Origin of the sequence: Streptomyces sp. CMB-StM0423 (assembly GCF_002847285.1) — a bacterium.
Lineage (GTDB): Bacteria > Actinomycetota > Actinomycetes > Streptomycetales > Streptomycetaceae > Streptomyces.
This window is the reverse complement of sequence record NZ_CP025407.1, coordinates 573,985-689,327: the sequence shown is the minus strand read 5'-3', so window position 1 is coordinate 689,327 and position 115,343 is coordinate 573,985. Positions and strand designations below refer to the sequence as shown.

The following is a 115,343-nucleotide window of genomic DNA, read 5'->3' as shown; positions in this document are numbered from 1 at the left end:
GTCAAGGTCTCCACCGGCATCGGCGCCGGCGTCGTCGTCGACGGCCGCATCTACCGGGGCATCGACGGCGGCGCGGGCGACATCGGGCACGTACGGCTGCACGACGGGATGGACGCCCTCTGCGCCTGCGGCTCGTACGGTTGCCTCGCCGCCGTCGCCAGCGGCCGGGCGCTGGCCGGCCGGCTCACCGAGCTGGGCGTGCCCGCCACCTCCGGCTCCGACGTGCGCGACCTGCTGGCCGCCGGGCAGCCGGACGCGGTGCGGCTCGCGCGCGAGGCCGGGATGCGGGTGGGCGAGGTGCTGGCCACGGTCGTCACGCTGCTCAACCCCGGCGTGCTCATGATCGTCGGCGACCTCGCCGGCACCCCCTTCCTCACCGGCGTACGGGAGTTGCTGTACCAGCGCGCGATGCCGCGCACCACCGCGCACCTCCAGGTCGTCACGCCGGGACTGGGCGATGCCGCGGGGCTCGCGGGCGCGGGGGCGCTGGTGGTGGAGCACCTGTACGCGCCGGGACGCGCGGACGAACGGCTGGCGGCCCGCGGCGGAAGCGGGGCGCGATGACGGCCGGCGCGCAGGCTCCGGTGCCGCCGGTACGGGTCGGGCTCGCCGGCGCCGGACCCTGGGCCCGCGCCATGCACGCCCGGATACTCGCCGCCGGGCCCGAGACCGAGCTGACCGCCGTCTGGGCCCGCCGCCCCGGGGCCGCCGCCGAGGTGGCCGCGCCGTACGGCGCCGCGGTCGCCGGCTCCTTCGCCGAACTGCTCGACGGCTGCGAGGCCGTCGCCTTCGCCGTACCGCCCGCCGTCCAGGCCGAGCTGGCCGTACGCGCCGCCGCCGCGGGCAAGGCGCTGCTGCTGGAGAAGCCGCTCGGCCCCGGCCTCGGCGCCGCCCGCGCCGTCGCCGCCGCGGTCGCCGAACACGGCGTCGTCTCCCAGCTCGTCCTCACCAAGCGGTACCACCCCGCCACCCGCGACTTCCTGCGCCGCGCCGCCGCCACGGACGTCACCGGCGCCCGCTCCTGCTACCTCCACGGCGCCTTCCTCGGCGGCGAGTTCGCCACCGCCTGGCGGCTGGAGCACGGCGCCCTGCTCGACCTCGGCCCGCACCTGCTCGACCTCCTCGACGCCGCCGTCGGCCCCGTGGCCGCCGTCCGCGGCACCGGCGACCCGCGCCGCTGGATCGAGCTGACCTGCGAGCACGAGAACGGCGCCGTCAGCCAGGCGTCGCTGTCCGGCAGCGTCCGGCTGCCCGCGGCCCGCACCCGCGTCGAGCTGTTCGGCCCCGGCGGTGAACTCGTCTACGACACCGCGGGGCTCGACCACGAGGAGTGCTGGCCCGTGCTGCGCCGGGAGTTCGCCGCCGCCGTCCGCGCCGGCTGCCCCGGCGGCCTCGACGCCCGCCGCGGCCTGCGCCTCCAGGAACTGCTGCACCAGGCCCTGCCGGGCTGAACCGCCGGCGGTTCCGGGCCGGTCGTATCGCTTTGGGGACCGGTCCCCGGGCCGGGCGGGACACTGGTGGGGCACGTACCGTCACGAGCTCCGGAGGCCGGCGATGACCCTGCGAGAGAGCCTGGCACGGGGCGCCGCGCCGTCGCCTCCCGGCACCCTGCACGCCCGGAGCGTCGCCGGCGGGATCCGGGTGCCGCCCGGCGCCGAGCGCGTCGTGCGCTTCGGGCGCGACAAGGACGAGGTCGACCTGTGCGTCGGCGAGGACGACCTGCGCGTCAGCCGCCGGCACGGCGAGCTGTCGTACCAGCGCAGCACCTGGTGGCTGCGGAACACCGGGCAGCAGCTCGTCCGGCTGCCCCGCGGCCGGCTCATGCACCTGAGCACCGAGCCTATCCCCCTCGCCCCCGGCTACACCCCGCTGTTCGTCAAGGGCTCGGGGCACCGCGAGCACCTCGTCGAGCTGTACGTCACCGACGCCGGCGAGGCCGGCCGGGTGCCGCGGCACCGGGCCGAGACGCTGCCGCCCAAGCGCTGGCCGCTCTCCGGGGAGGAGCGGCTGGTGCTCGTCGTCCTCGGCCAGCAGTACCTGCAGTACGAGTCGGATCCGCGCCCGCTGTCGTACCGGCAGGCGGCCGAGCTGCTGGCCTTCCTGCCCGGCGGGGAGGGGATCACCAAGCGCGTCATCGAGCACCGGGTGGAGGACGTGCGCCGGCGGCTGGCGCGCGGCGGCTTCCCGTACCAGGTGACCCGGGGCGACGACGGCGGCGGCCCGAGCGACAGCGTCCTGAAGCACAACCTGCTGCGCGGACTGGTGGAATCCACGACCCTGGTGCCGCCCGATCTCGAACTCCTGGACGACTTTTTCTCAAGCTGAGTGCCCTTTTCGCCGCTGCCGCGCGGCTGACGCGGGGAAGTCGTGAAGACGTCGTGCCGGCGCCGCGCGCAGCCGCTAAATTTCGCCCTGCAGACGGGCGAAAGGAGTCGCGGTGCGCGTGGGGCAGCTTGTCGGCGACCGCTACCGGCTCGATGAGCTGATCGGTGACGAGGGGCGCGGCGAGGTGTGGTTCGCCGCGGACGAGCAACTGGGCCGCACGGTCGTGCTCAAACGCGGCGGCGCCATCGGTGAGCGCCCCCGGCTGCTCGGCGTGGCCCGGGCCCAGGCGAAGGCCACCCACCCGCACGTGGTCACGCTCTACGGTGTGGAGTTCATCGAGTCGGGCCCGGACGCCGGCTGCTGGCTGGTGATGGAGCACGTCACCGGCGGCAGCCTGGAGAAGCAGCCCAGGATGGCACCCGAGAAGGCGGCGCGGATGGGGGTGCAGATCGCGTCGGCGCTCGCGGCGCTGCACGCCAACGGCGTCGTGCACTGCGACGTCAAGCCCGCCAACGTCGTCATCACCGACGACGGCACCCCCAAGCTCACGGACTTCGACTCCGCCCAGCGCACCGGCAGCAACGAGACCATCTCGCCGGACCGCCCGCTCAGTTACACCCCCGACTACGCCGCCCCCGAAGTCGTCAACGGCTCGCCCGTGCCCCGCTCGGACGTGTACTCCCTCGCGGCGATGCTCTACAAGGCCGTCACCGGCGTCCCCCACGACGAGGACGACGGCGAGGAGGACGAGTCCACCCTGCGGGAGTGGAAGGTCAGCCAGGGCGTGCTGCGCCGCGAGCGCGACACCGGGCCGCTCGCCGGGGCGCTCGAAGCGATGCTCCGCCGCCGGGCCGACCGGCGGCCCGATGCGGCCGGGGCGCGCCTCCTACTGGAGGAGGCGGCCGGGCAGCGCAGTTGGGCGCGCAGGTTCGGCTTCCTCGGCGCGCCGCGCCGGCACCCGCGGGCGACCGCCGCGGCCGGTACGGCGCTGGTGACGGCGGCGGCGGTGGCCGGCGCCTGGTTCTGGTGGCTGGCCCCCGACCGCGACGACGACGAGCCGGGCGGCATGCCGGGCGACGAGAAGCCCCGTGCCGGCTCGGTCATCGGCGACCAGCGCACCATGGACCCGTGCGCGCTGACCGACCCCGGCGAGTTCGCCCGGTTCGGCACGTACGTGGAGCGGGACCGCGACTACGGCAACTTCGACCGCTGCGACGTGCTGGTCTACCCGCAGGGCGAGGACGGCGAACACATCGACGTCCAGGTCGAGTTCGACTCCGGACCCGCGCCCGAGTCGCCCGCCCCGGTGCGTACCTTCGGCGGCATCGGCATCATCGAGGAGCCGCAGGAGGGCGACGAGTGCGCGCGGGCCCTCGTCCTGCCGGACGAGGCGGACCGCGATGTCAGCATCTGGATCTACGTCGACGGCGAGGCCGCCCGGGACTACGGCGGCATCGGCACCCTGTGCGACATGGCCGACATCGCCGCCAGGACCGCCAGCGAGACGCTGGGCAAGGCCCGCGCAGAGAAGCGCACCGTGCCGCGCCGCGACCCGCCGGCGCCGGACGTGTCGCTGCTGTGGCTCGACGCCTGCCGGCTCCTCGACGCCCGCGCGCTGGAGATCGTCCCCGGCGTCGACGCGGGCGACCCCGACGTGGGCTTCGGCAACTGGGACTGCGACTGGTACAGCACCACGCGCGACATAGAGATCCAGTTGCGCTACGACCGCGACCAGCCGCTCAGCGGCGAGGACGGCAGGGTGACCGTGCTGGCGGGCCGCGACACGGTCGTCTCCCCGGAGTACGACGGCGAGGACACCTGCACCGTACGGGTCGAGTACCGCGAGTACCCCGACGAGAACGGCCAGAAGGCCGTCGAACTGCTCTACCTCACCCTCGACGGCGACGACGAGTCGCCGGACGAGCTGTGCGCGATGGCCACGCGGCTCGCCGAGACGGCCGCGGGAGAGCTGCCGAGGATCTGAGCCGCCCCGCCCCGCGCGCCACGCGCAGGCCCGTGACCGGCGGCGGGGAGGGGTCCCCGGAGGCAGGGAGCACCGTGGGGCGTCGGCAGCAGCCGGCCGCGGCCGAGGGGACCTGCGATGGACCGTATCCGAGGACGCCGGGGATGAGCGGGCGCGACAGCCTGGCCCGTGGCGTGACGCCCGCCCGGCCGGGGACGCTGCACGCGCGCTCGGCCACCGACGGCATAGAGGTGGCGCCGCTGCCCGGGCTGACCGTCCGGTTCGGGCGCGGTCCGGGGGACGAGGGCGCCGGCGGGGACGTCGAGTTGTACGTGGGCCGGCGCGACCAGGGCGTGAGCCGGCGGCACGGCGAGCTGACGTACATGGAGGGCGGCTGGACGCTGCGCAACACCGGGCAGCAGGCGCTGCGGCTGCCGCGCGGCCGGCTGCTGCCGCCGGGTTCGGACCGGTTGCCGCTGACCGCGGGGTACACGCCGGTGTTCGTCAAGGGCTCCGGCTTCCGCGAACACCTCCTGGAGCTGTACGTGGTCCGCCCGGAACCGGCGCGTCCGGGGGGTCTCGCGGGCGCACCGCCGTCCGCGGCGTGGGCGCTGTCGGACGACGAGCGGCTGGTGCTGGTCGTGCTGGGGCAGCGGTATCTGCGCCACGAGCCGGACCCGCGCCCGCTGCCGTACCGGCAGACGGCGGAGGTGATGGCGTTCCTGCGGCCGGGGGAGCGGTGGGACGCGGCGGAGGTCGCCCGCCGGGTGGAGGACGTACGCCGCCGGATGCCGCGCGCGGCGGTCCGGTTGCCGGCGGTTCGGGAGGAGGAGCCGCCGGAGCCGCAGGGCTGCACGCCGGACCACCGGCTGCTGACGGACCTGGTGGCGGCGACCGCGCTGGTGCCGCCGGACCTGGGGCTGCTGGACGCCGCGGGGGGCTGAGGCGATCCGCGGTCGCGGGCCTCCCGCCGGCGTGTCCGGCCGGTGCGGCGGCGTACTCCGGGCTGCCCTCGAAGCCGCCGCCGTACGGCCCTTCGGGGATCACCGCCGGGTCGCGCGGCGTTCATCTCGCGGCCCGACCCTCGGCAGCAGCCGCCGCGTCAGGACGCGGCACCCGGCTCGACTGGGAGGGCGTCATGGGCCACGGACACCGTCACCGCGACCACCACCGGCTGGGCGCACAGCCCGCCGCCCGTACCGCGACCCGCCGGCGCGCATGAGCGGCGCCTACGTCCTCGGCGCCGACCCCGGACTGACCGAGCTGCGCGAGGCGGACCACCTGCTGCACGCGCTCGCCGGCGAACTGCGGCTGCCGCGCACCGCGTACGGCTGCACCCACCTCGTCGCGGGCGACCAGCCCCGTATCGCCGTCTCCCTGGCGCTCGCCGGCGCCACCGACGCGGCCGCCGCCTGGCGGTGGCTCACCGCGCGCGGCCACGCCGTCGCGGGGCTGCCCGGCGGCACCCGTCACGGCCCCGGCGAGGCCGCCGCGGCGGCGGCCCGCGCCGCGGCAGAGCACGCCTCGCGCAACGTCGGCCGCGCGGTGCTGTACCCGGGGGCGGACGCGCTGACCGGGACCATGACGGTCGGGGAGCTGCTGGGCGCCTCGGCGATCGAGCAGGTCGTGCTGCTCGGTGCGCCGCACGGGCCGCCGTGGGAGGCCCGGATGGTCACCCGCGGGCACGTGCGCCCGCAGTGGCTCGACGGCCGGCTGGTGCTCGCGGTGATCCCGGCGGCGGCGGAGACGCTGATCCCGTTCGAGGCCCCGGCCCCGACGCCGTGCTGCACGAGCCGCTGACGCAGCGGGTCCGTACGGACCGCAGCCCGGCGCCCCGCGCCACCCGCCCGGTCCGCCGGTCCGCCGTCCCGCCGGCCCGTGGCAGCGGGCGGCGGGAGCCCTGCCCCCGCCGCCCGGCCCGTCACTCTCCGGCGAAGATCTTGACCACGATCTCGCCGTCCGCGGTGGCGTAACCCCGGTACATGCCCGAGGTGTTGAACGTGAACGCGAGGTTCTTGCGGGAGTCCAGCGCGATCACCCCGCCGGTGTCGTCGCCGCCCAGCGCCTCGGTCCTGTCGATCGCCGCCCCGGCCGCATTGGACACCGACCGGCCCAGGTACTCGACCTGTGCGGAGATGGTGTGCGTGACGGACTCGCGGATGAACAGCTCGCCGGTGCCGGTCGCGGACGCCGCGATGTTGCCGCTCTTCGCGTACGTGCCCGCGCCGACGATCGGCGAATCCCCGACGCGGCCCACGGGCTTGTTCGTCAGCCCGCCCGTCGACGTGCCGGCGGCCAGGTCGCCGTTGCCGTCGATGCCGACGGCGCCGACCGTGCCGGTCTCGCCGAAGTCGAAGTCCGACTCGCCCTTCTTGGCGGCCATCAGGGACTCCCAGCGCCGCTCGGTGAAGAAGTAGTCCTGGGTCACCAGGTCCATGCCGCGGTGCTGCGCGAAGCGCTCCGCGCCGTCGCCGCTCATCAGCACGTGCCGGGAGTTCTCCATCATCTCCCGCGCCAGCGAGATCGGGTTCTTGATGTGGGTCACGCCGGTGACCGCGCCGGTGTCGAGGGTGGCGCCGTCCATGATGGCGGCGTCCAGCTCGTTCTCCGCGTCGGTGGTGAACACCGCGCCCTTGCCGGCGTTGAACAGCGGCGAGTCCTCCAGCACGTTGATCGCCGCCTCGACGGCCGCGACGCTGGACTTCCCGTCCGCCAGCGCCCCCTGCCCGGTACGGACGGCCTCGGTGAGCTTGGCGCGGTACTCCCGCTCCAGCTCCGGGGTCATGTCCTCCCGCCTGAGGGTGCCGGCGCCGCCGTGGATGGCGAAGACGACGTCGCGCGCCTTCTCGCTCGTGTTGGGGTCGCCCGGCTCCTTCGGATCCTGGGTGGTGCGGGTACCGGCCGCGGCGGCCGGCGCCCGGTCGGCCGCCGCGCCCTGCTGCGGCGCGGCGGCCGCCCCGAGGGCGGTGACCGGGGTGATCACGACCGCCGCGGCAAGCAGCGCGGTGCGCGCGAGCGTCGATGTCCTGCGAAACATGAGCCGCTCCTCTCGCTGGTGCACATCACTCCTGGCGGCCGGGTACGTGCCCGGCCGCCGGGGCGATCATGGCGCCGTACGGCCCGGCTGCCAAGGCGTCGTACACCGCCGATCGGGCGGGGCGCACCTGTCAGCGGCGGGTGACGACGACGGCGTTCGCGGTGACGATCACGGCGATCGCCGCCCATTCGTACGGGCCAAGCCGCTGGTCGAGCACGGCCATGCCGACGAGCGCCGCCAGCACCGGGTTGACGCTCATGAACGTGCCGAACAGCCGGGCCGGGACGCGCCGCAGCGTGAGCAGGTCGGAGAGGAAGGGGACGGCGGAGGAGAGCACGCCGGCGGTGACGGCGTAGCCGAGGGCCGCGGCGGTCGGCGGGCGGTGGGCCAGGACGACCGCGCCGACGGGGACGTACGCGAGGCCGGAGACGGCCGCTGCCGCCGCCGGGCCCTGGACGCCTGGCAGCCGGCGGCCGACCGTGCGGCCCAGCAGGATGTAGCAGGCCCAGCAGACGGCGGCGAGCAGGGCGAGCGCGATGCCCGCGTAGTCGGTGGCGGGGCGCGGGCGGGTGAGGACGGCCACGGCCGTGCCTGCGGCCAGCGCGCACGCCAGGTCGGTGCGGCGGCGGGTGGCGGCGAGCGCCACTGCCAGCGGGCCGAGGAACTCCAGCGTCACCGCGAGGCCGAGGCCGATCCGGCCGATCGCGGTGTACAGGGACAGGTTCATGACCGCGAACACCGCGGCGAGACCCAGCACCGGCCACCACTGCGCGCGCGTGAACGTACGCATCCGGGGCCGGCCCACGGCCAGCAGCACGGCGCCGGCCACCCACTGCCGTACGGCGACCACCCCGGCCGGGCCGACGGCGGGGAACGCCAGCGCGGCGACGGCGGCGCCGGTCTGGTTCGACAGCCCGCTGCCGAGCATCATCGCGACGCCCGCCGCACGTCCCGCGGTCCTGGCGCCCTCCCGCGGGCCGGCACGCGGGCGGACGGCTGCGGGCTGCGGTTCCACGGTCATGGCACGGAGCATGCGCGCCCGGTTCGTATGCGCAAAATGCATGCGCCGCGCGTTCTATACGCTGAAGTTATGGATCTGGAGCTACGCCACCTGCGCTGCCTGGTCGCCATCGTGGACGCCGGCAGCTTCACCGACGCCGCCATCGATCTCGGCGTCTCCCAGGCCGCGGTCTCCCGCACCCTGCTGGCGCTGGAGCGGATCCTCGGCGTCCGGCTGCTCCACCGCACGAGCAGGAGCGTCGCCCCGACCACCGCGGGCGTCCAGGTGCTCGCCCGCGCGCGGCACCTGCTCGCCGAGGCGGACGACCTCGTCGGCGAGGCCACCACCGGCCACACCCGGCTGCGCATCGGACACGCCTGGTCGGCGGCGGGACGGCACACCGCGGAGTTCCAGCGCCGGTGGGCCGGCCGGCACCCGGACGTGGAGCTGCATCTGATCCGTACCAACTCGGCCACCGGCGGCCTCGCGGAAGGGCTCTGCGACCTGGCCATCGTCCGCACCGGTGTCGACGAGCGGCGCTACGCCCACGCCGTCGTCGGCCACGAGCGCCGCTACTGCGCGATGGCCGCCGACGACCCCTTCGCCCGCCGCAGCCTGCTGCTCGCCGACATCCGCGACCGCACCGTCCTGGTGGACCGCCGCACCGGCACCACCACCGCCGAGATGTGGCCGGAGGAGGACCGGCCGGCGGTGGAGCACACCCGGGACGTCGACGACTGGCTCGCGGACATCGCCACCGGCCGTCGCGTCGGGCTCACCCCGGAGAGCACCGTGGCGCAGTACCGCCGGGACGGCATCGTCTACCGGCCCGTACGGGACGCGCCGCCGGTCGCCGTGCGGTTCGTCTGGCGCCGCCACGACCCGCACCCGGCCACGCACGCCGCGGTGGCGCTCCTCCAGGATCTCTACCGCGAGCACGAGGCCCGCCGGGGCGGTAAGGGCCGCCGGGCGCGGGGGCGTTGACACCGGTGAGGTGAGCGCGGAGACTCGGCGGGTAGCCGAAGTGAACACTCGTGCGCCAGGCGCACGCCGGACCCGGTGCCGGGAACCACGCCGGAGCCGCCTGCCGACGGCATCGCCGACGCCGCCCTCGTCGAGCTGCCCCGCACCGGCCACCTCGCGCCCGTCGAGCGCCCGGAGGCCGTACTGGCCGCCCTGCTCGCCCACTTCGCGCCCGCCGCGCACGGCCCGGGCAACTGGTACAGCCCCGGCTGAACCCGGCACCCGGCCACCCGCCCGCGGCCCGGCGCCCGTTGTCGTACAGGCGACATGTCGCAAGCCCGGCACCGCAGAGATCGTGACAGCCGGCCCGTCAGGACCGAAAGCTGTCCCCCGTGCATCTACGACGAGTAAAGCTGCCGGCGCTCGCCACCGCGGGCGCGCTCCTGGTCACGCTGGCGCCATCCGCGACCCACGCAGCCGCCTCACCCGGCGGAGCGACGGTCACGGACCGGGCGGCCGGCTCCTCGCTCAGCTCCGTCACGCTCGTCACCGGCGACCGTGTACGGCTTGAGCGCTTCCCCGACGGCCGGCAGGCCGCCACCGTGACGCCACGCGACGGCGCCGAAGGAGGCGGCGGCTTCGAGCAGCTCGAAATCGACGGCGACCTGCACGTCATCCCCACCGACGCGGTGCCGTACGTCGGCTCCGGGGCCGTGGACCGCGACCTGTTCAACATCACGGAACTGGTCGAGCAGGGCTACGGCGACGGGCGCAGCAAGCGGATCCCGCTGATCGTGTCGTACGCGAAGGGCGCCCGCAGCGCCGACGCCGCGGAGCTTCCGGGGGCGAAGCCCGGCGCCGCGCTGCCGAGTCTGAACGCCCGCGCCGTCGAGGCCGGCAAGGACAAGGCCGATCGCCTCTGGGAGGCCGTCGACGACGACCGCAAGAACGCCAGGACGGCGGCCGGGCCGAAGCTCGCCGGCGGCATCGAGCGCATCTGGCTGGACCGCAAGGTCAGCGCCTCGCTCGACCGCAGCGTGGCGCAGATCGGCGCGCCCGAGGTCTGGCAGGGCGGCCACGACGGCAAGGGCGTCAAGGTCGCGGTGCTGGACACCGGCGTCGACGCCGAACACCCGGACCTGGCCGGCAAGGTCGACGAGGCCCGCAACTTCTCCGACAGCCCCACCACCGGCGACGCCTTCGGCCACGGTACGCACGTCGCGGCCACCGTCGCCGGCACCGGCGCCGGCTCCGGCGGCTCCCGCAAGGGCGTCGCGCCCGGCGCCCGGCTGATGATCGGCAAGGTGCTCGGCGATGACGGCTTCGGCTCCGAGTCGCAGGTGCTCGCCGGCATGGAGTGGGCCGCGGGTGCCGGGGCCGACGTGGTCAACATGAGCCTCGGCACCGACGGGGCCACCGACGGCACCGACGCGCTGAGCCTCGGCCTGAACCGGCTGACCGCCGAGACCGGCACCCTCTTCGTCGCCTCGGCCGGCAACAACGGCCCCAGCTCGGCCACCGTCGGCTCGCCCGGCGCCGCCGACGCCGCGCTCACCGTGGGCGCCGTCGACCGCGACGAGTCGCTGGCCGGCTTCTCCAGCCGCGGCCCGCGCGTCGGCGACCTCGCCGTCAAGCCCGACATCACCGCGCCCGGCGTGGACATCGTCGCCGCCCGCGCGGCCGGCACCGCCATGGGCACGCCCGTGGACGACCTCTACACGGCCGCCTCCGGCACCTCCATGGCCGCGCCGCACGTCGCCGGCGCCGCCGCGCTGATCGCGCAGCGGCACCCCGGCTGGACCGCGCAGCAGCTCAAGGACGCGCTCGTCAGTACCGCCGAGCGGCACGACGACCTGACGGTCTACGAGCAGGGCGGCGGGCGCGTGGACGCCGCCCGCGCCGACGCGCAGCAGGTGTACGCCACCGGCACCCTCGGCTTCGGCGGCGTCGACGAGGGCGGCGAGCCGGTGCGGCGCGAGGTCACGTACACCAACGCCTCCGACGCGCCCGTGACGCTCAAGCTCGCCGCCTCGCTGCGGGCCGCGAACGGCGAGCCGGTCCCGGCCGACGCCGTGGGACTGCCGGACGGAGACACCGTCGAGATCGCCGCGGGCGGCACCGCGACCGTCCCGGTCACCCTCGACCCGGCGGGGCTGCGCCCCGGCCGTTACGGCGGGTACGTCACCGCCACCGCGGGCGACACCGTCGCGCACACCACCATCGGCGCCGTCCGCGAGGCACCCACCCGTACGGTCACGCTGCGCGGCATCGACCGCTCCGGGCAGCCCGCGTTCGTCAACCCCGTCACGCTCTTCGGCGAGGACGACCGCTACGACGTCGTCACGTACATCCCGAACGGCAGGACGCTGACCGTCGAGGTGCCGGAGGGCGAGTACTTCCTGCACGCGGTGGTCTCCGACAAGATCCCGGGCGGCAGCGTCGACAGCCTCATCGTCGACCCGCAGCTCAAGGTCGACGGCGACCTGGACGTCGTGCTCGACGCCCGCAAGGCCAACGAGGTGAAGATCGAGACGCCGAAGCCGGCGGTGCAGGAAGCCGTCATGAGCTTCTACAGCCACCGCGAGTTCGGCAACCGCAGCATCTCCCACGGGCACATGGAGTTCAGCGTCGACGGCCGCAAGCTGTACGTGACGCCGACCGCCAGGGCCCGCGAGGGCGTCTTCGAGGTCTCCTCCCGCTGGCAGTTGGAGGCCCCGATGCTCACCGGCACCGTCCGCGGGCCCGGGACGCAGGACCGCGCCGACATCGAGGCCGTACGCCTGATGGGCCGCTCCCCGGCCCTCGACGGCACCCGGCAACTGCCGCTGGTCGACGCCGGTGCGGGCACGGAGGCGGACTTCGCCGCCCTCGCCGACGGCGGCGCCGACCTCGCCCGCTCGGCCGTCCTGGTCGACGGCGAGACCCCGCAGGACGAGAACGCGGTCCGCCGTGCCGCGGCCGCCGGGGCGAAGTACGTCATCGTCGTCTGCCCGGAGGGCTCGCCCGGCTGGAGCGTGTGGCGGCCCGGCGGCGCCCGGCTGCCCGCGGTGGGCGCGATGGTCCGCTACGACGTCGGCGAGCGGCTGCGCGCGGCGCTGGCCGGGGGCCTGGCGACCGTCGAACTGCGCGGCACGCCCGCCAGCCCGTACATGTACGACGTGATGCAGGTGGCGAAGCAGCAGGTGCCCGAGCGCGTGGTGCACCGGGTGAACGGCTCGAACACCGCCACCGTGCAGACCAGTTACGGCGACTCCGGCGGCAACCCCTGGACCAAGGAGCAGCGCTTCGGCTGGCGGCCGTGGATGGGGACGGCCATCAACCAGTACCAGCGGCACGTGCCCACCCCGCACGAGCGCACCGAGTACGTGAGCGCCGGCGACACCCTCTGGCGCCACAACGTCCACCACCGCTACACCTTCGACACCTTCAACCCGCTGGCCGGCGGCATGATCCAGGAGGCCCGCAGCTACCGGGCGGGCGAGCGGGTCGAGGAGAGCTGGTTCGCACCGGTGGTGCGGCCCGCGATCCCGCGCGGCGTGGAGGGGCTGACCTCGTACCGCGAGGGCGACCAGCTCACCATCCGCATCCCGGAGTTCGCCGACTCCCAGGAGGGCCACTACAGCCGCCTGGACGGCGGCGACTGGGACGGCACCCCGGCGGACAAGTCGTCGGCGGCGCTGTACCGCGACGGCGAGAAGCTGGCCGAGGGCCGCACGGCCTGGGGCGCGTTCCCCGCGGGCGGCACCGGCGGGAAGGGCACGTACCGCCTGGACCTCGCGGTCGACAGGACCACCCCCGAGTGGCGCACGGGCGTGAGCACGCGCACCAGTTGGTCGTTCGCGGCCGACCGCCCCGCGGCGGGCGAGCAGGACCTGCTGCCGCTGGTGCAGTTGGACTACGACGTGCCGGCCGACGCGCGGGGCGCGGCGCCCGGCGGGCGGCTGGTGCCGCTCGGCATCACGGCGCGGCACCAGGACGGTCTCGACGGGCGGCGCATCAAGGGGATGGAGGTCTCCACCTCCTTCGACGACGGCGCCACCTGGCAGGACGCCGTGGTGGTGCCCTGGTGGGACGGCGGGTACCAGGTCTGGCTGCGGCACCCCTCGGTGGGTGACGACGGCGGCTTCGTCTCGCTGCGCGTGAAGGCGTGGGACGACGCCGGCAACAGCGTCGAGCAGACGGTGAAGCGGGCCTACGCGCTGAAGTGACACCCTCCGTCACCGGTGCGGCCGGAGCGATCCGGCCGCACCGGTGCGGGTGCGCGCCCTGCCGGGACCTCCCCCGGCGGGGCGTCCGCGATGTCCGGGCACGCCTGCCCCACGGGCGCACCTCATCGTGCGTCCGTCGTACGGATACGGGTCCCGGGCCCGTGCTCAGCCGGGCACGGCCCTCCTCGCCGCCGCCGTCACGGCAGCCAGTCGCGGCGGGCCGCCTGCCACACCAACTGCGCCCGGGTGTCGGCGCCCACGCGGCCCATCATGTCCCGCAGCCGGCGCTGCACGGTGCGCTGGCTGATGCCGAGCTGGGTCGCGATCGCCTTGTCCGCCAGCCCCGCGACCACCAGCGACAGCAGATAGCGCTCGTCCTCCGCCAGCGCGGGCCCGGCCGCACCGGGGCCCTCGCCGAGCCCGGCCAGCTCGCCCGCCCCGGTGACGTGCAGCGGCGACGCCGCCGCCCACTGGCTCTCGAAGAGCGCGATCAGCGCGTCCAGCAGCGCGCTGCTGCGCACCACCGCCACCGTCGGCTCGCCGAACCTGCTGTCCGCGCTCGGCACCAGCGGGCACAGCGCCAGCGCCCCGTCCGCGATCATCAGCCGCACCGGCAGCGCGCTCGCCGCCCGTGCCGCCTCGCCCGCGCGGACGCCCAGGGCGACGTTGCCCAGCATTCCGGGCTCCTCCAGCAGGGCGCGCTCGTAGATGACGCGGTAGCGCACCCCCTTGGCGAGCATCTCGAACTCCTCGTCGTTGTCCTCCGACGGCATCGCCACGTGCCCCGCCTTGCACAGCGCGAGCACCTCCGTGCGCGAGCCGTACGCGAGGTCCCGTATCTGCTGCCGGATCGCCGCCACGCCCGTGACGACCTCGACGAGCTGCCGCGCGTCACGGCGCCGGCCGCCCGCCCGGAACTCCTCGGCCAGCTCGGCCACCCCGCGTCTGGCCCGCTCCAACGCCTCCTGCCCGCGCAGCAGCCGCGGCCCGAGCGCCACGTCCGGCGCCACGGGCACGAAGTGCCCCCCGCCGCCCGGGCGTTGCTCCGGGCCGCTGACCAGACCCTTCTCCTGCAGCGAGGTCAGCAGCGACTCCGCGCGCCGCCGGTCGAGGCCCAGCTCCGCGGCCACGGTCTCCGCGTCCGCGCCGTGCAGCCCGACCAGCAGCCGGTACACCCGTTCCTCCGTCGGTTCGACGCCTGCCGGCTCCAGCATCGTCTCTCACGCTCCTTCCGCACGGGTCCCCGTCGCCGTACGCCCTGTCTGGCCAATGGCCGACATGGCGACAAGTCGCCAACGGAAACCGCTTCCTTGGCGCCGGACGAGCGGGTTACAACCCGAGTCATGCATCGTTCGCCCCGGCGTTACCTGCCCGTCCGCGCCGCCGTGCTCGGCTGCCTCGCCTCGTTGCTGGCCTCCGTGCCTTCTCTAGCCACAGCGCTGCCGGAATCGTCAGTGTCACACCCGGCGGCATTCGCCACCGCAACCACCGCCGCCCCGGGCGCCTCCGCCGCCACGCCGTCCGGCCCGGACGCGCGCGCCGCGGCGGCGGAACCGGGTACCGAGATCACCCTCGTGACGGGCGACACCGTCACCCTCGGCGCCGTCGCCGACGGCCGGCCGACCGTCTCCGTGACCCCCGCGGAAGGCACCGGGGGGAGCACGTCGTTCACGACCCTGCACGAGGGACGCGACGTGTACGTCATCCCCGACGCCGTGGCCCGGCTGGTGCCCGGCGTCCTGGACATCGAGCTGTTCAACGTCACCGCCCTGGCCGCGATGGACTACGACGACGCCGCCACCGGCACCCTCCCGCTGATCGTCCGCGGCCCGCGCCCGCTGGCCGCGCTCGACGCGGCGGCCGGCAGCCGCCGGCTGCCCAGCATCGGCGCCACCGCCGTCGACGTGCCCAAGGACGCCGCCGCCGGCTTCGCCGAACGGCTCACCGCGCCCGAAGGCCCCCGGGCCGCGGCCGGGGTGACGAAGGTGTGGCTCGACCGCGAGGTCCGGGCCGCGGAACTCGACTGGAACCTCGGCATGATCGGCGCCCCCGAGGCGTGGGGGAGCGGCCTGAGCGGCGCCGGCGTGGACGTCGCGGTGCTCGACACCGGCATCGACGCCGACCACCCCGACCTGCGCGGACAGGTCGCCGCCGCCGAGGACTTCACCGGCAGCGGCACCACCGGCGACCCCGACGGCCACGGCACGCACGTGGCCTCGATCGTCGCCGGCACCGGCGCGGCGGCGGACGGCGCCCGGCGCGGCGTCGCCCACGGCGCCCGGCTGCTCAACGCCCGGGTACTGGACGACGAGGGCCGGGGGCAGTCGTCCTGGGTCATCGCGGGCATGGAGTGGGCCACCGGGCAGGGCGCCGAGGTGGCGAACCTCAGCCTCGGCGCGCAGCCGGGGGACGGCGACGACCCGGTCGCCCTCGCACTGGACGCCCTCACCGCCGACACCGGCACCCTCTTCGTCGCGGCGGCGGGCAACATGGGCCCGTTCGGCGGCACCATCCAGTCGCCGGGCATCGCGCGCAGCGCGCTGACGGTCGGCGCCGCGGTGGAGAGCGGCAAGACGGCGTTCTACTCCAGCGTCGGGCCGACGCGCGCCACGTTCCGCGCCAAGCCCGACCTGATCGCGCCCGGCACCGGCATCACCGGCGCCCGCTCCGGCGGCGGCACGGCTGATCCGTACACGATGATGAACGGCACCTCGCAGGCCGCGCCGCATGTCGCGGGCGCCGCCGCGCTGCTGCTGGAGAAGCACCCCGGCTGGAGCTGGGAGCGGGTGAAGACCGCGCTCATGACCACCGCGGACGGGGAGGCGGACAAGACGCAGTCGCAGTACGCGGGGGCCGGCATGCTCGACGTGCCGGGCGCCGTCTCCGACACCCTCGAATTCGACCGCGGCAACGTCGACTTCGGCTACCTCCGCTACCCCGGCGGCAGCGAGCCGCGCACCGTCGAGTTCTCCGTCACCAACAACGGCACCGAGCCCGAGCGCCTGGACCTCTCCGACAACGCCCGCGACGTCTACGGCGACGACGCCCCCGACGACCTCCTGACCGTCAGCCCGGCACAGGTCACCGTGGCGCCGGGGGAGAAGCAGACGATCACGGCCAGGCTCGACCCCGGCGCGGCGCCGCCGCGCGTCTACGCCGGCGGGGTCGTGGTGGAGCGCGACGGCCGCGACACCGTCACCCTGCCGTTCAACGCCTACCTCGAAGCGCCCAGGCACGACATCCGGCTGACCGTGCTCGACCGCGACGGCGAGCCCTGGGCGGGCGGCACCGTGTACCTCGCCAACATGGACGACTACCGCCCCGTCAGCGGCGGCGGCTCCCAGACCGTGCACCTGGACGAGAACGGCCGGGGCACCGCCCGGATGCTGCCCGGCTCGCTCAGCGTGATGGCGAAGGTCGAGACCCCGGCGCGCGACGGCTCCCCGGCCACGGTCGCGTTCGCCGGCTCACCCGAGGTCATGCTCGACCGGGACATGGAGTACACCATCGACGCGCGCAGGGCCAAGCAACTGCGGCCGGCGCGGGTCGAGGGCGCGCAGACCGAGGTCGAGCACGTCTCCGTCCACTACCAGCGCGGTGACGCCAAGCGGGGCACGGGTATCGGCGACGGCATCTACGCCGACGGCGAAGAGGTCACCGAGGGCCGGGTGTTCCTGCAGCCGACCGGCGGGGTCAGGAGCGGCACCGTGGCGTTCGAGACCCGCTGGCGGCTGGACGCGACGGGTCCGGCGCACGGCCGGCAGGCGGACGCCTACGAGCTGGTGCTCGGCGGCGAGAAGGTCGCCGACCCGCCGGTCTACGACGTCTCCCGCGCCGAGGCCCGCGACCTCGCCCGGATGACGTCCGACTACCGCTCGCTGCACGGGAGTTCCGACACGTACGCCGAGACGCGCTTCGCCTACACCGACCGGATCCATGCCGCCTACGCGATGAGCGAGCCGCTGGACGTGCCGCGGCGCAGGACGGAACTGGTCACCGCGGGACCGGAGGTGCGCTGGCACCACTGTGTGCGCGCGCCGTCCGCGGGCGGCTTCTCGATGTGCGGGCCGACGGGAGCGTACGAACGCGGGGAGCGGGGCGAGCCCGTGTGGTTCCGCGGGCCGGCACCGGCCGTGGTCGCCGGCAACCACTACGACGGCAGCCTCAGCGTGCCCGTGGACCTCAGCGACGGCGAGCACAGCGGGCAGGAGCCGACCGGCGTGTTCGGCGAGCAGAGGCTGCGGCTGTACCGCGACGGCACCGAGGTGCAGCCGCGTCAGCCGGGCAGCTCGTACTTCGACGTGCCGTCCGGGCCCGCGACGTACCGCCTGGAGCACACGGCGCGCCCGGACACCGCGCGGCTGCCGCTCGGCAGCCGTACGGAGACCAGTTGGACCTTCCCGTCCCGCGGCCCCGCGCCCGGCGGGCCGGCCGTCAAGCCGCGGCTGCTCACCGTCGACCACCGGCCGCCGACCCGCGACGACGGCACGCTGCGCGCCGGTATCCCGCTGATGCTCGGGGCCCGGCTGGTGTCCTCCGAGACCCCGAGCGACATGCGGGAGGAGAAGGGCGCGCTGCGGATGTGGGTGTCCACCGACTCCGGCGGCCGCTGGCACCGCATGCTGGTCGTGCCCATATCTGACGGGTCCGTGCTGGCCACGGCGCCCGGGGTGCGGCCGCGCGCGGGTGACTCCGTCTCCGTACGCGTCGAGGGCTCGGCCGCCGAGGGCCGGACCGTCGACCAGACCATCGTCGACGCCTACCCGGTGCGCTGAGGCGCACCGGGGGCGGCGACGGTGACGGGGGCCGCTGCGTGACCGGCGGGCGCAGCGGCCCCCGATCCCGCCGAGGTGATCCGCAGCGCCTCCACCAGGTCGCGGTAGAGCACGTCGGCGTCGAGCAGTTCGCCGTGTGTGCCGCGGGCGCGGATCCGGCCGGACTCCATCACCACGATGGTGTCCGCGTCGATCACGGTCGACAGCCGGTGGGCGATCGTGACGACGGCGCCGGTCCGCGCCCGGGTGCGTATGCACTCGTGGACCGCGGCCTCGGTGAGCGCGTCGAGCTGGGCCGTGGCCTCGTCCAGCAGCAGCACGTCGGGCTCGCGCAGCAGCGCGCGGGCCAGCGCGATGCGCTGTCGCTCGCCGCCGGAGACGGCGGTGGCGGACAGCTCGGTGTCCAGCCCGTCGTCGAGGCCGTCGACCTTCTCGGCCAGCCGCACGTCGCGCAGCACGCGGCGCAGGTCCTCCTCCCCGGCGTCGGGGCGGGAGAACAGCAGGTTGTCCCGGATGGTGCCAGGGACGACCGGGGTGTCCTGCTCCACGTACGCCAGCCGGGAGCGGATCGCGGCGTGGCTCAGCTCGCGGTACGGCCGCCCGTCCAGCGCGAGTTCGCCCTCCTGGGGCTCCAGGAAGCGCAGGATCAGTGACAGGAGCGTCGTCTTGCCGGCGCCGGAGGGGCCGACGATGGCGAGGTGCCCGCGGCGCGGCACGGCGAGGTCGATGCCGCGCACCGCGGGTTCGACGCCCGGCCCGTACGCGGCGGTGACGCCCCGCAGTTCGAGCACGGCACCGCCGCCGGACCCGCCGTACGCGGGGCCGCCCGGCCGCGCGCCTCGCTGTTCGTCCTGCGCGCCCGCCCGTTCGTCCGCCGCGCCGCGGGGCGCGGCGGCCTGCTTCGCCGGCGCATCCGCCGCCGTACCCGCCGACTCCTCCTCGGTGGCCAGCTCGTCCACCGCGCGGATGCGTTTGGCCGCGGCGATCCCCGACTGCAGCTCCGAGGTGTGCTCGCTCAGCTCCGTCACGGGACCCATCAGCCCGAAGGCGTAGAGGAGGAAGGCGATGAGCCCGGAGACCTCCAGGGACCCGGCGTCCACGCGCCAGGCGCCGATGCCGAGGATCAGGATGATCGCCAGCTCGATGCCCGTCCAGGCGATCACCCAGACCGCCGCCTCCAGCCGGATCGCCTTGAGCCCGTGGTCGGCCGCGGACCTGGCCTCCTGTGCTATCCGGTCGGCCTGGCGCTCCTCGGCGCCGCTGGCCTTGACCGTGCGCACCGCGCGCAGCGCGCCTTCGAGCCGCCCGCCGAGCCTGCCGACGTGCTCCTGCGCCTGCTCCTCCGCCCGCGCGATGCCGGGCATCAGGGTGGCGAAGAGGACCACGACGACGATCACCGACGCGACCGTGGTCGCGAGCAGCACGAGGTCCAGCAGGGCCATCATCGCCAGCGTGCCGACCAGCATGACCACGCCGTTGACCAGGCCGACGATCGCGCCCGAGGCCGACGAGTGCAGCAGCGTCGTGTCCGAGACGGCGCGGGAGACCAGCTCGCCGGGCGGCCGGGCGGTCACGCCCGGCACCGTGGCCCGGAAGAAGCGGCGCACCATCGACTCGCGCGCCTCCAGCACCACGCGCTCGCCGACGGCGCCGAGCAGCACCCACTGCCGGTGCCCGAGCACCGCGCCGACGACCATCAGCACCAGCAGCGTGACGACCGGGCCGGCGAGCGAGGCGTCGTCGGCGAGGGAGTCCAGCACCCACTTCGTCACCATCGGGGACGCGAGGCCGAGAGCGGAGCCGGCCAGGGCCAGCAGCAGTCCGAGCGCCAGCACCCGCCGGTGGGGCCTGGCGAACGACCAGAGGATGCGCACGCTTTCCGGAACACTCATGCACGGCAGTAGAACATCGATGTTCCATTCTCGTCAAACGAGTTCCATTCTGGGGGTGGCGGTACGGTATGGGCATGGACACCGCAGTGAGCAGCACCGGCGCGCGGGCCAGGACACGGCGCGCCATCCTCGACGCCGGCACCGCCGTGCTCGCCCAGAACCCGACGGCCTCGCTGGCCGACGTGGCGGCGGCGGCGGGCGTCGGGCGCACCACGGTGCACCGCTACTTCGCCGAGCGCTCCGACCTGGTCGCCGCCATCGGCACGGACGTCCTCGACAAGATCGCCGCCGCGACCGACCGCGCCCGCCCCGACGACGGCCCCGCGCTCACCGCGCTGGAGCGGATCTGCCAGGAGTACTTCGAGCTGGGCGAGAGCCTGGCGATCGCCTTCGACGACTCGCTGGCCGGGACGTGGAACTGGGACGACTGGGACGAGGAGACGGAGGCGGACCAGGCGCTGGCCAGGCTCGTCGACCGCGGCCGCGAGGAAGGCACGCTGGACGGCCGGCTGGACACCGACTGGATCGTCCAGATCCTCTGGTCGCTGCTGTACGTCGCGTGGCAGCGCAAGCGCGGCGGTGACACCAAGCACAACGCGCTCAGCCTGTGCCTCTACACCCTGCGGAAGTCCGTGGGCGCGCCGTCTTAGCCGCCGCCAGAGATCCGATCAATTTGTGCCGGGTGGGCGGATCTTCGCTCCGCGGGGTGTCGCAGACGTCTACTGATCTGGTAAATATGCAGATCGTGCCACGTGTTCGTGTGCGCCGCGCCTGACGGGCTCGCGTCCGCCGGGACAATCGTCGGATGACAGGAGGCCATTCCAGGATGAAGGACTTCGACGGGCTCAAGGCCGTGGTGACCGGCGGGGCTTCGGGGATCGGGCTGGCCACCGCGCTGCTGCTCGCCGAGCGCGGCGCCCAGGTCGCCGTCCTCGACCTCCACCCCGGCGACGTACCCCCACCCCTGCGCGGCTACCGCGCGGACGTCTCCGACGACGCCTCCGTCACCGCCGCGGTCAGCGACGCGGCCGGCGCGCTGCGCGGCATCGACGTCCTGGTGAACAACGCCGGCATCGGCGCCGCCGGCACCGTCGAGGACAACGACGACGCCGAGTGGCACCGCGTGCTGGACGTCAACCTGCTGGGCGTCGTCCGCACCACCCGCGCCGCCCTGCGCCACCTGCGCCGCTCCGCGCACCCCGCGATCGTCAACACCTGCTCCGTGGCCGCCACCGCCGGCCTCCCGCAGCGCGCGCTGTACTCCGCCACCAAGGGCGCCGTGCAGTCCCTGACGCTGGCGATGGCCGCCGACCACGTACGCGAGGGCATCCGGGTCAACTGCGTGAACCCCGGCACGGCGGACACCCCGTGGATCGGCCGGCTCCTGGACCAGGCCCCCGACCCGGCCGCGGAGCGCACCGCGCTCCACGCCCGCCAGCCGATGGGCCGCCTGGTCACCGCCGACGAAGTCGCCGCCGCCATCGCCTACCTGGCGAGCCCCGCCGCGGGCTCCGTCACCGGCACCGCCCTGGCCGTCGACGGGGGCATGCAGGGCCTGCGCCTGCGCGCCCCGGAGCCCGGCAAATGAGGATCGCGCTGCGCACGCAGGTCCGCGCCGACCGCATCGAGGAGTACGAGGCCGCCCACCGCGAGGTCCCCGGGGAGCTGACGGCGGCCATCCGCGGCTCCGGCGCCACCTCCTGGACCATCTGGCGCAGCGGCACCGACCTCTTCCACGTCATCGAGTGCGAGGACTACGCCCGCCTCCTCGCCGAGCTGGAACACCTTCCGGTGAACGTCGCCTGGCAGGCCCGCATGGCCGAACTCCTGGACGTGGTCCACGACTACACCGACGAGGGCAGCAGCGCGGGCCTCCCCGTCGTCTGGGAACTCTGAGCCCTCCCGCACCGAGGCGAAAGCGGACTCGGCCGCACGGTGGACTCAGCCGCGCCGCCAGGCGCGGCCGAGTCCGACCGGCGCTCCTCCCCGGGTTCGCACTCAGGCGGTCGCCTCCTCGATGGCCTCCGGCGTCGTCGTCCACTCCACGCCGCCCCCCACCGGGACCAGCCAGGCCATCCGGGGGCCGGCGACCTGGCGCAGGACGGGCGTGGACCACACCGTGTGGGTCTCGGGCTCGGGGCAGATGGCGCGGAGCACGCCGGTGCGGCCGGAGGTACGGTCCAGCACCAGCTTGCCCAGTAACGGATGGCGTTCGTGCCCCAGGCCGAGGCCCAGTCTGCTGCTCACGATGCGCTCCTCGGAGGTTCGTACGCGGTCGAGGATGTGCCCCCTCCCGGCGGTGGTCGGCCGCCGGGTTCGTGGAGTCGCCAACTGCCGTGCGACCGGACCGCGGTGGGGGCGTGAGCGCGGTCGGCGCAGTCGGCAGGTCCCTTCACTATGGCCGTCGGCAACAGCAGTCCGCAAGCATCGCCCTGATAATTTCAGAATGTGTGCGGACCCCCTGTCAGCGTCATGCCGTCCGTGACACACTCCCGGGGTAGCAGCGCCGGGAGGTCAGGACGTGAGCGAAACACGCTCGGGTGGCGGCAGCGCCCCGACCGTGCTGCGTATGGTCCTGGGCAAACGGCTCCGGCACCTGCGGGAGCAGGCCGAGGTCAGCTTCGACCGGGCCGCGGAGGCCATCGACGTCACGCCGTTGACCGTGCGGCGGATGGAGAAGGCGGAAGTCGGCCTGCGCATCCCGTACGTGCGCGAGCTGCTGCGCCTCTACGGCGTCGGCGGCGCCGAGACCGACGACTTCCTCCGGATGGCCAAGGAGGCCAACCAGCCGGGGTGGTGGTACAAGTACCGCAACGTCCTTCCCGAGTGGTTCCGGGCGTACGTGAGCCTGGAGACCGACGCCACCGTCATCCGCATCTACGAGCCGCACTACGTCCCCGGGCTGCTGCAGACCGCGGACTACGCCAGGACCCTCTTCCGCGTCGGTTTCCCCCACGACGCGGACGAGGACGTCGAGCGGCGGGTGACGCTGCGGACGACCCGCGCCGGCCTGCTGACCGCCGCCAGGGCGCCCGCGATGTGGGCCGTGCTGGAGGAGTCGGTGCTGCGCCGGCCCGTCGGCGGTCCCGAGGTGATGCGGGCCCAGATAGACCGGCTGATCGAAGCCGTCGAGCTGCCGAACGTGAAGATGCAGATCATGCCGTTCTCGGCCGGACCGCACCCGGGCGCGTTCGGCCCGTTCCACTACTTCCGGTTCGGCTTCACCGAACTGCCCGACATCGTCTACACGGAGAACCTGACCGGCGCGGTCTACGTCGACCAGCCCGAGGACGTCGTCGGGTATCTGGAAACACTCGACCGGATGGCCGTCCAGGCCGATCCGGTGGACCGGACCAGGTCACGCCTGGTGGAGATGCGTAAGGAGTACTGACCATGCGAGCCGACCCCCCAACCTTCCGCAGCGGCATCCCGGCTGCCGAACTCGGCACCGAGGGCTGGCAGAAGCCCTGGAGCGGCACCAACGGCGGAAGCTGCGTCGAGGCCAAGCGCCTGCCCGACGGCAGCGTCGCCCTCCGCCAGTCCACCGATCCGACGGGACCTGCCCTCGTCTACACCAGGGAAGAGATGGTCGCCTTCCTCCAGGGCGCCAAGGACGGCCAGGCCGACTACCTCGTCGACTGACGGACCGGCCGCCACCCGCCGGCCGCGCACGCGGATCGCGGGCGGACGCCGGGAGGGCACCGTCCCTCCGCCGTGATCCGCCCCGGTCCGCCCCGCGGAAACAGGCAGAACACCCCCCGCACGACCGCGAAGTGACAGTACGTCAGCCGGCGGCGAAGCGCGCGCCGCAGGGCAGGAGATACCCCGATGGCAGAAGGCCGGTCCACCCCCACCGCGGGGGCGCTCTCCAGGATCGACACCACCGTGCCGCACTCGGCCCGGATCTGGAACTACTGGATGGGCGGCAAGGACAACTACGCGGTCGACCGCCAGGCGGGCGACGAGTACCGCCAGATCGCCCCCGACATCGGGACGATGGCCCGGGCGTCGCGCGACTACCTGATCCGTACCGTGACCCACGTGGCGGGCGAGGCCGGCATCCGCCAGTTCCTCGACATCGGCACCGGCCTGCCGACCTACGACAACACCCACCAGGTCGCCCAGCGGCCGGCGCCCGAATCGCGCATCGTCTACGTCGACAACGACCCGTTGGTGCTGCGGCACGCCCAGGCCCTGCTCACCAGCACCCGCGAGGGTGTGACCACGTATGTCGACGCCGACCTGCACAAGCCCGAGGCGATCTTCGGGGCGGGCCGCGGAGGCGGATGTCACAGCCCGCGGTTAGCGTGGGGGGCATGACGACGCACGACGAGAAGCCGACGCTGCGGCCCGCCCGCCCCGGGGACGCGGCGGCGGTGGCGCGCCTGTGGGAGAGCGCCTGGCGGGACGCTCACCTGGGGCATGTCTCGGACGCACTGGTGGCGATGCGCACGCCGGAGTCGTTCGCGGCCCGGGCGGCGGCGCGGGTGCCGGAGACGGCGGTCGCGGAAGTCGGCGGCGAGATCGCGGGGTTCGTGACCGCCGGAGGGGACGAGGTGGAGCAGCTCTTCGTCGCGGCGGAGCACCGCGGCACGGGCGTCGCCGCGCTGCTGCTCGCGGAGGGGGAGCGCCGGGTGGCCGCAGCGGGCCACGAGCGGGTGTGGCTGGCGGTCGTGACGGGCAACGCGCGTGCGCGCCGGTTCTACGCCCGGCAGGGCTGGATGGACGAGGGGCCGTTGGACTACCAGGCGGAGGGTGAGGACGGCCCGGTGACGGTGCCCTGCCACCGGTACGCGAAGCCGGTGACGGGCGGGGGGATACGCGGGGCGTAACGGCCGGGGAGCGTACGGGCCTTGGGCTTCCCCGCGGCCCCCGCGGGCGGCCGCCTGCCGGGATCCGCGGCCCCCGGAGCGGGGCCGGTCACGATTCGCGGCGGGGGACCACCAGGATCGCGCCGGTGCGCGGGTGTTCGAGGATCTCGACCGGGTGCCGGTAGACCTCGCTGAGCAGCGCGCCGTCGAAGACCTCCGCCGGCGGGCCCGAGGCCGCCACCCGGCGACGAGAACGCCGAACTCCCCGGCGGTGACGACCCCGCCACCGGCGGCACCCAGTCCACCGGCGGCACCACGGGCACCACCGGCACCCCGGCGCCGGTAGGCGGCGGCGCCCCCGACTCCCTGGCCGCCACCGGCAACGACACCCCGACCACCCACCCCCCTGCTCATAGCCGCCGCAGCCCTCACCACAGCCGGCGCCGCCACCCTCTGCACCACCCACCGCCGCCGCCGTACCACCACCTGATCCCGGACGAACGGAGCGCCGCCCCACGACGGACGGGCGGCGCTCCGACCCGCCATGGGCGAGGGGCCGGACGGTGGTTGGTGGTCCAGACCTTGCGTTGCTAGTCGGCAACATTCGTCGGTTGATGACACAGACGGCCCTCCTGTCGCTACGATCCCCCTCGACCCCATCAAGAACATCCGCTGGAAAGCCGCGCACCAGTACCACGCACCTCTCGCGTGCGCGTGCCCGAGGTTTCGATGAACATCGCATGGCAGTCGCCGCGGTGCGCCCGCTTAGCCGGTCCGCCCCGCCCCCTGGCGCCCGGTCCCGGCCGTAGCGTGCCCCACCGCGTGCAGCGCGGGGGGTGGTGATGGCCCGCGGTTCCGGGCGCGGCGGGGAGTTCCGGCCCGTCTACCATCTCGCCGGGCTCGACGACGACTTGCGCGCCGTCGTCGACGACCTGCGCGTCGGCCGGTGGATGTCCATGCGCGCGCTGCTGGGCAGGACCGGTGCCGACTGGGCTGCGCGGACCGCGCGGTCGCAGGTGCTCGGGGTGGTGGCAGCCAGGTCGGCGGTGGTGCAGATCTGGCTGGACGAGGAGCCGGAGAGCGCCGACGCGCGGATGATGCTGGCCCGGGTCGCCGTCGGGCGGGCCGTGCAGGCGCACCGGCAGCGGCACCCCAGCGCCGGGCAGTTGGAGGAGGACGCGCGGCAGGTGTGCCGGGAGGCGGCGCTGCTGCATCCCGGGGATCCCGTGCCGTGGGTGTGCCTGCTGGCGCTGGCCACGGCCGATGCGCGGCAGCAGCGGCCCGAGCACCGGGTGGCGCCGCCGGAGAACCTGCTGCCGCACGGGCCGTGGGGGCTGCTCGACGAGGTCGTCAAGCGGGATCGGTACAACCGCGAGGCGTACCACCGCGTGCTGCAGATCTGTGCGGCCGCCGGCGGCTCCCAGGCGCACGCGATGGACTTCGCCCGCTGGGTCGGCTCCTGGGCCCCGCTCGCCTCCCCCCTCCTCGTGCTGCCGCTCTTCGCGCACGCCGAGCACTACCACTTCGAGCGCCGCCGCGGCCGCGGTGACGCGCTCGTGCACCGGCAGTGGTCCCGCGAGGACATCCTGCGCGACACGCTGCGCGCCCTCGACGGCTGGTTCGACGTCACCAACGCCGACGTGCGCTCCGTGCTGGACCTCAACCACCTGGCCCACGCGCTCAGCGCCGCCCGCGAGTTCACCGCGGCCGCCCGGGTCTTCACCGGCCTCGGCCCGTACGCCACCCTCCTGCCCTGGGCCTACGTGACCGAGGACCCCGACCGGCAGGACCTGGCCGAGGCCGAGTTCTTACGCGCCCGCTCGGCGGCCCTCGGCAGCGGATGACCCGGCACGTCCGTCCCGCTTGTCTGTCATGCCCCTGCCAGTCCCCCCATCGGAGGTCACTCCATGTCACAAGCGCCGGTCAGCACCGCCGGCACGTCCCGGCGCAAGGACGACGACGCCCATCTCCGCGACCTCGGCTACGAGCCGGAACTCGCGCGGCGGATGGGCCCGTTCGGCAACTTCGCCATCTCCTTCTCGGTCATCTCGATCCTCTCCGGCTGCATGACGCTGTACGGCTTCGGGCTCAGCACCGGCGGCCCGGCCGTCATGATGTGGGGCTGGGTCGCCGTCGGCCTCTTCGTGCTCTGCGTGGGCATGGGCCTGGCCGAGGTGACCAGCGCCTACCCCACCTCCGGCGCGCTCTACTACATGGCCCACCAGCTCGGCGGCCCCCGCTGGGGCTGGTACACCGGCTGGCTCAACCTGCTCGGCCTGCTCGGCGCCATTGCCGGCATCGACTACGGCTGCGCCCTGTTCATCGGCGCGTTCTTCAACCTCCAGTGGGGCTTCGAGCCCACCGCGGAGAAGACACTGCTGATCTTCGCGGTCATCCTCGTGCTGCACATGACGCTGAACCTGCTGCGGGTGCGCGTCGTCAGCATCCTCAACTCCATCAGCGTCTGGTGGCACCTGGCCGGCGTCGCCATCATCGTCGGGGTCCTGATCGTCGTCCCCGACCACCACCAGTCGGCCGGCTTCGTCTTCGGCGAGTTCACCAACGACACCGGCTGGAACAACCCGTTCTACGTCACCGCCATCGGCCTGCTGCTCGCCCAGTACACCTTCTCCGGCTACGACGCCTCCGCGCACCTCTCCGAGGAGACCACCCAGGCCCAGGTCAGCTCCGCCAAGGGCATCGTCCGGGCGATCTGGGTCTCCTGGGTCGCCGGCTTCGTGCTGCTGGCCGGACTGACCTTCGCCATCCAGGACTACGCCGGCGCCCAGGACTCCGAAACGGGCGTGCCACCCGCGCAGATCTTCATCGACGCCATCGGCGAGGGCGGCGCCAAAGCCCTGCTGCTCATCGTCATCTGCGCCCAGCTCTTCTGCGGCAACGCCGAGACCGCCGCCACCGCGCGGATGGTCTTCGCCTTCTCCCGCGACGGTGCGCTGCCCGGCTCGAAGATGTGGCGCCGCGTCTCGCCGCGCACCGGCGTGCCCACCCGGGCGGTCGTGCTGTCGGTCGCCGTCGCGTTCTGTCTGGCGCTGCCTTCGCTGTACTCGGAGACCGCGTACGGCGCGGTCGTGGCCATCAACGTCATCGGCATCACCCCCGCCTACGCCATCCCCATCTATCTGCGGCTGCGCGCGAAGGACCGCTTCGTGCCGGGACCGTGGAACCTGGGCAAGTGGAGCTCGCTGATCGGCTGGGTCGCGGTGTGCTGGGTGGCCGTGATCACGGTGGTGTTCTGTCTGCCGCAGGAATCGCCCGTCGACGTGAACAGCTTCAACTATGCCTCGGTGGCCCTGGCCGCCGTCCTGCTGCTGGCCACCGTCTCGTGGTGGGCGGCCGGCCGGCGCTCGTACAGGACACCCGTCTACACCGCCGACCCCGAGATGGCAGAGCTCGGCAAGGACCTGGTGTGACGCCGCGCCGGGCCGCCGCGCGAGCGACCGGCGGCGGCCCGGCGCATCCCGACAGCAAACGACCAGCGCTCCGTGAGGTCCGATGTCCGCAACCACCCATCCCGCCCACGCCGGGCGCCCCATGCGCCTGCGTACGCTCCTTCGCATCCTGGCCGCGGTCGTCACGGCGGCGCTCGCGGCCCTCGCCGCGGTCGGCGCCGTCCGGGAGCTGAACCGGGCCGGGGCCGTGCAGGACTACGCCGACACCCTCGACCGGCTCCAGCAGCCGTCGTTCGCGCTCGTCACCGAGCTGCAGGCCGAGCGCCGCATGACCGCGCTGCACTGGGCCCGCGGCCCGGTCAACGCCGCCCAGCTCGGCAACCAGCAGGCCCTGACCGACGAGGCCGCCTTCGCCCTCCGCGAGCTGGCGGACGAGGCCCCCGACACCGCCGTCCGCCCGCCGCTCGAAGCCGCCCTGCGGGGCGTCGCCGGCCTCGCCGGGGTACGCGAACGCGCCGCCGAGCGTTCCGGGGACCGGGACGAGGCCCTGGAGGCGTACACCCGCGCCATCGAGCAGACCATCGCCGTGCACATCCGGGTACGCGCCCACAACGGCAGCCTCGCCCAGGGTTCCCGCCCGCTGACCGCCCTGCTCCAGGCCGGCGAGTCACTGGCGCTCCAGGACACCCTGCTGGCGGGCGCGAAGGACGGCCGGCTGTCCGCGGCGGACCACGCCCGCTTCGCCCAGGCCGTCGGCGTGCAGCGGTTCGCGTACGGCACGCTGGCGGGCCCGCTGCTGCCCGGCGGGGAGAAGGCCCGCTACGACGCCGTCACCGACTCGAAGGAGTGGGCGGAGAAGACCCGGATCGAGGACGAGGTGCTCGGCGTGAGCCGGGAATCCGGCAGCCCCGTGAGGCTGCCCGCCGCGACCGCCGGGTGGCAGGAGACGTACGAGCACCTCGGCCCGGGCCTCGCGGGGCTGGCCACCGCCCGGATCCAGGCGCTGGCCGGCGACGCGGACGACCGGGCAGGCGAGCTGCGTATGACGGCGTACGCCATCGCCGCCGGCGGCGTCGTACTGGTCGCGATCGTGCTCGGCACCGTGCTGTGGATCAGCCGCACCATCGTGCGCCGGGCCGAGGAGGTGCGCTCCAGCGCGCTGGGCGTCGCCCGGCGGCAGTTGCCGCAGATGATCGTCAGGCTCCAGCGCGGCGAGGAGGTCGACCTGTCGGCGCTGCCCACGCAGGTCGCCGCGGCCGACGAGTTCGGCGAGATCTCCAACGTCGTCGCCCGGCTGGCGGAGGAGGTGGTCGAGGCGGCGCGGCTGGTGCACGAGGAGCGGTTCGGCTTCGAGAAGTTCGCCGAGGGCGTCACCATGCGGTCCGTCACCCTCATCTTCGCCGTGCTGCGCACGCTGGACGAACTGCAGCACCGCTACGCCGACACCGACCCCGCGCTGCTGTCCGAGCTGTACGGGCTGGACCACCTCACCGTGCGGGTGCGCCGCCAGTTGGAGAACCTGCTGGTGCTCTCCGGCGGCGCGGTCACCAACCCGCACACCGAACCCGTGCACATCGCCAACCTGATCGTCGACGCCGCCGGCGAGTCCCGCGGCTTCGCCCAGGTCACCAAGGAGTTCCAGGCCGAGGCGTGGGTGGTGCCGGAGGTGGCGGGGGAGCTGACCCACCTGATCGCCGAGCTGATCGAGAACGCCACCACCTACTCGCCCAGCGGCTACGAGGTCTTCGTCCGCGCCACCCACACCGCCACCGGCGTCGCCATCGAGGTCGAGGACAAGGGGCGGGCGCCGGAGAGCTGGTACTTCGAGGCGCTCAACGGGCGGCTGCTGGACGTGCCGCCCTACGCGGTGCTCGCCAAGTCCTCCGACCAGCTCGGCCTCTTCGTGGTCGGGCAGTTGGCGCAGCGCCACGGGGTACGGGTCACGCTCCAGCAGGGCCGCTTCGGCGGCGTGCTGGCGGTGGTGCTGGTGCCGTCCGCGCTGCTGACCGGCGCGCCGGAGCAGTTGGCGGACCGCACCCCGGTACGCAAGCCGCCGCCGGGGCGCTCCGGGCCGCGGCCCGCGAAGCGGCGCGAGCCGACGGCGGCCGGTCTGGTACGCCGCGAGCCGGCGCGCGCCGGCGGGCCGACCGGTCCGGTACGCCCCATCGACCCGGCGCCCGGCCTGGCACCGGCCCGCCCGGCGGACGACGGCGCACAGGGCCCGGAGCGTGACCGCCCGGCGGCACCCGTCGAGCCCGAGCCCGAGCCCGAGCCCGAGCCCGAGCCCGAGCCCGAGCCCGAGCCCGGGACCGCCCCCGCCGCGCCCGCCGCCCCCGAGCACGTACGCGCCGAGGAACCCCTGCCCGTACGCGCCAGGAAGCCCCACCCGGAACCGGCCGCCGGGCCGGCGCCGCGACCCGTACACGAACGGACCGAGGAGCCGCCTGTCCCCGCCACCCCCCAGACCGCGACCGAGCCGCCCCCCGGGGCCGGGCCGGCGCCCGCGCGTCCCGCCGCCCGCGCCGGCGGGCTGCCCCAGCGCGTACCCGGCACCAGCATGGCCGGCCAACTGCGCGACGGCAGGCGCCGGCCCGCCACCGCCATGGACCGACGCCCGCTCGACAGCATCGAGTCGGCGTTCACCCAGCTTCAGGAAGCCCTGACCGACCCGGAGGAAGACAGCGACCGATGAGCAGCCTCAGGCACGTGAAGAACGTCATCCCCGCGAGCCCGGAGGACGCGGCCGTCTTCGACAACCTCCGCGACAACCTGCAACTCGTGCCGGACCTCACCGGCTTCGTGCTGCTCGCCGACGACGGCCTCGCCCTCTGCGGCTACGGCCTGGACTGGACCCGCGAGGACGTCCAGACCATCGCCGCCGCCTGCTCCGGCCTCGCCAGCCTCGCCGACGGGCTGTCGATGCCGGTCGACGGCGGGTCCGTCCTGCATCTGAACATCACCATGGAGCACAGCCACCTCATCCTCACCGCCTGCGGCAACGGCAGCACCCTGGTCGTCTACACCTCGGGCCCCGAGTCCATCGGCCTCGCCATGCGCGAGACCGTCCGCGTCGCCCGCGCCTTCAAGCACCAGCTCGGCGTCGGGGACCGCAAGGCTCGAATCCGGTAATGAGCGCGCCACGGGGAACGCGCAGGACACGGACGTTCGCGCTCACCGGATCGCGCACCGACCGGGCGCCCGGTGAGCAGTTCACCATGCACTCCACGGTCCGCGCCGCCGTGCCGCCCGACGACGCGCGCAGCATCCCGGAGGAGTGGCAGACGATCCTGCGGCTGTGCGCGGGGCCCGGCATCGCCGTGGCCGAGCTGGCGGCCCGGATCGGGATGCGGCTGACGCCCGCCGCCGTCCTCCTGGCCCAGCTCCTGGAACAGGGGCTCATCGAGCACAGACCGCCGATGAGCGATCCGGACGCCATGAACATCGACTTCCTCCGACGAATCAGGAGCGGCCTTGAGCGAGCCTGACACCGAGGCCCCGGACGCCGTCTGGGACGCCTACCTCCCGCCCGTGAAGATCCTCGTGGCCGGCGGGTTCGGGGTGGGCAAGACCACGGCGGTCGGCGCCGTCAGCGAGATCAAGCCGCTGCGCACGGAGGAGCGGCTGAGCGCGGCCGGGGTGGGCGTGGACGACCTGTCCGGCATCGAGCAGAAGTCGGCCACCACCGTGGCCATGGACTTCGGCCGGATCACCCTGGACGTGGCGGTGCTGATGCTGTTCGGCACCCCGGGCCAGGAGCGGTTCTGGTTCATGTGGGACGACCTGCTGCGCGGCGCGCTCGGCGCGGTGGTGCTCGTCGACACCCGGCGGCTGGACCGCTCGTTCGCCGCCGTCGACTTCTTCGAGAGCCGCGACCTGCCGTTCGTCGTGGCCGCCAACTGCTTCCACGGCGAGCAGGACTACGATCCGGAGGAGATCCGCGACGCGCTCACCCTGAAGGAGCCCACCACCCCGATCGTCCTGTTCGACGCCCGCGAGCGCGAGTCGGTACGCGGCGTGCTGCTCGCCCTGATGGACCATCTGATCGCGGCCGCGGAACCCGCCCACGCCCGGTGACCACAAGGAGGCCCGCCCCGCCATGACCACCGTGCTCGCCATCGACCAGGGCACCTCCGGCACCAAGGCACTCGTCGTCGACCCGGAGGCGCAGGACGGCGGCAGCGGCGTGGTCGCCGTCGCCGAGGTGCCGGTGACGCCCGACTACCTGCCGGGCGGCGGGGTGGAGCAGGACCCGGCGCAGTTGCTGGCCTCGGTGCTGGCCGCCGGGCGGCAGGCCGTGGCCGCCGCGGGCCGGCCGGTGCACGCGGTGGCGCTCGCCAACCAGGGCGAGACCGTACTGGCCTGGGACCGCACCACCGGCAAGCCGTTGTCGCGGGCGGTGAGCTGGCAGGACTCCAGGTCGCAGCGGCAGTGCGACGCGCGCGCGGACGCCGCCGGGTGGGTCGCCCGGCGCACCGGGCTGGTCCTCAACCCCTACTTCTCCGCACCGAAGATGGCCTGGCTGCGGGAGAACGGCGTCCGCGAGGGCGTCGTCACCACCACCGACACCTGGCTGCTGCACCACCTCACCGGCGCGTACGTCACCGACGCGGCCACCGCCAGCCGCTCGCTGCTGCTCGACCTCGACGCCGTCGACTGGGACCCCGGACTGGTCGCCCTCTTCGGTCTCGATCCCGCCGAGCTGCCGCGGATCACGGCCTGCGACGAGGTGGCCGGGACCACCGCCGCCTTCGGCGCCGAGGTGCCGGTCGCCGGGCTCGTGGTGGACCAGCAGGCGGCGCTGTTCGGCGAGGGCTGCCTGACCGCGGGCACCGCCAAGTGCACGTACGGGACCGGGGCGTTCCTCCTCGCCAACACCGGCGAGGCCGCGGTGCGCTCCGGCTCCGGGCTGACCACGTCGGTCGCCTGGCGGGCCCGCGGCGCCACGCCGTACTGCGTGGACGGGCAGGTGTACACGGCGGCCTCGGCGGTGCGCTGGCTGACCGAGCTGGGCCTGGTCGGCTCGGCGGCGGAGCTGGACGAGGTGGCGGCCGCGGACGCCGCAGGGGTGGTGTGCGTGCCGTCGTTCGCGGGGCTCGCCGCGCCCTGGTGGCGCTCGGAGGCCACCGCGTCGTTCGCCGGGCTGACGCTGGCCAGCCGCCGCGAGCACCTGGTGCTCGCCGTGCTGCAGGGCGTCGCCGCCCAGGTCGCGGAGGTCACCGGGCTGGTCGCCGCCGACCTCGGCGGCCCGCTCACCCGGCTGCGGGTGGACGGCGGGCTGACCCGCAGCCGCACGCTGATGCAGGCGCAGGCCGACCTCGCGCAGGTGCCCGTCGACGTCTACCCCTCGCCGCACGCCACCGCGCTCGGCGCGGCCGCGCTGGCCCGGATGGCGCTGGAGCCGGAGCTGCCGGCGGCGGACGCGGTGCCGCGGTGGACGCCGGGCAGGACGTACGAGCCCCGCTGGCCGCGGGCGCGCGCGGAGGAGTTCCTCGACCGCTGGCGTACGGCCGCGGGCGCGGCGCTGCCGCGGCAGGACGCGCCGGACCCCGCAGGTACGGACGGCCCGCCGCCGGAGAACACCGGGCCGGCGGACAGCGGGTCCGCGGACGGCGGGCAGGCGGCGGACGGCCGCGGCTGAGCCGCCGCCGGCGCTGGCTACCGCCCGCCGCCGAGCCGCAGTTCGGCGACCACCCCCGCGTGGTCCGACGGCCAGAACCCCGTCGGCGCCGAGCGGTCCGCCTCCCGGTCGCCGACCACCTCCGCCGCGACCGCCCGCACGCCGTCCGGCTCGTACAGCACGTGGTCGATGCGGTGGGAGAGTTCGTCCCCGGCCAGCAGCGACCCGCTCTGCCCCGCCGTCCAGCCGCCCTCCGGGTCGCCGCCCGCCGCGGTCCAGACGTCCGCGTAGCCGGCTTCGGCGAGGATCCCGTAGGCGCCGGAGGTGTCGGTGGGGCGGGAGTTGAAGTCGCCGGTCAGGACGACGGGGTGCGGCGAGCCGGCGAGCGCGGCGGCCAGCTCGCGGGCCTGGGCGGCGCGCACGTCGGGGGTGCCGAACGCCTCCAGGTGGGTGGTGGCGAAGCGGAACGTCCCGCCGCGCACCGTGACGTCCACGGACGACCAGCCGCGCGGCACCTCGAAGGAGAGGCCGGGGATCCGGGAGGGCAGGGTGACCTTCGCGTCGTACGCCGCGGAGGCGGCGCGCGACGTACGCGGCCGGGAGGCGGGCGGCCCGTCGCGTACGACGATCACGTCCCGGTCGGTGAACCGCGCCTCCTCGGCGGCCGAGACGGGCATCCGGCCGGTGAAGTTGTCGTTCGCGGCGACGGCCCGGTAGGGGGTGCCGCGGGCCGCCAGCTCGTCGAGCAGCAGCCGCAGGAAGTCGTAGCGGACCGTCAGTTCGCCGCCCGCGGGACCCCGCTCCCAGCGGGCCACCTCCTGGAGCCCCACGACGTCGGGCGCGCGCGCCGCCAGCAGCTCTGCGAGGGCCGCCGCGCGCTCGCGGAAGTCCGTCGCCTCCATCGCCGCGTACACCTCGTCCGCGCGCGCGACCAGCTCCGCCTGGCTGCCCGCGTCGAACAGGGGCTTCAAGTCGGCGCCCAGGTAGACGTTGTACGTCGCCACGCCCACGGCGCGCGCCCGGCGCCCGTCGCCGTCGTCGCGCGCCTGCCCGTCCTCCCGCGCCCGCTCCGTGCCCGGCGCCTGGTGCTCCCGCGGCCCGCCGTCCGGCTCCGGCCCCTGCCTGCCCGGCGCACCGCACCCGGCCCCCAGCGCCGTGACCAGCGCCGCCAGCACCACCAGACCGGCCAGCTTCCCGCCGCGCCGTACGCTCCGCATCGCTCCGCCCCTCCCGCGCACCGCCGGCCACCGGGACCGTACGCGCACACCGCATCCCAGCACCCGGGACGCTTCCGGGCAAGCATGGTCATGTCCCGACCACGGCCCCTTTACGTGATCGTCCGTCTTGTTTAACGTCACGTCTTCAGCCTCGGCAGCACCACCAACACCACGAGAGCGAAGGTCAATTGTGAAGCTCGTGAGATCCCTGCTGCGGGCGGCGCCCGTCCTCGCGGCCCTGACGGCCGCCGGCATCCTCGCCGGCGCATCCGCCGCCCAGGCAGCGCCCGCCGGGCCCGACGTCATCGCCCACCGCGGCTCCTCCGGCGTGGCGCCCGAGAACACCGCGGCGGCGACCCGGCTGGCGGTCCGCCAGGACGCCGACTTCGTCGAGATCGACGTGCAGCGCACCAAGGACGGCAAGCTCGTCAACTTCCACGACTGCACCATGGAGCGGACCACCGACATCGAGGAGGTCTACCCGGGTCGGCCGAGCTACCGCGTCTCCGACTTCACCTGGGCCGAGCTGAGCCGCCTGGACGCCGGCTCCTGGTTCTCCGCCAGGTACGCCGGCGAGCCGGTCATCACCGTCGACCGCGTCATCGACCTCGTCGACCGGAAGTCCGGCCTGCTCGCCGAGATCAGCCCGTGCGGGCACTACGACGCCGGCCTGCCCGCCGACCTGGCCGAGCTGCTGCAGGCCAAGCCGCGCTACGTGCAGCGCGCGCTGGCGAACGGCCAACTGGCCGTCCAGTCCTTCGAGCTGGACGACGCGCAGGGCTTCAAGAACCTGATGCCCGAGGTGCCCATCGGCTTCCTCGACGCCGACCGCCCCACCGAGGCCGAGCTGATCGCCCTGAGCGAGTGGGCGGACCAGGTGAACCCGCAGTACACCGTCACCGACCAGGCCCTGGTCGACCGCGTCCACGAGCTGGGCATGGACATCAACGTCTGGACCGTCGACGAGCCCGGCGCGATGCGCAGGATGGCCGGTCTCGGCGTCGACGGCATCATCACCGACTACCCGCAGTCCCTCACGTAGGGGTACGCGGGAGGCAAGGCGGCGGCGCGGCAATGGCACACCCCGCCAAAGACCCGCGCCGCCGCTTTGATGGATCTCCACTGCCCAACCCGGGGCACACCCGGCAGACTCGAAGGGCAGCGGACGACCAGTCACCCCAGCGGAGGCGGCCCATGACCGGATCGCGGATCCTCGCCCTCGGCCACTACCAGCCCGGCAAGGTGCTGACGAACGACGACCTGGCGACGTTCGTCGACACGAACGACGAGTGGATCCGCAGCCGGGTCGGTATCCGCGCCCGGCACGTCGCGGCCGACGACGAGACCGTGGACATGATGGCCGCGCACGCCGCCGCCAAGGCACTCGCCGGCGCCGGCACCAAGACCGAGGACGTCGACCTGGTCATGGTCGCCACCTGCACCGCCGAGCACCGGGTGCCGAGCATGGCCGCGCGGGTCGCGGAGCGGCTCGGCATCCCCTCGCCCGCCGCCATCGACGTCAACGTCTCCTGCTCCGGCTTCACCCACGCCCTCGCCCAGGCCGACCACACCCTCCGGGCCGGCGCCGCGAGCCGCGCCCTGGTCATCGCCGCGGAGAAACTGACGGGCGTCACCGACTGGAACGACCGCTCCACCGCCGTCCTCACCGGCGACGGCGCCGGTGCCGCCGTGGTCGCCCCCGCGGCGGGGCCCGAAGACGCGGGCGCCATCGGCCCCGTCGTGTGGGGCTCCGCGCCCGGGATGGGATCGGCGGTACGTATCGAGGGCTCACCGCCCGTCTTCGCCCAGGAGGGCCAGGCCGTCTACCGCTGGGCCGTCAAGGAGCTGCCGCCGATCGTCCGCCGGGTCTGCGAGCGCGGCGGCGTGGCGCCGGCCGACCTCGCCGCGATCGTGCTGCACCAGGCGAACCTGCGGATCATCGAGCCGCTCGCGCGCAGCCTCGGCGCCCCGCAGGCCGTCGTCGCCACCGACGTCACCGAGTCGGGCAACACCTCGGGGGCGAGTGTGCCGCTGGCCTTCTCCAAGCTGGTGGCGCGCGGCGAGGTGGAGTCCGGCGCGCCGGTGCTGCTCTTCGCCTTCGGCGGCAATCTGTCGTACGCGGGCCAGGTCGTGCGCTGCCCGTAGCGCCTCGCCCCGCGCCCGGTCAGCCGCCGAGCGCCGACAGCCGGGTGAACTGCTCGTCCGACAGCGCCAGATCCCGCGCCGCCGCGTTCTCCGCCAGGTGGTCGAGCGACGTGGTGCCCGGGATGGGCAGCACGTTCGGCGCCCGCCGCAGCAGCCAGGCCAGCGCCGTCTGCGCCGGCGTGGCGCCCAGCTCGGCCGCCACCTCCGCGACCGGGCCGCCGGGCGCGGCCAGCGTGCCGACGGCCATCGGGAAGTACGGCACGAAGGCGATGCCCTCGGCGGCGGTGTAGTCGACGACGGCCTCGTGCTGGCGCATCGCGAGGTTGTAGAGGTTCTGCACGGAGGCGATCGTGGCGATCTCGCGCGCCGCGCGCAGTTGGACGACGTCGACCTCGGACAGCCCGATGTGCCGCACCTTGCCCTCGTCCTGGAGCTCCTTCAGCGTCCCGACCTGGTCGGCGAGCGGCACGTCCGCGTCGACGCGGTGCAGTTGGAACAGGTCGATGCGGTCGGTACGCAGCCGGCGCAGGCTCAGCTCCGCCTGCTGCCGCAGATACGCGGGGCGCCCCAGCGGCACCCACTGCCCGGGGCCGGGCCGGGCGAGCCCGGCCTTCGTGGCGACCACGACCCCCTCCGGATACGGGTGCAGCGCCTCGGCGACGACCTCCTCGACGGCGCCGAGGCCGTACGAGTCGGCGGTGTCGACGAGCCCCACGCCCAGCTCGACCGCGCGGCGCAGCACGGCGACGGCGCCGGCCCGGTCCCGCGGCGGCTCCCAGATGACCGCTTCCGACGGGAGGATGCCGGGGTGGTCGGTGAGCCGCATGGTGCCGTAGCCGATGCGGCCGACCGGCATGTCGCCGCCGATGTCGAACGTGGGGCCCGCGGCGCCCGGTACCGGTGCGGTCGGTGAGTGCGTCATGCGGCGACGCTACAACCTGAGGCGGCGCCCCGGCCCTCACCGACGCGGGGGGAGCGCCGGGGTGTCAGCCGGCGGCGTTCGGGAAGAGCGTGGTGAACGGCTCCAGCATGCCCGCCGAGTCGCGGACGTAGGGCTGGTCGAACTCCCAGACCAGGAAGAGCAGGAACGCCAGCAGCCCGCTGTGCAGCCCGGCGAGGATCAACTCGCGCGCCGAGCGCTGGATCTGCAGCGCGAAGACCATGCCCATCGCCACCAGGCCGCCGGCGATCAGCCCGAACCACACCAGCGACGGCATCGTCGGCCCCGAGTTCAACGCCCGTTCGTTGCGCGCCTCCTCGGCCGCGGCGATCTGGTCGCCGACCGCGTAGGCGGCGCGGTTCTCGGCGTCGGTCTCCGGCGCGTACGCGAAGAGCCCGCGGCGCACCTCGTCCAGCAGTTCGTCACCGCGCTCGCTCAGTCCTTCGCCGTCCTGCATCGCCGGCCACTCCTCGTGCACCGCGTAGCCGACGTACGCCGCGATGTCCGCCCGGATCTCCTCGCGCACCGGGGCCGGGTACTCGGCGAGCCGCTCGCTCGTCTCGTGCAGCGCGAACGCCTCCCGCTGCACCGAGTCCTCCGCGCTGCCCTTCGCCTCCCAGACGCCGGCGATGGCCAGACCCAGCACGATCGCGTACACCACCCCGATCATCATCGTCATGTACTCGATGACGTCGGGGGTCTCGGTGGGGTCGAACTCCTCGTCCGGGCGGCGGTGCCGGAGGACGGTGATGAGCACGACGACCGCGATGGCCGCGGCCATCGCGAGGGTGAGCATGAGCCATTCGGACACGGGCCGGCCTCCGGCGGTCGGGCTGCGGGGCGGTCAGGAGCGGTTGCGGGCCGCCGCGCCGGAGCCGCTGAGCGCGGCGGCGGCGAGAATCGCGGGGGCGACGAAGAGCAGCGTTCTGGTGACGGGCGAGGTGCCCTCGTCGACTTCCCGGGGCGGCGGCTCGTGGTAGAGGGGCCGCAGCGAGGGCGAAGGGGTGGGGGAGGGATCAGGGCTCGGCGTGCGGCTGGGCGAGGCTGAGGGTGCGGGGGTGGGCGCGGGGGTGGGTGTCGGCGTGGGGGCCGGGGGCACGGGCACGGTGGGCGGCGGCGCGGCGGGCTCGGGTGCGGCGGGCTCCGGCGGGTCGGGCGCGGGTGCACGTGGCGACGGCGCAGGCGACGGCGGGGACGGCGTGGCCGTCGGGGTGGGGCTCGGCGTGGGGGTCGGGGTCGGCGTGGGCTCGGGCGGCGCGGGGGTGGGCGTCGGCGAGGGCTTCTTGCCGCACCCCTGCCGTACCGCCTCCCCGACGCCCTGCTCCCGCGCGATCCGGCCCAGCTCGTCCAGCGGCAGGTCCACGCCGATGCGCACGCACCCGTCGGCGGGCCGCGCCCACCCCGGTACGGCGGCGGTCCGCGGGGCGTCGGCGGCGGCGGGGCCGGCGGCAAGGGCAGCGCCGGCGGCCGCGGCGGGGCCGGTGGCGAGCGCCGCCAGCAGCACGGCGGCGCGTACGGCGGGCCGCGCCGCGCGCGGTGTCTTCTCCCGGGTCACGGCCCGAAGTTGCTCCGCGCCACGCCCGACTACGCCCCCCGCGCCCGCAATCCACCCGCAGGCGCGGTCCGTCGCACCCGTACCTCGCACGAACGCTCGTCACTCGCGCCCCGGTTCGCCCCCGCGCGGGCCCGGCCGGCGGCCCGTACGCCCTCCGGGTGATTTCACGAGTTCTTCACAAACGGGCCATGGCGTTCTGTGGACGGTCGCCCGGATGATCGACGTCATGCCGAAAACGCAGCCGTCCGACGAGACCTCGTACGACCGCCGCCGCCTGCGCCAGTGGCTCGACGGCGACGCCCGCACCCCGGGCGTCGCCCGGCGCGACATGCTCCGGCTCTTCGCCGCCGCCGGCGGGGCCGGCGCGCTGGGCGCCCTCGGCGCGGCACCGGCGGGGGCGGCGCCGGCCGCGCCCCGGGCCGCCGCCGGCATCGTCAAGCCGCTGCCGCCCGAGCTGTTCACGATCCGCGGCACCAACGCCGAGACCAACTGGCCCGCCCTGAAGGACACCGGCTACCTCACGCCCGCCGACCGCTTCTTCGTCCGCAACCACACCGCCACCCCCGTGCTCGACGCCGCCGAGTGGAGCCTGCGCGTCTGGGGCGACGGACTGCGCGGCGGCGGGGCCGAGTTCGGGCTCGACGACCTCAAGGCACTGCCGTCCGCGGCCAGGTCCGCGTTCGTGGAGTGCGCGGGCAACGGCCGCAGCCTCTTCGCCTCCCAGCAGGGCGGCACCGTCTCCGGCACCTCGTGGTCGCTCGGCGCCATCGGCGTCGCGCGCTGGCGCGGCGCCCGGCTGGGCGACGTGCTGCGGCGGGCCGGGCTCACCCGGCACGCGGTCGACGTGATGCCGAGCGGGCTCGACGACGAATACGTCGCGGACGGGATCAACCTCGGCCACGTGCGCCGCCCGCTGCCCGTGGCCAAGGCGCTGGACGACGTGATCCTCGCGTACGAGATGAACGGCGAGCCGCTGCCCGCCGACCACGGGCACCCGGTGCGCGTGCTCGTGCCGTCGTGGGTCGGCATCTCCTCCATCAAGTGGGTCGGCGACGTGCAGGTCTCCGCCGAGCCGCTGTACTCGCCGTGGAACACCGACTTCTACCGGCTGTTCGGCACCGCCTACCCGCCCGAGGGCAGCGAGCCGCTCAGCCGGCAGACCCTCAAGAGCGCCTTCGAACTGCCCTGGAACGCCACCCTCGCCGCCGGCGAGACCCACCGCCTGACCGGCCGCTCCTGGTCCGGCGCGGGCGGTGTGCGGGCCGTGGAGGTCAGCACCGACGGCGGCGTCACCTGGCGCCGCGCCAAGCTCGCCGACGCCCCGCGCGCCGACGGCTGGGTGCGCTGGTCGGCCACCTGGCGGCCGGAGCGTCCCGGCCCCGCCGACGTACGCGCCCGCGCCACCGACGTGAGCGGCAGGACGCAGCCCGCGCAGACCGTCCACAACGACCAGGGCTACCTCTTCGACGCGGTCGTCCGGCACCCGGTCACCGTCGCCTGAGCCGCGGGCGGTCTCCCGCGCGCCGGGGGTGAGCGCGCACACTGGTGATCCCCCGGCACCAGGCAGGAGGCCGCCCGTGACGTACGACCTGGCCGCGCTACGCGCCCGCATCCCGGCGCTGAAGGACGGGACCGCCTACTTCGACGGCCCCGGCGGCACCCAGACGCCCGCCCCCGTCATCGAGGCGATGGCGGCGGCGCTGGCGGCCCCGCTGTCCAACCAGGGCCACGTCACCGCCGCCGAGCGCAACGCCGAGGCGATCGTGGCCGGCGCCCGGGCCGCGCTCGCCGACCTGCTCGGCGTGCCGGCCGGCGGCGTCGTCTTCGGGCGCAGCGCCACCCAGCTCACGTACGACGTCGCCCGCACCCTCGCCCGCGCGTGGGGGCCGGGCGACGAGGTCGTCGTCACCCGCCTCGACCACGACGCGAACATCCGCCCCTGGGTGCAGGCCGCCGAGCGCGCCGGGGCCGCGGTGCGCTGGTGCGACTTCGACCCGGACACCGGCGAGCTGACCCCCGGTCATCTGGCCGCCGTGCTCTCCGAGCGGACCCGGCTGGTCGCGGTCACCGCCGCCGCCAACCTCCTCGGTACCCGGCCGCCGGTGCCGGAGCTGGCCCGGATGGCCCACGATGCGGGGGCCCTGGTCCACGTCGACGGGGTGCACTACGCCGCGCACGCCGCCGTCGACGCCGAGGCGCTCGGCGCGGACTTCGTGGTCTGCTCCCCGTACAAGTTCCTCGGCCCGCACCTGGGCGTGCTCGGCGCCCGTCCAGAACTGCTGCGCAGCCTCGCGCCGGACAAGCTGCTGCCCGCCACCGACGCGGTGCCGCAGCGCTTCGAGCAGGGCACGCTGCCGTACGAGCTGCTGGCCGGGGCCCGCGCCGCGGTCGACTTCCTCGCCGGCCTCGACCCCGAGCCCGCCGCCGGCGGTGACCGCAGGGCGCGGCTGATCCGGGCGTACGCGGCGATCGAAGCCCACGAGGACGCGCTGCGGCTGCGCGCGGAGGACGGCCTCGCCGGACTGCCCGGCGTCACCCTGCGCTCCCGCGCCGCCCACCGCACCCCGACCCTGCTGCTCACCCTCGAAGGCCGCACCACCACCGACGCGTACCGCTTCCTGGCCGAGCGCGGCGTCAACGCCCCCTCCGGCTCCTTCTACGCCCTGGAGGCATCCCGCCGCCTCGGCCTCGGCGACGGCGGCGGCCTGCGGGCGGGTCTCGCGCCGTACAGTTCGGCCGAGGACGTCGACCGGCTGGTCGCGGGCCTCGGGGAATTCCTGCGTACGACGGCCTAGGTCTGTCTTCGATCTCGCGTCGTTCGCCCGCAGGGCGGGCCGCAGACGGGAGATTGAGGACGGAGCCTGGTTCCCCCGCCTCGGATGCGGTCCTACAGTGGCGCACACGACAGCGCCACGGACCCGTCCGTTCCGGGGAGGGCACATGAGCCGCATCTCGGTCACAGTCGACGGCACGACCTACGAGGACGACGTGGAGCCGCGCCTGCTCCTCGTGCACTACCTGCGCGACCGCCTGGGCCTGACCGGCACACCCGTCGGCTGCGACACCGGCAACTGCGGTGCCTGCACGGTCGACGTGGCGGGCGCGAGCGTCAAATCCTGTTCCATGCTGGCCGTTCAGGCGGACGGGGCGGAGGTGACGACGATCCAGGGGCTCGCCGAGGACGGCCGGTGGCACCCGCTCCAGCGCGCCTTCCACGAGGAGCACGGGCTGCAGTGCGGCTACTGCACGCCCGGGATGATCCTCGCCGCCCGCGACCTGCTGCGCGCCAACCCGCACCCGACCGCCGAGGAGGTCAGGCAAGGACTGGAGGGCAACCTCTGCCGCTGCACCGGCTACCAGAACATCGTGCGCGCGGTCCTCGCCGCGGCCGAAGCAGGAGCAGGGGCCGGAGCAGGAGCAGGGGCCGGAGCAGGAGCAGGGACCGACGCCGGAGCCGGCGACCGCGGGGAGGCCGCGATATGACCACCGCAGAGCAGGCGGCCCCGGCCATCGGCCGCTCCCACCCGCGCAAGGAGGACGCCCGTCTGGTCACCGGCCGGACGAGCTGGACCGACAACATCACCCTGCCCGGCATGCTCCACATGGCGGTGCTGCGCAGCCCGATGGCGCACGCCCGCATCGACCGCCTCGACCTCACCGCGGTCCGCGAACGCCCCGGCGTCGTCGCCGCGTTCGGCGCCTCGGACCTCGACGGCGAGCTGGGCTCCCTGCCCTGCGCCTGGCCGGTCACCGAGGACATCGTCCACCCCGACCACCCGCCGCTGGCCGGCGATGAGGTGCGCCACGCCGGCGACCCCGTCGCCGTCGTCGTCGCCCGCGACCGCTACGCCGCCGCCGACGCGCTGGAGGCCGTCGAGGTCGACTACACCCCGCTGCCGCCCGTGCTCGACATGGAGGCCGCGCTCGCCGACGGCGCCCCGCTCGTGCACGCGGACAAGGGCACCAACCGCTGCTTCGACTGGCCGCTGGCGAGCGGGGACTACGCCGCCGCCAGGGCCCGCGCCGACGTCGTCGTCACCCGCCGCTACGTACAGCAGCGCCTCATCCCCAACGCCATGGAGCCCCGCGCCGTCGTCGCCGCCCCCGCGGCCACCGGCGCCGACGAGTACACCCTGTACTCCGCCACCCAGATCCCGCACATCCTGCGCCTCATGCTCGCCGTCGTCACCGGCATCCCCGAGCAGAAGATCCGCGTCATTGCCCCCGACGTCGGCGGCGGGTTCGGCTCCAAGCTCCAGGTGTACGCGGAGGAGGCCCTGGCGCTCGTCGTCGCCAAACGGCTCGGCCGTCCGGTGAAGTGGACCGAGTCCCGCTCCGAGGGCTACCTCGCCACCCACCACGGCCGCGACCAGATCCAGGACGTCGAGGTCGCCGCGACCCGCGACGGCCGGCTGCTGGGCATGAAGGTCGACCTGCTGGCCGACATGGGCGCGTACCTCATGCTCGTCACCCCCGGCATCCCCATCCTCGGCGCCTTCATGTACCCGGGGATCTACAAGATGGACGCCTACGCCTTCCACTGCACCGGCGTCTTCACCACCAAGACCCCCACCGACGCCTACCGCGGCGCCGGCCGCCCCGAGGCCACGTACGCCGTCGAGCGCGTCATGGACGAACTCGCCGCCGAACTCGGCATCGACCCCGTCGAGCTGCGCCGGCGCAACTGGATCGGGCACGGCGAGTTCCCGTACACCTCGGTCGCGGGCCTCACCTACGACAGCGGCAACTACGAGGCCGCCACCGACAAGGCCCTCGCCCACTTCGGCTACGCCGCCCTCCGCGCCGAGCAGCGCGAGCGGCACGCACGCGGCGACACCGTGCGGCTCGGCATCGGCGTCTCCACGTACACCGAGATGTGCGGCCTGGCGCCCAGCCGCGTGCTGCGCGACCTGCGGTACGCGGCCGGCGGCTGGGAGGCGGCGAGCATCCGCATGCTGCCCACCGGCAAGGTCGAGGTGATCACCGGCACCAGCCCGCACGGCCAGGGGCACGCCACCACCTGGAGCCAGATCGCCGCCGACGTGCTCGGCGTGCCCGTCGAGGACGTCGACGTGCTCCACGGCGACACGCGCATCGCGCCGCAGGGCATGGACACGTACGGCTCGCGCTCGCTCGTCGTCGGCGGCGTCGCCGTGCACGAGGCGGCGGTGAAGGTCGTCGGCAAGGCGCGCCGGGTCGCGGCCCACCTGATGGAGGCGAGCGAGGAGGACCTGGAGTTCACGGCGGGCACGTTCGCCGTCCGCGGCTCACCGGAGGCGGCGAAGACGATCCAGGAGGTCGCCTTCGCGACCTTCACCGGCCACGACCTGCCCGACGGCATGGAGCCGACCATCAACGCGGGACACGTCGTGGAGCCGGACAACTTCTCGTATCCGCACGGCACCCACCTCTGCGCGGTCGAGGTGGACACGGAGACCGGGGCGGTCCGCATCCGCTCGTACGTCGCCGTGGACGACGTCGGCAAGGTCGTCAACCCGCTGATCGTGGAGGGCCAGGTGCACGGCGGCCTCGCACAGGGCATCGCGCAGGCGCTGTACGAGGAGGCCGTCTACGACGACGACGGCAACCTCGTCTCCGGCACCTTCGCCGACTACCACGTGCCCGCCGCCCCCGACCTGCCCGACTTCGTCACCGACCGCACCGAGACGCCCGCCACGTCCAACCCGCTGGGCGTCAAGGGCGTCGGCGAGGCCGGCACGATCGCCTCCACCCCGGCGGTCGTCGGCGCGGTCGTCGACGCGCTGCGCCCGCTGGGCGTCACCGACGTGCGGATGCCCTGCTCGCCGGAGCGCGTCTGGCGGGCGATCCAGGACGCGCAGAAGGGGGACCCGGCATGATTCCCGCGGCATTCGACTACGTACGCCCCGAGTCGGTCGGCGCCGCCGTGAGCGCCCTCGCCGACGCGGAGGCCGCCGGGCGCGAGGCGAAGGTGCTCGCCGGCGGGCAGAGCCTGCTGCCGCTGCTGCGGATGCGCCTCGCCTTCCCCGACCTCGTCGTGGACGCCGGCCGGATCCCGGGGCTCCGCGGCGTACGCGACGACGGCGACGCGCTGGTGATCGGCGCGCTGACGACCCACCACGAGGTGCTCGCAGAACCGCTGGTACGCCGCCACGCCGGGCTCCTCGCCGCGGCCACCGCCACCGTCGCCGACCCGGCGGTGCGGCACCGCGGCACCCTCGGCGGCTCGCTGGCCCACGCCGACCCCGCGGCCGACCTGCCGGCGGTGGCGCTCGCGCTGGACGCCGAGCTGACCGCGGTGGGACCCGCGGGGCGGCGGACGGTCCCGGCGCGGGAGTTCTTCACCGACTACCTGACCACGGCGCTGGCGCCGGGCGAACTGCTGGCCGAGATCCGGGTGCCGAAGTACGACGGCTGGGGCTTCCGCTACGAGAAGTTCAGCCGGGCGGCGCAGGCGTGGGCCCTCGTCGGGGTGGCCGCCGCGGTGCGGCACGGCGGCGGGCGGATCGCCGAGGCCCGGATCGGGCTGACGAGCATGGGCCCGACGCCGGTGCGGGCGGCGGCCGTCGAGGCGGCGCTCGCCGGGGCCGACACGACGGAGGAGTCGGTCGCCCAGGCGGCGTCGGCCGCGGCGGATGGCACGCGTCCGGCGGCGGACCTGTCGGGTTCCGCCGCGTACCGCGCGCATCTCGCCCGGGTGCTCACCCGCAGGGCGGTGCTCGCCGCGGCGGCCGGGCCGGCGTGACGGGCCGCCGGGACGGGACGGCCGGTGCCGGAGGAGGCGAGCGCGGTGGCGCGTGAGGAGCCGGCGGGGGAGCCGGAGAAGCGCGGGCCGCACGGCGGCGCCCGCGACGCGCGGGCGCCGGAGGCCGTGCGGCCCGCGCCGGGGACCGCACGGCCCGTACCCGCGAAGGGCGTGCGGCCCGCGTCCGTCGGGGAGTTGCGGGCCCGGCTGGAGGCGACGGGCTACCTCGCCGACGACGGCCTCGCCACCGCCTGCCACCTCGCCCTCACCCTGCACCGCCCGCTGTTCTGCGAGGGCGAGGCGGGCGCGGGCAAGACCGCGCTGGCCGCCGCCCTCAGCGAGGTCATGGGCGCGCCGCTGATCCGGCTCCAGTGCTACGAGGGCATCGACGCCTCCCAGGCCCTCTACGACTGGGACTTCCCGCGCCAGTTGCTGCACCTGCGGGCGGCGGAGGCGGCGGGCGTCACGGACGCGGGCCGCCTGGAGGACGAGCTGTACGGCGAGCGGTTCCTCGTCGCCCGCCCGCTGCTGCGCGCGCTGCGGACGAGCCCGAGCGTGCTGCTGATCGACGAGATCGACCGCGCGGACGACGAGTTCGAGGCGTTCCTGCTGGAGCTGCTGTCGGAGTACGCGGTGACGATCCCCGAGCTGGGCACGCTGCGGGCCGAGACCCCGCCCGTGGTCGTGCTCACCTCCAACCGCACCCGCGAGGTCCACGACGCGCTCAAACGGCGCTGCCTCTACCACTGGTTCGCGCACCCCGGCTACGCCCGCGAGCTGGCGATCGTCCGCAGCCGCCGCCCGCGGGTGGCGCGGCGGCTGGCCGAGCAGGTGACCGCGGCGGTGCAGCAGTTGCGCGGCTTGGACCTGGTCAAGCCGCCGGGGGTGGCGGAGACGATCGACTGGGCGGAGGCGCTGGCGGCGCTCGGCGCGACGGAGCTGGACGCCGACCTGGCGGTGGCCACGCTGGGCTCGGTGCTGAAGTACCGCGAGGACACCGAGCGGGCGGTGGCACTGGACCTGCGGGGGCTGCTGGCCGCGGCCCGGGGAAGCTGACCGCGGTGGGGGAGCGGGGAGAAGAGGGGGACGGCCGGGGTACGGGCCGGGGCGGGCGGGACGCGGGTGTGCCGGATTCCGGACGTACGGTCCCGGGCCCGGCCGCCGCCGCCAGGGGCCCGGCCGCGAACGGCGCCTGGGGCGACGGCGTCGCCGTGCTCGTCGGCTTCGCGCGGGCGCTGCGGGAGACGGGGGTGGCGGCCGACGGCGAGCGGGTGCAGGCGTTCCTCGGCGCCGTCGACGCGCTGGGCACCGGGCGGCGCGACGTGTACTGGGCCGGCCGGGTCACGCTCTGCGGCCGCGCGGAGGACCTGGCACCCTACGACCGCGCGTTCGCCGCGTACTTCGGGGGCCGCGCGGCGCCCCCGCGCCCGCCCCGTACCGCACCGCCGCCCCGCGTCCGCCGCCCCGCGCCCGCCGCCGCCGAGGCGCCCGGCGACGACGGCGACCGCACCGGTCCCGCGGCGCCCGCCGCCGCCCGCGCCGGCTCCGCCGAGGTGCTGCGGCACCGCGACATCGCCGGGCTCACCGCCGCGGAGCGGGCAGAACTGCACCGGCTGCGCACGGCGTTCGCGCTCCGCGGCGAGCACCGCCGCACCGCCCGCCGCCGCCCGGCCCGCCGCGGCGCCGTCGACCCGCGGCGTACCGTACGGGAACTGCTCCGCGGCGGCGGCGAACCGGCCGCGCTGCGCCGCCGCGCCCCGGTGCGGAAACCGCGCCGCGTCGTGCTGCTGCTCGACGTCAGCGGCTCCATGTCCCCGTACGCCGACGCCCTGCTGCGTTTTGCCCACGCCGCCCGCCACGGCCGCCCCGCCCCCGCCACCGAGGTCTTCACGCTCGGGACCCGGCTGACCCGCGTCACCCGGCAGTTGTCCCACCGGGGCCCGGACGCAGCGCTGGCCGCGGTCGGCACCGCCGTACCGGACTGGAGCGGCGGCACCCGGCTCGGCGAGACCCTGCGGGCGTTCCTCGACCGCTGGGGGCAGCGCGGCCTGGCCCGCGGCGCGGTCGTCGTGGTGCTCTCCGACGGCTGGGAGCGCGGCGACGTCACCCTGCTCGGCGCCCAGGCCCGCCGGCTGCACCGGCTGGCCCACCGGGTGGTGTGGGCCAACCCGCGCAAGGCGCGGCCCGGTTATGCGCCGCTCGCCGGCGGCATGGCCGCCGTGCTGCCGCATGTCGACGCCTTCGTGGCCGGGCACAGCCTGGCCGCGCTCGAACGGCTGGCGGCGGTGGTGCGGGGAGCGGCCGACGCATGACGACGAACCCGGCAACGAAGGGACCGCCATGGAGCTGCGGCACGAGTTCACCGTTCCCGTACCGGCCGACGAGGCGTGGCGGGCGCTGCTCGACATCGAGCGCATCGCGCCCTGCATGCCGGGGGCGTCGGTCGAGAGCTTCGACGGCGAGACGGTGCGGGGCTCGGTGAAGGTGAAGGTCGGCCCGATCACGCTCACTTACCGGGGCACGGCCTCTTTCCAGGAGAAGGACGAGGCGGGCCGGCGCATGGTGCTGACCGCGAACGGCAAGGAGGCGCGCGGCACGGGCACGGCGCGGGCCACGGTCACGGGGGAGCTGACCGAGACGGGCGACGGCACGCAGGTGTCGGTGGTGACGGATCTGGCGGTCACGGGCCGGCCCGCGCAGTTCGGGCGGGGGGTGCTGGCGGAGGTGGGCGACCGGCTGGTGGGGCGGTTCGCGGAGTGCCTGGCGGGGAAGCTGGCGGACGGCGGCGCGGAGGGGGCCACGGGCGCGGACGGGGCGGACGCCGGTGCCGGCGCCGTACGCGAACCCGCAGCCGGAGGCGAACCCGCGCCCGGAGCCGAGCCCGCCGCGCCTGCCGTCGGGACCGCCGCCCCCGGGACCGAGCCGCTGGACCTGGTCCGTACCGCCGGTGTCCCCGTCGCCAAGCGGGCCGCCGCCGGCGCCGCGGTCGCGGCGGCGGTCACCGCCGTCGCCCTGGCCGTACGCCGCGTACGCCGCCGCCGCTGAGCCCCCGCCCGGTCCTGCCCAACCCCGCCCCGCTCGGCGGTTGTCGGCTTCGCGTGGTACTTCTGTCTCCGGGGGACAGCGCGCCGCGCCAGGGCGGCGCGCGCGTACCGGCTGACGGGAAGGGAGCAGCGGGACGATGGCGGCGAACCCGGCGAGCGCGGGCCGCCTGCTGCGCCTCATCCGCAGCGGCGAGGCGCCCACCCGCGCCGAGCTGCAGCGGGCCACCGGGCTGTCCCGGTCCACCGTCGGGCTCCGCCTCGACCAGCTCTTCCGCGCCGGCTGGATCCGCGAGGTGGCCGGCACCTCCACCGGCGGCCGGCCCTCCGCCCGGCTGGAGTTCGACGACCGGCACGCCGTCGTCCTCGCCGCCGACCTGGAGACGCGGCACGGCCGCGCGGCCGTGCTCGACCTCGCGGGCAACTTACAGGCCGAGAAGACCGGCCCGCTGGTCATCGGCGACGGACCCGAGCCGGTGCTGGAGGAGGTGTGCCGCTGGTTCGGCCCGCTGCTGGCCGAGGCGGGCGAGAGCGCGGCGCGGGTCTGCGGCATCGGCCTCTCCGTGCCCGGTCCCGTGGACGTCACGGCCGGCCGGGTCGTGGAGCCGCCGATCATGCCGGGCTGGGACGGCTACCCCATCACCGGGCACCTGCGGCGTACGTTCGCCGCCCGGCTGGGCGGCGCCCCGGACGTCCCCGTGTTCGTGGACAACGACGCCAACCTCATGGCGTACGGAGAACAGCGCGCCGGCTTCCCCGGCTGCGCCGCCTTCCTGCTCGTCAAGGCGTCCACCGGCCTAGGCGCGGGCGTCGTCGTGGACGGCGGCGTCTACCGCGGCATCGACGGCGGCGCCGGCGACATCGGGCACATACGGCTGCACGACAGCCGGGAGGCGCTGTGCAGTTGCGGCTCGTACGGCTGCCTCGCCGCCGTCGCCAGCGGGCACGCGCTCGCCGCCCGGCTCGACGGCCTCGGCGTGCCCGCGACCTCCGGCTCCGACGTGCGCGACCTGCTGGCCGCCGGGCACCCGGAGGCGGTGCGGCTGGCCCGGGAGGCGGGGCAGCGGGTGGGCGAGGTGCTGGTCACGGTGGTCACGCTGCTCAACCCCGGGGTGCTGATGATCGCGGGGGAGCTGTCATCGGTGCCGTTCCTCACCGGCGTACGCGAGTTGCTGTACCGGCGCGCGATGCCGCGGACCACCGCGCATCTCGACGTCGTCACCGCCCGGCTCGGCGACCGCTCGGCGCTCGTCGGCGCCGCCGCCATGGTCGTCGACGACCTCTACGCCCCGGACCGCGCCGACGCCCGCCTCGCCGCCGCGGACGCCGCCGCCCCCGGAGCCGCGGCGCCCGCGGCCGAAGCGGACGACACGGCGGCACGCCACCCCGGTTGATCGTTCCGGGCGGCCGCGGCCGTACGCTGGCTGCCGCGCAACCGGAGGAGGGCCACGTGCCGTCAATCATCGTCTTCGACCTGGAGTTCACCACCTGGCCGGGGGCGCCGGAGCGGGACTGGTCGGCGCCGGGCGAGCTGCGGGAGATCGTGCAGATCGGAGCCCTGCGGCTGGACGCGGACTTCGCCGTGACGGACGAGTTCGAAACCCTGGTCCGGCCCGTCGTCAACCCGCGGCTGTCCCCGTACTTCAGCGAGCTGACCGGCATCGGCCAGGAGACCGTCGACCGCGAGGGCCGCGACCCCGCGGCGGCGCTCGGCGACTTCCTCGGCTTCTGCGCGGGCAGCTCGGTGCTCTCGTACGGCAACGACATGATCGTGCTCGGCGAGAACGTCGGCTGGGCCAGGGCCCGCGGCGAGCGGGTTGCGCACGGCTTCCTCGCCAACGGCTTCCTCAACGTGCGCCCCTGGCTCAACACCCTCGCCCCGCAGACCGCCTCGGTCAACTCCGGCAGGCTCTGGCAGGCCCTCGGCCTGTCCAGCCCCGCCGCGGGCGCCGAGCACTCGGCGCTCTTCGACTGCCACTCCATCGCCGCCGCCCTCCGCCACCTCCGCGCCGGGGGTGCCGCCCTCCCGGCCGGCTGGCTCTAGTGGCTTGTCCCCTCGGCCTCTTCCGGCCGCGCGCCGGGCTCGTACGCTCCAGGCATGACACCACTCAGAGCGAAGGACATCACCGGGGTCTGGGGAACGCTGCTGCTGCCCCTGGACGCCGGTGACGCGATCGACCGCGGCCGGCTGGCGGGGCAACTGGACGCGCTGCTGGACGCGGGCCTGCACGGGATCTACGCGCACGGCACGGCCGGCGAGTTCCACACCCTGACCGAGGACGAGTTCGACGGCATCAGCGAACTGCTCGCCGAGCGGTGCACCGCGGCGGGCCTGCCGTTCCAGATCGGCGCCTCCCACCCGGTGGCGCAGACCGCCCTCGCCCGGGTGCGCCGCGCCCGCGAACTGGCCCCCGGCGCACTGCAGGTGATCCTCCCGGACTGGCTGCCGCTCGCCGACGACGAGGCCGTCGCCTTCCTCGCCCGGATCGCCGAGGTCGCGGACCCGGTGCCGCTGGTGCTCTACAACCCGCCGCACGCCAAGACCCCGGTGTCACCCACGCTGCTCGGCCGGCTGCTGGACGAGGTGCCCGCGCTCGTCGGGCTGAAGACCGCGGGCGGCGACGACGACTGGTACGCCGCCGTCCGTCCGTACGCCGACCGCTGCTCCGTCTTCGTCCCCGGCCATCTGCTCGCCACCGGCATCGCCCGCGGCGCGCACGGCAGTTACTCCAACGTCGCCGCCCTCGCCCCGGCCGGCTCCGTCCGCTGGTACGAGACGATGCACACCGACCCGGCCGCCGCCCGGGACGTCCAGCGCCGGCTGGCCGAGCTGTTCCGCCGGCACATCGCGCCGCTCCAGGCCCGCGGCCTGTCGAATCCGGCGCTGGACAAGTTCCTCGCCGCCGTGGGCGGTTGGGCCGACACGGGGGTACGCACCCGCTGGCCGGCCACCCCCGCGCCCGAGGAGGCCGTGCTCCCCGCCCGCCGCGACGCCCACGACCTGGTCCCGGAACTTTTTTCTCTCGGATGACAAAGTATGGACAGGCCCGGACGAAGTCTTTAGGCTCAGCGCCGCACCCGCCCGGAATCCGAAGGTTCTTCCCGCCCCCTTTCGCGTCTGGAGGAACGAATGTCCGCACGGCTGTACCACCGGGTCCGCAGACGGATGACCACGGTGCTCGCGGCGGTCTTCCTCGTCGGCGGGGTCTGGGCCGCACCCGCCGGCGCCGATCCCGCACCTGATCCGGCACCCGGTGCCGAACGGGCCCCCGGCCCGCAGAACCAGCCCTTCGCCGAACTCCCCCCGCAGGAGCCAGGCGTGACGCTGCGCACGTACGACGTGCAGGTCCCGCTCGACGAGATCTGCACGCTCAAGCCCGCGCAGACCCCGAACGTCGACAAGCTCATGCCGCAGATCGACTTCTCGACCGCCGGGGACTTCGGTTTCGAGGACAACTTCGTCTCGCACACCATCGCCAACATCAACGTGCCCCAGAACGGCACGTACACCTTCCGCCTCACCAGCGACGACGGCTCTCGGCTGCTCATCGACAACCAGGTCGTCATCGACCACGACGGGCTGCACGGCACCGATCCCCCCAAGGACGGCACCGTCGAGCTGACCGCCGGCTACCACTCGCTCTTCATCGAGCACTTCGAGCGCGGCGGCGGCCAGCAGGTCACCCTGGCCTGGCAGCCTCCGGGCGCCGGTGGCTTCACCACCGTGCCGAACTCGGTGCTCAGCACCGACGTCGGCGTCGTCCGCGTCACCGCGCCGGGCCGCAAGGAGTGCGAGGGCTACACCGACTCGCCCGGCGACGGTCTGCCGCTGAACAGCGTCCACCCGGACTTCAAGCTGACCGACCTGCGCCCCGACGGCTTCGAGCCGCAGGTCACCGCGATGGACTGGCTGCCGGACGACCGGCTCGCGGTGACCACCTGGGGCGGCACCGACAACGTCACCGGCGAGGTGTACCTCCTCGACAACGTCACCGGCGACACCTCGCCGGAGAAGGTGACGGTGAAGAAGGTCGCCGAGGGCCTGAAGGAGCCGCAGGGCATCAAGTACGTCGACGGCGACCTCTACGTCTCGCAGAAGCACGAGCTGACGCGGCTGAAGGACAACGACGGCGACGAGGTCACCGACGCGTACGAGACCGTCGCCACCTGGCCGTTCAGCGACAACTTCCACGAGTTCGCCTTCGGCCTGCTCTACAGGGACGGGTTCTTCTACCTGAACCTCTCCGTCGCCATCAACTACGGCGGCGCCACCACCGACCCGCAGCCCTCCGAGAACCGCGGCACGACCATCAAGGTCAACCGCAAGACGGGCAAGGTCAGTTACGTGGCCGGCGGTCTGCGCACCCCCAACGGCATCGGCTGGGGGCCGCAGGACGACATGTTCGTCCTCGACAACCAGGGCGGCTGGCTGCCGTCGTCGAAGCTCCTGCACATCAAGCAGGACCGCTTCTTCAACCACTACACCAACCCCGACGGGCCGTTCGACGACCAGCCCGTCACCCAGCCCGTGCTCTGGCTGCCGCAGAACGAGATAGCCAACTCGCCCAGCACGCCGCTGTACATGGACAAGGGCACGTTCGCGGGCCAGCTCCTCTTCGGCGACGTCACCTACGGCGGCATCCAGCGGGCCGACCTGCAGAAGGTCAAGGGTGAGTACCAGGGCGCGGTCTTCCGCATGACCCAGGGCCTGGAGGCCGGCGTCAACCGCATCAGCATGGGCCCCGACGGCGCGATCTACGCCGGCGGCCTGGGCGCGGGCGGCAACTGGGGCCAGCCGGGCAAGCTGAAGCACGGCCTGCAGAAGCTGACGCCCGGCGGGAACGAGGCGTTCGACATCGTCTCCATGGACGCCACCGAGACCGGCTTCGAGATGAGCTACACCAAGCCGCTGTCGCAGGAGACCGCCGACGCGCTCGCCGAGAGCTACTCGGTCACCCAGTGGCGCTACGTCCCCACCCCCGAGTACGGCGGGCCCAAGGTGGACGAGGAGGTGCTGCCGGTGACCTCCGCGAAGCTGTCGGACGACCGCAAGAAGGTCACCCTGCAGATCCCCGGCCTGAAGCCCGGCCACGTGGTGCACGTGCGCTCCCCGCGCCCGTTCACCGCCGAGGGCGGCCAGGAGCTCTGGAGCACCGAGGCGTGGTACACGCTGAACAACATCCCCGGTGACGAGGAGCGCGTGCCCACCGCGTACGAGGCCGAGGAAGGCCGGCTCGACGGCGGCGCGGAACTCGCCGACGAACACGCCGGCCACTCCGGCCGCGGCTTCGTCGCCGGCTACGGCACCAAGGGCGCCTCCACCACGTTCGACGTCACGACCGCGAAGGGAGGCACCTACGACGTCGGACTGCGCTACTCCAACGGCCCGAACCCCTTCACCGGCACCAAGACGGTCAGCATGTACGTCAACGGCACCAAGGTGAAGCAGGCGCAGCTCGCGTCCACCGGCACCTGGAAGGAGTGGACGACCAAGACCGAGAAGGTCTCGCTGCGCGCGGGCAGGAACACCATCCGCTACGTCAACGAGGGCGACGACACCGGGCACGTCAACCTCGACATGATCAGCGTCCACCGCAGCGGCGAGCCCGTCACGCTCTTCGACGGCGCGGACCGCTCCGCCTTCCAGCACGTGGACGGCAGGACGCCGGAGTGGCCGCTGCTCGACGGCGAGGCCATGGAGGTCTGCTGCGGCGACATCCGCACCAAGAAGGCGTACGAGGACTTCAAGCTGCACGTGGAGTTCTGGCTGCCCGAACTGCCGCCGGACGTCACCGGGCAGAACCGCGCCAACAGCGGCGTGTACCTCCAGGAGCGGTACGAGGTCCAGATCCTCGACTCGTACGGCAAGGACCCGCTGGCGAACGACGACGCCGCCGCCATCTACAAGAAGAAGGCGGCCGACGTGAACGCGGCGAAGCCGCCGGGGACCTGGCAGACGTACGACATCACCTTCCGCGCCGCCCGCTTCGACGCGGACGGCAAGAAGACCGAGGACGCACGTATCTCGGTGGTGTGGAACGGCGTCAAGGTCCAGGACGACGTCGCCGTCGACGGCCCCACCGGGGCCGGGAAACCGGAGACGCCGGTCGCCGGCGCCATCCGGCTCCAGGACCACGGCAACGCGGTCCGCTACCGCAACATCACCGTCCAGCCCCTGTGATTCGGCGGTGAGCCCAGCCGGCCCCGGAGCCCCACGGCTCCGGGGCCGGTTCTCTTACGGCACCCCCGCCCGCGGGGAAGCGACCAAAGTCGTACCCGCCGCCGCGCTCCGCAGACCTTCGGCCGATCCGCCGCCCCGCCCCGCGTCCGTAGCGTCGCCGGGGACCGGCAGGAAGGACGACCGACGATGGATTCCGGAGCACCCGCGATGTCCCGTGACGACCGCGACGGCGGCGAACCCGACGGCGATCCCGACGGCGACCGCCTCGCCAAGCGCGCCGCCGCCACCGTGGGCCCGGGCCTGCTGTACCGCCTGCTGCTGCTCGCCGGTCTGCCGGCGCTCGGCCTCTTCCTCGGCTGGCTCGTCCCGCGCGTCGCGGACGAGGTCGCGGGGCTGAAGTGGGCGCCGATGAAGGGGCCGTTCGAGCTGGTGGCCTCCTTCGACGACGGCTGGACCGCGGTCGCGGGCCCCGTCGTGGGGCTGGTGCTGGGGCTGGCCGGCGGGCTCCTCGTGTACGTGCTGGCGATGCGCGTGACCTTCGAGGACGACACCGTACGGATCGACAAGGACGGCGAGTCCCGCATCCTGGCCCGCGCCGAGGTCGCCGCCGCCTTCCTTGACAAGGACCGGCTGGTGATCCTCGACGCCGCCTCCCGCCAACTGCTGCGCAGGCCCACCGACCTGGAGCCCGCCGACCTCGCCCGCGGCTTCACCGCGCACGGCTACCGGTGGCTGCACGAGGACCCGTACGCCGGCTGCTACCACCGCTGGGTCCGCGACTCCGCGGAGCTGTCCGCGGCGGCCAACGCCGTGCTGAAGGCCCGGGAGCACGCGCTCACGAAGAAGAACGCCACCGACGCGGAGGAACTGCGCGAGGAGGTGCAGCGCCTCGGCCACGTGGTGCGCGAGGAGGGCACCCGCCAGTACTGGCGCCCCCTGCGGCCCGAGGCCGCGGAAGACTGAGCGCGCCCGTACGCCGCCGCCCGTGGGACGGTGCCGTACGGGCCGGCCGTGCCGTACGGACGTCAGTCGAGCCCGGGCAGCGCCGCGAGGCGGCGGTGGTCGGCGGGGGAGTCACGGCGGTCCAGCCGGGTCTCCAGCAGCCGTCTGGCCGCCTCGCACCGGCCGCCCGACACCAGCGCGAACAGCAGCGTCTCCTCCACCACTTCGCGCTGCGCCGCGCTGCCGCCGACCTTGCGCAGCACCGGCCGGATCGACTCCAGCCGCGCCACCGCGTCCGGCCAGCGCTCCTCCAGCACCGCCTCCAGCGCCTCGCAGAGGGGGGCCACGACCTCGCGCTGCACCGGGTCCGCGCCCGCCGCGTGCGTACGCAGCCGGCGCAGCGCCGCCAGGTCGCCCGCGGCGGTCAGCGCCACCGCGCCGTGCATCGCGGTGAACGGCGTCGCCGGCCGCTCCACGACCTCCCGCTCGACCGCCGCCAGCACGCCCTCCACGGGCTGCTCGCCGGTCCAGCACCCCGACATCCGGGCCCGCCACAGCAGCGACCCCGAGTCCACCAGCGCCCGCACCCCGTTCACCCGGCCCGGCGCCAACTGGGCGAACCAGCGCCGCCGTACCGCGTCCGGGTCGTCCAGTGCCAGCTCGTGCAGGGCGACGTGCCAGGAGAAGTGCGCCCGGTGCGTGGCACCGCGGCCCTGGTCGCCGATCCAGCCGTCCAGCCAGTCCCGCCCGCGCTCGTGGGCCCCGGTCTCGTAGTGCACGTGGGCGAGCGCGTGCACGGCGTGGCCCGCGGCCGGCTCCACGGCCAGCGCCCGGCGGGCCAGCTCCCCGGCCTCGTCGAAGCGGCCGTCGTCCTGGCGCATGAAGGCCAGCAGCGAGGTGTGGAACCAGTGCCCCTCGTACGCGGACGTGGTGCGCTCCACCAGCCGGCGGGCCATCGCGCCGTCCAGGTCGGTGACGCCGGAGAACGCGATGGTCGGCACGGCGACGCTCAGCGCCAGGGCGTCGCCCGGGTACGCGGCCAGGTGCCGGGTCAGCGCCTCGTCGCCGCCGGAGCCGGCGATCCGGCGGGTGACGACCTCCACGAAGGCCCGCTCGCGCTCGTCCGCGCGCTCGCGCGCCGCGCGCTGCGCGTCGGCCAGCGCCCGCGGCACGTCGACGTCCGCGCCGCACTCGTGCCCGACGAGCGCGAGCGCGGCGTGCCCCAGCGCAAAGCCCGGGTCCAGCTCCACGGCGCGGGCGAGCGCGGTCTCGGCGCCCGCGCGGACCTTCAGCAGCCGCTCCAGGCCCGTGCGGTACGCGGCGGCGGCAGCGGCGTGCGTGGAGACGGGCAGGCCGTTGATGTCGGTGGGCCGGCGCCGGCCCCGTACCGGCTCGCGCAGCGGCTCCAGCACGGCGGCGGCGACCTCGGCGGCCTGGACCCGGATCTCCGGCACGGCGGTGGTCTCCCACAGCTCGCCGCGGCGGGCGGCGCCGAGGGTGAACAGCGGCGGGGGAGCGGCGGCGGGGGAGCCGGCCCGTATCGCCGGGGCACGGCCCGGGCGCAGCCGGCCGCCGTCGGTGGCCACCCCGATGCCCAGCGGGCCCGGCATGGCCGTGCCGTCCGCGAGCAGCCCCCGCCACAGCGGGTCGGCGCACTCCTCGACGCGCAGCCCGGGCCCCGTGCAGTCGACCACCCAGCCGACGTGCAGCGTCCGGCCGCCGCTCAGGGTGACGGCCAGGCCGCCGCCGGGAACCTCGGCGACGTCCCGCACCTGCCCGGTGTGCAGCCGCAGCCGCCGCGCGGCCAGGGCCCGCTGCACGGACTCCGCGGTGGCCGGGGGCATGCGGTGCCGGTGGACGTTCCAGCGGGAGGCGTCGCGGGCCAGGAAGTCGGCCCGGTCGTCGTCGGAGAGCCGGGCCCACATCGCCTGCGTCAGCGGGCGCAGCCCGTCCACGGCGGGGCGCCAGTCGCCGTGGGCGCGGACGGCGGCGGCCACGTGGCGGCGTACGGCGGCGCGCAGTTGCGCCAGCGGCAGGCCGGGCAGGCCGGGGTCCGCCTGGAGGGGCGGCAGCGCGGTCAGGGCGTGCGGGCGGGGCAGTTCGCCGCCGCGGGAGACGGCATGCACGCGGCGGCCGGACCGCTCCAGGCTCAGCGCCATGTCCACGGCCGTCAGGCCGGTGCCGACGAGCAGCACGTCGGCGGCGGCGTGGGCGTCCCCGGCGAGCGGGTCGAGGGCGCCGGGCGCCCAGGGGTCGGGGACGAAGCGGTCGCTGGCACGCAGGACCGCCGGAGCCCAGCCGCGGGGGCCGGGCGTGGGTCCGGTGGCGATGACGACGCTGTCGGCCCGCTGGGTGCGACCGTCGGCGAGGCGCAGGGCGGCGCGCCCGCCGGCGGTCCACGTACAGCCCGTCGCCTTCGTCCGCAGCCGGCTCACCGCGACGGTGCCGTGGGCCCGGATGACGGCCTGGCCGAGGGAGTCGGCGAGATAGGCGCCGAAGCGGTGCCGGGAGACGAAGTCGCAGGCGGAGGCGTCCGGCTCGCCGTGGGCGCGGAGCCAGCGCACGAAGTGCGTGGGGTCGTCCGGGTAGCAGCTCATGCCGCCGGCCGGGACGTTCAGCCGGTGCCGCGGGTCGGGGGTGGCGTACGCGATGCCGCGGCCCGCCTCCGGCGCCGGGTCGATCAGCACCAGCTCCAGCGGCGTGCTGCGCCGGATCGCGGTCTCGCAGAGCTGCATCGCGGTCAGGGCCCCCGCGGCGCCCGCGCCGACGACGGCCACGACGTGGCGGGTGGGACCAGCGGCGGGGGGAGAAGAAGGCGCGGCCACGGTACCTCCAGCTAAGCCGGGAACGGACTCGTCCATGATCTCGCGTCCCGGGGACCGGTCCACCCCCGGGCACCTGTTGACGCGACGAGGCTACTGCTTCCATAATTCCTAGCACACCGATGGGAATACTAGGAATCGGTCGGAGACGGTGAGCGGACTGCGGAGACGCGGAGCCGCGCCGGGCTCCATACAGACGGGCAGGGCCCTTCGCTAACCCGGAGGAGTGCGAAGGGCCCTGCTCCCCTGCTCCCGGCTCCCGTCGGCCGCCGCCGGCGCGCCCGCCCGGGTGCGCGGAAGCGCGTGTACGTGACCGGCGTACGCCCCCTCAGGACGCCCCGGCCGGTGCCAGCACCGCCGGCGGGGGCCCTGGAGGCGCACGGCAACGGCCCCGTACGGCTCGCTGAGCCATACGGGGCCGCTGCGTTGCCGGCGCCCCGGTCCTCCCGCGGGGGCCGGCGGTCGGGCGGGCCGCGGCCGGCCGGCGGTCAGGCGGTCGGTGCCAGGTGCTCGCGGAGCGTCCGCCCGCGGTAGCCGGAGCGGAACACCCCGCGCTCGCGCAGCTTCGGCACCAGCCCGTACACGACCGCGAGCAGATCGGTGGCCGCGTGCGCCGGCAGCAGGTGGAATCCGTCGGCCACCCCCTCCGCGTGCCACTCCGCCAGCAGCCCGGCCAGTTCGGCAGGCGGCCCGGCGAAGTGCAGCGTCTCCGCCCGCGGCCGCAGCCCGCGCCCGCCGCCCCGGCCGAGGTCGACCCCGAGGCGCAGCAGCACCCGCAGGGCGTGCGGATCGCGGCCCGCGGCCGCCGCCTGGTGCTTGAGCGCCGCGCGGCACACCTGGGCGGCGGCGGGGTGCTCGGCGTCCAGGAGCACCACGTCGGCGTGCCGGGCGGCCTGCAGCCAGCGCCGGTCGGGACCGTGCACGTCGAGCACCACCGCCACCGGCGGCCGGTGCGGCCGGCGCAGCCGGGCGGCGGACAGGGGCCGGCGGGCGGCGGGGTGCCGGCCGGCCCCGGCGGCGTACGTGCCGCGGCCGTGCGGCTGCGTGCCGAACGGGCCCTCGCCGGGCAGCGCGGTCCGTACCAGCCAGCCGGCCCTGCCGTCGACGGCGATACGCGCCGCCGCGGACGTCAGCGGCGCGAACCGCCCCGCGGGCAGCGCCGTGACGGCCGGGACGAGCCCGATGCGGCTGGTGGCGCCGGCCGCCCGGGCGAGCACGGCCAGTACGTCGAGCCGCCCGGGACCGCCCGCGCCGTCGAGCGTGACGAAGTCGAGACCGCCCTGCTCGGCCAGGTGCACCAGCCGGGTCCAGCGCGCGTACGGCGGCGGGGGTTGCGCCCCGCCCGCCCCGGCGGGGCGGTGGTCGGGGGTCGCGTCGTCGAGGGCTGCGGAGAGGTGGAGCTGGGCGGCCATGGGGAGCTCGCCTTTCGGGATCGGGGGAACCGGGATGGGGGCGAGGTGGGGGGCGAGGTGGGGGCGCGTCAGGGCTCGATCGGCTCGTACTTGTAGCCCATGCGCCGGACCGTCACGATCCGGTGCCGGTGCGCCGCGCCGAGCTTGCGGCGCAGCCGCGCGACGTGGACGTCGACCGTGCGGCCGTCGCCGACGTGGCTGTAGCCCCAGACGGTGGTCACCAGCGCCTCGCGCGAGTGCACCCGCCGCGGGTGGGCGACGAGATGGGCGAGCAACTCGAACTCCAGGAACGTCAGGTCCATCGGCTGCCCGTCCACCTCGGCCACCCGCCGCTCCACGTCGATGCGTACGGGCCCGCCGCCGGGCGGCGCGTCCGGCGGTCCCGCGCTCTGCGGCGCCCGCTGCAGCGGCGCGGCGTCGGCGCCCTCGGCCAGCAGGTCCGCGGGATCGAGGCCGGGCGGCACCAGCACGACGTAGCCGAGGAGCGGCTTGCCGTCGGCGGTGCGCTCGCCGTGCCGCACGGGCTCGCGCACCAGGCGCAGATGGCGTACGGCGCCCGCGGCTTCGCCCCCGGCTGCCGGGGCGGGGAGTGAGTGGGTCATCGGTCGGTCTCCTTCTGGTGGTCGGAGCGGGACGGGCGGTCAGCCGGCGGCCGGCGCGGGGTACGGCAGCAGACCGGCGTCGGTCCTCTCCCACGCGGTGCGCAGCCGGGCCAGCAACTCGGGTCGTACGGACGCCTTGTCGGCCCGCTCGCGCGGGTCGTGGGCGAGGTCGAAGAGGCGGTCCGCGCCGTCCTTGCCGCGGTGGTACTTCCAGTCGCCGCGGCGCAGCGCCCGCTCGCCGCGCACCCGCCAGAACAGGTCCCGCTCCGGCGGGTCCTCGCCGCGCAGCAGGTAGCCGGCGAGGCTGCGGCCGTCCAGCGGGTGGGAGGCGGCCGGGCGGGCGCCGCCCAGCTCCAGCAGCGTGGCGGTCCAGTCGGGGGAGTACAGGGGTACGTGGCTGACCTGGCCGCCGTCGAGGCGCGCGGGCCAGCGGGCGATCTGCGGTATGCGTATCCCGCCCTCCTGCAGCGACGCCTTCTCGCCGGACAGCGGCCACTGGTGGGACCAGCGCTCGCCGCCGTTGTCGCTGGCGAAGACGACCAGGGTGTCCCGCTCCTGGCCGCTCGCGCGCAGCGCGGCGAGCACCTGGCCGACGGAGCGGTCGAGGTCCTCGACCATCTCGCGGTACTTCTCCAGCGAGCCGCCGTCCGCGTGCCACAGGGCGCGGCGGTCGCCGGCCTTGATGCGGCGGACGATCTCGGCGCTCTCCGCCTCGTCGCCGTCGGCGATCCAGGGCCAGTGCGGGGTCGTGAAGTTGAGGTTGAGCAGCCAGGGCTGCCGGTCGCGGGTGCGCAGGTGCCGGACCGCGCGCTCGGTGAGCACCCTGGTGTAGTAGCGCAGGTCGCGGTACTCGACCTCGCCCTCGTACAGGTCGTACTCGCCGCCGGAGCCGAGCTTGGAGTAGTACTCCAGGGCGCCGCCGAAGTTGCCGAAGAAGCTGTCCCAGCCGGAGCGCGTGGGGCTGTAGTCCGGCAGGTAGCCGCAGTGCCACTTGCCGATGAGCGCCGTGGCGTACCCCGCGTCGCGCAGCAGCGACGCCAGCGTCGGGTGCCCGGGCTCCAGGCCCGCCGACCTGTCGGCGATCGGCTCGGCGAGCCCGCCTTCCGTACGGCCGGGGTGCCGGCCCGTGTAGAGCGAGAAGCGGGTCGGGGAGCAGGTCGCGGAGCCCGAGTACGCCTGGGTGAACCGCACGCCCTGGCGGGCGAGCCGGTCCAGGTGCGGGGTGCGGATGTGCGGCGAGCCGTAGCTGGAGAGGTCGGCCCAGCCGAGGTCGTCGGCGAGGACGAAGAGGATGTTGGGCCGCCGCGCCGTGCGGTCGGCGGCGGCGCGGAAGGGGGTTTCCGAGTTCTGGGCGGCGGCGGGCGAGGCGGCGGTGCCGAGGGCGGCCGCGGTCGCGGCGGAGCCCAGCAGTCCGCCGAAGGCGCGGCGGGACGGCGAGGAGGACATGGGTCTCCCGAGGACGGAGGGCAGGGGGAGCCGGCCCACCGGCGCGCGGACGGCGACGGCCGCGGCGCGGGCGGGGCAGGGGTACGGAGGAAGTCGTCCGGCGGCTAGCCGTGACGGCAGACCGCGCTGGCCACGTGACAGAAGTCGACGTGCCTGCGGCGGAAGAGAAGCGCCCGCGTCGAGGACATGCCCACCATCCTGCGTACCGCGCTGGCCTGCGTCAATGGTTTTCCTAGAAAATTGGTAGGAAAACTGTGGAACGGCTGAATGCCGACCCCCTGCCGGGGGTACGGGAGGATTGCGGCCGGCCCGCTAGCGGGCCCGGTCCGGCGCCAGCCGCAGCGCGGCGATGGTCGTGGCGAGCATCTCGTAGTGCCCGGCGAGCAGCAGCAGTTCGATGGTCCCCTGCTCGTCCAGGTGGGTGCGCAGCCGCCGCCAGAGGGCGTCGTCCAGGTCCCGGTCGTGGTGCAGCGCGTCGACGGCGGCGAGCAGCGCGCCCTCCCGCTCCGTCCACCCGTCCGCCCCGGGTCCTGCCTCGACCCTGGCGACGTCGGCGGGGGTCAGCCCGGCCCGGCGGCCGAGCCTGCGGTGGTGCTCGAACTCGTACGCGCAGCCGCACAGATGCGCCACCCGCAGGATCACCAGCTCCGTCTCCCGGCGCGGCAGCGTGCCGCGGGGCATCAGCCGGCCGGCGAACCGCAGCCAGCCGCGGAACAGCCGGCGGTGCCGGCCGAGGACGAGGAAGAGCGCGGGCGGCCGGGTGCCGGCGACGCGGCCCGCCGCACGGCTGAGCAGCCAGGTGGCCGCGCCGACGTCGCGGCGCCCGCCGGGGGCGATGCGCGGCGCGCTCACCGCGCGCCCCCGTCCTTCCGCGGCACCGCGTCGCTTACGGGCGCCGTCGGTTCGGGCGGGGCGAGGACCGCGCGGCGCAGCAGCCGGTGGGTGGCGGAGTTCATCGCCCGCATCGCCAGCGCGTACAGCGGCGGCGCCGCGCGCTGCAGCCCGTGCGCGGCCCGTACCCGCCCGGAGGTGTGCACCAGGTAGCGGTTGCGTGCCACGCCCTTGAGGATCATCCCGGCGACCGCCTCCGGCGACTCCGCCTGCCTGCGGAAACCCGCCTGGAGCCGCTTGAACGCCTTGCTCTCCTTGTCCACGCCGACGATCTCCACGGTCTCGGTCAGCGGCGTGTCCACCGCGCCCGGGCAGACCAGGCTGACGCCGATGCCGTGCCGGCGCAGGTCGAAGCGGAGCACCTCGGAGACGCCGCGCAGCCCGAACTTGCCCGCGCTGTACGCCGCGTGCCACGGCAGGCCGAGCAGGCCCGCCGCGGAGGAGACGTTGACCAGGTGCCCGCCGCGGCCGCCCGCGATCATCGGCGGCACGAACGCCTCGATGACGTGCACCGGGCCCATCAGATTGACCTCGACCATGGCGCGCCAGTGCCGGTGCTCCAGATGTTCCACCGTGCCCCACGCCGAGATCCCGGCGATGTTCATCACCACGTCCATCGGCCCGTCCGCCGCGGTGTGCACGTCGTCGGCCACGGCCCGTACGGCGTCGAGGTCGGCGATGTCGGCGGCGCCCGCGTAGCGCACGGTCCCGCCCCGGGCGCGTATCCGCACGGCGGTGGCGTCGAGGCGGTCCCCGTCCAGGTCGGTGAGGAACAGCTCCGCGCCGCGGTCCGCGGCCAGCGCGGCGGTGGCGCGGCCGATGCCGCCCGCCGCCCCGGTGACGAAGATCCGCCGTCCCGTCAGGTCACTGAGCCCCGGTCGCTTCATCTACCGCACGGTAACGTCCCGCGCCCGCGACCGGAATGGGGCGTGCGGCCACCGGTGCCCGCGGGCCGCGCTGCGGCGGCCCGCGGGGTCGCCGCTGCTACGCGGCCGGGTCCAGCCGCTGGATCGGCCCGCCGAGGTCCAGCACGTACAGCTCCCCGTCGCCGCCCTGGACGAAGGAGATCACCTCGCCGCCGCTGACGCCGAGGTCGCTCTCGCCGGTGACCTCGCCGTTCTCGACTTCGAGCGCGCGGACGGTGCCGTCGCAGTAGTCGCTGAACAGGTACTGGCCCGCCAGGTCCGGGATCGCCTCGCCGCGGTAGACGAAGCCGCCGGTGACCGAGCAGCCGAGCCCGTCGCGGCCGTACTCGTGCACCGGGGGCACGTGGTTCGCCGGCTCCTCGCCGTCGAAGACCTCCGAGCCCTCCATCCGGCCCCAGCCGTAGTTCTCGCCGCCGGGGCTGCCGGCCGGGGCGTAGTCGATCTCCTCGACCCGGTTCTGCCCGACGTCGCCGATCCACAGATCGCCGGTCTCGGCGTCGAAGGAGAACCGCCAGGGGTTGCGCAGCCCGTACGCCCAGATCTCGTCCCGTGCGTCCGCGTCGTCCACGAAGGGGTTGTCCTCGGGGATCGCGTACGGGTCGCCGCCGCCCGGGTCGATCCGCAGCAGCTTGCCGAGCAGGGTGTTCAGGTTCTGGCCGTAGTCGTGCGGGTCGCCGCCGGCGCCGCCGTCGCCGAGGGCGATGTACAGCATCCCGTCGGGGCCGAAGGCGATCTGGCCGCCGTTGTGGTTGGAGTAGGGCTGCTCCTGGGTGAGGACGGTGCGCCGCGAGCCCGGGTCGGGTTCGCCGTCGGCGACGGCGAACTCGTCGACGGTGCTGGTGCCCTCCCGGTCCGTGAAGGAGACGTAGAAGTGCGCGAACTCCGGGTCGAAGGCGATGCCGAGCAGGCCGCGCTCGCCGTCCGTCGTCGTGTCGTCCGAGATGTCCAGCACGGGCTCGCCGAGGCCGGAGTCGGTGAGGACGCGGACGGTGCCGGCGCGTTCGGCGATCCAGACCGAGTCGCCGGGGCCCGCGGTGCCGGCGCTCGGGTTCTTCGCCTCGGCCACGGGGGTCAGCTCGACCGCCGCCTGCCCGGCCTTCGCGGGCGGGTCCGCGCTGGCCGCGGACAGGGCGACGCCGGAGACGGCGAGGCAGAACCCGGCGGCGATCGCCGAGATGGTACGCACTCTCATGGTGACCCTCCTGGGGTGGGGTTGAGGGTGTGGGGGAACGGTGCGTGCGCTCGCACGGTCGGGGGCATGCCCCTGGTGCGCAGGAGGATAACCCGCGCGCCGTTCCCGTTGAATACCGCAACCTCGCCCCGGAGGAGGGGAGTTCCGGCCGCCGTCCGCCCCACCGGGCGGGTGCCGGGGAGCCGGACGGCGGTGCCGTACGCGGTGGAGGCCGGGCTCCTACGGGCCGGCCGGCGGCTCCGCGGGCGGCGCCGTGCTCTGCCGTACCACCAGCCGGGTGGCCAGCTCCATGCGCAGCGCCCCCTTGCCGGGCTCGCGCGGGCGCAGCAGCATCTGCGCCGCCTCCTCCGCCATCTGCCGCAGCGGCTGGTGGACGGTGGTGAGCGCGGGGCTGGACCACTGGGCCAGGGGCACGTCGTCGTAGCCGACGACGGACAGCTCGTCCGGCACGCTCAGCCCCTTCAGCCGGGCCGCCTCCAGCACCCCGAGCGCCTGGAGGTCGCTGCCGGCGAACACGGCGGTGGGCCGGCCGGGCCCGTCGAGCAGCTCCATGGCGTGGTCGAAGCCGCCCTGGACGTGGAAGTCGCCGAAGCGGACCTGCGCCGGGTCGACGTCGAGGCCGGCCATGGCCATCGCCGACCGGTAGCCGTCGAGCCGGGCGAGGGAGCACATCATGTCCTCGGGGCCGGTGATGATGGCGATCCGCCGGTGGCCGCGCTCGATGAGGTGGCGGGTGGCGGCCATGCCGCCGGACCAGTTGGCGGAGCCGACGGAGGGCACGTCGGGCTCGGGGTCGCCCGCCGGGTCGACGATGACGAACGGGATGGCGCGCGAGCGCAGTTGCTTCTTCACCCGGTCCGGCAGCGTGGAGAAGACCAGCACCACGCCCAGCGGGCGGCGCCGCAGGACGCCCTCGATCCAGTCGGGGTCCGGCGCGTGCCGCGTACCGCTCTCGGTGAGGACGACGCTCGCGTGGTTCTGCTTGGCGACGTTCTCCACGCCGCGGATCAGCTCCATCGCCCAGACGCTCTCCAGCTCGTGGAAGACCAGCTCGATGAGCGGCGCCTGCGGGGCGGCCTGGGCCCGGCGGCGGTAGCCGTGGGTCTCCAGCAGTTGCTCGACTTTCGTGCGCGTGGGCCGAGAGACATCGGACCGTCCGTTGAGAACTTTCGAAACCGTCGAGAGGGACACCCCGGCCTGAGTCGCCACCTCGGCCAGGGTCACACGGCCGTCCACGTCGTCGTCTTCACGCATGGTTCGAAGGATAAGGCACGGTCAGCGGTAACGGTTTGGTCGCGCGGCCGCGGGCCCGTTGACCGTCCGCGGTCGCTCGCCTACTGTCCAGCCCTACATCGACTTTCGGTGATCGGGACGAAATTTTCGAGAGGCATACGTATGAAGACTCGAAGGCGGCTGCCCCGCATAGTCGCCGGCGGCTGCGCGCTGGGGCTCGCGCTGACCCTGGCGGCCTGCGGCGACGACGGCGGATCGGGCTCCGGCGAGAACGAGTTCACCGTGCTCGTCTACGGCGACGCCACCAACAAGGTGGAGAAGAAGCTGGTCGAGGAGTTCAACAAGACGTCCGAGGTCAAGGCCCGCCTGGACACCATCCCGGGCGCCGACTACCAGCAGAAGCTGCAGACGATCATCAGCACCCCGCAGGCCCCCGACGTCTTCTTCCACTGGGGCGGGGGCAGCATCAGGCCGTTCGTCGACGCCGATCTCCTGCTCCCGCTGGACGACTTCATCAAGAAGGACCCGGGCCTGAAGGACAACTTCCTGCCCTCGGTCTTCGACGCCTCGGTGGTGGACGGCAAGGCGTACGGCGTCCCGATGCGCGGCACGCAGCCGGTGCTGCTCTTCCACAACAAGAAGGTGCTGGCCGACGCCGGCGTGGAGCCGCCCGAGACCTGGGACGACCTGCTGGCCGCGGTGGCGGGGCTGAAGGACGCGGGCGTCACCCCGATCGCGCTCGGCGGCGGCGACATGTGGCCCACTCAGATGTGGTTCCAGTACCTCTACGACCGCATCGCGGGGCCCGGGCTGTTCCAGCAGGCGCTGGACGGCGACAAGGAGGCGTGGGCGAGCGACGACAGCCGGCGGGCGCTCGGCATGATCCGCGAACTCGTCGACGCGGGCGCGTTCGGGGACACGTACGACTCGGTGAAGTTCACCAACAACGGCTCGCCGCAGCTCGTCGCCTCCGGCAAGGCCGGCTTCGAGCTGATGGGCTCCTGGTACTACTCCACCCAGCAGAGCCTGGACGAGGCGTTCGCCGCCGAGGACCTCGGCTACAGCGCCTTCCCGGCCGTCGACGGCGGCAAGGGCGACCCGGCGAACCTCGCCGGCAACACCAACAACTACTACTCGGTGATGAAGAAGGCCGAACACCCCGGGGCCATCGCGGAGTTCCTCAAGCTCATGTACTCCGACACGTTCGTGAAGGACCAGTTGTCCATCGGCAACCTGCCGACCACGACCAACACCCCGGACTTCCTCGACCAGGCGGCCAGCCCCGGGTATTCGGAGTACCAGTACGACCTGGTGGAGAAGGCGCCGCACTTCCAGCTCTCCTGGGACCAGGCGTATCCGCAGGCAGCCGCCACCGACATGCACAAGGCCGTCCAGCAGTTCTTCAACGGACAGCTCGACGAGGACGGCTTCGTCTCGGCCATGCAGGCCCTGCCGACCTCCTGACGACCCATGACCACACAGATGACGCGCGTCCGCCCCGCCGCCCCGCCCGCCGAGCGGCGGCGGCGCCGGACGCGGACCGCCAACGTGGCCGACGTGGGCCGCCCCGGCTTCCTCTGGGCGGCCCCCGCCACGCTGTTCTTCGCCGCCTTCGCCGTCGTACCGCTGATCATGGTCGCCGTGCTGTCGTTCATGAGCTGGGACGGCATCGGCGACCCGGAGTTCACCGGGCTGGACAACTGGCGGCGGGTCCTGGACGACCCGGTGATGATCAAGAGCATCTGGCTGAGCCTGCTGCTCACCGGTCTCGGCGTGGCGATCCAGACCCCGCTGAGCATCGTGCTCGGCGTCTGGGCGGCCGGGCACCAGAAGAACCGCGCCGTGCTCTCGGCCGTCTACTTCCTCCCGCTGCTGCTGTCCGCCACCGCGGTGGCCGTCGTCTGGGGCGCCATGCTCGACCCGAACTTCGGCGTGCCCGCCGAGGCCACCTGGCTCTTCGGCGACGGCAACCTCTTCGGCGAGCAGGCGTCGGCGATCGGCGTCCTGGCCTTCGTCAGCACCTGGCAGTTCACCCCGTTCCACACGCTGATCTACCAGGGCGCGGCCCGGGCCGTTCCGCCCGTGCTGTACCAGGCGGCGGAGATCGACGGCGCCGGGCGCTACCGGCAGTTCTTCCACATCACGCTGCCGCAACTGCGCAACGCGATGATCACATCGATGATCCTCATGGTCGTCGGCGGGCTCACCACGTTCGAGACCGTCCTGATCCTCACCCAGGGCGGCCCGGGGACCGACACCACCATCAGCGCGTACTACATGTACGAACGGGCCTTCCGGAGCTTCGACTACGGCGCCGGCGCGGCCATCGCGCTCGTCCTGGTGCTGGCGGCGACGCTCATCTCGCTGATCATGGTGCGGCTGTCCGGCTACGACAAGATGCGCAGCACCACGGAGGGCCTGTGATGAGGCGACGCCCCAACTTCCTCGCCGGCGCCGGCTCGCTGGTCTGGCTCTTCCTCGTCGGCCTGCCGCTGTACGTGATGATCTCGGCGACCCTGAAGACCAGGTCGGACTTCGCCCAGGACGGCCCGCTGGCCTTCCCCGGCGACATCACCTTCGACAACTACACCGGCGCCTTCGACACCGGCTTCGGCCGGTACTTCCTCAACACCCTGCTCGTCACCGTCTGCGTCGTCGGCATCGTGCTCCTGCTGGTGCCGCCGCTGTCGTACGCCATCGTGCGCAACCGCGGCCCGGTCACCACCGGCGTCTTCCGGCTCTTCCTGCTCGGCCTGGCGATCCCGCTCCAGGCCGTGATCGTCCCGATGTTCTACCTCATCAGCGAGGCCGGGCTCTACGACAACCTCATCGGCGTCATCCTGCCCACGGCCGCGTTCTGCCTGCCGGTCTCCGCGCTGATCCTCAGCGGCACCATGCGGGACATCTCCCGCGAGCTGTTCGAGGCCATGGCCATGGACGGCGCCACCCCGCGGCGGGTCTTCTTCCAACTGGTCCTCCCGCTCTCCCGGGGAGGTCTCTCCACCGTCGTGGTCTTCTCCGCCCTCCAGGCGTGGAACGGCTTCCTCTTCCCGCTCGTCCTGACCCAGTCCGAGAGCACCAAGGTCATCACGCTCGGCCTCTACAACTTCAAGACCGAGCGCGGCATCGACGCGCCCGGGCTGCTGGCCGCCGTGGTCCTGTCGATGATTCCCGTCCTGCTCGTCTACCTGTTCGCCCGGCGTGCCCTGGTCCAGGGCCTCATGGGCGTCGGAGGAAAGTGACCGCGAACGTGGCAGTAGAGACACCCCGGGCAGACGCCCCGGACACGGCCACCCCCGTGTGGAACGACCCCGCACACGACACCGGCACCCGCGTGTCGGCGCTCATCGCCGCCATGAGCGTGGAGGAGAAGGTCGCCCAGCTCTTCGGGGTCTGGGTCGGCGCCTCCGCCGAAGGCGGCGAAGTGGCGCCGTACCAGCACGAGATGGAGGAGGCAGCCGACCTCGGCGCGCTGCTGCCGGCCGGGCTCGGCCAGTTGACGCGGCCGTTCGGCACCGCGCCCGTCGACCCCGCGCTCGGCGCGCTGTCGCTGCAGCGCACCCAGGAGCGGGTGGTGGCCGCCGGGCGCTTCGGCATCCCGGCCCTCGCCCACGAGGAGTGCCTGGCCGGCTTCGCGACCTGGGGCGCGACCGCGTACCCCGTGCCGCTGTCGTGGGGCGCGACGTTCGACCCGGCGCTGGTGCGGCGGATGGCCGCGGCCATCGGCCGGGACATGCGGGCCGTGGGCGTCCACCAGGGGCTCGCGCCGGTCCTGGACGTCGTACGCGACGTGCGCTGGGGCCGGGTGGAGGAGACCATCGGCGAGGACCCTTACCTCGTCGGCACGGTGGCCACCGCGTACATCCAGGGCCTGCAGTCCGCCGGCGTCCTCGCCACCCTCAAGCACTTCGTCGGCTACTCCGCCTCCCGCGCCGGCCGCAACCTCGCGCCGGTCGCCGTGGGCGAGCGCGAGCGCGCGGACGTGCTGCTGCCGCCGTTCGAGATGGCGCTGCGGGAGAGCGGCGTGGGTTCTGTGATGAGCTCGTACACCGACACCGACGGCGTGCCCTCCGCGGCCGACGCGTCGCTGCTGACCGGGCTGCTGCGGGACACCTGGGGCTTCGAAGGCACCGTCGTGGCCGACTACTTCGGCATCTCGTTCCTCCGTACGCTGCACGGCGTGGCCGGCGACTGGGCCGGCGCCGCCGGCGCCGCGCTCGCCGCCGGGGTGGACGTGGAGCTGCCGACGGTCAAGACCTTCGGGCCGCCGCTGCTCGCGGCGATCGCGGACGGGCGGGTCGACGAGGCCCTGGTCGACCGGGCGCTGCGCCGGGTGCTGACGCAGAAGGTCCGGCTGGGGCTGCTGGACGCCGGCTGGTCGCCGGTGCCGGAGGCGCTGGCGGACGCGGGCGCGGCGCCGGACGCGGTGCGCGGCACCGTCGACCTGGACTCCGCCGGCAACCGGGAGCTGGCCCGCGAGGTCGCCGAGCGGGCCGTGGTCCTCCTCGCCAACGACGGCACCCTGCCGCTGGACCGCCCGCGCCGTATCGCCCTCGTCGGCCCCAACGCCGAGGAGCCGCACGCCGTCCTCGGCTGCTACTCGTTCCCCGTCCACGTCGGCGTCAAGCACCCCGCGACCCCGGTCGGGATCGGGCTGCCCACGCTCCACGAGGCGCTGCGCCGGGAGTTCCCGGACGCCACCGTCACCGTCGCCGCCGGCTGCTCCGTCGACGGCCCGGAGAAGGGCGGTTTCGCCGCGGCGCTACGGGCCGCCCGCGCGGCCGACGTCGTGATCGCGGCGCTCGGCGACCGCGCCGGGCTCTTCGGCCGCGGCACCAGCGGCGAGGGCTGCGACGCCGAGTCGGTGGCGCTGCCCGGCGTCCAGCAGGACCTGCTCGACGCCCTGCTGGACAGCGGGACCCCGGTGGTGCCCGTGCTGCTGGCCGGGCGGCCGTACGCGCTCGGGCGGGCGGCGGGCGAGGCGGCCGCGATCGTGCAGTCGTTCTTCCCGGGCGAGGAGGGCACGACGGCCGTGGCCGGCGTGCTCGGCGGGCGGACGAACCCGTCGGGCCGGCTGCCCGTCAGCGTGCCGCGCGGCCCGGGGGCGCAGCCGACGACGTACCTCGCGCCCCGTCTCGGCCAGGCGAACGAGGTGTCCAACGTCGACCCGACCGCGGCGTTCGCCTTCGGCCACGGGCTGTCGTACACGACCTTCGCCTGGTCCGGCCTGGAGGTGGCGGCCTACGAGTGCGCCACCGACGGCGAGTTCGCGCTGTCCTTCACCCTCCGCAACACCGGCGGGCGGGACGGCACCGAGGTCGTCCAGCTCTATCTGCACGACCCCGTGGCCTCCGTCGTGCAGCCCGTGCAGCGCCTCGTCGGCTACGCCCGGGTGGCGCTGCGCGCGGGGGAGGAGCGCCGGGTACGGGCCGTCGTACCGGCCGACGTGGTGTCGTTCACCGGCCGCGACGGGCGCCGCGTGGTGGAGCCGGGCGCGCTGGAGCTGCGGCTCTCCGCATCGAGCGCGGCGCCGCGGCTCACCGCGGAGGTGACGCTGACCGGCCCGCCGCGGTACGTGGACCACACCCGCAGGATGCACGCCGAGTTCGACCCGCACCGCGACCCGGGCGCACCCGCCGCGGCGCCGGACGGCGGGTGAGAGCCCCCTGACAGCCCGGCCGCCGGCCGGGCGGGCGCGCCGCACCGGGCTCCTCCCGGTCCGGTGCGGCGTGCCGACTTTCCCGCGCTACACGAGACCGCCGAGTGCCGGCGGCAGCGCGTCCGCATACACGACGCCGAGGCGCTGCGTCGCCCGGGTCAGGGCCACGTACAGGTCGCTGCCCCCGAAGAGCGCCGGCTCCGCCACGATCACCGTGTCGAACTCCAGCCCCTTCGCCTGCCGCGGCCCGAGCAGCACCACCGGCCGCGTCAGGTCCGGCGCCGCGCCCGAGGCGGCGCCGGGCAGCGCCACCGCCAGCGCCGGCAGCAGTTCCCGCGGCGCGATCACCGCCAGCCGCCCCGCACCGCCCGACTCGCGGGCCACGGCCGCCGTGACCGCCGCGGGCACGGCGCCGGGCGACTCCCCGGCGCGCTCCGCCCAGGGGCGTATACCCGTGGCGCGCACCGAGCGCGGCGGCGTGTACCCGGGGTCCTCCGCCCGCGCGACCTCGGCCGCGACCGCCATGATCTCCGCCGGCGTACGGTAGTTGACGCCCAGCGTGATGTGCTCGAAGCGCTTGTCCACATACGGGCCGAGGATCGCCTCCCACGCCCCGCACGCCCCCGGCTCCGCCGTCTGCGCCGGGTCGCCGACCAGCGTCATCGACCGGGTCGGGCAGCGCCGCATCAGCAGCCGCCACGCCATCGGCGACAACTCCTGCGCCTCGTCGACGATGATGTGGCCGAAGGCCCAGGTCCGGTCCGCCGCCGCCCGCTCCGCCGCGGTCCGGTGGTCGGCCTCCTCCTGGCGCTCGGCCAGCCGCTCCGCGTCGATGAGGTCGTGCGCGGCCAGCACCTCGGCCTCGTCGTCGTCGCGGTCCTCGAACTCCTGGGTGCGCGAGCCGTACGACATCTCCAGCACCCCCTGCGCGTACGCGATCCGCTCCTGCCGCTCCGCCTCCGCGCGCGCCCGCGCCGCCGCCTGCGCCGGGCCGTCGTCCCCCAGCAGCTCCGCCGCCTCGTCCAGCAGCGGCACGTCCGCAGGCGTCCAGCGTCCGCCGGCGCGGCGGATCAACTCCCCGTCCGCCTCCGGCAGGTGCACGGGCTCCGCGAGGAAGTCCGCGACCAGCTCCTGGGGCGTCAGCAGCGGCCACAGCTCCGCGATGGCCGCGTGCACCTCCTCGTTCGCGGCGACCGCCTTGCCGAGCTGGGCGATGTCGTCGGGGCCCAGCAGGTTCTCCTCGCCGAACGGGTCCTCGCCGAGGCGGTCGGTGAGCTGCCGGGTCAGCCCGTCGATGACGTTGAACGCGAAGTGCGGCTGGGCCGCGTTGTGCGGCAGCTCGGTGTCCCGGGCACGCCGGCGGGCGGCGTTGGCCAGCCAGTGGTCGAGGTGCAGCTCGCCGTCCTCGTGCGGGATGACGACGGTCGACTCCGGCAGCCGCTGGCGGTCTTCGAGGTACGCGGCGAGCGCGCCGGCCATCGCCGTGCCGCCCTTGACCGCCGCCGCCGCGGGAGTGTCGGTGCCGGTGGCGTCGACGCCGGGGAACAGCTCGCCGGGGGTGGCCAGCAGCACGCCGGTCTCGCCGAGGGCGGGCAGCACCTCGGAGATGTAGCCGAGGAAGGCGGGGCCGGGGCCGACGATGAGCACCGCGCGGCGGGCGAGCTGCTCGCGGTGGGCGTAGAGCAGATAGGCGGCGCGGTGCAGGGCCACGGCGGTCTTGCCGGTGCCGGGCCCGCCCTCGACCACGAGGACGCCGCGGTGCGGGGCGCGGATGATGCGGTCCTGGTCGGCCTGGATGGTCTGCACGATGTCGTGCATCCGGCCGGTGCGGGCGGCGTCGAGCGCGGCGAGGAGCACCGCGTCGGCGTCGGCGCCCTCCAGACCGGTGCGCTCGGTGTCGGTGAGGTCGAGGATCTCGTCGTGCAGGCCCGTGACCCGCCGGCCACCGGGGCCGCCCTCGGTGGAGATGTGCCGCCGCCGGCGCAGGCCCATAGGGGTGTGACCGGTGGCGAGATAGAAGGGGCGGGCCACCTCGGCCCGCCAGTCGACGACGAGCGGCGTGCGCTCCTCGTCGTCCGCGCGCATGCCGATGCGGCCGATGTGGTGGTCGCGGCCGTCGCGGAAGCTCAGCCGGCCGAAGCACAGGCCGTGCTCGCCGGCGTTGAACGCGGCCAGCAGCCCGGACTGTTCCGCCACCAGCACGTCGCGTTCCAGTCTGGCCTGGAGGGTGTTGCCCCCGTCCCGGCCCAGGGCCGCCTGCACCCCCGCCGCCGCGCCGTCGCGCAGCTCGGTGAGGCGCTGCCGGAGCAGGTCAAGGAATTCCTGCTCCCGTCGCATTTCCTCGTTCTGCACCTCGTCCGACACCTCGTTTGACAATTCAACTCCTGCACGGATAGAATGCCCGCATCGCACTTTCTCCCAGCGCTAGTTCACGATTTCTGAATGTGCGCAGAGAATTCCCCAGCATAGCATTCCCAGGCTCCGACCGAATTCCGGCGGAGCCTTTCGCGTGTGCCCCGCAGGTTACGCTCGGGGCATGAGCACTGCAGACACCCCCGAAGACGTGGCGCACCTTCTGGTGCGCTGCCTGGAGGCGGAGGGCGTGACGCACGTCTTCGGCGTGCCGGGCGAGGAGAACATCCGCTTCGTCGACGCCGTCAACGCCTCACCGTCCATCGACTACGTCCTGGTGCGCCACGAGCAGGGTGCGTCGTTCATGGCGGAGATGTACGGCCGTATCACCGGCCGCGCGGGGGTGTGCTCCGCGACCCTCGGCCCCGGGGCCATCAACCTGCTGCTCGGCGTCGCCGACGCGCACACCAACAGCACCCCGGTGGTCGCGCTCGCCGCGCAGGGCGGTCTCGACCGGGTGCACAAGGAGTCGCACCAGGTCATCGACCTGCCCGCGATGTTCGCCCCGGTCACCGACTGGTCCCAGCAGGTACGGGCCCCGGGCGCGGTGCCGGAGATGGTGCGCCAGGCGTTCAAGACCGCGCAGAGCGAGCGGCCCGGCGCGGTCTTCCTCGCCCTGCCCGAGGACATAGAGGGTGTCGTCCCCGACCCGCCGCTGAACCCCCTTCCCATCAACAGGCCGCGCCCCGAGGCCCCGTCCCCGGCGCAACTGGAGCGCGCCGCCGAGGTGCTGGCGGGCGCCTCGCGCCCCATCCTGCTGGCCGGCCACGGCGCGACCCGGGCCGGCGCCAAGGACGCCCTTATCCGCTTCTCCGAGCGGCTCGACATCCCGGTGGCGACGACCTTCAACGGCAAGGGCGTCTTCCCCGACGACCACCCCAACGCGCTGGGCGCCGTCGGCTTCATGCGGCACGACTACACCAACTTCGGCTTCGACAACGCCGACGTCCTCATCTGCGTCGGGTACGAGCTGCAGGAGTTCGACCCGGTCAAGATCAACCCGCAGGGCGACAAGCAGATCCTGCACCTGCACCAGTTCCCGGCCGAGGTCGACTCCCACTACCCGGTCGCGGTCGGCGTGCTCGGCGACCCGTCGTCCTCGCTCGACGGCCTCGGGGAGGCCGTCGGCCGCACCTTCCACGGCGACGGCCGGCTCATCCGCGGCCTGCTCGCCGAGGAACTGGCCCACGGCCGCCGCAACTCGTCCTTCCCCCTCGCCCCGCAGCGCGTCGTATCCGATGTCCGCGAGGCGCTGGGCCGCGAGGACGTGGTGCTGGTCGACACCGGCGCCGGCAAGATGTGGATGGCCCGGCTCTTCCCCACGTACGAGCCGAACACCTGCCTGATCTCCAACGGCCTGTCCACCATGGGCTTCGCCGTGCCCGGCGCCATCGGCGCCAAGCTCGCCCGGCCCGACGCGCAGGTGCTGGCGATGACCGGCGACGGTGCGTTCCTGATGAACTCCCAGGAGCTGGAGACCGCCGTCCGCGAAAACATCCCGATGACGGTGCTCGTCCTCGTCGACGACGAGTACGGGCTGATCACCTGGAAGATGGAGCTGGAGATGGGGCGCCACTCCCACACCCGCTTCGCCAACCCGGACCTGGTGACGTACGCGGAGAGCTTCGGCGCCCGCGGGCACGCGGTGAAGTCCGCGGACGAACTGCTGCCCACGCTGCGCGACGCCCTCGCCCACGACGGTGTGGACGTCATCTCCTGCCCCGTCGACTACACCGAGAACCTGCGGCTGACCGACCGGCTCGGCGCCCTCCAGGGCCCGTTCTGACCCACCCGTCCCGGGTGATCCTCAGCCCGCCGGGCTGAGGATCACCGAACGGGTCAGGTGGCGCGGCTCGTCCGGGTCCAGGCCGCGGGCGCCGGCCAGCGCCACCGCCAGCCGCTGCGCCCGGACCAGCTCGGCCAGCGGGTCGAGCCCGCCGGTGACCCAGAGCGCGCCGGTGGCGTGCACCTCATCCTCCAGACCCGCGGGGGCGTCGCCGATCATCCAGGTCGCGGTGCCCGAGGTGGTGATGCTGATGGGGCCGTGCCGGTACTCCATCGCCGGGTACGACTCCGTCCACGCCAGCGCCGCCTCGCGCATCTTCAGCGCCGCCTCGTTCGCCAGGCCCACGGTCCAGCCGGCGCCGAGGAAGGTGAACTGCCGGGCGGCCAGCAGCCCCCGCGGCAGCGGCTCGACGAGCGCCAGCTCCGCGTCCTCCACCGCCGTGGCCGGCTGCACCCCGAGGTGGGCGCGGAGCAGGGTCAGTGCGGTGGTGGCGAAGCGGGTCTGCACCACGGAGCGCTCGTCGGCGAAGTCCAGCACCACCGTGTCGTCCGCGGCCTCGGCCACCGGCGTGGCGCCGTCGGCGACGATCGCGGTGGTGCGCACCGAGCCGCCCAGCGTGCCCAGCAGCCGCAGCACCTCCGTGGTGGTGCCGGAGCGGGTCAGTGCCAGCACCCGGTCGTAGCGCCGGCCCGCCGGGAAGCCCGAGGCGGGGAAGGCGTCCGTCTCGCCCTGGCCCGCCTCCTCGCGGAGCGCGGCGTAGGTCTGCGCCATGAAGTAGGAGGTGCCGCAGCCGACGGCGGCGACCCGCTCGCCGGGCTGCGGCAGCAGCGGCCCGTGCACCTCCGCCAGCTCCGTCGCCCGGCGCCAGCACGCGGGCTGATCGGCCAGCTCAGCGGCTACGTACGTCATCTTCATCGCCCGCCCTGTGTGAGAACCATTGTTCAATCGTGCATGCTAAGGCAGAATTCCAAGCATCTTCAAGCATCTTAGGTGGGAGGATTCGGGTTGAACCAGCACGAACGGCACGGTGCGCTGCTGCGGCTGCTGGCCGAGCGCGGCCGGCTCGACGTGGAGGCCGCGGCCGTCGAGGTGGCCGTGTCCGCGGCCACCATCAGGCGCGATCTGGATCAGTTGGCCGAGCAGCAGTTGCTGGTCCGCACCCGCGGCGGTGCGGTGCCGAATGACGTGGCGTACGACCTGCCGCTGCGCCACCGCGCCGGGCGGGACGCCGCCGAGAAGGAGCGCATCGGCCGGGCCGCGGCCGCCATGGTCGAGCGCGGCATGGTCGTCGGCCTCAACGGCGGCACCACCACCGCCGCGGTGGCCCGCGCGCTCGCCGCCCGCGCCGACTGGGGCGACGGCGAGGGCGACGGCGCCCGCGGCGACGGCGCCCGCGGCGACGGCCAGCCCGCCGTGACCGTCGTCACCAACGCGCTCAACATCGCCGCCGAGCTGGCCGTGCGGCGCAGTGTGAAGGTCGTCGTCTCCGGCGGCGTCGCCATGCCGTCCTCGTACGAGCTGGTCGGCCCGCTCGCCGGGCACATCCTGCGCGAGATCCGCCTCGACATCGCGTTCGTCGGCGCCGACGCCGTCGACGCCGAGCACGGCGCCAGTGCCCGCGACGAGCACGAGGCGAGCATCAACGCGCTGCTCGCCGCGCAGGCTGCGAAGCTCGTGGTGGTCGCCGACTCCACCAAGCTCGGCGTGCGCACCTTCGCCCGGATCTGCCCGCCGGCGGACATCGACGTGCTTGTCACGGACGACCGGGCGGCGGACAGGGCGCGCGAGTTCGAGGAGCAGGGGATGTCCGTGGTGCGGGCATGAGCGGGCGCGGGAGCATCGTGACGGACCTGCGGCTGGGGGTCGTCGGCCTCGGGCTGCGCGGCAACCTCGCCGACGCCGCCCACCGGCCGGGGGTGGGCTCCGTCGTGGCCGCCGTCGCCGACACCGACCCGGTGGTACGCGCGGGCGTCGGCGCACGCTTCCCCGGCGCCGTCGCGTACGCCGACCACCGCGGGCTGCTCGACGCCGCGGACGCCGACGGCGTGGACGCGATCGTCGTCACCACCCCCGACGACACCCACGCGACCGTCGCCCGCGCCGCGCTCGAAGCGGGCAAGCCGGTCTTCGTCGAGAAGCCCCTCGGCATCACGGTCGAGCAGTGCGACGCGATCCTGCGCACCGCGTACGAGACGGGCACGCCGCTGTACGTCGGGGACACCATGCGGCACACGGGCGTCGTCCGGCTGATGCGCGACATCGTCGCGCGCGGCGACATCGGCGTGCCGCGCACCGTGTGGGTGCGGCACTTCGTCGCGTACGGCGGCGACTACTACTTCAAGGACTGGCACGCCGACCGCCGCCGCACCACCGGGCTGCTGGTGCAGAAGGCGGCCCACGACATCGACGTCGTGCACTGGCTCGCCGGCGGCTACACCAGCCGCGTGCACGCCCTCGGGGCCCTCATGCTCTACGGCGACCTGCCCCGCCGTCCGCCGGGCACCCCGCGTCCCGCCGGCCGGCACCGGGACGACACCTGGCCGCCCGCCGCGCGCCGCGACCTGAACCCCGTGGTGGACGTCGAGGACGTCTCCGTGATGAACATGCGCCTCGACAACGGCGTCATCGCCGCCTACCAGCAGTGCCACTTCAGCCCCGACTACTGGCGCAGCTACACCGTCATCGGCACCGAGGGCCGGCTGGAGAACTTCGGCGACCGCCCCGGCGACGAGGTCCGCGTCTGGCACACCGGCCCCTCGGGCTACCGCCCCGGCGCGGACGCCATCCACCGCGTGCCCGCAGGCGAGGGCGCGCACGGCCGGGCCGACGACCGGGTCATCGCCGAGTTCTGCCGCTTCGTCCGCCTCGGCGACGCCACCGACACCTCGCCGCTGGCCGCCCGGATGAGCGTCGCCGCGGGCGTGCTCGCGACCCGGTCGCTGCGCACCGGCGGCGCGGCGTACGACGTACCGCCGCCGGACCCCGCGCTCGCCGAGTACTTCGCGGCCGGCCAGCGCCGCCCCGCGCACCAGCACTGAGGCCCGGATCACCGACTTCCCCGGAGGAACCGATGAGCGTGAACCGCAGGCACTTCCTGGCAGGGACGTCGATCGCCGGCGGCGCCGTGCTGCTGCCGGCCCTCGGCCTCGCCGCGCCCGCGGCGGCGCGCGGCGGCGGCGACGGCGCGTCCGGCGACCGCGAGGGTGACGGGGACGGCGGCGGGGACGGCACCGCGGGTGCACGCCGGGCGCTGGCCCGGCTGCTGCCCCGCCACCACCGGCAGTTCGAGCTCTCCCTGCTCCCCGCCGACGGCCCCGACCACTACCGCGTCACCGGTTCCCCCGGCCGGATCGAGGTGGCCGCCACCGGTACCGGCGCGCTGCTCACCGGCGCCGGCGCGTACCTCAAGCGCACGGCCCGCGCGCACATCTCCTGGAACGGCGACCAGCTCGACCTGCCCGCGCACCTTCCCGCCCCCGGCGCCCCGCTCACCGGCGAGGCGCACGTGCCGCACCGCTTCGCGTACAACGACACCAACGAGGGCTACACCGGCGCCTACCGCGACTTCGCCGCCTGGGAGCGAGCCCTCGACGTGCTCGCGCTGCACGGCGTCAACGAGGTGCTGGTCTGCGTCGGCACCGACGCCGTCTACTACGAGACCTTCCGCGCCTTCGGCTACTCCGACGAAGAGCTGCGCGCCTGGATTCCCGCCCCCGCGCACCAGCCCTGGTGGCTGCTGCAGAACATGGCGTACTTCGGCGGCCCCGTCTCCGCCCGGCTGCTGCGGCTGCGCGCAGAACTGGGCGCCCGCGTCACCGCGCGCATCCGCGAGCTGGGTATGACGCCCGTGCTCCCCGGCTACTTCGGCACCGTCCCCGACGGCTTCGCGGAGAAGAACCCCGGCGCCCACGTCGTCCCGCAGGGCGGCTGGGTCGGCTTCGACCGCCCCGGCTGGCTCGACCCCCGCGACCCGCGCTTCGCCGAGGTCGCCGCCGCCTTCTACGGCCACCAGCGCGATCTGCTCGGCCCCGCGGGCCTGTACAAGATGGACCTGCTGCACGAGGGCGGCGACCCCGGAGACGTCCCCGTGGGCGACGCCGCCCGCGCCGTGGAGGCCGCGCTCCGGCGCGCCCACCCCGACGCCCTCTGGGCGATACTCGGCTGGCAGCACAACCCGCGCCGGGAGATCCTCGACGCCGTCGACCGCGACCGCATGCTCATCCTCGACGGCCTCTCCGACCGGTTCCCCACCGTCACCGACCGCGAGGCCGACTGGCTCGGCACCCCCTACGCCTTCGGCGCCATCTGGAACTTCGGCGGCCACACCCCCCTCGGCGCCAACACCCCCGACTGGGCCGCGCTCTACCCCGCCTGGCGCGACAAGCCGGGCAGCGCGCTGGCCGGCATCGCCATGATGCCGGAGGGCGCCGACAACAACCCCGCCGCGATGGCCCTGCTCACCGAACTCGCCTGGACCCCCGGCCGGATCGACCTCGACGCCTGGTTCCGCGAGTACGCCACCGCCCGCTACGGCGCCGAGGACCCGCACGCGGCCGCCGCCTGGCAGGTGCTGTGCGAGACCGCGTACGGCACCACGCGCGCCGACTCCTGGAGCGAGGGCGCCGACAGCCTCTTCTGCGCCCGTCCCGGCCTCACCGTCCGCAGCGCCGCCGCCTGGAGCCCGCAGGCCGACCGCTACGACATCGCCGCCTTCGACCGCGCGCTCACCGAACTCCTCGCCGCCGCCCCCGGACTGCGCCGCTCCGCCGCGTACCGCTACGACCTCATGGACGTCGCCAGACAGGCGCTCGCCAACCGCAGCCGCCCGCTGCTGGCGCGGATCAAGGAGGCGTACGAGGCCGGCGACCGCGGCGGGCTGCGCGAGCTGACCACCGTCTGGCTTGAGTTGATCCGGCTGCTCGACCGGGTGGTGGGCACCGACGCGCAGCACCTGCTCGGCCGGCATCTCGCCGAGGCCCGCGCCTGGGGCGCCGACCGCGCCGAGCGCGACCAACTGGAGTACGACGCGCGCTCGCTGATCACCACCTGGGGCCCGCGCGCCGGCAGCGAGGCAGGGCTGCACGACTACGCGAACCGCGAATGGCAGGGCCTGCTCGGCGACTTCTACCACAGCCGCTGGAAGACCTACTTCGCCACGCTGGACACCGCGCTGGCGACCGGCGAGGAGCCCGCCGCCGTCGACTGGTTCGCGTACGAGGACGCCTGGGCGCGCCGCCGCGACCGCTACCCCGAGAAGCCGCGCGGCGACGTCCGCCGGCTCGCCGAGGAGGCGGTGCGCATCCTGGGCCGCGAACCGCTCGCCGCGCTCGTGCGCTGAAGCGCCCGCGCCGGCGGGGCACGAAGCCGCGGTACGGGTACGGGTGGCCACCACCCCGTACCCGTACCGCCTCTCACACCCGCCGCTGCACGTGCAGTAGATACTCCTTGCGGTCCAGCGGGTTGTGGTCGGTACGCGGCCGGGCCGGGGCCGGGCCGCGCACCGCCCGGTAGCGGCCGAAGGCCGTCTCCAGCACGCCCTCGCCCCGGGTCAGCCCCGGCAGCCGCCGTTCGAGACCGTGCACCCGCGCCGCCGGCACCTCGCCCTCCAGCACCGCGACCCCGCCGCGCACCTCCTGCCCGTCGACCACCGCGGCCAGCGCCGCGAACACCGGCCACAGCGCGGGCACCGCGTCCTCCGGCGCCTCCAGCCGGAACCGCTGCACGGGCTCGTGCACCTGCGTGCCCGCGCGCTTCAGCGCGTCCGCCAGCACCAGCGGCGTGATGCCGCGGAAGTCGGCGCCGGTGCTCGACATGGCCTTGCTGAAGCCCTGGTGGGCGTGGCTCTGCCGGGGCCAGTAGCCGGAGTGCGTCATCGTCACCCGGACGTCGGGGATCTCCCAGCCGGACAGACCCTGGTGCAGCGTCGCGCGGACCGTGTCCTCGACGGCCTTGAAGAACGCGTACGGCATCGAGCCCAGCTCCACCGCGAGCCCGAAGGCCACCCCCGTGCCGGGCGGCGCGGGGTCGACGCGCAGCCCGACGGTGGCCAGGAACGGGTTGGTGTCCGTGTCGCCCTTCTCGTACGCCGAGCCGCTGCCCGCCAGCCGCTCGACGTGGATGACCGACGACTCGCGGAAGGAGACCGGCAGCCCGTACTCCTCGGCGAGCGTGGCCCCGATGACCTCCTTCTGCACCTCGCCGTAGAGGGAGACGTACAGCTCCTGCAGACCGCCAGGACCGGCCCCCTGGCGCAGCGCGATCAGCGGGTCCTGCTCTGCCAGTTGGAAGAGCGCCGCGTGCAGCGTGCCCCGGTCGGCGGCCCGGTCCGGCACCACCACCGTCTCCAGCGTCGGCGGCGCGAAGTGGTGCCGCCGCGCGTCCGCGGCCCGGCCCACGGCTGAGCCGGCCGCTGCGCCGACCGCGTCGCCGATGCGCACCCCGGCCAGGCCCCGCACCAGCCCGATGCGGCCGGCCCCGACTCCGGCCGCGGGCACCGCCGCGCCCTGCTCGAAGACCTCGACTCCGGTGACCTTCTCCGTCACGGGGGCGCGGTCGCCGTCGCCGTACGCCAGTTCCTGGCGGGTGCGCAGCGTGCCGGCGAGCATCCGCACGTACGCGACCTTCTCGCCGCCGGGGCCTCGCTCGACCTTGAAGACCGTGCCCGCGGCCGGACCCTCCGGGTCCCCGGCCGGAGCGGGCAGCAGCTCCTTGATGCCCGCGGTCAGCTCCGCGACGCCCGCGCCGGTGGCGGCGGAGCCGAAGTACACCGGGTGCACGAGCGCGCCCGCGGTCTGCTCCGCGAGGCTCTTGCGCAGCCTGCGGTACGTCACCGCCGCCTCGTCGGCGACGTAGTCCGCGAGCAGCGCGTCGTCGTGGCCGGCGAGGACGTCGGCCAGCCGGGCGGCGAACTCCGGGTCGTCCGGCCCGTACGGGGTGAACGCGGCGGCGCGGGTGCCGAGTCCGCGGACGGAGCCCATGGCGACGGCGCCGGGCGTGAGCTTCGCGGCGATGTCGCGCACCAGTGCGTCGTCGCGCGCGCCGCGCCGGTCGGTCTTGTTGACGAAGACGAGCGTGGGGATCGCGAGCCGCCGCAGCGTGCGCATCAGCACGCGCGTCTGCGCCTGCACGCCCTCCACGGCGGAGACCACGAGCACCGCGCCGTCGAGCACGTGCAGCACCCGCTCCACCTCGGCGATGAAGTCCGGGTGACCGGGCGTGTCGATGAGGTTGACGGTGATGCCGTCGAGCGCGAAGGAGACGACGGCCGACTTGATGGTGATGCCGCGCTGCCGCTCCAGCGCGAGCGAGTCGGTGCGGGTGCTGCCGTCGTCGACGCTCCCGACCTCCTCGACGACCCCGGCCGCGTGCAGCAGCCGCTCGGTCAGGCTGGTCTTACCGGCGTCGACATGGGCCAGGATTCCCAGGTTCAGCGTGTGCACGGAGCGTCATGTCCCTTGCGTAGGTGGCGATGGCCTGCTGGGTGGACATGAACGCTGCGCGCATGCGCGTTTCCTCTCGGTCCTGGGACAGGGGTCTGCCGTGCCCGGCCAGTGGAGCAGCGGCCGGCCGGGCACGGCAACCGAATTAACGCCTAGCGGCGGCCGAACCGCTCGATCAGCTCGGACTGGTAGGACGTCGTGCCCTCGACCCGCTCGTAGCTGCCCACGGCCCAGGGACCGCCGTGCCGCCCGCCCGGCGCCAGGCCGGTGAACTCGTACGACTGCGTCTCGCCCGCCGTCACCGTGGCGCCCTCGTGGCGGGTCCAGCGGCGGCCGTCGTAGTGCCAGAGCACCGGCGGGCCCTCCCACCGGTACGGGTCGCCCGACACCCAGATGCCGCCGCGGCCGTCGCCGGTGAGGGCCTCGGCGAAGAGCCCGTTCACCGGGCCGGTGACGTCCCGCCACCTGCGGCCGTTCCCGTGCAGGACCCTGGGCTCGGCGAATTCCCCGCCGTCGGCCGCGGGGACCCGGCCGGTCGCCCAGACGCTGCGGTCGGACTCCACGTGGACGCTGGTCAGCCGCAGGTCCGGGTCGCCGGGGGCCTCGGCCTCGGTCCAGCGGCCGTTCCGCCAGCGCATCACCACGGGGCGGCTCTCCTGGCCGACGTGGGCGAAGCCGCCGACGGCCCAGGCGCTCCGGGGGGAGCGCGCGTCGACGTCGGCCAGGTCCAGCCCGTTCGGCACCTTCTCCGTCTTCCAGGAGCCGTGCGCGTACGTGCTCAGATACCTCCAGCCCACCACCCACGCGCGGCCCCGCTCGGCGGCGATCTCCGCGGAGCCGTGGTGCTCGCCGCCGGGCAGCTCCGGCAGCGGCACCTGCCGCCACTTCCGGCCGTCGTAGCGGACGACGTATTCGTCGTCGTCGTTCCAGCCGTACGCCCATACGTCGCGGGGCGAAGCGGAGTCGACGCTGTTCCAGTAGTAGACCGGCGGCAGGGCGGGGTCCTCGACCTCCCGCCAGCGCCGGCCGTCCCAGTGCAGCACGACGCCGTCCGGCATGCCCTCGTAGAGGCTGTCGGCGCCGACGGCCCAGACGCTGCCGCCCGCGGACGTCACCGAGTGCAGCCAGGCCCCGTCCGGCAGGCTGCCGGCGAGCGATATCTCCCAGCGGGGTTCGTGCGCGCGGCCCGCGGCCGTCGCGGGGGCGGCGAGCGCGGCGCCCGCGGCGAGCGCCGCGGCGATCGCCAGGGCGGTGCGTACCCGAGTCCTCATCCGTGAATTCCCTTCCAGCGGTGCGGTCTGACACGGAGTCAGACCGCCCGCCGGTGGTGAGGGTTGTCCGGGTATTTCAGTTATGTCAGCACGTCACCGGAGGTGCGCCCCGGCGTCGCCCGACGTTCACCCCGGCGCCCCCCCCGCGGGGCTCACCGGGCGCGTACGGCGTCCAGTTCGGCGACCGAGGCGAAGGTATTCGACGCGCCGTGCTCACTGAGCACCTTCAGTGCGATGTGCCTCGCCTTCACCTCCCGGAACGGCACGGTGAACTCCGTGCGGTCCTCGGGGAAGCTGCCCGCCGCCACCGTCCGCCAGCGCTCGCCGTCGGCGGAGACCAGCACCTCGTAGTCCTTCACCCGGCCGTTGAGGCCGCCGTCCTGCCGCGGCATGTAGCGGACCCCGGCGAGGCGCCGCTGGGCGCCCGTGTCGACGGACAACTGCTGCGGCAGCGCGGCACCGTAGCCGCTGTGCCAGTGGGTGTACGGGTCGTTGTCGACGGCGCGCGCCGCCCCGCCCGGCTCGCCGGCGCTCTCCTCGCTGGTGGCCGTCGCCGTCCAGCCCTCCTGCCCGTACAGACCGGGGTTGGCGCCGATCTGCGACTCGGGGTCCGCCGGGTCGGAGACCGTGACCGGCAGTGCGTCGCCGACGCGGTCGTAGGCGTCGAGGAACGGCTGCACGGGGGAGCCGGCCGGGGCCGCCCAGGTGCGGTCGGCGACGACGGCGAGCGGGCGGCGGGCGAAGTAGTCGACCCAGCCGGCGGAGTAGTCGTAGGTGCGGTCGGACCAGCGGGCCATCCGGTAGCCGCGGATGTTGGGTGCGGACTCGAACGGGTAGTCGCGGTACACGTCGCGTACGTCGAAGAAGGCGTAGTCACCGGGCGTGGCGCCGAATCCGGCGCTCATGTACAGCTTGCTCTCCTCCATCCCCACGGTCGGGTAGCCCTCGGCGGCCCGGCCGCCGGGGGGCGAGAGCCATTCGGTGACCGCGGTGCGCTTGTCCGGGTCGATGCTCGTGGGCTGCTGGAAGTCCCACCACTGCCAGACCTCCGCCGTCCTGCCCTCGGCGCGGACGGCCCCGGCGAGGTCGTCGATGAACTCCACCAGCACGTCGCCGGGGTAGGGGTAGCCCTGCTTCTTCTGGTACGCGACGAGCTCGGGGCACGCCTCCTGCGCCGGGCGCAGCGGGATCTCGTCGGTGCCGAGGTGGAGGTAGGGGCTGTCGAAGACGTCCGCGACCTCGGCGACCAGTTCGCGGGCGAAGCGCCGCGTCTCCGGCTTGGTGTAGTCCAGGGTCCAGTGGCCGCGGTCCGAGCCCTCCCAGCCGTTGCTCGGCCGGGACATCGACTCGCAGGCGAACGCCAGGTCGGGGCGGGCGTCGCCGATGGAGACGGCGTGCCCGGGCAGGTCGATCTCCGGTACGAGCGTCACGCCGTAGTGCGCCGCGTAGTCCTCCAGGTCGCGCAACTGGCGCTTGGTGTAGTGCTGTTCCGCGACGATCTCCGGATACTTGTCGCTCTCGATGCGGTAGCCGTTCCAGTCCGTCAGATGCAGGTGGAAGGTGTTGAGCTTGTACCAGGCGAGCTGACGGATCTGCTGTCTGAGGTAGTCCACGGAGTAGTACCGGCGGCCCGCGTCGAGCATCGTGCCGCGCTCGCCGTGGGTGGGGTGGTCGCGTACGGTCCCGCGGGCGACCTCGTGCTCCGCGTCGCTGGTGCGCAGGGCCTGGAGCAGGGTGCGGGTGCCGTAGAGCACGCCTCGGCGGTCGGGGGCGGTGATCCGGGCCGAGTCGGCGAGGTCCAGCTCGTACCCCTCGGGGGAGGGGGCGCCGCCGCCGAGGGCCAGGCCGATGTCGCCCGGGCCGGGGCGGCCGGTGGCGATCCGCGGGCGCAGCCCCTCCTGGAGGTCCAGTTCGCGGGCGAGCGTCGCCGCGGTGGGCGCCAGTCGCCCGGCATCACCGCGGTCCAGCACGATCCGGCTGTGCCGGGTCAGCTCCCACGTGCCCGTGCCGCCCTCCCACGAGCGGACCGAAGGGACCGTGACGGGCGCGGGGTTGGGCTCGGCGGCCTGGCTCGCGGGCACGCCGGGGGCGAGGGACAGCAGCATCCCGGCGGCCGCGGCGAGCCACGGCGCGCGGCTGCCGGGGCGCCGGTTCCGGCGGCGGGCATACGGCCCGGGGTGCGGCGTCGTGCGTACGGACGGGCTGCGCGGTGCTGGCGCTGGGGTCTCCTGCGGCATGGCGGCTCCCTCGGGCGACGTCAACTGCCCAGGCGTACCAGCCCGTCGGCGACCGCGGCCATGGACGGAAGCGCGGCGCGGCGTGGACTTACGCGCCCGCGCACCCCGATGCCGTATCGCCCATTGCCGTATGGTGTGAGGATCGGTCAAGCTGTTTGTGGATTAATCGCCCGGTCGAGGGAAACTTGACCGGCTCGTTTGCGCCAACCTTGCCCCTGTCCCGACATGCCGCACTACGGTTGGCGGTCCACCCAGGACCCCGGTGACTATGACCTCGGCTGCCTGCCCCAGGCTGGGCAGAACGGGCCCCGTGGGGGGAGCACGTGGTGTACACAGACGACGTGACCGGAGCTTCGTGGCGTACCGGCGGCGACGACCACGCCGACCGGGTGGAGTCGCGCTTCGCGCGGAGCTACCGGCTGCACGGATTCACGGTGCTGGAGCTGACCGGCGAGATCGACCTCGCCGCCCAGCTCGATGTCGAGCCGTACCTCGACGTGATCACCGGCGCGCCCGCGCCGCGCGTGATCATCGACCTGCGGCGGACGGAGTTCCTCGACTGCTCGGGACTGCGGCTGCTGATACGCGCCCGCAGGCGCACCGGCGACCGCGGCGGCGAGCTGCGGCTGGTCTGCCCCGAGGGCGGCACCGTGCACCGGGTCCTGCGGTGCTGCGGCCTCCTCGACGCGCTCGGTCCGGTGCCGACGCTGGCGGACGCCCTGCCCGGAGAAAACCCGGAAGCGGTCGCTAGTCAAATTTGATTAAAATCGCGCTCATGTGTTCAGCACAAGCAGCAGAGAACGACCCGCCGGGCCCGGGGCCCGCGGCCGGCGCGGCGAGCCTCGCCGACACCCACGACATGATCAAGGTGCGCGGCGCCCGGGCGAACAACCTGGCCGGCATCTCGCTCGACATCCCCAAGCGGCGGCTCTCGGTCTTCACCGGCGTCTCCGGCTCCGGCAAGTCCTCGCTCGTCTTCGGCACCATCGCCGCGGAGTCGCAGCGGCTGATCAACGAGACGTACAGCGCCTTCGTCCAGACCTACATGCCGAACCTGCCCCGGCCGGACGCCGACGGGCTGCACAACCTCTCCGCCGCCATCGTCATCGACCAGGAGCGGATGGGCGCCAACTCCCGCTCCACGGTGGGCACGGCCACCGACGCGTACGCGATGCTGCGCATCCTGTTCAGCCGGCTCGGCGAGCCGCACGTGGGCACCTCGGGCGCGTTCAGCTTCAACATCCCCGAGGGCATGTGCCCGCGCTGCGAGGGCCTGGGCGAGGTCTCGCAGATCGACGTCGACCAGCTCGCCGACCGCCGGCTCTCGCTCAACGAGGGCGCCGTCACCATCCCGAACTTCGCCGTCGGCAACTGGTACTGGGAGGTCCTGGTCTCCTCCGGCTTCTACGACCCGGACAAGAAGCTCGCGGACTTCACCGACCAGGAGTGGCACGACCTCCTCCACAAGGAGACCGTGAAGGTCAAGGTCGGCAACCACAACATCACGTACGAGGGGCTCATACCCAAGATCACCCGGATGTGGCTGGTGAAGGAGCGCGACGCGCTGCAGAGCCACGTCCGCGCCTTCGTCGACCGCGCCGTCGTCTTCGCCGGGTGCCCCGACTGCGGCGGCACCCGGCTTTCCGCCGCCGCGCTCTCCTCGAAGATCCAGGGCCGGAACATCGCCGAGTGCGCCGCCCTGCAGATCACCGACCTCGCCAAGTTCGTCCGCGCGATCGAGGACGAGTCGGTGGGGCCGCTGCTGGACAACCTGCGCGGGGTGCTGGACTCGCTGGTCGAGATCGGCCTCGGCTACCTCAGCCTCGACCGCCCCTCCGCCACCCTCTCCGGCGGCGAGGCGCAGCGCGTGAAGATGGTCCGCCACCTCGGCTCCAGCCTCACCGACGTCACGTACGTCTTCGACGAGCCCACCATCGGGCTGCACCCGCACGACATCCGGCGGATGAACGACCTGCTGCTGCAACTGCGCGACAAGGGCAACACCGTGCTCGTCGTGGAGCACAAGCCGGAGGTCGTCGCCATCGCCGACCACGTCGTGGACCTCGGCCCCGGCGCGGGCAGCGACGGCGGGCACGTCACCTTCAGCGGCGACGTGCCGGGCCTGCGCGCCTCCGGCACGCTGACCGGCCGGTATCTGGAGCACCGGGTACGGCTGCGGGAGCGGCCCAGGCAGCCGCGCGGGCACATCGCCGTCGCGGGCGCCGACCTGCACAACCTCCGCGACGTCGGCGTCGAGGTGCCGCTCGGGGTGCTCACGGTGGTCACCGGCGTCGCCGGCTCCGGCAAGTCCTCGCTCGTGCACGGCTACCTCGCCGGGCGGGACGGCGTCGTGGTCGCCGACCAGTCGCCGATCCGCGGCTCGCGGCGGTCCAACCCCGCGACGTACACCGGGCTGCTCGGCCCGATGCGTACCGCCTTCGCGAAGGCCAACGGCGTCAAGGCCGCGCTCTTCTCGGCCAATTCCGCCGGCGCCTGCCCCAAGTGCAAGGGCATCGGGCTGATCTACACCGACCTGGCGATGATGGCCGGCGTCGCGTCCGTGTGCGAGGAGTGCGAGGGCAAGCGCTACACGCCCGAGGTGCTCACGTACACGCTGCGCGGCAAGAACATCAGCGAGGTGCTGGAGATGTCGGTCGCCGAGGCGCACGGCTTCTTCCCCGCCGGCCAGGCGCACGCCATCCTCGGCCGGCTCGCCGACGTGGGCCTGGGCTACCTGCGCCTCGGCCAGCCGCTCAACACCCTCTCGGGCGGCGAGCGGCAGCGGCTGAAGCTGGCCATCCACATGGCCGAGAAGGCGGCCACGTACATCCTCGACGAGCCGACCACCGGGCTGCACATGGCCGACGTCGACAAGCTGCTCGCGCTGCTCGACCGGCTGGTCGACGACGGCAACACGGTGGTCGTCATCGAGCACCACCAGGCGGTCATGGCGCACGCCGACTGGCTGATCGACCTCGGCCCCGGCGGCGGCCACGACGGCGGCCGGGTGGTGTTCACCGGCACCCCGGCCGACCTGGTAGGGAAGGCGGACACGCTCACGGCGCAGCATCTGCGCGAGTACGTCGACCGGGACTGACCCGGCCCCGGGGAGCGCCTACGCCGCCGCCACCCGCGGCATCCACATCGGCTCCTTGCCCAGCTCCGCCCAGATGTACCGGAGCAGCAGCTCGGACTTGAGCCCGGCGCTCCCCGGGTCGTCCCACAGGTTGCGCGTCTCGCCCGGATCGGCGCGCAGGTCGAACAGCTCGCCGTACGTGCGCCCCTGATAGACCGTCAGCTTGTACCGGTCGTCGACGTACGTGCGCAGGCTGACCGCGGTCGGCTCGTGCCGGAACTCGCAGATGACGTGGTCCCGCGCGCTCGGCGCGCCGCCGGTGAGGACCTCCGCCTGGCTCACGCCGGTCATCTCCCGCGGCACCGGCAGCCCGGCCAGCTCCAGGAACGTCGGCGCGAGGTCGACGGTCGACACCAGCGCGGAGGAGGCGCGCCCCGCGGGCACCCGGCCGGGCAGCCGGGCGAGGAACGGCACCCGCAGCAGGTCCTCGTAGTGGAACGCGCCCTTGGCCTGCAGCCCGTGCTGGCCGAAGAAGTGCCCGTGGTCGGTGGTGAACACCACGATCGTGTCCCCGGCCAGCCCCAGCGCGTCGAGCCGGTCCAGGATCCGGCCGACGTACGCGTCGAGCATGCTGACCATCCCGTAGTACGTCGCCACCAGCCGGCGCCGCTCGGCGGCCGGCAGCCGGTGGGAGTGGAAGCCGTGGACGTACTGCCCCGACTCCTGCCACGGCGAGAAGTCCGGCCGGTCCTGCTGGGTGAGGCCGAAGTGCGGCGGGTTGCCGTCGTGTTCGCCCGCGACGGCCTCCGGCACGGTCAGCGCGTCCGGGTCGTACATCCGGTCCCAGGGCTCGGGCACGAGGTAGGGCGGATGCGGGTCGAAGAAGCTGGCCCAGCAGAAGAACGGCTCGTCCCCCTCCGCGTACCCCTCAAGCAGCGTGCCGGTGCGCTCGGCGATCCAGGCGTTGTAGTGCAGTTCCTCCGGGATCGGCCAGGTGTGCCGCACGCCGGGGTCCAGGGTGCCGGTCGGCGGCCGGAAGTACCGCCGCCAGTCCGCGCAGCCCTGCTGCTCCAGCCAGAGGGCGTAGTGCTGCCCCGCGTGCGCCTCCGCGGTGTGGTTGCGGGCCAGCTCCACGTGGTCGAAGCCGTAGTACGGGCCGTGGAAGTCCCGCCAGAAGTCCAGGTCCTGCAGCAGCGGGTACGACTCGATCGAGGGGTGCTCCGCCGTGCTCGCGAGCGGCTGGAAGTGCGCCTTGCCGACCAGCGAGGTGGTGTACCCCGCGGCGCCCAGGTGCTGCCCGAGCGTCGGCTGGTCCTCGGGCAGCTTGGTGCCGAGCGTCCACGCGCCGTGCTGGCTGGGGTACTTGCCGGTGATCATCGAGGCGCGGGTCGGGGTGCACGTCGGGTTGGGGCAGTAGGCGCGCTCGAAGGCGGTGCCCTGGGCGGCGAGCCGGTCGAGGTGCGGGGTGCGGATCTCGGGGTTGCCGCGGCCGAGGGTGTTCCAGTGCTGCTGGTCGCTGGTGAGGAGCAGGATGTTGGGACGGCGGGCGGGCTGCGTCATACGGTGCGCTTCCTGACGGGGGCGGGAGCGGGTGGCGTACGCGGTACGGAGCTCGTGCAGTGGTCAGGGGAGCGTCACCCGGAACGGGCCCCCGGATCAAGCCCCTCGCACGGCCCCGGGCACGGGGGTGGCGCGGAGCGCGAAGAGCAGCGGGACCGCGGGCCGGGTCGCCGGCAGCCGCCACCAGCCGCTCGCCGGGTCCCGCTCCATTGCCGCGAACCGCGGCCACGGCAGCAGGTCCGTCTCGCGCAGCAGGTCGACGGCGAGCCCGGCGCCGGCCAGCGCCGTGACCACGTCGCCGAGGCCGTGGCGCCACTCGTAGCTGGTGAGGGCTCCGGTGAGCGGCGGGCCGTCGGTGTACGTGTACGGGGAGTCCTTGCGGACGGGGCCGCGGCCGGCGAGGTAGTCGTGGCGCAGCAGCAGCTCCGGCACCTCGCCCGGATCGCCCGCGGGGCCCAGGGAGTTGAGCAGCGGGTGGAACTCGGCCAGGTACAGCACGCCGCCGGGCCGCAGCAGGGCCCGTACCACCCCGGCCCACGCCGCGAGATCCGGCAGATAGCAGAGCGCGCCCTTGCCGGTGTAGACGACGTCGAAGCGCCGGCCCGCCAGCGCCTCGGGCGCCTTGTGCACGTCGGCCCGTACGAACTCCACCTCCCGGCCCGCCGCCGCCGCGATCCGCCGCGCCCCGGTGACGGACGCGGCGGAGAAGTCGAGGCCGACCGTGCGGGCCGCGCCCCGCTCGGCGAAGGCGAGGGTGTCGGTGCCCAGATGGCACATCAGGTGGAGCACGTCCCGGCCGTGCAGGTCGCCGAGGTCGTCCCACTCGAAGGGGGCGAACCAGTCGGCCGGCGCCCGCGAGCCGTCGAGGCCGTAGAAGTCGCTGCGCGCGTGCACGGGAGCGCGGGCGTCCCAGTTGGCCTCGTTGGCGCGGAGCATCTCGGCGACCGTGGGCGCCGGTTCGTCAGCCGTCATGGCACCTTTCTACCCGCGCCGCGGTCTGCTGCCGCGCCATTCCGGGGTACGGGCCGCCCGCCGCGTCGGGGGCCGGGCGCCCGCGCGTGACGATGCGGCCGCCGGCCGCGTCCACCGTCCGCATCTGCAGGGAGCCGCACTGGCACCGGGTCCAGATCGTCATCCCCCTGCCCGTACGGTGCTGCGAGACCGTGTGGAACGGCGTGCTGTCCGCCCAGCCGCAGTGGGGGCAGTGACCCTCGAACAACGTGTTGTCCCCTCCCCGCCGTACCCTCCGGCGGTTCTCGTCCGGCCGCGGCCCCTCGGCCGGGCCCGCGTTCCTTGCCTCTTCAGCATGGAAGTTTGATTCGTTCAGGTCTAGGTTGGATTTATGGAGCGCATCGTGAAGGAGGACCTACATGATTGACCTGCGCCGGCTGCGCGTGCTCCGCGCGGTCGCGTACTACGGCACCGTGACCGCAGCCGCCGAGTCACTCCACCTCACGCCCTCCGCCGCCTCCCAGCAGATCCGGCAGCTCGCCCGGGAGCTGGACGTCCGGCTGCTGGAGCCGCAGGGCCGCCGGGTGCGGCTCACGCCGGCCGCGCGCGGGCTCCTCGCGCACGCCGACGTCATCGAGGCGCAGTGGGAGCGGGCGGCGGCCGAACTGCACGCGCTCGGCGAGGAACCGGCCGGAGAGCTGCGCATGTCCGGGTTTCCGAGCGCGATGTGCCGGCTGCTGGCACCGGTGGCCGGCGCGCTCCGTGCGGCGCATCCGCGGCTCGACGTACGGCTGCGCGAGGCGGAGCCCGCGGACTGCTACGACCTGCTCTTCGACTGCGAGACGGACCTCGCCGTCGTGGAGGCGTCCGCCGAGGCGCCGGCCCGCGGCGACCAGCGCTTCGAGCAGCACACGCTCATCGAGGACCCCTTCGACCTGGTCGTGCCGGAGGACCACCCGCTGGCCGCGCGTACGGCGATCGAGCTGGCCGAGGCCGCGGGGGAGCAGTGGATCATCGGCCCCCCGGGCGTCTGGTCGCGGCAGCACGTGCTCGCGGCCTGCAGCGCGGCGGGCTTCGGGCCCAACGTGACCCACGAGGCGTGCGACTGGACCGTGACGGCGGTGATGGTCTCCAACGGGCTCGGCGTCGCGCTCGTGCCCCGGCTCGCGCAGTTCTCCGGCGTGCCGTCGATCCGCCGGCTGCGGATCACCGGGGTGCCGGTCCCGTCGCGTACGTTCCTCACCGTCACCCGGCGCGGTGCGACCGGCAGCCCCGCGGTGCGCGCCGCGCTGGACGCGCTGCAGGTGCGGGCGAAGGAGACGGTCGGGTAGCGAGGAGACGGCCGGACCGCCGAAGGGCCCGCGGGCCCGCGGTTGCACGGAGCCCGCGGGCCCGCGGGAGTGGGCGGGGCGGAGGAGGGTGCCCCGCCCCCCGGGGAGGGGGGTGGGTGACGACCGGACGGCAGGCGCTCGGGCACCGCCGGCCGGCCGCCGCTCGGATGCCGGCGGGGAACCGGCATGGCCGGGCGGGTCGTCGGTACGACCCGCGCCGGCCGGGCGGCGGTGCCTAGTGGGCGCCGGCGCCGGTGAGGGAACGGACCTCGAGTTCGGCGTACTTCTTGCCGGTGGCGTCCTCGTCCTTGGACAGGATCGAGCCGAGCCAGCCGAGGATGAAGCCGGCCGGGATGGAGATCAGGCCCGGGTTCTCCAGCGGGAACCACTGGAAGTCCACGCCCGGCCACATGCTGGTCTCCTTGCCGGACACCACCGGGGAGAACAGCACCAGGAACACCGAGGTGAACAGGCCGCCGTAGATGGACCACAGCGCGCCCTGGGTGGTGAACCGCTTCCAGAACAGGCTGTAGAGGATCGTCGGCAGGTTCGCCGACGCCGCCACGGCGAAGGCCAGGGCCACCAGGCCGGCGACGTTCAGACTGCCCGCGAAGACGCCCAGCAGGATGGCGACCGCACCGATCCCGACGGCGGCGATCCGGGCCGCCGCGATCTCCTCCTTCTCGGTGGCCTTGCCCTTGCGGATGACGTTGGCGTACAGGTCGTGCGCGAACGACGACGACGATGCCAGCGTCAGTCCTGCGACGACCGCGAGGATCGTGGCGAACGCGACCGCGGAGATCATCGCCAGCAGGATCGCGCCTCCGGTGGATCCCGCTCCGCCGCCGATTTCTTCCGCGAGTAGTGGTGCCGCGGTATTGCCCGCCGGGTTGGACTCGACGATCGTCTCCTGTTTGATCAGCGCGGCGGCGCCGAAGCCCAGCGCGATGGTCATCAGGTAGAAGCCGCCGATGATGCCGATCGCCCAGAGCACGGACTTACGCGCGGTCTGCGCGGTCGGCACCGTGTAGAAGCGGATCAGGATGTGCGGCAGACCCGCGGTGCCCAGCACCAGCGCGATGCCCAGCGAGATGAAGTCGATCTTCGAGGTGGTCGTCACCCCGTACTTCAGCCCCGGCTCCAGGAACGACGCGCCCTTGCCGGAGTTGTCCGCGGCGGCGCCCAGCAGTTGGGAGATGTTGAAGTCGAACTTCGCCAGCACCAGGATCGTGATCAGCAGCGTGCCCAGGATCAGCAGCACGGCCTTGATGATCTGCACCCAGGTGGTGCCCTTCATGCCGCCGATGGTGACGTACAGGATCATCACCAGGCCGACGAGGACCACGATGAGGTTCTTGCCCGCCTCGCCGGTGATCCCCAGCAGCAGAGCGACCAGGGCGCCCGCGCCGACCATCTGCGCCAGCAGGTAGAAGATCGACACCACGATGGTCGACACCCCGGCCGCGGTGCGTACGGGACGCTGGCGCATCCGGTACGCGAGCACGTCGCCCATGGTGAACCGGCCCGAGTTGCGCAGCGGTTCCGCGACCAGCAGCAGCGCCACCAGCCAGGCGACCAGGAAGCCGATGGAGTACAGGAACCCGTCGTAACCCGCCAGCGCGATGGCGCCCGCGATGCCCAGGAAGGAGGCCGCGGACATGTAGTCCCCGGAGATCGCCAGCCCGTTCTGGAAGCCCGTGAAGGAACGGCCGCCCGCGTAGTAGTCGGTGGCGTCCTTCGTCTTGCGTCCCGCCCACACCGTCACCGCGAGCGTGAGCGCCACGAAGACCGAGAACAGCGTGACGATCAGCGTGCGGTGCTCACCCGGATCCGACTGGGCGACCATCTGCAGCGCGTTCGTGGTGGCGCCCGTCATTTCCCGACCTCCGTGCCACTGCCGGCCACCCGGCCCTCGACCTCAGCCTTGAGCTGCTCGGACCTGGGGTCGAGCTTCGCGGCGGCGTGCCGCGCGTACCACCATGCGATGGCGAACGTGGTGACGAACTGCGCGATGCCCAGCACGAACGCCACGTTGATGTTGCCGACGACCTCGGTGCCCATGAAGCCGCCCGCGTAGTTCGACAGCAGCACGTACAGCAGGTACCAGACGATGAATCCGACGGTCAGCGGAAACGCGAACGAACGGTGCGCGCGTCGCAGCTCCCCGAACTCCTCGCTCTGCTGTACTTCCTCGTACACGTCCGGCGATCTGCCGGTCGGGGGTGTGCTGCTCATCGCGGCCTCCATGGGCGCCTTGGGGGACGGGGGTGTCCGGACGGGCCGGGCGCGGCCACCGTAGAAGCGCACGGGCCGCCGCGCGAGCCGCCGCGCGGCGGTGGTGCCGTGAACGGCGGCGCGGATGCGCCGAGCGGTAGCGAAGGCACGACGAGCGGTCGGCCGGGCGGCGGTTCGGGCCGAACGGCGTGCGGTGGGCGGCGGTCGTACGCGGTGGGCCGGCCGGTCGCACGTAACGGGTCGGTGCTCGCACGCGGTGGGGCGGCCGCCCGTACGCCGTCGGTCAGTTCGCCGTACGTCCCGGGCGGCGCGGCAGGTCCAGCGACTCGGGGGCGTGCAGCCGCAGCAGCGCGTGCGCCGTACCGCTGGGCACGCTGCGCCTCGTCAGCCACGAGCCCCCCACCATCACCGCGAACGCCAGCGGCACCGTCCACGCGGCCGGCCGCGCCAGCAACGCCCCCGGCCAGCCGCCGGGTTGCACGCCGAACATCGTCGCCGCCACCGTCGCCAGCGCCGCCCCGCCGCCCGCGAGCAGCCCGGCGGCGGCGCCCTGCGGGGTCAGCCCGCGCCACCAGATGCCGAGCAGCAGCAGCGGGCAGAACGACGAGGCCGCGACCGCGAACGCCAGCCCCACCACGTCCGCGACGGGCCGCTCCACGACCACCAGCGACGCCACGCACGGCACCGCCGCCGCGGCCACCCCGGCGAGCCGCAGCCGCAGCACGGTCGCCCGCACCTCCGCGCGGGCGTCGGCCGCCTTGCCCGGCGGGGCCGTCGCCCGCCGGGCCCGTCTGCGCTCCAGCTCCTGCCCCAGCACACCCGCCACCGACATCGTCAGGCCGGAGGCGGTGGACAGGAACGCCGCGAACGCGCCCGCGGTCAGCAGCGTGCCGAGGACCGCCGCGGCCGGGCCGCCGCCGAGCAGCCGGTCGGGGAGGAGGAGCAGCGTGGCGTCCGTGCGGCCGGTCATGAGGAGTTCGGGGGTGTAGAGGCGGCCGAGGGCGCCGTAGAGCGGCGGCAGCAGGTAGAAGGCGGCCAGCAGCCACAGCACGGTCCAGGTGGTGCGGCGGGCGGCGGGGCCGTCGGGGTTGGTGTAGAAGCGGACGATGACGTGCGGCAGGCCCATGGTGCCGAGCAGGGTGGCGATGAGCAGCGAGTACGTGCCGTAGCCGGGGTGTTCCGTACCGGACAGCGGGCGCGTCCAGTTGAGGCCGTCGACGGGCTCCTCGTCGACCGGGTGCGGCACGTCGGCGCCGGCGGGGAACCGGACCCGGGTCTCCTCGCCGATCGCGTGCACGCCGGGGCCGATGCGCACCCGGTCGCCGTCCAGCCGCTCGCCGTCGAGCCGGCCGTGCACCGTGACCCGTACCGGAACCTCCACCCGTACGTCGACCGCCTGGTGCACGGTCACCGTCGTCGTGTCCCGGAACCGCGGCGGCGCGTCGGCGTCCGGCCACGGCGCGCCGTCCGCGCGCCAGGCCAGCAGCAGGAAGATCACCGGCACCGCGAGCGCCGTCAGCTTCAGCCAGTACTGGAACGCCTGCACCGCCGTGACACTGCGCATCCCGCCGGACGCGACGGTCGTCATCACCACCGCCGCGACGGCCACCGGGCCGACCCACAGCGGGGCGCCGGTGACGGTGCGCAGGGTGAGCCCCGCGCCCTGGAGCTGGGGCAGCAGATAGAGCCAGCCGATGAGGACGACGAGCACCGAGGCGAGCTGCCGTACGCGCTTCGACTGCAGCCGGGCCTCGGCGAAGTCCGGGACGGTGTACGCGCCGGAGCGGCGCATCGGCGCGGCGACGAAGGCGAGGAGGACCAGGTAGCCGGCGGTGTAGCCGACGCCGTACCAGAGCATGTCGGCGCCGTACGCGAGCACGAGGCCCGCGATGCCGAGGAAGGACGCGGCCGACAGGTACTCGCCGCCGATGGCGGAGGCGTTCTGCAGCGGCGTCACGGCGCGGGAGGCGACGTAGAAGTCGGAGGTGGCGCGGCCGGGGCGCAGCCCGTACACGCCGAAGAGGGCCGTGGCTACGCAGACGACGGCCACGGCGACGGCGGGCTGGACGGTGTTCACGTGCTGTGCCCTGTCACGACCGCGGTCACGACCGCTCGACCAGGTCCGCGAACTCGGCCTCGTTCTTGCGCGCCTGGCGCTGGTACACCCACGCCAGCGCGAGGATCACCGGGTGCACCGCGACCCCGATCACCAGCCACGGCACGGGCACGCCGGCCAGCGTGCTGTCGCGCACGCTGGGCACGGTCGCCAGCAGCACCGGCAGCACGCCGAGCACGACGCCGAGGGCGCCGACGACGAAGGCGGCGAGGCGCAGTTGGGTGCGCATCAGGGAGCGGAGGTAGACGTCGCCCAGCGGGGTCTGGCGGCCCAGGTCGTCGGCGACGAGGGCACGGCTGCCGGGCAGCGGCTGGGAGCTGCGGGCGGCGAGGGTGCGGGGGTGGGCGACGGTCACGCGGGGCGGCGGCTCGGGTGGTTCCGGCGGGGCGGTGCTCTGCGGGGTGCGGCTGTGGGGCACGTGGGAGTCGGGCGTTCCGGTCTGCCGGGCGGCCTCGGCGTCGCCGTTCTGCTGCGCGCCGTTTTTCCGGGTGCCGCTCTTCTGCGCCCTGCTCTTCTGCGAACTCGCCTTGGCTGCGCGGCCGCCGGGCGCACCGCTCTTCCGCGCGCCGCTCTTCGGCGCGGAGATCCCCCGATCGCCCGCCATGTCACACCGCCGCCGTGGGTGGATGTCGGACCAGCATCTCGCGGACCTGACGGGTGTGCCGCCGGCTGACCGGCAGCACGTGCCCGCCGAGGACCACGTACGTACGCCCCGCCTCCATCCGCAGCTCGCGCACGTGGTGCAGGGCGACGAGGTGGCTGCGGTGGATGCGGACGAACCCGGCCGCCCCCCACCGCTCCTCCAGCGTCGCGAGCGGGATACGGACGAGGTGGCTGCCGCCGCCGGTGTGCAGCCGCGCGTAGTCGCCCTGCGCCTCGGCGTAGAGCACCTCTCTGCGCTGCACGAACCGCGTGACACCGGCGAGTTCCACGCTGATGACCTCGTCCGCCACTGCCGCGCGGTCCGCCGGCGCCGCACCGACCGGCTCGGGCTGCTCGTCCGGCGCCGGCTCCGCGGCCGACTCGGCACAGCGGCGCACCGCCTCCGCGAGCCGCTCCGGCGCCACGGGCTTGAGCACGTAGTCCGCGGCGCGCAGCGCGAACGCCTCCACCGCATGATCCTCGTGCGCGGTGACGAACACCACCCGCGGCGGCTGCGCGAACCGGGATATCAGCCGGGCCAGCGCCAGCCCGTCCAGGCCCGGCATGCCGATGTCCAGGAACACGGCGTCCACCGAACGGCCCGAGGCCAGCGCCCGGTCCAGGGCCAGCAGCGCCTGCTGCGCGTCGCCGGCCGTCTGCACCTCGGCCACCCGCGGGTCGCGGCGCAGCAGGTACGCCAGCTCCGCCAGCGCGGGCTCCTCGTCGTCGACGGCGAGAGTGTGCAGCATGCGGGAACCCTATGCGGGGCGCGGCGGCAGCGAAACCCGTCTCTCGCTCACATCCCGCCGGGGCCGCTCTGGACCGCGTCCGGATGGAACTTCGGCACCCGGACGTGCACCTTCGTCCCGGCGCCCGGAGCGGTCTCGATGACGAGTCCGTAGGCGTCCCCGTAGACCTGCCGCAGCCGCTCGTCGACGTTCCGCAGCCCGATGCCCGGCGCCCGCGGCGCGTCCCCCGCCAGCTCGGCCAGCTCCGCCAGATCACCGGCCAGGGTGCGGGCCAGCGTCTCCGCCGCCATGCCGGCGCCGTCGTCCTCGACGCTGATCAGCGCCTCGCTGCCGCCGTCGGCCGCGGTGATGGTGAGCCGGCCGGGCCCCGGCTTCTTCTCCAGCCCGTGCCGTACCGCGTTCTCCACCAGCGGCTGGAGGCACAGGAACGGCACCACGACGCTCAGCACCTCGGGCGCCACCCGCAGCGAGACCTCCAGCCGGCCGCCGAAGCGGGCGCGCTCCAGCAGCAGGTAGCGGTCGATGCAGCGCAGTTCCTCGGAGAGGGACGTGAAGTCGCCGTGGCGGCGGAAGGAGTAGCGCGTGAACTCGGCGAACTCCACGATCAGCTCGCGGGCGCGCTCCGGGTCGGTGCGCACGAAGGAGGCGACGGTGGAGAGGGAGTTGTAGATGAAGTGCGGGGAGATCTGCGCGCGCAGCGCCCGCAGCTCCGCCTCGCTGGCGGCGGCCCGGGAGCTGTCCAGCTCGGCCAGCTCCAGTTGCGCGGAGACCCAGCGGGCCACCTCGGAGGCGGCGCGCACCAGGCCCGCGGACGCTTGCGAGGTGAAGACGGCGAGCACGCCGTCGACGCGGCCGGCGACCGCCAGCGGCACCGCCACGGCGTGCCGCAGCGGGCAGTCCGGCCAGGCGCAGGCCACCTCGCGGGGGCCGATGACCTGCGTGCGGCCGCTGTCCGTCACCTGGGCCGCGGCGTCGGGGACGGCTTCGGAGTGGTCGTGGCCGGGCTTGCCCTCGGGGCCGTCCCAGGCCAGCAGCTCGCCCGTGCCGTCCGCGAGCGCGAGCGCGGGCACGCCGAGGAGGTCGCGCAGGTGCGGGGCGGCGCGGCGAGCGGTGTCCGCGGTGAGGCCGGCGCGCAGCGGGGGGCCGGCGAGGGAGGCGGTGTGCAGCGTCTCGTACGCGGCGCGCTCCTGCGCCGTGCCGTACTGCTGGTTGCGTGCGACGCGCACGCCGATGAGCACCGCGGCGGCGCAGAGCACCACGACGGCTCCGAGCAGCAGCGCGGCGGTGGCGGCCGACATCCCGGGCATGGACGGACGCTACCGCGCCGGGGGCGGTCGGCGGCAGCGGGCGTCGTCAGGCAAGAGGCCCGGCAGTGCCGTCAGCGGGCCGCCGGCCGGGGCGCGGGCCGCGCCTTCAGCACCGCCGGCCGGAGGTGCGGTCAGCGGGAGGTGCGGTCAGCCGGAGGTGCCGGCCACGGAGCCCGGCAGCACGTTCTCGACGTAGTCGGCGACCGCGGCCTCCAGTCCCACGTCCTGCTGCTTCTGCTCGGCCAGCAGCCAGCGGTGCTCCAGCACCTCGTGGTAGATCTGCGCCGGGTCGACCTGGCCGCGCAGCGCCGGCGGCACCGCGCCCACGGTGGGGCGGAAGACCTCCCGCACCCAGCGGTGCGCCAGCACCTCGGGCCGGGCGCCGAGCGGGTCACCGGGCGCGTAGTCGTCCTGGGTCGCCATCCAGCTCTCCAGGTCGTTCAGCAGCCGGCGGGCCTGGTTCTCCTCGGTGTCCATGCCGGTGAGCCGCAGCAACTGGCGCTGGTGGTGGCCGGCGTCGACGACCTTCGGCACGAACGAGACGGTGTCGCCGCCCGGCGAGTGTGTGATCTGCATCTCGGCCACGTCGAAGCCGAGGTCGTGCAGGCGGCGTATGCGGCGCTCGATGTAGTGCCGCTTGTCCGCCGGGTAGACCGACTGCCGGGTCAGCTCGTGCCACAGGTCCCCGTACCGCTCGGCGATGGCTGCGCCGAACGGGATCGGGTCGATCGACGGGTGCAGCGCCCCGGACGCCTCCAGGTCCATCAGCTCGCCCGAGATGTTCATGCGGGCCAGCTCGATGTCGTACTCCCGCTGGCCGTTGCTCAGCCGCGGCTGGATCTGCCCGGTCTCGGCGTCCACCAGATACGCGGCGTACGCCCCGGCGTCCCGGCGGAAGAGGGTGTTGGACAGCGAGCAGTCGCCCCAGGCGAAGCCCGCCAGGTGCAGCCGGACGAGGAGCACGGCCAGCGCGTCCATCAGCCGGTTCACGGTGCCCGGGCGCAGCGTCGTCTCGAACATCGCCCGGTACGGGCGCGAGCCCACCAGATGCCGGGTGACCAGCGCCGGCTCCAGCGGCTCGCCGTCGGCGCCGGTGCGGCCGGTGACGACCGCGAGCGCGTCCACGGCGGGGATGCCGAGCCGGTCGAGGTCGCGCAGCAGCTCGTACTCCCGGCGGGCGGCGCGCTCCGGCACCTCCTTGATCGCCACGACCTCCTCGCCGGCCTCGGCGAAGCGCACCACGTGCCGCGAGATGCCACGGGGCAGATCGACCAGGCAGTCCTCCGGCCAGGCGTCGAGCGGCAGCTCCCAGGGCAGGTCGAGCAGCGCGGCGGGATGCTCCGGGTTGGTGGCGCTGATCTGCAGCTCGGGGCGCACGGCGGTCCTCCTCGGTCGTTCGTCTTCCATCATGCGGTGCCGGCCGCGGCGGCGAGGAACTGGGTGGTGGCCAGCTCCGCGTAGAGCGGGTCGCCGGCGACCAGCTCGGCGTGCGTGCCCACGGCCCGCACCTCGCCGGCGTCCATCACCACGATCCGGTCGGCGCTGGTGACGGTCGACAGCCGGTGGGCGACGACGAGCACCGTGGTGTCGCGCGACACCTCCGCGACGGTGTCGCGCAGCGCCGCCTCGTTGACCGCGTCCAACTGCGACGTGGCCTCGTCGAGCAGGAGCAGCCGGGGCCGGCGCAGCAGCGCCCGGGCGATCGCGACGCGCTGGCGCTCACCGCCGGACAGCTTGGTGCCGCGGTGGCCGACGAGGGTGTCCAGGCCCTGCGGCAGCCGCGCCACCAGCTCCTCGAGCCGGGTGGTCTTCAGCACCTCCCGTACGTCGTCCTCACCGGCCGCGGCGTTGCCCAGCAGCAGGTTGTCCCTGAGCGAGCCGGAGAGCACGGGGGCGTCCTGCTCCACGTACCCGATGGCGGCGCGCAGGGCGGGTATCTCCCAGCGGGTCACGTCGTCGCCGTCGAGGAGTATCCGTCCGGCGGTCGGCTCGTAGAACCGCTCGATGAGCGAGAAGACGGTCGTCTTGCCCGCTCCCGACGGGCCGACGAACGCCGTCATGCCGCGCGGCGGTATGGCGAAGCTGACGCCGTGGTGCACATGGGGCAGGTCGTCCGCGTACCGGAAGCGGACGTCCTCGAAGGCCAGCGCCGCCGGCTCGGCCCCCGGCTCCGGCAGCGGCGCGGGCTCCGCGGCGGGCTCGGCCGGCAGGAGCTGCGCCTCGCGGATCCGCTCCAGTGCGGCGGCCCCCGTCTGGTACTGCGCGACCGCGCTCACCACCTGCTGGATCGGGGACATCAGATAGAAGACGTAGAGCAGGAAGGCGACCAGCGTGCCGACCTCGATCGCCCCGGTCGCCACCCGGGCGCCGCCCACTGCCAGCACGGTGATGAACGCGACCTGCATGGACAGGCCCGCCGTGTTCCCGGCAAGCGCCGACCACTTGGCGGCCCGCACGCTCTGCCGCCAGGACTCCTCCGCCGCCTCGTGCACCGCCCGCTCCTCGCGGTGCTCGGCGCCCGACGCCTTGATCGTGCGCAGCGCGCCGAGGACCCGCTCCAGCGCCGCACCCATCAGGCCCACGGACTCCGCGGCCTTCTTGGCCGCCCGGTTGATGCGCGGCACGATGACGCCGATGACGGTGCCGGCCGCGAAGATCACGCCGGCCGTCACGGCGAGCAGCACGGGATCGACGACGCCCATCAGCACCAGCGTCGCCACGGCGGTCAGACCGCCGGTGCCAAGCCCGACGAGGGTGTCGGTGGTGACCTCGCGCAGCAGCGTGGAGTCGGACGTCACCCGGGCCATCAGGTCCCCGGGCTCCGTGCGGTCCACGGCCGCTATCCGCAGCCGCAGCAGATAGGAGCTGAGCCGGCGCCGCGCCGTCAGCACCACCGACTCGGCGGTGCGCCGCAGCACGTACGAACCCAGCGCCCCCACCCCGGCGTTGGCGACCACCAGCACCGACATCACGAACAGCGCACCGGCGATGGAGCGGTCGTGCGACAGGTCGTCGATCAGCGACCGCGCCACCAGCGGCAGTGCGAGGCCGGTGGCGCCCGTCGCCAGTGACAGCAGCGCTCCGGTGAGCAGCGCCCAGCGGTGCGGCCGCGCGTACGCGAGCAGCATCCGCCACGGCGGCGTGCCTGCTTCGGGGGTTTCGTCCACGGCCATTTCGCACCTCCGGCGATCTCACGGGGATCCTACGGCGACGGCCGGACAGCGCCGGAAGTTATCCACAGGGGCCCCGGAGCAGCCGCGGGGGGTCCGGGGTGCCGAGGGCCCGGCTCGGCGCCCCTGCCGGCCCTTCGGCGCCTCACCCCGCGGCGTAGATGTCCCGGTAGCGGCGCAGCGCCCGGCGGCGCAGCTCCCCGGCCGGCTCGCCCGCGAAGCGGTCCGGAGCCAGTGCCGCGAGGCCGGTGCCCGGCTCGCCGCCGTCCATCGCCTCCGCGAGCGCGGCCGCCGCGCCCGCGGCGTGCGTGACCCAGATCGCCGTCGCCGACCACAGCCCGGGCAGCCCCGTGAACGGGCCGAGCAGCGGCAGGTTGTCCGGGGTCACGGAGAAGACCCCGTTGAGGCGGACGGCGGGCGTGAAGCGGTGCGCGGGCGGCAGCAGCGCGAGCGCGGCGGCCACGGCCCCGTCGAACGGCTCGCCCGGCCAGGGCTCCTCCGCCCGCGCCCCCAGGTCCGCAGGCGCCACCGGCCGCAGGTCGTGGTCGTACGTGCCGATCCCGTCCCGGTCGCCGTGGTCGCGGGCGTAGGCGTGGTGCTCGGGCCAGCGTACGAACGGCCCGCGCGGATGCCGCTCTGGGCGCGGCCCGCCGTAGACGTACGGATGGGACACCGGCGTCAGCGGCAGGTCCACGCCCGCCTGGGCGGCGAGCAGCGGCCCCCAGATCCCGGACGCGAGCACCGTGTCATCGGCCGGTACGAGCGTGCCGTCGGCGAGCCACACGCCGTGCACCCGCCCGGCGCGTATCTCCAGGCCCGTCGCCTCCGCGCCGTCGGCGAACTCCGCGCCCCGGGCCTCCGCCCGGCGCCGCTGCACCGCGGTCAGCAGCCCGGCGCGGGCGGTACCGTCGCCGGGGAAGTGCAGCCCGGCCACGGCCGTGTCCGGGTCGACGAGCCGCGGCGCCAGCGCCGCGGCCTCCTCGGGCCCCACCAGCCGGGCGGTCAGTCCCGCGGTCTCCGCCGCGGCGGCGCGCCCGCGCAGCGTCTCGTACGCCGCGGGCGTGGTGGCGACCTCCAGGCAGCCGGTCTCCTCGAAGCCGGCGACGCCTCGCGCACGGGCATCACCGGTCGCGTCGTAGTCGTCCGTGAGCCCCCGGTAGATCCGCACCGTGGCCCGGGCCAGCTCGGTGAGGACCGGGGCCTCGCCGAGCACGCCGACGTAGCCGGGCGCGTGGCCCGTGGACCCGTACAGCCGGCCCGCGGGGGAGCGGTCGAGGACGGTGACCTGACAGCCGTCCCGCCCGGCCAGCTCCCGGGCCAGCGACGAGCCGACGATGCCGGCCCCGACGATCACGATGCGGCGAGTCATGCGGCGATCGGACCACGGGCCCCGCGCGGGCGGCAACGCCGTCTCACGACCTGAGCACCATGGCCGCCTCCTTGTCACATCAGCCGCGCTTCGCTGGTCACGGTGGTGACAGGTGCAACGGAGGAAGGACCCGATGGACGAGCACGAGTTCCTGGCCCTGCGGTTCGAGGAGCATCGCGCGCATCTGCACGCGGTCGCCCACAGGGTTCTGGGCTCGGCCGAGCTGGCCGAGGAAGCCGTGCGGGAGGCGTGGTTGCGGGTGAGCCGTGCGGGACCGGACGGGGTGGAGAGCCTCGGTGGCTGGCTGCGCACGGTCGTGGGCGAGGCTTCTCTGGACATCCTCCGGGCCCGGACGGCGCGAGGAGAGGATCCGCTGGATCTCATCGACGATGAAAAGACCTTAAATAGCGAAAAAGCAGAAATCGGTCACCCCGAACCGGCGGGAGCGGACCCGCCGGAAGCACACGGGAGAGGGTTCCGCGGCGACTCCGTCGGGCTCGCGCTGCTCGCCGTGCTCGACTCGATGGCGCCCGCCGAGCGGCTGGCGTTCGTGATGCACGACCTGTTCGCGGTCCCGTACGACGAGATCGCGCCGATCGTCCGGCGCTCACCCGCCGCGACCCGGCAACTGGCCCTCCGGGCCCGGCAGCGGGTACAGGGCCCCGCGGCCGACCGCGCGGAGGGTCCGCACGGCGCCGCAGACGCGCCCGGCGCACGCTCTGCCGGCTCGTACGCCGCAAGCGCCGCTTCGGACAAGGGCGCGCCCGCGGACTGGGGCGTCACCGCGCGCTGGAGTGCGATCGCCGGCGCGTTCCTCACCGCTTCGCGCGGGAAGGACTTCCACGCGCTCGTCGCGCTCCTCGACCCCGACGTGGTGCTCCGCGCCGACGCCGCCGCCGTGGCCGCGGGTGCGGCGGAGGAGGTACGCGGCGCGGTGGCGGTCGCCGACGTCTTCACGGGGCGGCTCAGGGCCGCCCGCCCGGCGCTCGTGGACGGCTCGCCCGGGCTGGTGTGGATGCAGCAGGGCCGGCCGCGGATCGCCTTCGCCCTCGCCGTCGCCAACGGCACGATCGTCGGCATCGACGTGATCGCCGACCCGGACCACCTCGGCCGGCTGGAGCTGCAGCCCCTCGACGGCTGACGCCCGTAGCCCGGCCGGCCGTTCAGCCGTGATCCGCGGCGAACACCCTCGCGCGCGGATCCTCACCGGCCACCGCCGGGGCGTCCCCGAGCGGGACCACGACGTTCACCACCGTGAGCTGCTGTCCGCAGTTGGGGCACGCGTGCGCCGTGCCGAGAGCCGGCTGCTCCGCGGCCCCCGGCACCTGGTGCTCCGCCCCCGGCGCCGTGCCGTTGACTCCCGCGGCGGCCCGCCGGTGCTGGCCGCGCCACCACCGCGCCTTGCACCGCGGCCCGCAGAACCTCCTGTTGGGGCTGCTGCTCGTCCAGGTGAACGCGGCACGGCACTCGGCGCAGTACCGGGTCTGCGTGGCCATGGATCCTCCTCGTCCGGTGCGGCGAAGCCGGCACCGTCGGCTCGGGGTTTGGTGACAAGTAGATCGGGGGGAGGGTTACTGCGCCGGAACGCCTGCTGTAACCGCGGTGCAACCCACGGTCCACCCGCAGCGGTGGTTGAGGTGAAAGCAGGCACAGGAGAGGAGCGCTGTCACCGCGCTGCAACCTGCCGCCACGGATGATGGGATCAGCACGGTTGATCGCGTGCGGCCCCGGTCGGCGGACCGCGGCCCTGCGGAGCAGGCCGGCGGTTGTCCGGTCGGGTTGACGAGGAAGCGCGTCGCAGATCGGCAGGTGAGGTGCGCAGCATGTCCATGGGAGAGACGCGCGGAGCCGGCCCCGTGACGAACCCGGCGGTCCGCGCTTCGGGCCACCCGCCCGCGAGCCCGGCCCCGACGTCCCCGGCCCCGTCGCGTCCCCCCAACCGCCTCGCGGTGAACGGCCGTTCCACCACGCGGCGTACGGCGCTGTCCCTGCCTCCCGGCCTGCCGCTGGCCGAATGGAGCCATCTGGGACGGCAGATCTTCGTTATCGCGGATTCCTCGGCGTGGTGGCTCGGTGACTGGCTCATCTACGGCAGGAGCCACTACCCGGACCGCTACAAACGCGCCCTGGCCGAGACTTCCTTCGATTACCAGACTCTTCGCAACTACGCCTGGGTGGCGGGGAAATTCCATCCTTCGAGACGGCGGGACAAGCTCAGCTTCCAGCATCACGCGGAGGTCGCGGGGATGCCCGCCGGCGTGCAGGACGACTGGCTGACCCGTGCGGAGCGGGGCCGGTGGACCCGCAGTGAACTGCGCAAGCAGATCCGGGCCAGCCGCCGCGTCACCGCGGAGGGGGCGGGCCCGTCGCTCGTCCAGATGAGCGTCGTGGCGGAGCGCCGGGTGCGGTGGCAGAAGGCCGCCGAGGCCGTCGGTCTGGGGCTGATGGAATGGATGGTCCTGATGCTGGACGAGGCGGCGGAAGAGCCCGCGGATGCCTCCGGGTAACCGGCGGGCGCACAACTCCCGCTAAGGCGCGCAGTGTTGGCGGAGTCCGCTCTTGCCCACGGATGCCCATTCTGCGGAATGTTTCGTTCCGGTACTTTCCCGCCGGCCTCCCGCGCCTTGTCCCGCCGGCGGGACAAGGCGGCTTGATTCATGCGACGCATGACACCGCAAAGCCTTTCTGTGAATTCGTGGCGCAGGTGCCCACTGGGGTGGCATTTATCCGGATTCCCACCTTCCGCCCCGGGCGAGCTGTGATTTTGAAGAACGGCCGTGCACGGCACATGTCAAATGCCTGGAGTGGTGAACTGTGTTCGGTGAGGCGTGGGGTGTCTGATCGGTGACGGCGCTGTTAGAGTCGATGTCCGAACGGGGGAACATTCACTCGCTTCGTCCGGGAGCGAAGCGGGTAGCGGGGGAGAATCGAATGACGTCGACAGCGGAGCTGGTGTCCGCGTCGGCCTGACGTCATTCCGATCACCCCCACATCCCCTGTATCGAGAGGTCTGACCTCTCGGCCGCCGGTTCGGCCGGCGACCACATCAGTACGGCTGCGTCAAGGGATTGTTCGAGTTCCGGTAATCGCACGAATGGGTTCGGGCCACGGCCCGGCCCACCGGAAGTTGGATCGGGGAGGAATTGAAGTTGACGTCCGTGCAGGGGCATCTCGATCAGACGCCGATCGAGGTCGAAGTCCGCAGTTTACGGAGAGCGGGCTCGCCTCGGACTTCGGGAGAAGATCGAGAGCATGTAAGAGTACTGGCGCAGGCACAGGCCGAACTACCGCCCATCGTCGTACACCGCGCGACCATGCGGGTCATCGACGGGCTTCATCGACTGCGGGCCGCCGAGCTCCGCGGTCAGGACACCATCGCCGTCCGCTTCTTCGACGGGACCGAGGCGGACGCCTTCGTCCTCGCCGTGGAGTCGAACATCGCTCACGGGCTGCCGCTCACCATGGCGGACCGGAAGCGGGCTACGAGCAGGATCATCCTGTCGCATCCGCAGTGGTCGGACCGGATGATCGCGTCGGTCACGGGCATCGCCCCGGCGACCGTCGCGGCCATCCGCCGGCGTGAGTCGGCGGGCACCGCCGCTACCGGCCACCGGGTCGGCCAGGACGGCCGCGTGCGGCCCCTCAACGGCAGCGAGGGGCGCAGGATCGCGAGCCGGATGATCAGCGAGAATCCGAGCCTGTCGCTGCGGCAGGTCGCCCGGGCCGCGGGGATCTCCCCGGAAACGGTCAGGGACGTCAGAAACCGCATGCGCAGGGGAGAGGGACCGCTGCCGGTGCCGCGGCAGCGCAGTGCGGCGCGTATCGAGAGCAGACCGAAGGTGGTGGCGGTATCCGCGGGAGTTGCGACGACGTCCGCGGCGGTCCGGATAACGGTCGACGACCGCGGCTCGGCGGTCAACCGGCTGAAGGCCGACCCGGCGCTACGGCTGAGCGAAACCGGCCGGACGCTCCTTCGGCTGCTCAACATTCACACACTCAGCGGTGACGAGTGGGAGGAGATCATCGGCAACGTACCCGCGCACTGCCGCGGCGTCGTCGCCCAACTGGCGCGTGAATGCGCCGGCATCTGGAAGGACATCGCGATGCGGATGGAACGCGAGAGCGCCCGGCCGCTGTGATCGCGGCGTATTCCGAACGCCGTGGAGCCGCCGTTGCTGAGCGCGGCAGGTGAGACAGCAGGAAAGCAGGTGAACCCCGCCGGAAAGCGGCGGCCGTCCCTGCGCGGCGTGCGTGTCTTCGTCTGGTGCTGGGATGAAGACACGCGCGTCCTGCTGTCCCGTCGGCTAAATTCCACCCGTGTCCAACCACCCGAAACAAGCTGTTGGACGGCCCGGGTCCGCCGCGTTTGCCGGCGGACCCGGGCCGCAGTCATGCGCGCGGGCTCCGTACGTCTAGGGCGCGACCCCGCAGCGTTCGCTCATCGCACCGCTTACGGTGCGCAGTTCGCGGGCGTCCGCGACATCCGCGCAGCCGGAGAGCCCGAGCGCGTCGCGCAGTTCGTCGCCCAGCAGTTCCAGCACACGCCGCGCACCCGCCTCACCCGTCGCGGCCAGCCCCCAGATCACCGGCCGCCCCACCAGCACCGCGGAGGCACCGAGCGCGAGCGCCCGCAACACATCCGTCCCGCCGCGGACGCCGCTGTCCATCAGCACCTCGCAGCCGCTCCCCACCGCCGCGGCGACCTCCGGGAGCGCGTCGATGCTGGGCACCGCGCCGTCGAGCTGCCTCCCGCCGTGGTTGGAGACCACGATCGCGTCCGCCCCCGAATCCGCCGCGCGGCGCGCGTCCCGAGCGTCGAGCACGCCCTTGAGGATCAACGGCAGCCGGGTGTGCGCCCGCAGCGCCGCCACCGACTCCCACGTGACCGCCGGCGAGAACGCCTCGGCCGTGTGCGCCGCGACCGCGGAGGCGCCGCCGCGGCGCCGGTGCGCCGTCGAGTCCGCGGCGGCCAGGTGGACCGCACGCACGCCCCGGGGGAGCGCGAACCCGTTGCGTACGTCCCGCAGCCGGCGGCCCATCCACGGCACGTCGACCGTGAGCATGACCGCCGTACAGCCGGCGTCCTCCGCCCTGCGCACCAGATCGAGGGTCCGCGCCGTGTCCCGCAGCCAGTAGAGCTGGAACCAGACCGGGCCGCCGACACCCGTGATCTCCTCGATCGGCACGCTGCTCAGCGTGCCCGCCGTGAAGGGCACCCCCGCCGCCTTCGCCGCGCGCGCCGCCGCCGTCTCGCCCTCGGCGCACACCAGCCGGTGGTACGCCACCGGCGCCACCGCCACCGGCATGGCCACCGGGCGCCCCAGCAGCGTCGACTCCGTCGTGCAGCCGGAGACGTCGCGCAGCGCGCGCGGCACGACGCACACCCGGTCCAGCGCCGCCCTGTTGGCCGCCAGGGTCGTCTCCGCGCCGCTGCCCCCCGCCACGAAGTCCCTTACTCCGGGCGGCAGGACAGCGGCGGCGACCCGCTCGACGTCCGCGAGCGTGTGGACCGCGCAGTCCGGGGAGTCAGCGCCGGGACGGCCCACGCTGGCCGGTCCTCTCCAGCTCCACGGCCTCGTACAGCGCCTTGATGTTCGCGCTGCCGAAGGTCTGCGCCCCCTGCCGCTCGATCACCTCGAAGAAGAGGGTGTGGCGCGGGTGGGTGGAGGCGGTGAAGATCTGGAACATCTGCCCGTCGTGGTCCTCGTCGGCCAGCACGTTCGTCGCCCGCAGGTCCGCCAGCCGCCCCTGGCTCAGCGACGGGATGCGCGAGCCGAGCATGTCGTAGTACGAGCCCGGGGTGGTGAGGAACGCGACGCCGCGCCGCGCCAGGGTGCGCACCGAACGCACCGCGTCCGCCGAGGAGAAGGCGAGGTGCTGGACACCGGAGCCCTGGTGGCCCTTGAGGTACTCGTCGATCTGGCCCGGGTCCGCCGTCGGGTCGGGCTGGATGAGCGTGAGCGTCACGGCGCCCGACCGGCTCTGCACGACCTTCGACTCCATCGCCTGCGAGCCGACGACGATGCGCTCCTCGAAGACGAAGCCGAAGCCCAGCGCCTGCCGGTAGAAGTCGACGGTGGGGTCGAGGCTGCCGGTGTCCAGGCAGACCGCGACATGGTCGATCTCGTCGAGCCCCACCGCGTCCGCGCGGCCGTCGTCCTCCCGGAGCGCCGGCGTGAACCCCACCGGCAGCCCCGCGCCCGCCCGGGGAGCCCGCTGCACGAGCGTGTGCACCACGTCCCCGAACCCGCCTATCGCGGCGGTCACCGCCGGCCCGTCGCCGTCGTGCGCGGTGGGCTCGCGCACCACTCTGGCGCCGCCGGCCGCCGCCGCGCCGAACGCGGCCCGTACGTCGGCGGTGCGCAGCGCGATGTCGGCGACGCCGTCGCCGTGCGCCTGCACGTAGGCCGACGCGGGGTGCTGGTCGGAGGTGGCCTCGGTGAGCACGAGGGTGATGCGGCCGTGGCGCAGCGCGATGCTGCGGTGCTCCGGGGAGCCGCCGGTGCCGACGACCGAGAAGGCGTACTTGTCGACCCAGTCGAAAGCCGCGGCCTCCAGGCTTCCGACGTACATCTCCACGTAGTCGATGGCCACGTCGCCGAACGGAACTCCGGCCTCGCTGAAATCATGCATGACTGTCCCCTGGTCACGAAGTGGCATGCGTTTCCCGGACTGTAGGCGACCGGCCGCGAATCTGGCTACGAGTGTCTTTTCTGGACTGTCATCCTGTTGGTCGGCGGCCCCCGGTGCATAAGCTGTTGCGCCGTTTCCGCTATTCGGTCCACGGCTTTCGGGCGGGATCTTCCGAGCGCAATCCTTCGATCAGGTTCTTTCGGACAGGGGATGTCTGGTGATTCGCTCCATAGCCGTCGTGGGCACCGGCCTGATCGGCACCTCCGTGGCCCTGGCCGCCTGCCGCCAGGGGGTGAGCGTGTACCTCTCCGACAGCGACGCCACGGCCGCCCGCACCGCCGCGGCCCTGGGCGCAGGACTCGCCGAGGAGCCGCCGGGGCCGGTCGACCTGGCCGTGATCGCGGTCCCGCCCAGCAAGGTGGGCGCGGTGCTGGTCGACGTGCAGCGGAGCGGCCTCGCCCGCGCGTACACCGACGTGGGCAGTGTGAAGACCGTGCCGGAACGGGCCGCGCTGAACGCCGCACCCCAGCCCGCTTGTTACGTCGGCGGGCACCCCCTGGCCGGCCGCGAGCGCTCCGGGCCGCTGGCGGCCCGCGGCACCCTCTTCGAGGGCCGCCCCTGGGTGCTCACCCCGTCGCGGCTCACCTCCCCCGCCACCCTGGAACGGGGGCGCCGGCTGGCCGAGCTGTGCGGCGCCGTCCCGCTGGTGATGGCCAGCCGCGCCCACGACGACGCCGTCGCCCTGACCTCCCACGTTCCCCATCTGCTGGCCAGCCTGATGGCCGCCCGGCTGCAGGACGACCCGGCCGGGGTCTCACGGCTGGCCGGCCAGGGGCTGCGCGACGTCACGCGGATCGCGGGCGGGGATTCCCTGCTGTGGGCGGACATCATCGAGACCAACGCGGCGGCTCTCGCCGGGGTCGTACGGAACGTCCACGCCGACCTCACCCGGCTGGTGCCCGCGCTCGACGCGCTCGCCGGGCACGGCACCGGGGACCGCGAGGAGGGCCTGCGGACCGTCGTCGACCTGCTCGACCGCGGCATCGCCGGCCTCGGCGCGATCCCCGGCGCCCGCCCAGAACCCCCCGGGCACACCCCCGCGCTGCGCGTGGCCGTCCCGGGCCGCCCGGGGGAGTTGGGGCGTTTCCTCGGAGCGGTCGCGGGCCTCGGCGTGGACGCCGAGAGCGCGTCGGTCGACACCGCCGCGGGCGGCGGATTCACGGTACGGTGCCGCGTGCACCCGTCCGACGTCTGCCGAATCGCGGCGAAACTCAAGGCCGACGGGTGGGACGCGGAGGCAGACGGCGGAGACGCCGGACTCACACCCGCTCCCCGGTGACCCGCGCCGCCTTTTCACCTACACGTACGCGACCGTCCAACCGCGGAAATTGTCCAAGTGCGCTCGCGCGTGTCCAAGTGTGCAGATTGCCCTCTTGGACGGCGTTGTCGAAATACCCGGGGGCGTGCTTTTCTAAGCGCCGGAAGACGACTTCGTCAATTGCCTTCGCGTGGGGGAATTCCATGGCTGCTCCGGGTCCCGAAGCACTCGTCGCCGGCGCCGTGCAGAACGCGCAGGCGCCGGGCGCCACCGCGCCCTCGCCCCCCGCCCCGTCCGCGCGCCCGCTGCGCAAGGCAGAGTTGCACGGCAGCGTGTCCGACCCCCTGCTGGACACGATGAACTTCCTCAACGAGATCACGCTCCGCTACCCCGACGCGATCTCCTTCGCCCCCGGCCGGCCGTATGACGGGTTCTTCGACACCGAGCAGGTCTTCACGCACATGCGGACCTACCTCGACCACCTGGCCGCCCACGGCGGCACCCCGGAGGACATCCGCACCGCCCTCTACCAGTACGGCCCGACCGCCGGTCAGATCCGCGAGATCATCGCCGAGTCGCTCCGCGCCGACGAGGGCATCGACGTGCCGGCCGAGTCCGTCGTCGTGACCGTCGGCGCCCAGGAGGCCATGCTGCTGGTGCTGCGCGCCCTCTTCAGCGGGCCCGACGACGTCCTGATGGTCGCCAGCCCGTGCTATGTCGGCATCACCGGGGCGGCCCGGCTCCTCGACATCGCCGTGCACCCCGTGGAGGAGCGCGAAGACGGCTTCCACGCCGCCGATCTGGAAGCCGCG

92 protein-coding genes and 1 pseudogene (2 of these 93 only partly in view) are annotated in these 115,343 nt (G+C 74.3%); 56 read left to right on the top strand and 37 right to left on the bottom strand.

What is annotated here, in order from left to right:
• The 6 genes from CXR04_RS02865 to CXR04_RS02840 form a co-directional block, all read left to right on the top strand.
• Window positions 1-564: the end of an ROK family transcriptional regulator gene (locus tag CXR04_RS02865; RefSeq protein WP_101420326.1), read on the top strand. It extends 636 nt beyond the left edge of the window; only the last 564 of its 1,200 coding nucleotides appear in the window; its start codon lies beyond the left edge, outside the window; its stop codon occupies window positions 562-564.
• Window positions 561-1,451, top strand: a complete 891-nt coding sequence (locus CXR04_RS02860) for a Gfo/Idh/MocA family protein (RefSeq protein WP_101420325.1) — start codon at window positions 561-563, stop codon at window positions 1,449-1,451. Before CXR04_RS02865 ends, CXR04_RS02860 begins: the two co-directional genes overlap by 4 nt.
• Window positions 1,452-1,554: 103 nt before the next feature.
• Window positions 1,555-2,325 (top strand): FHA domain-containing protein, encoded by a 771-nt coding sequence (locus CXR04_RS02855; RefSeq protein WP_101420324.1) that lies wholly within the window; start codon window positions 1,555-1,557, stop codon window positions 2,323-2,325.
• Window positions 2,326-2,443: 118 nt separating this feature from the next.
• Complete coding sequence (locus CXR04_RS02850) at window positions 2,444-4,309, top strand: serine/threonine-protein kinase (protein ID WP_234380011.1); 1,866 nt, start codon at window positions 2,444-2,446, stop codon at window positions 4,307-4,309.
• A 143-nt stretch (window positions 4,310-4,452) separates the two neighbouring features.
• The gene (locus CXR04_RS02845; RefSeq protein WP_101420322.1) at window positions 4,453-5,232 is read left to right on the top strand and encodes an FHA domain-containing protein; all 780 of its coding nucleotides are present in this window, start codon (window positions 4,453-4,455) and stop codon (window positions 5,230-5,232) included.
• Window positions 5,233-5,506: 274 nt separating this feature from the next.
• Window positions 5,507-6,088, top strand: a complete 582-nt coding sequence (locus CXR04_RS02840) for a hypothetical protein (protein WP_101420321.1) — start codon at window positions 5,507-5,509, stop codon at window positions 6,086-6,088.
• Between the two features lie 121 nt (window positions 6,089-6,209).
• Here the strand turns inward: CXR04_RS02840 and CXR04_RS02835 are convergent, their stop codons facing one another.
• Both CXR04_RS02835 and CXR04_RS02830 read right to left on the bottom strand, forming a co-directional pair.
• Window positions 6,210-7,325: an isoaspartyl peptidase/L-asparaginase family protein gene (locus CXR04_RS02835; protein WP_101420320.1), complete on the bottom strand. Its 1,116-nt coding sequence runs from the start codon at window positions 7,323-7,325 to the stop codon at window positions 6,210-6,212.
• Between the two features lie 130 nt (window positions 7,326-7,455).
• Window positions 7,456-8,358, bottom strand: a complete 903-nt coding sequence (locus CXR04_RS02830; protein WP_101420319.1) for an EamA family transporter — start codon at window positions 8,356-8,358, stop codon at window positions 7,456-7,458.
• Between the two features lie 57 nt (window positions 8,359-8,415).
• Between CXR04_RS02830 and CXR04_RS02825 the strand changes: the two genes are divergently transcribed.
• The 3 genes from CXR04_RS02825 (at window position 8,416) to CXR04_RS02815 (ending at window position 13,496) form a co-directional block, all read left to right on the top strand.
• The gene (locus CXR04_RS02825) at window positions 8,416-9,309 is read left to right on the top strand and encodes a LysR family transcriptional regulator (protein WP_101420318.1); all 894 of its coding nucleotides are present in this window, start codon (window positions 8,416-8,418) and stop codon (window positions 9,307-9,309) included.
• A gap of 75 nt (window positions 9,310-9,384) precedes the next feature.
• Window positions 9,385-9,561, top strand: a complete 177-nt coding sequence (locus CXR04_RS02820; protein WP_442802350.1) for an alpha/beta fold hydrolase — start codon at window positions 9,385-9,387, stop codon at window positions 9,559-9,561.
• A gap of 119 nt (window positions 9,562-9,680) precedes the next feature.
• Complete coding sequence (locus CXR04_RS02815; protein WP_101420317.1) at window positions 9,681-13,496, top strand: S8 family serine peptidase; 3,816 nt, start codon at window positions 9,681-9,683, stop codon at window positions 13,494-13,496.
• Between the two features lie 197 nt (window positions 13,497-13,693).
• On the opposite strand, the gene CXR04_RS02810 is transcribed toward CXR04_RS02815, so the two are convergent.
• Complete coding sequence (locus CXR04_RS02810; RefSeq protein WP_101420316.1) at window positions 13,694-14,710, bottom strand: helix-turn-helix transcriptional regulator; 1,017 nt, start codon at window positions 14,708-14,710, stop codon at window positions 13,694-13,696.
• Window positions 14,711-14,839: 129 nt separating this feature from the next.
• On the opposite strand from CXR04_RS02810, the gene CXR04_RS02805 reads away from it, so the two are divergent.
• Window positions 14,840-18,271: a S8 family serine peptidase gene (locus CXR04_RS02805; RefSeq protein ID WP_234380010.1), complete on the top strand. Its 3,432-nt coding sequence runs from the start codon at window positions 14,840-14,842 to the stop codon at window positions 18,269-18,271.
• Here the strand turns inward: CXR04_RS02805 and CXR04_RS02800 are convergent.
• Entirely contained in the window at window positions 18,256-20,163 is a 1,908-nt protein-coding gene (locus CXR04_RS02800) for an ABC transporter ATP-binding protein (protein ID WP_234380009.1), read from the bottom strand. The genes CXR04_RS02805 and CXR04_RS02800 overlap by 16 nt on opposite strands.
• 74 nt (window positions 20,164-20,237) lie before the next feature.
• Here CXR04_RS02800 and CXR04_RS02795 point away from each other — a divergent pair, with 74 nt between their 5' ends.
• The 3 genes from CXR04_RS02795 to CXR04_RS02785 all read left to right on the top strand — a co-directional run bounded on the left by CXR04_RS02795 (window position 20,238) and on the right by CXR04_RS02785 (window position 22,059).
• Window positions 20,238-20,813: a TetR/AcrR family transcriptional regulator gene (locus CXR04_RS02795; RefSeq protein WP_234380008.1), complete on the top strand. Its 576-nt coding sequence runs from the start codon at window positions 20,238-20,240 to the stop codon at window positions 20,811-20,813.
• A gap of 176 nt (window positions 20,814-20,989) precedes the next feature.
• On the top strand, window positions 20,990-21,751 hold the full coding sequence (locus CXR04_RS02790) for an SDR family NAD(P)-dependent oxidoreductase (protein WP_101420312.1): 762 nt from the start codon (window positions 20,990-20,992) through the stop codon (window positions 21,749-21,751).
• Entirely contained in the window at window positions 21,748-22,059 is a 312-nt protein-coding gene (locus CXR04_RS02785) for an L-rhamnose mutarotase (RefSeq protein WP_101420311.1), read from the top strand. Before CXR04_RS02790 ends, CXR04_RS02785 begins: the two co-directional genes overlap by 4 nt.
• Before the next feature lie 102 nt (window positions 22,060-22,161).
• Here the strand turns inward: CXR04_RS02785 and CXR04_RS02780 are convergent, their stop codons facing one another.
• Window positions 22,162-22,410, bottom strand: coding sequence for a hypothetical protein (locus CXR04_RS02780; RefSeq protein WP_101420310.1), 249 nt, complete (start codon window positions 22,408-22,410; stop codon window positions 22,162-22,164).
• A gap of 322 nt (window positions 22,411-22,732) precedes the next feature.
• Here CXR04_RS02780 and CXR04_RS02775 point away from each other — a divergent pair, with 322 nt between their 5' ends.
• The 4 genes and pseudogenes from CXR04_RS02775 to CXR04_RS02760 all read left to right on the top strand — a co-directional run bounded on the left by CXR04_RS02775 (window position 22,733) and on the right by CXR04_RS02760 (window position 24,995).
• Window positions 22,733-23,554 (top strand): helix-turn-helix domain-containing protein, encoded by an 822-nt coding sequence (locus tag CXR04_RS02775; protein WP_199850597.1) that lies wholly within the window; start codon window positions 22,733-22,735, stop codon window positions 23,552-23,554.
• A gap of 2 nt (window positions 23,555-23,556) precedes the next feature.
• The gene (locus tag CXR04_RS02770) at window positions 23,557-23,805 is read left to right on the top strand and encodes a DUF397 domain-containing protein (RefSeq protein ID WP_101420308.1); all 249 of its coding nucleotides are present in this window, start codon (window positions 23,557-23,559) and stop codon (window positions 23,803-23,805) included.
• A 186-nt stretch (window positions 23,806-23,991) separates the two neighbouring features.
• Window positions 23,992-24,435, top strand: a pseudogene (locus tag CXR04_RS02765) (SAM-dependent methyltransferase); the annotation flags it as partial.
• A gap of 44 nt (window positions 24,436-24,479) precedes the next feature.
• Window positions 24,480-24,995 (top strand): GNAT family N-acetyltransferase, encoded by a 516-nt coding sequence (locus tag CXR04_RS02760; protein ID WP_101426157.1) that lies wholly within the window; start codon window positions 24,480-24,482, stop codon window positions 24,993-24,995.
• An 88-nt stretch (window positions 24,996-25,083) separates the two neighbouring features.
• Here CXR04_RS02760 and CXR04_RS02755 read toward each other — a convergent pair whose 3' ends face one another.
• Window positions 25,084-25,215, bottom strand: coding sequence for a hypothetical protein (locus CXR04_RS02755; protein WP_442802349.1), 132 nt, complete (start codon window positions 25,213-25,215; stop codon window positions 25,084-25,086).
• A 601-nt stretch (window positions 25,216-25,816) separates the two neighbouring features.
• Here CXR04_RS02755 and CXR04_RS02750 point away from each other — a divergent pair.
• From CXR04_RS02750 to CXR04_RS02720, 7 genes are all read left to right on the top strand, one after another.
• A complete protein-coding gene (locus tag CXR04_RS02750) occupies window positions 25,817-26,818 on the top strand; it encodes a hypothetical protein (RefSeq protein WP_101420307.1) in 1,002 nt (333 codons plus the stop codon).
• Between the two features lie 63 nt (window positions 26,819-26,881).
• Window positions 26,882-28,405, top strand: coding sequence for an amino acid permease (locus tag CXR04_RS02745; protein WP_101420306.1), 1,524 nt, complete (start codon window positions 26,882-26,884; stop codon window positions 28,403-28,405).
• Window positions 28,406-28,487: 82 nt separating this feature from the next.
• A complete protein-coding gene (locus tag CXR04_RS02740) occupies window positions 28,488-31,076 on the top strand; it encodes a sensor histidine kinase (protein WP_234380007.1) in 2,589 nt (862 codons plus the stop codon).
• Complete coding sequence (locus tag CXR04_RS02735) at window positions 31,073-31,513, top strand: roadblock/LC7 domain-containing protein (protein ID WP_101420305.1); 441 nt, start codon at window positions 31,073-31,075, stop codon at window positions 31,511-31,513. The genes CXR04_RS02740 and CXR04_RS02735 overlap by 4 nt, the downstream gene beginning before the upstream one ends.
• Window positions 31,513-31,869 (top strand): DUF742 domain-containing protein, encoded by a 357-nt coding sequence (locus CXR04_RS02730; RefSeq protein WP_101420304.1) that lies wholly within the window; start codon window positions 31,513-31,515, stop codon window positions 31,867-31,869. The genes CXR04_RS02735 and CXR04_RS02730 overlap by 1 nt, the downstream gene beginning before the upstream one ends.
• Window positions 31,856-32,458, top strand: a complete 603-nt coding sequence (locus tag CXR04_RS02725; protein ID WP_101420303.1) for a GTP-binding protein — start codon at window positions 31,856-31,858, stop codon at window positions 32,456-32,458. The genes CXR04_RS02730 and CXR04_RS02725 overlap by 14 nt, the downstream gene beginning before the upstream one ends.
• A 22-nt stretch (window positions 32,459-32,480) precedes the next feature.
• Complete coding sequence (locus CXR04_RS02720) at window positions 32,481-34,022, top strand: FGGY family carbohydrate kinase (protein ID WP_101420302.1); 1,542 nt, start codon at window positions 32,481-32,483, stop codon at window positions 34,020-34,022.
• A 17-nt stretch (window positions 34,023-34,039) separates the two neighbouring features.
• Here the strand turns inward: CXR04_RS02720 and CXR04_RS02715 are convergent, their stop codons facing one another.
• The gene (locus CXR04_RS02715) at window positions 34,040-35,218 is read right to left on the bottom strand and encodes an endonuclease/exonuclease/phosphatase family protein (RefSeq protein WP_234380006.1); all 1,179 of its coding nucleotides are present in this window, start codon (window positions 35,216-35,218) and stop codon (window positions 34,040-34,042) included.
• Between the two features lie 190 nt (window positions 35,219-35,408).
• Between CXR04_RS02715 and CXR04_RS02710 the strand changes: the two genes are divergently transcribed.
• Together CXR04_RS02710 and CXR04_RS02705 are read left to right on the top strand one after the other, a co-directional pair.
• Window positions 35,409-36,260, top strand: coding sequence for a glycerophosphodiester phosphodiesterase (locus tag CXR04_RS02710; protein WP_101420301.1), 852 nt, complete (start codon window positions 35,409-35,411; stop codon window positions 36,258-36,260).
• A gap of 152 nt (window positions 36,261-36,412) precedes the next feature.
• A complete protein-coding gene (locus tag CXR04_RS02705; RefSeq protein ID WP_101420300.1) occupies window positions 36,413-37,363 on the top strand; it encodes a beta-ketoacyl-ACP synthase III in 951 nt (316 codons plus the stop codon).
• A gap of 19 nt (window positions 37,364-37,382) precedes the next feature.
• On the opposite strand, the gene CXR04_RS02700 is transcribed toward CXR04_RS02705, so the two are convergent.
• The 3 genes from CXR04_RS02700 to CXR04_RS35085 form a co-directional block, all read right to left on the bottom strand.
• Window positions 37,383-38,285, bottom strand: coding sequence for an aldo/keto reductase (locus CXR04_RS02700; protein ID WP_101420299.1), 903 nt, complete (start codon window positions 38,283-38,285; stop codon window positions 37,383-37,385).
• A gap of 64 nt (window positions 38,286-38,349) precedes the next feature.
• Entirely contained in the window at window positions 38,350-39,114 is a 765-nt protein-coding gene (locus tag CXR04_RS02695) for a bestrophin-like domain (RefSeq protein ID WP_101420298.1), read from the bottom strand.
• Between the two features lie 33 nt (window positions 39,115-39,147).
• Window positions 39,148-39,858, bottom strand: a complete 711-nt coding sequence (locus CXR04_RS35085; protein ID WP_101420297.1) for a hypothetical protein — start codon at window positions 39,856-39,858, stop codon at window positions 39,148-39,150.
• A 214-nt stretch (window positions 39,859-40,072) separates the two neighbouring features.
• Here CXR04_RS35085 and CXR04_RS02685 point away from each other — a divergent pair, with 214 nt between their 5' ends.
• The 13 genes from CXR04_RS02685 to CXR04_RS02625 all read left to right on the top strand — a co-directional run bounded on the left by CXR04_RS02685 (window position 40,073) and on the right by CXR04_RS02625 (window position 56,767).
• Window positions 40,073-41,359, top strand: coding sequence for a sulfite oxidase (locus CXR04_RS02685; protein WP_101420296.1), 1,287 nt, complete (start codon window positions 40,073-40,075; stop codon window positions 41,357-41,359).
• Window positions 41,360-41,435: 76 nt separating this feature from the next.
• A complete protein-coding gene (locus CXR04_RS02680) occupies window positions 41,436-42,653 on the top strand; it encodes a cysteine desulfurase-like protein (protein WP_101420295.1) in 1,218 nt (405 codons plus the stop codon).
• 145 nt (window positions 42,654-42,798) lie between these two features.
• Window positions 42,799-43,341, top strand: a complete 543-nt coding sequence (locus tag CXR04_RS02675; RefSeq protein ID WP_234380005.1) for a (2Fe-2S)-binding protein — start codon at window positions 42,799-42,801, stop codon at window positions 43,339-43,341.
• Entirely contained in the window at window positions 43,338-45,716 is a 2,379-nt protein-coding gene (locus tag CXR04_RS02670; RefSeq protein ID WP_101420294.1) for a xanthine dehydrogenase family protein molybdopterin-binding subunit, read from the top strand. The genes CXR04_RS02675 and CXR04_RS02670 overlap by 4 nt, the downstream gene beginning before the upstream one ends.
• The gene (locus CXR04_RS02665; protein WP_101420293.1) at window positions 45,713-46,582 is read left to right on the top strand and encodes an FAD binding domain-containing protein; all 870 of its coding nucleotides are present in this window, start codon (window positions 45,713-45,715) and stop codon (window positions 46,580-46,582) included. The genes CXR04_RS02670 and CXR04_RS02665 overlap by 4 nt, the downstream gene beginning before the upstream one ends.
• Before the next feature lie 45 nt (window positions 46,583-46,627).
• A complete protein-coding gene (locus tag CXR04_RS02660) occupies window positions 46,628-47,638 on the top strand; it encodes an AAA family ATPase (RefSeq protein ID WP_101420292.1) in 1,011 nt (336 codons plus the stop codon).
• A gap of 68 nt (window positions 47,639-47,706) precedes the next feature.
• Window positions 47,707-48,894 carry a vWA domain-containing protein gene (locus CXR04_RS02655; RefSeq protein WP_234380004.1) on the top strand — a complete coding sequence of 396 codons (1,188 nt, stop codon included), beginning with the start codon at window positions 47,707-47,709 and terminating at the stop codon, window positions 48,892-48,894.
• A 28-nt stretch (window positions 48,895-48,922) separates the two neighbouring features.
• A complete protein-coding gene (locus CXR04_RS02650; RefSeq protein ID WP_101420290.1) occupies window positions 48,923-49,627 on the top strand; it encodes an SRPBCC family protein in 705 nt (234 codons plus the stop codon).
• A gap of 136 nt (window positions 49,628-49,763) precedes the next feature.
• Window positions 49,764-51,017: an ROK family transcriptional regulator gene (locus CXR04_RS02645; protein ID WP_234380003.1), complete on the top strand. Its 1,254-nt coding sequence runs from the start codon at window positions 49,764-49,766 to the stop codon at window positions 51,015-51,017.
• Window positions 51,018-51,073: 56 nt separating this feature from the next.
• On the top strand, window positions 51,074-51,667 hold the full coding sequence (locus CXR04_RS02640) for a 3'-5' exonuclease (RefSeq protein WP_101420289.1): 594 nt from the start codon (window positions 51,074-51,076) through the stop codon (window positions 51,665-51,667).
• A gap of 54 nt (window positions 51,668-51,721) precedes the next feature.
• Complete coding sequence (locus tag CXR04_RS02635) at window positions 51,722-52,654, top strand: dihydrodipicolinate synthase family protein (protein WP_101420288.1); 933 nt, start codon at window positions 51,722-51,724, stop codon at window positions 52,652-52,654.
• Window positions 52,655-52,753: 99 nt separating this feature from the next.
• A complete protein-coding gene (locus tag CXR04_RS02630; protein ID WP_101420287.1) occupies window positions 52,754-55,804 on the top strand; it encodes a family 16 glycoside hydrolase in 3,051 nt (1,016 codons plus the stop codon).
• Window positions 55,805-55,990: 186 nt separating this feature from the next.
• Window positions 55,991-56,767, top strand: coding sequence for a YqeB family protein (locus tag CXR04_RS02625; RefSeq protein ID WP_234380002.1), 777 nt, complete (start codon window positions 55,991-55,993; stop codon window positions 56,765-56,767).
• Window positions 56,768-56,829: 62 nt separating this feature from the next.
• Here CXR04_RS02625 and CXR04_RS02620 read toward each other — a convergent pair whose 3' ends face one another.
• The 8 genes from CXR04_RS02620 to CXR04_RS02585 all read right to left on the bottom strand — a co-directional run bounded on the left by CXR04_RS02620 (window position 56,830) and on the right by CXR04_RS02585 (window position 67,291).
• On the bottom strand, window positions 56,830-59,523 hold the full coding sequence (locus tag CXR04_RS02620) for an FAD/NAD(P)-binding protein (protein ID WP_101420285.1): 2,694 nt from the start codon (window positions 59,521-59,523) through the stop codon (window positions 56,830-56,832).
• Between the two features lie 533 nt (window positions 59,524-60,056).
• Window positions 60,057-60,980 (bottom strand): LLM class flavin-dependent oxidoreductase, encoded by a 924-nt coding sequence (locus tag CXR04_RS02615; protein ID WP_101420284.1) that lies wholly within the window; start codon window positions 60,978-60,980, stop codon window positions 60,057-60,059.
• Between the two features lie 68 nt (window positions 60,981-61,048).
• Entirely contained in the window at window positions 61,049-61,582 is a 534-nt protein-coding gene (locus CXR04_RS02610) for a winged helix-turn-helix domain-containing protein (RefSeq protein ID WP_101420283.1), read from the bottom strand.
• 39 nt (window positions 61,583-61,621) lie between these two features.
• Window positions 61,622-63,028, bottom strand: a complete 1,407-nt coding sequence (locus tag CXR04_RS02605) for a sulfatase family protein (protein ID WP_101420282.1) — start codon at window positions 63,026-63,028, stop codon at window positions 61,622-61,624.
• A 312-nt stretch (window positions 63,029-63,340) separates the two neighbouring features.
• On the bottom strand, window positions 63,341-63,880 hold the full coding sequence (locus CXR04_RS02600; RefSeq protein ID WP_101420281.1) for a carboxymuconolactone decarboxylase family protein: 540 nt from the start codon (window positions 63,878-63,880) through the stop codon (window positions 63,341-63,343).
• The gene (locus CXR04_RS02595) at window positions 63,877-64,806 is read right to left on the bottom strand and encodes an SDR family oxidoreductase (RefSeq protein ID WP_101420280.1); all 930 of its coding nucleotides are present in this window, start codon (window positions 64,804-64,806) and stop codon (window positions 63,877-63,879) included. Before CXR04_RS02595 ends, CXR04_RS02600 begins: the two co-directional genes overlap by 4 nt.
• Before the next feature lie 97 nt (window positions 64,807-64,903).
• Window positions 64,904-66,037 (bottom strand): PQQ-dependent sugar dehydrogenase, encoded by a 1,134-nt coding sequence (locus tag CXR04_RS02590; RefSeq protein ID WP_199850381.1) that lies wholly within the window; start codon window positions 66,035-66,037, stop codon window positions 64,904-64,906.
• Window positions 66,038-66,256: 219 nt separating this feature from the next.
• Window positions 66,257-67,291: a LacI family DNA-binding transcriptional regulator gene (locus tag CXR04_RS02585; RefSeq protein ID WP_101420278.1), complete on the bottom strand. Its 1,035-nt coding sequence runs from the start codon at window positions 67,289-67,291 to the stop codon at window positions 66,257-66,259.
• A gap of 141 nt (window positions 67,292-67,432) precedes the next feature.
• On the opposite strand from CXR04_RS02585, the gene CXR04_RS02580 reads away from it, so the two are divergent.
• The 4 genes from CXR04_RS02580 to CXR04_RS02565 are packed head-to-tail and all read left to right on the top strand — an operon-like array spanning window position 67,433 to window position 72,929.
• Window positions 67,433-68,734: an extracellular solute-binding protein gene (locus CXR04_RS02580; protein ID WP_101420277.1), complete on the top strand. Its 1,302-nt coding sequence runs from the start codon at window positions 67,433-67,435 to the stop codon at window positions 68,732-68,734.
• A gap of 6 nt (window positions 68,735-68,740) precedes the next feature.
• Window positions 68,741-69,694: a carbohydrate ABC transporter permease gene (locus CXR04_RS02575; RefSeq protein ID WP_101420276.1), complete on the top strand. Its 954-nt coding sequence runs from the start codon at window positions 68,741-68,743 to the stop codon at window positions 69,692-69,694.
• Window positions 69,694-70,512 (top strand): carbohydrate ABC transporter permease, encoded by an 819-nt coding sequence (locus tag CXR04_RS02570; RefSeq protein ID WP_101420275.1) that lies wholly within the window; start codon window positions 69,694-69,696, stop codon window positions 70,510-70,512. Before CXR04_RS02575 ends, CXR04_RS02570 begins: the two co-directional genes overlap by 1 nt.
• Window positions 70,509-72,929 carry a beta-glucosidase gene (locus CXR04_RS02565; RefSeq protein WP_101420274.1) on the top strand — a complete coding sequence of 807 codons (2,421 nt, stop codon included), beginning with the start codon at window positions 70,509-70,511 and terminating at the stop codon, window positions 72,927-72,929. Before CXR04_RS02570 ends, CXR04_RS02565 begins: the two co-directional genes overlap by 4 nt.
• An 87-nt stretch (window positions 72,930-73,016) precedes the next feature.
• Here the strand turns inward: CXR04_RS02565 and CXR04_RS02560 are convergent, their stop codons facing one another.
• The gene (locus CXR04_RS02560; protein WP_101426154.1) at window positions 73,017-75,266 is read right to left on the bottom strand and encodes a HelD family protein; all 2,250 of its coding nucleotides are present in this window, start codon (window positions 75,264-75,266) and stop codon (window positions 73,017-73,019) included.
• 199 nt (window positions 75,267-75,465) lie between these two features.
• Here CXR04_RS02560 and CXR04_RS02555 point away from each other — a divergent pair, with 199 nt between their 5' ends.
• Window positions 75,466-77,127, top strand: a complete 1,662-nt coding sequence (locus tag CXR04_RS02555; protein ID WP_199850380.1) for an acetolactate synthase large subunit — start codon at window positions 75,466-75,468, stop codon at window positions 77,125-77,127.
• 21 nt (window positions 77,128-77,148) lie between these two features.
• Here the strand turns inward: CXR04_RS02555 and CXR04_RS02550 are convergent, their stop codons facing one another.
• On the bottom strand, window positions 77,149-78,036 hold the full coding sequence (locus CXR04_RS02550) for an SIS domain-containing protein (RefSeq protein ID WP_101426153.1): 888 nt from the start codon (window positions 78,034-78,036) through the stop codon (window positions 77,149-77,151).
• A 96-nt stretch (window positions 78,037-78,132) separates the two neighbouring features.
• Here CXR04_RS02550 and CXR04_RS02545 point away from each other — a divergent pair, with 96 nt between their 5' ends.
• From CXR04_RS02545 to CXR04_RS02535, 3 genes are read left to right on the top strand one after another with little or no spacing between them, the layout of a single operon-like run.
• Window positions 78,133-78,951 (top strand): DeoR/GlpR family DNA-binding transcription regulator, encoded by an 819-nt coding sequence (locus CXR04_RS02545; protein ID WP_101420272.1) that lies wholly within the window; start codon window positions 78,133-78,135, stop codon window positions 78,949-78,951.
• Complete coding sequence (locus tag CXR04_RS02540; RefSeq protein ID WP_101420271.1) at window positions 78,948-80,165, top strand: Gfo/Idh/MocA family protein; 1,218 nt, start codon at window positions 78,948-78,950, stop codon at window positions 80,163-80,165. Before CXR04_RS02545 ends, CXR04_RS02540 begins: the two co-directional genes overlap by 4 nt.
• Before the next feature lie 32 nt (window positions 80,166-80,197).
• Window positions 80,198-82,465 carry an alpha-N-acetylglucosaminidase gene (locus tag CXR04_RS02535; RefSeq protein WP_101420270.1) on the top strand — a complete coding sequence of 756 codons (2,268 nt, stop codon included), beginning with the start codon at window positions 80,198-80,200 and terminating at the stop codon, window positions 82,463-82,465.
• A gap of 73 nt (window positions 82,466-82,538) precedes the next feature.
• Here CXR04_RS02535 and CXR04_RS02530 read toward each other — a convergent pair whose 3' ends face one another.
• The 3 genes from CXR04_RS02530 to CXR04_RS02520 all read right to left on the bottom strand — a co-directional run bounded on the left by CXR04_RS02530 (window position 82,539) and on the right by CXR04_RS02520 (window position 88,074).
• Window positions 82,539-84,566: a GTP-binding protein gene (locus CXR04_RS02530; protein WP_101420269.1), complete on the bottom strand. Its 2,028-nt coding sequence runs from the start codon at window positions 84,564-84,566 to the stop codon at window positions 82,539-82,541.
• 152 nt (window positions 84,567-84,718) lie between these two features.
• Complete coding sequence (locus CXR04_RS02525; protein ID WP_101420268.1) at window positions 84,719-85,837, bottom strand: hypothetical protein; 1,119 nt, start codon at window positions 85,835-85,837, stop codon at window positions 84,719-84,721.
• A gap of 152 nt (window positions 85,838-85,989) precedes the next feature.
• Window positions 85,990-88,074 carry a family 20 glycosylhydrolase gene (locus CXR04_RS02520; RefSeq protein WP_101420267.1) on the bottom strand — a complete coding sequence of 695 codons (2,085 nt, stop codon included), beginning with the start codon at window positions 88,072-88,074 and terminating at the stop codon, window positions 85,990-85,992.
• Between the two features lie 326 nt (window positions 88,075-88,400).
• On the opposite strand from CXR04_RS02520, the gene CXR04_RS02515 reads away from it, so the two are divergent.
• A complete protein-coding gene (locus CXR04_RS02515) occupies window positions 88,401-88,835 on the top strand; it encodes an anti-sigma factor antagonist (RefSeq protein ID WP_101420266.1) in 435 nt (144 codons plus the stop codon).
• Window positions 88,836-88,933: 98 nt separating this feature from the next.
• A complete protein-coding gene (locus CXR04_RS02510) occupies window positions 88,934-91,171 on the top strand; it encodes an ATP-binding cassette domain-containing protein (protein WP_101420265.1) in 2,238 nt (745 codons plus the stop codon).
• Window positions 91,172-91,189: 18 nt separating this feature from the next.
• Here the strand turns inward: CXR04_RS02510 and CXR04_RS02505 are convergent, their stop codons facing one another.
• Window positions 91,190-92,710, bottom strand: coding sequence for a sulfatase family protein (locus tag CXR04_RS02505; RefSeq protein WP_101420264.1), 1,521 nt, complete (start codon window positions 92,708-92,710; stop codon window positions 91,190-91,192).
• Window positions 92,711-92,806: 96 nt separating this feature from the next.
• Complete coding sequence (locus CXR04_RS02500; RefSeq protein WP_101420263.1) at window positions 92,807-93,682, bottom strand: class I SAM-dependent methyltransferase; 876 nt, start codon at window positions 93,680-93,682, stop codon at window positions 92,807-92,809.
• Window positions 93,683-93,768: 86 nt separating this feature from the next.
• Between CXR04_RS02500 and CXR04_RS36615 the strand changes: the two genes are divergently transcribed.
• On the top strand, window positions 93,769-93,918 hold the full coding sequence (locus CXR04_RS36615) for a hypothetical protein (protein ID WP_199850379.1): 150 nt from the start codon (window positions 93,769-93,771) through the stop codon (window positions 93,916-93,918).
• A gap of 162 nt (window positions 93,919-94,080) precedes the next feature.
• Window positions 94,081-94,992, top strand: coding sequence for a LysR family transcriptional regulator (locus CXR04_RS02490; protein ID WP_101420261.1), 912 nt, complete (start codon window positions 94,081-94,083; stop codon window positions 94,990-94,992).
• Between the two features lie 235 nt (window positions 94,993-95,227).
• Here CXR04_RS02490 and CXR04_RS02485 read toward each other — a convergent pair whose 3' ends face one another.
• The 9 genes from CXR04_RS02485 to CXR04_RS02445 form a co-directional block, all read right to left on the bottom strand.
• The gene (locus tag CXR04_RS02485; RefSeq protein WP_101420260.1) at window positions 95,228-96,868 is read right to left on the bottom strand and encodes a solute symporter family protein; all 1,641 of its coding nucleotides are present in this window, start codon (window positions 96,866-96,868) and stop codon (window positions 95,228-95,230) included.
• Window positions 96,865-97,239 carry a DUF485 domain-containing protein gene (locus CXR04_RS02480; protein WP_101420259.1) on the bottom strand — a complete coding sequence of 125 codons (375 nt, stop codon included), beginning with the start codon at window positions 97,237-97,239 and terminating at the stop codon, window positions 96,865-96,867. Before CXR04_RS02480 ends, CXR04_RS02485 begins: the two co-directional genes overlap by 4 nt.
• Before the next feature lie 271 nt (window positions 97,240-97,510).
• Window positions 97,511-99,304: a sodium/solute symporter gene (locus CXR04_RS02475; RefSeq protein WP_101420258.1), complete on the bottom strand. Its 1,794-nt coding sequence runs from the start codon at window positions 99,302-99,304 to the stop codon at window positions 97,511-97,513.
• Between the two features lie 25 nt (window positions 99,305-99,329).
• A complete protein-coding gene (locus tag CXR04_RS02470) occupies window positions 99,330-99,947 on the bottom strand; it encodes a hypothetical protein (RefSeq protein ID WP_101420257.1) in 618 nt (205 codons plus the stop codon).
• Window position 99,948: 1 nt separating this feature from the next.
• A complete protein-coding gene (locus tag CXR04_RS02465; protein WP_101420256.1) occupies window positions 99,949-100,734 on the bottom strand; it encodes a LytR/AlgR family response regulator transcription factor in 786 nt (261 codons plus the stop codon).
• A gap of 47 nt (window positions 100,735-100,781) precedes the next feature.
• Window positions 100,782-102,032, bottom strand: a complete 1,251-nt coding sequence (locus CXR04_RS02460) for a sensor histidine kinase (protein WP_101420255.1) — start codon at window positions 102,030-102,032, stop codon at window positions 100,782-100,784.
• Window positions 102,033-102,188: 156 nt separating this feature from the next.
• Window positions 102,189-103,448: a DUF4032 domain-containing protein gene (locus tag CXR04_RS02455; RefSeq protein WP_101420254.1), complete on the bottom strand. Its 1,260-nt coding sequence runs from the start codon at window positions 103,446-103,448 to the stop codon at window positions 102,189-102,191.
• Window positions 103,448-105,214: an ABC transporter ATP-binding protein gene (locus CXR04_RS02450; RefSeq protein ID WP_101420253.1), complete on the bottom strand. Its 1,767-nt coding sequence runs from the start codon at window positions 105,212-105,214 to the stop codon at window positions 103,448-103,450. Before CXR04_RS02450 ends, CXR04_RS02455 begins: the two co-directional genes overlap by 1 nt.
• Window positions 105,215-105,356: 142 nt before the next feature.
• Window positions 105,357-106,580 (bottom strand): NAD(P)/FAD-dependent oxidoreductase, encoded by a 1,224-nt coding sequence (locus CXR04_RS02445; RefSeq protein ID WP_101420252.1) that lies wholly within the window; start codon window positions 106,578-106,580, stop codon window positions 105,357-105,359.
• Window positions 106,581-106,713: 133 nt separating this feature from the next.
• Here CXR04_RS02445 and CXR04_RS02440 point away from each other — a divergent pair, with 133 nt between their 5' ends.
• The gene (locus tag CXR04_RS02440) at window positions 106,714-107,721 is read left to right on the top strand and encodes a sigma factor (RefSeq protein WP_101420251.1); all 1,008 of its coding nucleotides are present in this window, start codon (window positions 106,714-106,716) and stop codon (window positions 107,719-107,721) included.
• 22 nt (window positions 107,722-107,743) lie between these two features.
• On the opposite strand, the gene CXR04_RS02435 is transcribed toward CXR04_RS02440, so the two are convergent.
• Window positions 107,744-108,076, bottom strand: a complete 333-nt coding sequence (locus tag CXR04_RS02435) for a hypothetical protein (RefSeq protein ID WP_101420250.1) — start codon at window positions 108,074-108,076, stop codon at window positions 107,744-107,746.
• Window positions 108,077-108,529: 453 nt separating this feature from the next.
• Between CXR04_RS02435 and CXR04_RS02430 the strand changes: the two genes are divergently transcribed.
• Together CXR04_RS02430 and CXR04_RS02425 are read left to right on the top strand one after the other, a co-directional pair.
• Entirely contained in the window at window positions 108,530-109,087 is a 558-nt protein-coding gene (locus tag CXR04_RS02430; protein WP_101426152.1) for an LmbU family transcriptional regulator, read from the top strand.
• Between the two features lie 651 nt (window positions 109,088-109,738).
• Window positions 109,739-110,719: a ParB/RepB/Spo0J family partition protein gene (locus CXR04_RS02425; RefSeq protein WP_101426151.1), complete on the top strand. Its 981-nt coding sequence runs from the start codon at window positions 109,739-109,741 to the stop codon at window positions 110,717-110,719.
• A gap of 273 nt (window positions 110,720-110,992) precedes the next feature.
• Here the strand turns inward: CXR04_RS02425 and CXR04_RS02420 are convergent, their stop codons facing one another.
• Window positions 110,993-112,126 carry an alpha-hydroxy acid oxidase gene (locus CXR04_RS02420; protein WP_101420249.1) on the bottom strand — a complete coding sequence of 378 codons (1,134 nt, stop codon included), beginning with the start codon at window positions 112,124-112,126 and terminating at the stop codon, window positions 110,993-110,995.
• A complete protein-coding gene (gene hppD / locus CXR04_RS02415; RefSeq protein WP_101420248.1) occupies window positions 112,107-113,213 on the bottom strand; it encodes a 4-hydroxyphenylpyruvate dioxygenase in 1,107 nt (368 codons plus the stop codon). The genes CXR04_RS02420 and hppD overlap by 20 nt, the downstream gene beginning before the upstream one ends.
• 217 nt (window positions 113,214-113,430) lie before the next feature.
• Between hppD and CXR04_RS02410 the strand changes: the two genes are divergently transcribed.
• Together CXR04_RS02410 and CXR04_RS02405 are read left to right on the top strand one after the other, a co-directional pair.
• Window positions 113,431-114,552 (top strand): prephenate dehydrogenase, encoded by a 1,122-nt coding sequence (locus CXR04_RS02410; RefSeq protein ID WP_101420247.1) that lies wholly within the window; start codon window positions 113,431-113,433, stop codon window positions 114,550-114,552.
• Between the two features lie 182 nt (window positions 114,553-114,734).
• A protein-coding gene (locus CXR04_RS02405) for an aminotransferase-like domain-containing protein (RefSeq protein WP_101420246.1) crosses the window boundary here: on the top strand, window positions 114,735-115,343 show its 5' portion. 786 nt of this gene lie beyond the right edge of the window; only the first 609 of its 1,395 coding nucleotides appear in the window; it begins with the start codon at window positions 114,735-114,737; the stop codon falls past the right edge of the window.

Excerpts from the sequence above, each read along its gene's own strand:
- CXR04_RS02860 (WP_101420325.1), top strand. The coding sequence starts at position 561 with ATGACGGCCGGCGCGCAGGCTCCGGTGCCGCCGGTACGGGTCGGGCTC.
- CXR04_RS02855 (WP_101420324.1), top strand. The coding sequence starts at position 1,555 with ATGACCCTGCGAGAGAGCCTGGCACGGGGCGCCGCGCCGTCGCCTCCC.
- CXR04_RS02845 (WP_101420322.1), top strand. The coding sequence starts at position 4,453 with ATGAGCGGGCGCGACAGCCTGGCCCGTGGCGTGACGCCCGCCCGGCCG.
- CXR04_RS02840 (WP_101420321.1), top strand. The coding sequence starts at position 5,507 with ATGAGCGGCGCCTACGTCCTCGGCGCCGACCCCGGACTGACCGAGCTG.
- CXR04_RS02835 (WP_101420320.1), bottom strand. The coding sequence starts at position 7,325 with ATGTTTCGCAGGACATCGACGCTCGCGCGCACCGCGCTGCTTGCCGCG.
- CXR04_RS02830 (WP_101420319.1), bottom strand. The coding sequence starts at position 8,358 with ATGCTCCGTGCCATGACCGTGGAACCGCAGCCCGCAGCCGTCCGCCCG.
- CXR04_RS02825 (WP_101420318.1), top strand. The coding sequence starts at position 8,416 with ATGGATCTGGAGCTACGCCACCTGCGCTGCCTGGTCGCCATCGTGGAC.
- CXR04_RS02810 (WP_101420316.1), bottom strand. The coding sequence starts at position 14,710 with ATGCTGGAGCCGGCAGGCGTCGAACCGACGGAGGAACGGGTGTACCGG.
- CXR04_RS02805 (WP_234380010.1), top strand. The coding sequence starts at position 14,840 with ATGCATCGTTCGCCCCGGCGTTACCTGCCCGTCCGCGCCGCCGTGCTC.
- CXR04_RS02800 (WP_234380009.1), bottom strand. The coding sequence starts at position 20,163 with ATGAGTGTTCCGGAAAGCGTGCGCATCCTCTGGTCGTTCGCCAGGCCC.
- CXR04_RS02795 (WP_234380008.1), top strand. The coding sequence starts at position 20,238 with ATGGACACCGCAGTGAGCAGCACCGGCGCGCGGGCCAGGACACGGCGC.
- CXR04_RS02790 (WP_101420312.1), top strand. The coding sequence starts at position 20,990 with ATGAAGGACTTCGACGGGCTCAAGGCCGTGGTGACCGGCGGGGCTTCG.
- CXR04_RS02785 (WP_101420311.1), top strand. The coding sequence starts at position 21,748 with ATGAGGATCGCGCTGCGCACGCAGGTCCGCGCCGACCGCATCGAGGAG.
- CXR04_RS02775 (WP_199850597.1), top strand. The coding sequence starts at position 22,733 with ATGGTCCTGGGCAAACGGCTCCGGCACCTGCGGGAGCAGGCCGAGGTC.
- CXR04_RS02770 (WP_101420308.1), top strand. The coding sequence starts at position 23,557 with ATGCGAGCCGACCCCCCAACCTTCCGCAGCGGCATCCCGGCTGCCGAA.
- CXR04_RS02760 (WP_101426157.1), top strand. The coding sequence starts at position 24,480 with ATGACGACGCACGACGAGAAGCCGACGCTGCGGCCCGCCCGCCCCGGG.
- CXR04_RS02750 (WP_101420307.1), top strand. The coding sequence starts at position 25,817 with ATGGCCCGCGGTTCCGGGCGCGGCGGGGAGTTCCGGCCCGTCTACCAT.
- CXR04_RS02745 (WP_101420306.1), top strand. The coding sequence starts at position 26,882 with ATGTCACAAGCGCCGGTCAGCACCGCCGGCACGTCCCGGCGCAAGGAC.
- CXR04_RS02740 (WP_234380007.1), top strand. The coding sequence starts at position 28,488 with ATGTCCGCAACCACCCATCCCGCCCACGCCGGGCGCCCCATGCGCCTG.
- CXR04_RS02735 (WP_101420305.1), top strand. The coding sequence starts at position 31,073 with ATGAGCAGCCTCAGGCACGTGAAGAACGTCATCCCCGCGAGCCCGGAG.
- CXR04_RS02730 (WP_101420304.1), top strand. The coding sequence starts at position 31,513 with ATGAGCGCGCCACGGGGAACGCGCAGGACACGGACGTTCGCGCTCACC.
- CXR04_RS02720 (WP_101420302.1), top strand. The coding sequence starts at position 32,481 with ATGACCACCGTGCTCGCCATCGACCAGGGCACCTCCGGCACCAAGGCA.
- CXR04_RS02715 (WP_234380006.1), bottom strand. The coding sequence starts at position 35,218 with ATGCGGAGCGTACGGCGCGGCGGGAAGCTGGCCGGTCTGGTGGTGCTG.
- CXR04_RS02705 (WP_101420300.1), top strand. The coding sequence starts at position 36,413 with ATGACCGGATCGCGGATCCTCGCCCTCGGCCACTACCAGCCCGGCAAG.
- CXR04_RS02700 (WP_101420299.1), bottom strand. The coding sequence starts at position 38,285 with ATGACGCACTCACCGACCGCACCGGTACCGGGCGCCGCGGGCCCCACG.
- CXR04_RS02685 (WP_101420296.1), top strand. The coding sequence starts at position 40,073 with ATGATCGACGTCATGCCGAAAACGCAGCCGTCCGACGAGACCTCGTAC.
- CXR04_RS02675 (WP_234380005.1), top strand. The coding sequence starts at position 42,799 with ATGAGCCGCATCTCGGTCACAGTCGACGGCACGACCTACGAGGACGAC.
- CXR04_RS02670 (WP_101420294.1), top strand. The coding sequence starts at position 43,338 with ATGACCACCGCAGAGCAGGCGGCCCCGGCCATCGGCCGCTCCCACCCG.
- CXR04_RS02665 (WP_101420293.1), top strand. The coding sequence starts at position 45,713 with ATGATTCCCGCGGCATTCGACTACGTACGCCCCGAGTCGGTCGGCGCC.
- CXR04_RS02650 (WP_101420290.1), top strand. The coding sequence starts at position 48,923 with ATGGAGCTGCGGCACGAGTTCACCGTTCCCGTACCGGCCGACGAGGCG.
- CXR04_RS02645 (WP_234380003.1), top strand. The coding sequence starts at position 49,764 with ATGGCGGCGAACCCGGCGAGCGCGGGCCGCCTGCTGCGCCTCATCCGC.
- CXR04_RS02635 (WP_101420288.1), top strand. The coding sequence starts at position 51,722 with ATGACACCACTCAGAGCGAAGGACATCACCGGGGTCTGGGGAACGCTG.
- CXR04_RS02630 (WP_101420287.1), top strand. The coding sequence starts at position 52,754 with ATGTCCGCACGGCTGTACCACCGGGTCCGCAGACGGATGACCACGGTG.
- CXR04_RS02625 (WP_234380002.1), top strand. The coding sequence starts at position 55,991 with ATGGATTCCGGAGCACCCGCGATGTCCCGTGACGACCGCGACGGCGGC.
- CXR04_RS02615 (WP_101420284.1), bottom strand. The coding sequence starts at position 60,980 with ATGGCCGCCCAGCTCCACCTCTCCGCAGCCCTCGACGACGCGACCCCC.
- CXR04_RS02610 (WP_101420283.1), bottom strand. The coding sequence starts at position 61,582 with ATGACCCACTCACTCCCCGCCCCGGCAGCCGGGGGCGAAGCCGCGGGC.
- CXR04_RS02605 (WP_101420282.1), bottom strand. The coding sequence starts at position 63,028 with ATGTCCTCCTCGCCGTCCCGCCGCGCCTTCGGCGGACTGCTGGGCTCC.
- CXR04_RS02595 (WP_101420280.1), bottom strand. The coding sequence starts at position 64,806 with ATGAAGCGACCGGGGCTCAGTGACCTGACGGGACGGCGGATCTTCGTC.
- CXR04_RS02590 (WP_199850381.1), bottom strand. The coding sequence starts at position 66,037 with ATGAGAGTGCGTACCATCTCGGCGATCGCCGCCGGGTTCTGCCTCGCC.
- CXR04_RS02585 (WP_101420278.1), bottom strand. The coding sequence starts at position 67,291 with ATGCGTGAAGACGACGACGTGGACGGCCGTGTGACCCTGGCCGAGGTG.
- CXR04_RS02580 (WP_101420277.1), top strand. The coding sequence starts at position 67,433 with ATGAAGACTCGAAGGCGGCTGCCCCGCATAGTCGCCGGCGGCTGCGCG.
- CXR04_RS02575 (WP_101420276.1), top strand. The coding sequence starts at position 68,741 with ATGACCACACAGATGACGCGCGTCCGCCCCGCCGCCCCGCCCGCCGAG.
- CXR04_RS02570 (WP_101420275.1), top strand. The coding sequence starts at position 69,694 with ATGAGGCGACGCCCCAACTTCCTCGCCGGCGCCGGCTCGCTGGTCTGG.
- CXR04_RS02560 (WP_101426154.1), bottom strand. The coding sequence starts at position 75,266 with ATGCGACGGGAGCAGGAATTCCTTGACCTGCTCCGGCAGCGCCTCACC.
- CXR04_RS02555 (WP_199850380.1), top strand. The coding sequence starts at position 75,466 with ATGAGCACTGCAGACACCCCCGAAGACGTGGCGCACCTTCTGGTGCGC.
- CXR04_RS02550 (WP_101426153.1), bottom strand. The coding sequence starts at position 78,036 with ATGACGTACGTAGCCGCTGAGCTGGCCGATCAGCCCGCGTGCTGGCGC.
- CXR04_RS02540 (WP_101420271.1), top strand. The coding sequence starts at position 78,948 with ATGAGCGGGCGCGGGAGCATCGTGACGGACCTGCGGCTGGGGGTCGTC.
- CXR04_RS02535 (WP_101420270.1), top strand. The coding sequence starts at position 80,198 with ATGAGCGTGAACCGCAGGCACTTCCTGGCAGGGACGTCGATCGCCGGC.
- CXR04_RS02525 (WP_101420268.1), bottom strand. The coding sequence starts at position 85,837 with ATGAGGACTCGGGTACGCACCGCCCTGGCGATCGCCGCGGCGCTCGCC.
- CXR04_RS02520 (WP_101420267.1), bottom strand. The coding sequence starts at position 88,074 with ATGCCGCAGGAGACCCCAGCGCCAGCACCGCGCAGCCCGTCCGTACGC.
- CXR04_RS02510 (WP_101420265.1), top strand. The coding sequence starts at position 88,934 with ATGATCAAGGTGCGCGGCGCCCGGGCGAACAACCTGGCCGGCATCTCG.
- CXR04_RS02505 (WP_101420264.1), bottom strand. The coding sequence starts at position 92,710 with ATGACGCAGCCCGCCCGCCGTCCCAACATCCTGCTCCTCACCAGCGAC.
- CXR04_RS02500 (WP_101420263.1), bottom strand. The coding sequence starts at position 93,682 with ATGACGGCTGACGAACCGGCGCCCACGGTCGCCGAGATGCTCCGCGCC.
- CXR04_RS02490 (WP_101420261.1), top strand. The coding sequence starts at position 94,081 with ATGATTGACCTGCGCCGGCTGCGCGTGCTCCGCGCGGTCGCGTACTAC.
- CXR04_RS02485 (WP_101420260.1), bottom strand. The coding sequence starts at position 96,868 with ATGACGGGCGCCACCACGAACGCGCTGCAGATGGTCGCCCAGTCGGAT.
- CXR04_RS02480 (WP_101420259.1), bottom strand. The coding sequence starts at position 97,239 with ATGGAGGCCGCGATGAGCAGCACACCCCCGACCGGCAGATCGCCGGAC.
- CXR04_RS02470 (WP_101420257.1), bottom strand. The coding sequence starts at position 99,947 with ATGGCGGGCGATCGGGGGATCTCCGCGCCGAAGAGCGGCGCGCGGAAG.
- CXR04_RS02465 (WP_101420256.1), bottom strand. The coding sequence starts at position 100,734 with ATGCTGCACACTCTCGCCGTCGACGACGAGGAGCCCGCGCTGGCGGAG.
- CXR04_RS02460 (WP_101420255.1), bottom strand. The coding sequence starts at position 102,032 with ATGTCGGCCGCCACCGCCGCGCTGCTGCTCGGAGCCGTCGTGGTGCTC.
- CXR04_RS02455 (WP_101420254.1), bottom strand. The coding sequence starts at position 103,448 with ATGGAAGACGAACGACCGAGGAGGACCGCCGTGCGCCCCGAGCTGCAG.
- CXR04_RS02450 (WP_101420253.1), bottom strand. The coding sequence starts at position 105,214 with ATGGCCGTGGACGAAACCCCCGAAGCAGGCACGCCGCCGTGGCGGATG.
- CXR04_RS02445 (WP_101420252.1), bottom strand. The coding sequence starts at position 106,580 with ATGACTCGCCGCATCGTGATCGTCGGGGCCGGCATCGTCGGCTCGTCG.
- CXR04_RS02440 (WP_101420251.1), top strand. The coding sequence starts at position 106,714 with ATGGACGAGCACGAGTTCCTGGCCCTGCGGTTCGAGGAGCATCGCGCG.
- CXR04_RS02435 (WP_101420250.1), bottom strand. The coding sequence starts at position 108,076 with ATGGCCACGCAGACCCGGTACTGCGCCGAGTGCCGTGCCGCGTTCACC.
- hppD (WP_101420248.1), bottom strand. The coding sequence starts at position 113,213 with ATGCATGATTTCAGCGAGGCCGGAGTTCCGTTCGGCGACGTGGCCATC.